Origin of the sequence: Streptomyces sp. NPDC051172 (genome assembly GCF_040682555.1) — a bacterium.
In the GTDB taxonomy this organism is placed as follows: Bacteria; Actinomycetota; Actinomycetes; order Streptomycetales; family Streptomycetaceae; genus Streptomyces.
The window spans coordinates 13870-127316 of the sequence record NZ_JBFBBE010000005.1 but is presented as its reverse complement, the minus strand read 5'-3'; the positions used below and the strand labels follow the sequence as shown (position 1 = coordinate 127316).

The following is a 113447-nucleotide window of genomic DNA, read 5'->3' as shown; positions in this document are numbered from 1 at the left end:
GGCGAAGAAGTGCCCGGCGAGCTTGGCGTAGGTCTCCGGCCGGTCGTCGTACTCGCGGCGCACCCGGCCGCCGTAGTGGTGGATCGCGTCGTAGCCGCCCCACAGGATGCGGTTGTCGGCGGACAGCCGGAAGTAGTGGAACTGGTTGGCGCTGTCCCCGAGGCCCTGGCGGTTCTTCCAGCCGATCGAGGCCAGCTGCTCCTCGCTGAGCGGCTCGGTCATCAGCGCGTAGTCGTAGACCGGAACGGTGTAGGCCCGTACGCGCTTGATCAGGTTGGGGAAGATGTTGGTGCCGAGCGCGACCTTGCGGGCGCGGACGGAGCCGTAGGGGGTGCGTACGGCCATGCCGGCGCCGTACGGCTTCAGGGTGAGGGCGGGGGTGTGCTCGTAGATGCGGACGCCGAGGGCGAGGCAGGCGCGCCTGAGGCCCCAGGCGAGCTTCGCCGGGTGGAGCATGGCGACGCCACGGCGGTCCCAGAGGCCGGCCTGGAATGTCGGTGAGTCGACTTGTTCCCGTACCGCTTCCGCGTCCAGGAACTCGACGCCCTCGGCGAGGCCCTCGCGCTCCATCTCCTCGTACCAGTCGCGCAGTTCCCACGCCTGGTAGGTCTCGGTCGCGACGTCGATCTCGCCGGTGCGCTCGAAGTCGCAGTCGAGGGAGTGGCGGGCGACCGCCTTCTCGATCTCGTCGAGGTTGCGGGCGCCCAGTTCCTGCAGCTTGTGGATCTCGTCCGGCCAGCGGGCCAGGCCGTTGGGCAGGCCGTGGGTGAGGGAGGCGGCGCAGAAGCCGCCGTTGCGGCCCGAGGCGGCCCAGCCCGCCTCGCGGCCTTCCAGCAGGACGACATCCCGTGCGGGGTCGCGCTCCTTGGCGATGAGCGCGGTCCACAGTCCGCTGTAGCCGCCGCCGACGACCAGCAGATCGCAGGTCTCGGTGCCGGTGAGCGCGGGCTCGGGGTGGGGCTTGCCGGGGTCTTCGAGCCAGTACGGGACCGGCTGTGCGTCGGAGAGAGACTTTGTCCAGCTCGGGGGTCTGGGGGCGTCGCCCCCAGAAAAGAGAGGCATGGCGCTTGGGGCCATGATTTCAACTCCCTACAGGGCTTCTGCGATTACGCCTTTTGCTTGTTGCGGCGATTCCCGATGAGCATCGAAGAAAGGACCAACAATACGGCGACGAGGAACATCGTCGTACCGATGACATTGATCTGGACGGGTGTGCCGCGCTGCGCCGAGCCCCAGACGAACATGGGGAACGTGACGGTCGAGCCCGCGTTGAAATTGGTGATGATGAAATCGTCGAAGGAGAGCGCGAAGGACAGCAGCGCACCGGCTGCGATTCCGGGGGCCGCGATGGGCAGGGTGACGCGCAGGAAGGTCTGCGCCGGGCCGGCGTAGAGGTCCTGTGCGGCCTGCTCCAGGCGCGGGTCCATGGACATCACGCGCGCCTTGACGGCGACGACGACGAAGCTGAGGCAGAACATGATGTGGGCGATGAGGATCGTCCAGAAGCCCAGCTGGGCACCCAGGTTGAGGAACAGGGTCAGCAGCGAGGCCGCCATGACGACCTCGGGCATCGCCATCGGCAGGAAGATCAGCGAGTTCACGGTGCCCCGCGCGCGGAACCGGTAGCGGACCAGCGCGAAGGCGATCATCGTGCCGAGGACGGTGGCGCCGATCGTCGCCCAGAAGGCGATCTGGAGGCTGATCGACAGCGAGCCGCACATGTCGGCGACACCGCAGGGATCCTTCCATGCGTCCGTGGAGAACTGCTGCCACTGGTAGTTGAAGCGCCCCTTCGGTTTGTTGAAGGAGAACACCGTGACGATGACGTTCGGGAGCAGGAGATATCCGAGCGTCAGGAGTCCCGCGATGACGACGAGATGGCGCTTGAGCCAGTTGAGGACGGACATTTAAACCAGATCCTCCGTCCCGGACTTGCGAATGTAGAGGGTGACCATGAGGAGAATCGCGGCCATGAGGATGAAGGAGAGGGCGGCCGCCGTCGGATAGTCCAGGATCCGCAGGAACTGGGTCTGGATGACGTTTCCGATCATGCGGGTGTCGGTCGAGCCGAGCAGTTCGGCGTTGACGTAGTCGCCGGCCGCCGGGATGAAGGTCAGCAGCGTGCCGGAGACCACGCCGGGCATCGACAGCGGGAAGGTGACCTTGCGGAAGGTGGTCCAGGGCTTGGCGTACAGGTCGCCGGCTGCCTCGTGGAGCCGCCCGTCGATGCGCTCCAGCGAGGTGTACAGCGGCAGGATCATGAACGGCAGGAAGTTGTACGTCAGTCCGCAGACCACCGCGAGCGGGGTGGCCAGGACGCGGTCGCCGGAGGTCCAGCCGAGCCAGTTGGTGACGTCCAGGACGTGCAGCGTGTGAAGGGTGCTCACCACCGGGCCGCTGTCCGCGAGGATCGTCTTCCAGGCGAGGGTGCGGATCAGGAAGCTGGTGAAGAACGGCGCGATCACCAGCACCATGATCAGGTTCCGCCAGCGGCCCGCGCGGAAGGCGATCAGATACGCCAGCGGGTAGCCCAGCAGCAGACACAGCACCGTGGCCGCGGCCGCGTACGCGACCGAGCGCAGGAACTGCGGCCAGTACTCGGACAGCGCGTCCCAGTAGGTGGCGAAGTGCCAGGTGACCTTGTAGCCCGCTTCCAGGGAGCCCGTCTGCACGGACGTGGAGGCCTGGTAGATCATCGGCAGCGCGAAGAAGACGATCAGCCAGAGGATGCCGGGGAGCAGCAGCCAGTACGGCACCAGGCGGCCGCGTTTGCGCGGGGGCTTGGTCTCGGGGGCGGGCGCCAGAGGCGGCGCCTCGGTGACGGCGGCCATCAGGCGGCGTCCTCCTCGACCTCGGCGACACCGGCGTCGATGTCCTGGTCCGCGTCGAGGCCGAAGGTGTGCGCCGGGTTCCAGTGCAGGACGACCTCGGCGCCGGGCACCAGCCGGGCGTCGCGGTCGATGTTCTGCGCGTACACCTCGAACTCGGGGCAGACGGGGCTGTCGATGACGTACTGCGTGGACACGCCGATGAACGAGGAGTCGGCGATCCTGCCGGTGATCCGGTTGCGGCCCTCGGTGATCTCGCCCGCGTCGTCGGCGTGAGTGAGGGAGATCTTCTCCGGGCGGACGCCGACCAGGACCTTGCCGCCGGTCGTCGTCGGCGCGGAACATCGCACCTCGGGCAGGACCAGCTTGCCGCCGCCCGCCTTGAGGACGATGTCGTCGCCGTTCTTGGTGTCGACCTCGGCCTCGATCAGGTTCGAGGTGCCGAGGAAGTTGGCGACGAAGGTGGTGTTCGGGTTCTCGTAGAGGTCGGTGGGCGAGCCGAGCTGTTCGACGCGGCCCGCGTTCATCACGGCGACCGTGTCGGCCATGGTCATGGCCTCCTCCTGGTCGTGCGTGACATGGATGAAGGTGATGCCGACCTCGGTCTGGATGCGCTTGAGCTCCAGCTGCATCTGGCGGCGCAGCTTGAGGTCGAGGGCGCCGAGGGGCTCGTCGAGGAGGAGCACCTTGGGGTGGTTGATCAGGGCGCGGGCCACGGCCACGCGCTGCTGCTGGCCGCCGGAGAGCTGGTGCGGCTTCTTGCGGGCCTGCTCGCCGAGCTGGACCAGCTCCAGCATGTCCTCGACCTGCTTCTTCACCGACTTGATGCCGCGCCGGCGCAGACCGAAGGCGACGTTCTCGAAGATGTCGAGGTGCGGGAAGAGGGCGTAGGACTGGAAGACCGTGTTCACCGGCCGCTTGTACGGCGGGAGATGCGTGACCTCCTGGTCGCCGAGGTGGACGGTGCCGCCGGAGGGCTCCTCCAGGCCGGCGATCATGCGCAGGGTGGTGGTCTTGCCGCAGCCGGAGGCGCCGAGCAGGGCGAAGAAGGAGCCCTGTGGCACGGTCAGGTCGAGCGGGTGTACGGCGGTGAAGGAGCCGTAGGTCTTGCTGATGCCCGAGAGGCGGACGTCGCCGCTGTTGTCTGTCGTCATCTTCGTCACGCCCCTGTGAGCTTCGCGAACTTCTGCTGGTAGGCCGTCTCTTCCTTCGAGCTCAGCGAGCGGAAGGCGTGGGACTTGGCCTGCATGGCCTTGTCGGGGACGATGAGCGGGTTGCTCGCCGCCGACTTGTCGATCTTGGCAAGGTAGGGCACCACTCCCGCGACCGGGCTCACGTAGTTGATGTACGCGGCGAGTTCGGCGGCCGGCTCCGGCTCGTAGTAGTAGTCGATGAGCCGCTCGGCGTTCGTCTTGTGGCGGGCCTTGTTGGGGATCAGCATGTTGTCGGTCGACGTCATGTAGCCGCTGTCGGGGATGACGTAGCCGACGTTCGGGTTGTCCGCCTGCAGCTGGACGATGTCGCCGCCCCAGGCGACACACGCGGCGAAGTCGCCCTTGGTGAGGTCCGACGTGTAGTCGTTGCCGGTGAAGCGGCGGATCTGGCCCTTGTCGACGGCCTTCTGGAGGCGGGCGATCACCGCGTCGTAGTCGTCGTCGGTGAACTTCGCGGGGTCCTTGCCCATGTCGAGCATGGTCATGCCGATGCTGTCGCGCATCTCGGTCAGGAAGCCGACGCGGCCCTTGAGCCTGGGGTTGTCGAGCAGGTCGGAGACCGACTTCACCTCTATGCCGTCGAGCGCCTTCTTGTTGTAGGCGATGACGGTCGAGATGCCCTGCCAGGGGTACGAGTAGGCGCGCCCGGGGTCCCAGTCGGGGCTGCGGAACTGGTCCGACAGGTTGGCGAAGGCGTGCGGCAGGTTGGACGCGTCCAGTTTCTGGACGTAGCCCAGGCGGATCATGCGGGCGGCCAGCCAGTCGGTGAGCACGAGGAGGTCACGGCCGGTGTCCTGGCCCGCGGCGAGCTGCGGCTGGATCTTGCCGAAGAACTCGTCGTTGTCGTTGATGTCCTCGGTGTACTTGACCGCGATGCCGGTCCGCTTGCCGAACGCGTCCAGCGTCGGGCGGTGCTTGCCGCTGTCGTCCACGTCGATGTACTCGGGCCAGTTGGAGAAGTTGATCACCTTCTCCTGCGCCGAGTGGTCGTCGGCGGAGACACCGCCCTGTGTCTTGCCCGCGGCGGGGATCCCGCAGCCGCTCAGCGCCGCGAGACCCCCGACGGTGAGCACGCCGCCCGCGGAGGCGCGCATCAGGGACCGCCGGGTCATCGCCGCCCGGCCGTTGCTCAGGCTGCGCCGCATCGCGGCCGCCACGGCCGGCGTCGGGCGGTCGGGCTCGTACTGCTCCATGCGCGTGGTGCCCTTTCGGGAGTGTGGCCGCCGGTCGTGCGGCCGGTCTGCTAGCGGTCCCCGAAGACGGTGCGGTGCCAGTCCTTCCTGGCCACCGCCGTGTTGTCGAACATGACGTGCTTGATCTGCGTGTACTCCTCGAACGAGTACGCGGACATGTCCTTGCCGAAGCCGGACGCCTTGTAGCCGCCGTGCGGCATCTCGCTGATGATCGGGATGTGGTCGTTGATCCACACGCAGCCCGCCTTGATCTCGCGGGTGGCACGGTTCGCCCGGTAGACGTCGCGGCTCCAGGCGGAGGCGGCGAGGCCGTACGGGGAGTCGTTGGCGAGCCTGATTCCCTCGTCATCGCCGTCGAAGGGCAGGACCACCAGGACCGGTCCGAAGATCTCCGACTGGACGATCTCGCTGTCCTGGGCGGCGTCGGCGACCAGGGTGGGGCGGTAGTAGGCGCCGTTCTCCAGCTCGCCCTTGGGGGCCTCGCCGCCGGTCACCACGCGCGCGTAGGAGCGCGCACGGTCGACGAAACCGGCGACGCGGTCGCGCTGGACGTGCGAGATCAGCGGGCCCAGGTCGGTGCCGGCGGCGAAGGGGTCGCCGAGCCGGACGGTCTCCATCAGGGCGGCGGTCCGCTCGACGAACGCCTCGTAGAGCGGGCGCTGCACATACGCGCGCGTGGCGGCCGTGCAGTCCTGCCCGGTGTTGATGAGCGCGCCCGCGACCGCGCCGTTGACGGCGGCCTCCAGGTCCGCGTCGTCGAAGACCACGAAGGGTGCCTTGCCGCCGAGCTCCAGGTGGATGCGCTTGACGGTGGCGGTGGCGATCTCGGCCACGCGCTTGCCGACGGCGGTGGAGCCGGTGAAGGAGGTCATGGCCACGTCGGGATGCCCGACGAGGCGCTCACCGGCCTCCTTGCCGGTGCCGGTGACGATGTTGATGACACCGTCCGGAATGCCGGCGTCGGTGGCGGCCTGCGCGAAGAGCAGTGAGGTGAGCGGCGTCAGCTCGGCGGGCTTGAGCACGATCGTGTTGCCCGCGGCGATCGCCGGGAGGATCTTCCAGGCGGCCATCTGGAGGGGGTAGTTCCAGGGCGCGATCGACCCGACGACACCAATGGGTTCACGGCGTACGTACGAGGTGTGGTCCCCGGAGTACTCACCGGCGGACTGCCCCTGCAGATGCCGGGCGGCGCCCGCGAAGAAGGCGGTGTTGTCGATGGTGCCCGGGACGTCGAACTCGCGGGTCAGCTTCAGCGGCTTGCCGCACTGCAGGCTCTCCGCGCGGGCGAACTGCTCGGCGCGGTCGGCGAGTACGGCGGCGAAGCGGTGCAGCGCGTCGGAGCGCTCGCCGGGGGTGGTGGCGGCCCAGCCGGGGAAGGCCTCGCGCGCGGCGGCCACGGCGGCGTCGACGTCGTCGGCGCCGGCCAGTTCGTACGTGTACACCTCCTCGCCCGTCGACGGGTCGACGACCGCGTGCGTACGGCCGGAGGTGCCCTTCGTCAGGCGGCCCGCGATGAACTGCGCGCCGTCCGCGAAGCGGTCCTGTGCGGGGAATCGTTCCGGGGTGGCGGTGCCCGGGTTCTGCATGTCGCTCTCCTCCGCCGTCGCCCCGTGGCTCCAGGGGGCGGGTGGCGTAGCTCCAGCTCGATTTGAGTGCCGATCCTGACAGAGCGATGGCACTCCTACAAGGGATTCCGTTGTTGCCTTTCGGTTACGCGACGGAATCTGTCGACCAGGTGTCGAGTGAGCTCGGAAAAGGGGGGACGGAGTGTCAGTGGTGGCTGCGAGACTCGCATGCATGGAAAAGATCACGGGGGAGTTCACGGGCAGGATCGACTCCCGGGAGGCATTGGTCAGGGCGGTCCGCGCCGGGGTCCGGGTCAAGTACCTCCGTTTCTGGGGTCATCGGGCGCGGGCGGACGGTCGGGTGGGGCCGAGCTGTCTGAGCCAGTGGTGGCCGTCGCCGTTCACGGTGGACGGGGTGGCCTATGCGACCGCCGAGCACTGGATGATGGCGGCCAAGGCGCGGCTCTTCGACGACACGGAGGCGGAGCGGCGGGTGCTGGCCGCGGAGCATCCGTCCCAGGCCAAGAAGGCGGGGCGGCTGGTGCGCGGCTTCGACGAGGGGACATGGGAGCGCGAGCGCTTCGGGATCGTGCTCGAGGGCAGCGTCCACAAGTTCGCCGCGCACACGGATCTGCGGGAGTTCCTGGTGAACACCGGCGATCGGGTGCTGGTCGAGGCGAGCCCCGTGGACCGGGTGTGGGGCATAGGCCTCGCGGCGGACGACGAGGCGGCGACCGATCCGGAGCGGTGGCGGGGGCCGAACCTGCTGGGCTTCGCGTTGATGGAGGCACGGGAGCGGTTGCGGGAGGAGTGAGCGGGCCTGCGGGTGCGGGGCGAGGCGGGCCGGGCGGTCGGCGCGAGGGAGGCCGGACGGGACGAGCCGGCCGGACGAGGCGGGCGGGCAGCCTCGCGAGGCAGGCGGACGGCCGGGCTGGTCAAGCGGGCCGAGCCAAGGCGGGTGAGACGGCCCGCCGAGACGGGCAGGGCGAGACAGGCAGCCGGCCGAGTCGGGCGGCCGGTGCGAGGGAGGCGGGCAGGCGGCCGGGCAGGCGGGACGAGCCGGCCCGGATGAGACGGGCCCGTCGACACGAGAAGGCGGGCGGCGGCGCGAGGCGGCCGGCCGGCCGGACGAGGCGAGTCGGGCCAGGCGGGCGGGGTCAGCCGCCGGCCACCGGTGGGGCCGACAGGCTGGGGGCGGAGTTGTAGGAGGGGCCCTCGTCCACGTTGTTCCTCTCGTCGTGCACGGTGGCGACGATCGCGATGATCATCAGGACCATCGTGGCGATGCCGAGGACGATCCCGACGATGCCCGTGATGAAGCCCGCCTGGGCCTGACCGCGGTTGTTGGCCTCACCCCGGTCCGCCCGCTGCTTCCCCTTGACTCCGAAGACGACCGCGAGGACACCGAGGACGACGGAGACGATGCCGTAGATGCAGAACATGCAGCAGGACAGGATGCCCAGCACCATCGCCGCGGTGCCCATGCCGTTCTGCGGGTACGGCTGCATACCGGGCCAGCCGTAGCCCTGCGGGTAGGCGGGGTAGCCGTATCCGCCGGGTGCCGGCGGCCCCTGCGGGCCGACGCCGGGGCCGGTGGGCGCTATCGGCGGGGGCGGTACAGCGGACTCGGACCAGCCGTCGGGGGCGGGGGGCGCATAGCCGGGGGCACCGAACCCGGGCGGGGCGAATCCGTCGCCCGGCAGGGACGTCACCGTGGCCTGGTCGTGCACCTGCGGCGGCTGGTCCTGCGGGAGAGGCTGCTGCCCGGACGCGGGCGGCCGACCGCCCTTCTCCAGCGAGGTCCTGCGCTCCGGCGGCGCCCACGGGTCGTGGTCTGCTCCTGCGCCCCCGCGCGGCTCTGTCTGGTCCGCCACGTTCCGTGTCCCCCTCGGTCGATCGTCACGCCATCGTATAAGCCCTGCCCCAGCGGTTCCGCCGCCCGGTCAATCAGCAGTTCCCGCGACGGCGGCACCGCCACGTCGGGACCCGTCCTACGATGATCCCGACCCACCGATCAGCCGATCACCCGCGTCCCGTTCGGGCCAGCCGCCCCGGGGCGCCGTTCCGGGGAGGAACCCTTGACCCAGCACCTGGGCGCTTTCGCCGCCGCGCCGCGCGACCTGCACACCTTCATCGCCGGACTGCCCAAGGCCGAACTGCATGTCCACCACGTCGGCTCCGCCTCCCCCCGGATCGTCTCGGAACTCGCCGCCCGGCACCCCGACTCCAAGGTGCCCACCGACCCCGAGGCCCTGGTGGACTTCTTCACCTTCACGGACTTCGCCCACTTCATCGAGGTGTATCTGTCCGTCGTGGACCTCATCCGCACCCCGGAGGACGTACGGCTGCTGACGTACGAGGTGGCCCGGGATCTGGCCCGGCAGCAGGTGCGCTACGCCGAGCTGACCATCACGCCGTTCTCCTCCACCCGCCGGGGCATCGACGAGCGGGCCTTCATGGACGCGATCGAGGACGCGCGGAAGGCGGCGGAGGCCGAGTTCGGGACGGTCCTGCGCTGGTGCTTCGACATTCCCGGCGAGGCGGGCCTGAAGTCGGCCGAGGAGACGGTCCGGCTCGCCACCGACGACCGGCTGCGGCCGGAGGGGCTGGTGTCGTTCGGGCTCGGCGGGCCCGAGATCGGAGTGCCACGGCCGCAGTTCAAGCCGTATTTCGACCGGGCGATCGCGGCAGGGCTGCGCTCCGTGCCGCACGCGGGCGAGACCACAGGACCGGAGACGGTGTGGGACGCGCTCACCCATCTGGGGGCCGAGCGCATCGGGCACGGCACCAACTCCTTCCAGGACCCGAAGCTCCTCGCGCACCTCGCCGAGCACCGGATTCCGCTGGAGGTCTGCCCGACCTCCAACATCGCCACGCGCGCGGTCCGCAGCCTCGACGAGCACCCGATCAAGGAGTTCGTGAAGGCCGGGATCGTCGTCACCATCAACTCCGACGATCCGCCGATGTTCGGCACCGATCTCAACAACGAGTACGCCGTCGCCGCGCGCCTGTTGAACCTCGACGCGCAGGGCCTCGCCGCACTCGCCAAGAGCGCCGTCGAGGCCTCCTTCCTCGACGAGCCCGGCAAGTCCGCGATCCGGGACGAGATCGACTCCTACACCTCGGCCTGGCTCGCCCCCTGACACCCGTCAGCAGGACGACCTCCACAATGGGGCCATGCAGAACGTGACCGCCGTGGCCCATCGCGGCGACCCCTACCGCGTCCGCGAGAACACGATCGACTCGCTGCGTTCCGCGCTCCGGCAGGGCGCGGACGCGGTCGAGATCGACGTACGGCTCACCAAGGACGGCGTCCCCGTGCTGCTGCACGACGAGACGCTGAAACGGCTGTGGGAGCACGAGCGGCCGCTCCGCTCGCTGTCGGCGGCCGAGGTGCGCGGTCTCACGGACGGCGGGGTGCCGACGCTCACCGAGGCGCTGGCCGCCACCGCCGGCACCCGGCTGATGCTGGACCTGCCGGGGCTGCGGGACGTGCGGGCGGCACGCCGCATCGTGGACGCCGCACGGGAGGCGGGGGCGGCCGACCGCGTCTACTACACCGCCGACGCCACCGCGATGCTCGCCGTCCGCGCCGCCGACACGTCCGCCGAGATCGCCCTGACCTGCACCAGCCTGGCGCCGCCGCGCCCCGCGCTGCTCGCGGCGGTGAAGCCGCGCTGGCTCAACTACCGCTTCTCCCTGGTGGACCGCGACCTGGCCGCCCGGGTGCACCACGACGGGTATCTGCTGTCCGTCTGGACCCCGGACACCCGCCGTTCCATGCGCCGCCTCATCGACCTCGGCGTCGACTCGATCACGACCAACCGCGTCGACGTCCTGTGCGCCCTGCGGGGCGGCGGCTGACCGGCTAGACCCGTGAGCGCTGGGCCACCGTCGCGGGGTCGGACGGGGTCGCGCGGGTGACGTACTGCGGAACCGGGGTGTCGTCCTTGCCGGTGTCGCGGACCAGGCCGTAGCGGATCGCGCCCTGGGCGGGGCCGGTGGTGATGTCCTTCTCGACGGCGTCCCAGGTGGTCGGGAAGACGTTCAGGTTGTAGTCGGCGCCGCGTTCGTTCAGGGTGAGGGTGACGCGGCCGTCGACGTAGAAGTACTCGTTCTGCCACATCTGCTGGGTGCCGGACGGCAGGACGTCGAAGCCGGTCGCCTTGCTGCCCATGCCGGTGGCCGTGGGGTCGGTGCTGCTGACGCGGTCGTCCATACGGCGGCCGCCGCCCGAGGCCACATGGAAGAGCCTGCCCTTCAGACCGGTCCAGGTCGGCGGAACCAGGCCGCCGGGCCGGTACTGCGGTTCGAGCTGCCAGCGGACCAGGACATAGCCCTGGCCGGTGAGCGTCACGCTGTCGCCGCGGTGGGTCATGGTGGCGTGCGCTCCGCCGGTGCTGGTGATGCCGGACGCGGGCCGGTGCGGGAGGACGGCGGGCCGGGTGTCCGGGGCGGGCGCCTTGTCGACGGCGTCGACGACGCTGCCGTACAGCTCGGTCTTCTCCTTCGTCTTCGTCACCGAAGGGGACGGGGAGGGCGTGGGCGGGGCGGACGGGGGCGGCGGGCGGCGGGTGCTCGACGCGGTGGGGGTACCGGAGGCGGCGCGCGGGGGCGGGGTGTGCGGGGTCTGGGCGACGACGTAGGCGCCGCCGGCGACGATGGTCGCGCTCGCCGTCACGGCGACGGCGGGCTTGGTCAGGACGCCGAGCACCTTGGCGGACCAGCCGACCGAGCCGGCGGCCACGGTCGTCTTGCCGCCGAAGACCAGGGAGAGTGTGAAGCCGACCGGGACCGGCACGAGCGCGATGCCGACGAGGAGCCGCTCCGCCGGTACGACCGACTCGCGGGCGTCGCCGCAGTAGGCGCAGCCCCTGATGTGCCGGGCCAGTCGCTTGCGCCAGACCGAGTCGGGCCGCCCGTCCCAGCGGCCGGTCAGCTCCCGCAACTGCGGGCATGCTCCGTCGAGCGCACGCACGATGCCGCGGGAGGTCTCCAGGCGCTCCTTCATGCGCTGGACGCGTACGGCGGCGTGCTGCCGGCTGATACCGACGGCCGCGGCCAGCTCCCGCCGGGTCAGCTCGCCCGCGACCTCCAGCCACCACAGCGACAGCAGCTGCCGGTCCTCGTCGTCCAGCCAGCGCACCGCCTCCGCCACCTCGCGCCGCTGGCCCTCCAACTGGAGCCGCAGCACGGTGAGTTCGGCGAAGTCGGTGGCCTCCCGGGCGGCGCCCTCGTCCAGCTGCCGAGGGGACCTGCGGCGCGCCCGGTCCCGTATCTGCCGCATGGCGATGGCCATCAGCCAGGACCGGAAGCTGTCCGGGTCACGGAGCGAGCCGAGGTTGTCGACGGCGCGCAGCATGGTCTCCTGGACGACGTCGTCGACGTCGGCATGGCCGTTCAGGGCACGCCCGACGACGTTGTAGACCAGCGGCAGCCAGCCCGCGACGAGCTCGTCCAACGCCTGCCGGTCACCGGCCTGTGCTGCCGCGATGGTGGGGCGCCACCGATGCCCGGCCCTCTCGTCCACGTACGTCCTCTCCCGGGTCATGTGCCGTTGGACCGCACCTTCTCAGCCGTACCGGGGGTGGTGGCTATGTCGGGGATCACAGGGTGCGCCGGGTGCGGGCGGGGCATGTGGGGGCTCCCGGGTGTGAGGGGAATGCGGGACGCGAGAGGAGACGCGGTGGAGACGGGCCGGATAACACTTTTTCGCCCGGCTCGGCCGACGGTCGGCCCCCGTCTCCGCCCGTGGCCTGTCCGGCCCGACTCCGGAGCCCTGCACGCCACAACCGCCGGACACCGGACGCGGACGCCGCCGACGCTCTCCTCAACGCCGTTGACCCCGGGAGCAGGTGGTGCGGCAGCGCGGACGTACACGATCCGGCGAGCGGGCGGGCGGCGGATGCCCGATTCCGGGCCGGCTCGACGCCGATGAACCCGGCATCCGGGCGGACGCACCCCCGGCACTCAAGCAGCGAGCGCCGGGGCGGTGTTCGGGCCGGTGAGTGTCTCCAGCTGCTTGATCTTCTTCCGTACGACGTACAGCGGGATCACCCCGAGGACCCCGAACGACATGTCGATCACCGACCACCAGAAGGGGATCCCCCGGAGCGGCCCGCAGACCAGGGCGAGCGGGACGATCCCGGCGCAGGCGATCATCGCGAACTCGACGACCCAGATGTTGCGGACCGGGTCGCGGTAGGGGCCGTAGAAGGCGACCGCGATGACGAGGTGGGCGAAGGCGAGCCAGTCCGTGCCGTAGAGCAGGAAGGGGTAGTCGGCGTCGGCGGTGTCGAGTCCGTGCCGGACGCGCTCGATCCAGTCCATGAGGGCGGGGACGTGGTCCGGAACGGACAGCGACCTCAGCAGCTCCTCGGTCCAGCGCAGTTCGTGGACCAGCGGGAAGGCCGTGGCGCCGCTGAGCACCAGGCAGACGGCGAAGAAGACCAGCCAGGCGCGGATGCCCTTCAACAGGGCGGCTCTGTCGCTCATGGCAGCAGCGTACGCCCGCTATTGAACGTGTTCAAAACTGGTTTCTCTCACCTGCTGGAGGGGATGGCACCTCCGGTACGGGCCGACCGCGCGACCGTCGGCACGGAGCTTGCCGACGGTTGGGTGGTTCGGGGGGCCGGCGGGCGGCTGGGGACCATGGAGGGGCTGGCGCTGGGAGCGGGCGTGAGCGGGGCGGGGGCCTTCGTCGACGGCGGCAGCGTCGAGGGGCTGCTCGCGGGCGGCGGGGCGAGAGGGACCACCGGGGAGGCCGGGCCTTCGGAGGCGGTCAGATGCAGGGGCAGCGCTACGAGAGCGGCGACACCGCAGGTCAGGGCCGCTCCGGCGGCCGCGCGCAGGAGACGGCGGCGGGATGCGCCGCGGCGGATCTCCTCGTACCGGCCGGGGGGTGCGCCGAGATATTCGGCGGGGGGCCGCAGGAGGACGGTGAGCGGGTCCTCGGGGTCGAAGTCCGGGCCCTCGTCAGAGTGTGTGATCAAGGCTTCTCCTCAGGTGGGCGCGGAGCAGTTCGCGGGCCGTGTGGAGGTCGGCCTTGACGGTTCCTTCCTTGCGTCCGGTCAGCACGGACACCTCCCGGATCGGCATGTCAGCGTAGTAGTGCAGCAGGATCGGGACGCGCAGTCGTTCCGGGAGGGACTGCACGAGCAGCCGTACCGAGGGGTCCGTCTGTTCGGGGTGCGGGGCCACCGCGGCCTCCGTGGTCGCCCGGCGCACGGCTCTGCGTTCGCGCTCCAGCTTGCGCCAGTGGTCCCGGACGAGGTTGGCCGCGGTGACGTAGAGGAAGCCGCGCGGTTCCGCGACGGACGTCCAGCGGGCCCAGAGCCGGGTGAACGCCTCGGAGGCGATCTCATGGGCCGTCTCGTCGTCGTCGACCAGCCGGCGGCACCAGCCGGCGAGACGCGGATAGAGGGCGGCGAACAGCTCGGACGCGGCCTTCTCACGGGACCGTTTCAACGTTCTCCAGGGTCGTGGGGGCACTCGTAGGGGCGCTTGTGGAGGAAGACCCCGGGCCGACGGCGTACGTTCCGCCGGCCCGTGGTCCGGGTGGCCGGGTCAGGGGCCGGCGGAGCTCAGCGCCGCGAAGACGATCACGTTGTCGAGGTAGCCGTCACCGGTCCGCTCGCCGCCGCAGGTGATGAGGCGCAGCTCCGGCCGGTTCACGTTCCCGTAGACCTCGTCCGACGGGAAGTGGGCCTTGGACACCGTGCGGACGTCGGTCACGGCGAACACCGCAGCCGTGCCGTTCTCCAGGCGCGTCACGATCTTCTCGCCCCGGTGCAACTCCCCCAGGCGCCGGAAGACTCCGTCCCCGTAGGCGCCGACCGTGACATGACCGAGGATCACCGACGGTCCGGTCTGGCCCGGCGTCGGCGAATGCTCGTACCAGCCCGCCCGGTCGTGCGCCGCGATCGGCGGCACCTGCACGCTGCCGTCCGCTGCCAGGCCCAGCTTCATCACCGGGGTGTCGACCCCGATGGCCGGTATCCGGAGCCCGACCGGGATGGATCGCCCCACCTCGGACACCTTCTCGGCGGACTTGGCCGGGGGCGGCGCGGAGGCGGACGGCGTGCCCGTGGCGCTGCCGGTGGTGGCGCCGGGGCCGCCGCAGGCGACGAGCAGTGCGGCCAGTGCCATGGCGGCGAGGGCACGCACGGAGCGTGGACTCATGCCCCGTTCGCCTGCCGGCGGCGTACGAGGAAGACGGCCCCGCCACCGAGGACGAACGCCGCGGCGGCGCCCCCACCGATCAGGGCACCCGTGTCCGAGGAGTCCGAAGCAGGCGGCACCACACCGGTGTTCGGCGCGCCGCTCGGCACGACGGAGACCTGACCGGAGGACGGCGCCCGGGTCGGAGCCGCACTCGGCACGGCACTCGGGGCGGTGCTGGCGCTGGGACGGGCACTGGGAGGAGAGGTGGGTGCCTGGGTGGCGCTGGGGACGGGACTCGGGCTCGTCTTCGCCCCGTCGGCGAACGCGGGCACCGCGCCCGCCAGCACGGCGGTGCACGCAAGTGCCATGGCACTGAGGCCGGTTCGGCGCATGAATCGCTCTCTTTCGTCGGTCCGCCCGGTGGTCGACCGGCGGACTGTGTGACTGATCGAGCGGAGAGACGAGGCAGCGGAGGGGTGGGTTGTAAAGAGACGGCAAAGCCGCTCGGGGGGCGGGATCCGGCCATTGATCGGGGAATTGGTGACGACCGTGTGCGCGGGTCTTGAAGGTGGCTTGCGGCCGTTCTTGTCATGACGTAGGTACGTGAATCATGAACCTTTTCACCCGTGCTGCGTCTCTGCGCCGCCCGGCTCCCCCCACCGCCACCGCCCCGCAACGCCCCCTCGGGCCCCCGGCGTTCGCCCCCACAGCGAACCGTCCGGACCCCGTTCTCGCGGCGCTGACCGGAGAGTGGGTGATCGACCCGGCGCACAGCCGTATCGGTTTCTCCGTCCGCCATGCCATGGTGACCACCGTGCGCGGGGCATTCACCGAGTACCAGAGCCGGCTCTACTTCGACGGCCGCGACCCCTCCCGCTCGCGCGCCGAGATCGTCCTGTCCACCGCGTCCGTCGACACCGGCGTGGAACAACGCGACGCGCATCTGATCGGCCGTGACTTCCTGGATGCGGCGAACCATCCACGGATGCGCTTCGTCAGTACGACGGTGCAGCTCGTGGACCCCGACGTCTACCGCATGAACGGCGAGCTCACCATCAAGAACACCACCCGCCCCGTCGACCTGGAGCTCACCTACATCGGGCACGTCGTCGACGCGTTCGGCGACGAGCGGGTGGGCTTCGACGGCACGACCACCATCAACCGTTCCGAATGGGGCCTGACGTACAGCCAGAAGCTGGCGGAGGGCGGCGCCATGGTGAGCGAGAAGGTGCGCCTCCAGTTCGACATCGCCGCCATCCGGACGCTGCCCGCCTGATTCGGGCGGCGCCGCTGCCCGCCCCGCGCCTCACAACCCCACGATCTTGTTCCACCTCTTCGCCAAGTCCACCCGCTCCGTCGACGTGATGTCCCGGGCGATCACGAGCCGTTTGCGCATCTCGGCGTCCGGGAAGATCAGCGGGTTCTCGGCGAGGGCCGCGGTGTCCTTGTCCTTGGCGGCCGCGAGGACGTCCTGGGCGGCGGGGACGGGGCAGACGTAGTTCACCCAGGCGGCGAGTTCGGCGGCGACCTCGGGCGCGTAGTAGTGGTCGACGAGCCGCTCGGCGTTCCTCTTGTGCGCCGCACGGTCCGGGATCATCAGGGAGTCGGCCCACAGCTCCGCGCCCTCCTCGGGGACGACGAAGCGGATGTGCGGGTTGTCCGCCTGCAGCTGGATGACGTCGCCGGAGTACGCCTGGCAGGCCAGTACGTCGCCGCTGACCAGGTCCTTGGTGTAGTCGTTGCCGGTGAAGCGGCGGATGTGGCCCTGCGCGACGTACTTCTCGACCTGGTCGCAGACCTTGTGGAAGTCGGCCGCCGTCCACCTGGTGATGTCGACGCCGTTGCCCTGCATCAGCAGCGCGAACGCCTCGTCCAGGCCGGACAGCAGGGTCACCCGCCCCTTGAGGTCGCCCGCCCACAGGTCCGAGACATGGCGGATCTCGCGGCCGAGCCTGCGGTGGTCGTACGCGATGCCGGTGATGCCCGACTGCCACGGCACCGAGTATCGGCGGCCCGGGTCGAACGCGGGCGAACGCAGCTGCGGGTCGAGGTACTTGGCCACGTTCGGCTGCCCGGCCCGGTCCATCTCCTGGACCCATCCGAGCCGCACGAACCGCGCGCACATCCAGTCGCTCATGACGATCAGATCGCGGCCGGTCCGCTGGTGGTTCATCAGGGCGGGGCTGATCTTGCCGAAGAACTCGTCGTTGTCGTTGATCTCCTCGGTGTACTCGACGGAGATCCCCGTGCGTTTCTCGAAGGCCTCCAGCGTGGGCCGCCGGTTCGGGTTGTGGTCGTCGGTGTCGATGTACAGCGGCCAGTTCGCCCAGGTCAGCCGCCTGTCACTGGCGGACAGATCGGCGACGGCACGCTCGCCGGGCCGCACATACGCGGCGGGCACCCCGCAGCCGGCCAGACCGCCGAGCACCGCACCACCACCCAGCGCGCACAGCAGGGACCGACGGGAGGGGAAGGGGGTGTTCGGCGTGAGGGGCATGGGCGCAGCATGCCTCTCACGCCTGTACGCCGACAATCGACGCAGCGTCGAGTACGCCCGCACCGGGCGGACACCCTGTCGAACGGCGCGGCCCCGGACGGTACTTGACCGTCCGGGGCCGCGTGCCACCTCGTGGGGACTAGGCGTCCAGCGAGGTCATCACGTGCTTGATCCGCGTGTAGTCCTCGAACCCGTAGCCCGACAGGTCCTTGCCGTAGCCGGACTTCTTGAACCCGCCGTGCGGCATCTCCGCGACCAGCGGGATGTGCGTGTTGATCCACACGCAGCCGAAGTCCAGCTTCTTCGACATCCGCATCGCACGGCCGTGGTCCTTGGTCCACACCGACGAGGCGAGCGCGTACTCGACGCCGTTGGCCCACTCCACGGCCTGGTCCTCGTCCGTGAAGGACTGGACGGTGATGACGGGACCGAAGACCTCCTTCTGGATGATCTCGTCGTCCTGCTTCAGCCCGGACACCACGGTGGGAGCGTAGAAGTAGCCCTTCTCGCCGACCTGGTGACCGCCGGCCTCGACCTTGGCGTGCGCGGGCAGCCGCTCGATGAAGCCGGCCACCTGCTTGAGTTGGTTGGGGTTGTTGAGCGGGCCGAACAGCACGTCCTCGTCGTCCGGCTGCCCGGTCTTCGTCTCGGCGGCCGCCTTGGCGAGTGCGGCCACGAACTCGTCGTGGATGCCCTCCTGGACGAGGACGCGGGTGGCCGCCGTACAGTCCTGGCCGGCGTTGAAGAAGCCCGCGACGGAGATGTCCTCCACGGCCTTGGCGATGTCGGTGTCCTCGAAGACGACGACCGGCGCCTTGCCGCCCAGCTCCAGGTGGACCCGCTTGAGGTCCTTGGACGCCGACTCGGCGACCGACATGCCCGCCCGCACCGAGCCGGTGATGGAGGCCATCGCCGGGGTCGGGTGCTCGACCATCAGCCGGCCGGTGTCACGGTCGCCGGTGATGACGTTGAAGACGCCCTTGGGCAGGATCGACCCGATGATGTCGGCCATCAGGACCGTGGACGCCGGAGTGGTGTCCGACGGCTTCAGCACGACCGTGTTGCCCGCCGCGATCGCCGGGGCGAACTTCCACACGGCCATCATCATCGGGTAGTTCCACGGCGCGACCTGCGCACAGACGCCGACCGGCTCGCGGCGGATGATGGACGTCATCCCGTCCATGTACTCACCGGCCGACCGGCCCTCCAGCATCCGGGCCGCACCCGCGAAGAAGCGGATCTGGTCGACCATCGGCGGGATCTCCTCGGACCGCGTGAGCCCGATCGGCTTGCCGGTGTTCTCCACCTCGGCCGCGATGAGCTCCTCGGCCCGCTCCTCGAACGCGTCCGCGATCTTCAGCAGGGCCTTCTGGCGCTCGGCGGGCGTCTTGTCGCGCCACTCCGGGAAGGCCGCGGCGGCGGCCGCCATCGCGGCGTCCACATCCGCCTGGCCGGACAGCGGCGCGGTTGCGTACGCCTCGCCCGTCGCGGGGTTGACCACCTCGGTGGTCCGTCCGTCGGCGGCGTCCCGGAACTCACCGTTGATGTAGTTGCGCAGACGACGCAGCTCGGTGCTCACTGCCGGCCTCCTGTCAGATCTGATCCGTTTGCGGCTGTCCAATGACTGAGACACCACCCTAATCCGCGCACCCACGTTTTCAACACCCCCAGTCGCATCAGGACTGCGAAATCCGCAGGTCTCAGTGACGTAAACAACGAATTTCATCGGTTCACCCTTGCGGAACCGTCGAGACGTCGTGCACAGTGAGGTCGTGGCCAGTCGAAGCGCAGAGCAAAGGGACTCGTCCCGCGAGCCCAGGAACGGCACTCCCCATCTGGATGCCGTCTCCCTCGCCATCATCGAGCAGCTCCAGGAAGACGGCCGTCGGCCGTACGCGGCGATCGGCAAGGCCGTGGGCCTGTCCGAGGCAGCCGTGCGCCAGCGCGTCCAGAAGCTGCTCGACCAGGGCGTGATGCAGATCGTCGCCGTCACGGACCCGCTCACCGTGGGCTTCCGACGGCAGGCGATGGTCGGCGTCAACGTCGAGGGCGACGTGGAGAAGATCGCCGAAGCGCTGACCGACATGTCGGAAGTCGAGTACGTGGTGATGACCGCGGGCTCGTTCGACATCCTCGCCGAGATCGTCTGCGAGGACGACGACCACCTGCTGGACGTCATCAACAAACGCATCCGGGCACTGCCCGGCGTGCGCTCCACCGAAAGCTTCGTCTACCTGAAGCTGAAGAAGCAGACCTACATGTGGGGAACCCGATAACCGTGAGCCAGAAGGACCTCAGCAAGACCGCGTACGACCACCTGTGGATGCACTTCACCCGCATGTCCTCGTACGAGAACTCCCCCGTCCCGACGATCGTGCGCGGCGAGGGCACCTACATCTACGACGACAAGGGCAAGCGCTACCTCGACGGTCTCGCGGGCCTGTTCGTGGTCCAGGCCGGTCACGGCCGCACCGAGCTCGCCGAGACCGCCTTCAAGCAGGCGCAGGAGCTGGCGTTCTTCCCGGTGTGGTCCTACGCCCACCCGAAGGCCGTGGAGCTGGCCGAGCGTCTCGCCGACGAGGCTCCCGGCGACCTGAACAAGGTCTTCTTCACCACCGGCGGCGGCGAGGCGGTCGAGACCGCCTGGAAGCTCGCCAAGCAGTACTTCAAGCTGGTCGGCAAGCCCACCAAGTACAAGGTCATCTCCCGCGCGGTCGCCTACCACGGCACCCCGCAGGGCGCCCTGTCGATCACCGGCCTGCCGGCCCTGAAGGCCCCCTTCGAGCCGCTGGTCCCGGGCGCGCACAAGGTCCCGAACACCAACATCTACCGTGCGCCGCTCTTCGGCGACGACCCGGAGGCCTTCGGTCGCTGGGCCGCCGACCAGATCGAGCAGCAGATCCTCTTCGAGGGCCCGGACACGGTCGCCGCGGTCTTCCTGGAGCCCGTGCAGAACGCCGGCGGCTGCTTCCCGCCCCCGCCCGGCTACTTCCAGCGCGTGCGCGAGATCTGCGACCAGTACGACGTGCTGCTGGTCTCGGACGAGGTCATCTGCGCCTTCGGCCGCCTCGGCACCACCTTCGCCTGCGACAAGTTCGGCTACGTCCCGGACATGATCACCTGCGCCAAGGGCATGACCTCGGGCTACTCCCCGATCGGCGCCTGCATCGTCTCCGACCGCCTGGCCGAGCCGTTCTACAAGGGCGACAACACCTTCCTGCACGGCTACACCTTCGGCGGCCACCCGGTCTCCGCCGCGGTCGGCCTGGCCAACCTCGACCTCTTCGAGCGCGAGGGCCTCAACCAGCACGTGCTGGACAACGAGGGCGCCTTCCTCTCCACCCTGCAGAAGCTGCACGACCTGCCGATCGTCGGTGACGTCCGCGGCAACGGGTTCTTCTACGGCATCGAGCTGGTGAAGGACAAGCACACCAAGGAGTCCTTCAACGACGAGGAGACCGAGCGCGTCCTGTACGGCTTCCTCTCCAAGGCCCTGTTCGACAACGGCCTGTACTGCCGTGCCGACGACCGCGGCGACCCGGTCATCCAGCTCGCCCCGCCGCTGATCTCCAACCAGGAGACCTTCGACGAGATCGAGCAGATCCTGCGCGCCACGCTGACGGAGGCGTGGACGAAGCTGTAGCCACGGGCGGTTCAGCCGTTTATACGGCCCGGGGTGCACCCGTACGAGTGAGAAGGGTGCACCGCGGGCCGCGTGCTGTCCGGCGTCGGCGCCGCCGCTCCTTAGCGTGCCTGGTAACCGATCGGCCCTGTCCTCGTTCCCCCGCACGGGGGAACAAAGATCACGGGAACCACAGATCCGAACCGAGGTGTACGCCCATGGAGGCCCCGCCGGACAATGACGTGCTCTGGGCACGCTCACTGCATTTCCAGCACAGTGACGGCTCGCCCGCGCTCAGCGGCGTCTCGTTCGGTGTCCGGGAGGGCGAGATCCTCGCCGTCAGCGGCCCCCGCGGCAGTGGGAAGACGACCCTGCTGCGCTGTCTGTCCGGCCTGGTGACGGCCCAGCGGGGCGAGGTCTGGTTCAACAGCGTGCCGGTCCACACCATGGCCCAGCCGGCCCGGGAGCGGCTGCGCCGCGACCGCTTCGGCTGGATCGACCCGGCCCCCGTGCTCGTACCCGAACTGAACGCCTGGGAGAACGCCGCCCTCCCGCTGATGCTGCGCGGAACCAGCCGCGAGCGCGCTCGGACGGCCGCCCTGGAGTGGCTCGAACGCCTCGACGTCGGCGACCTGTCCCGCCGGCGCCCGCACGAGATGAAGCAGGCCGAGCGGCAGCGCGTGTCGATCGCCCGGGCCCTCGCCCAGGGCCCCACCGTCCTCTTCGCCGACGAGCCCACGGCCCCCCTGCACCGCGCCGACCGCGCCCATGTGCTGCGCACGCTCACCACGGCGGCCCGTTCGCACGGCATCACGGTCGTCGTGGCCACCCACGACCAGGAGACCGCGGCCATCGCCGACCGCACGCTGGCGCTGCTGGACGGCCGCTGCGTGAACACGGTCCACCTGCCGCCGGTGGCCGAGACGGAAGGCCGGGCCCCGTGCTCGCTCTCCGTCTGACCCGCGGCGCCCACCCGGCCGTACAGCTGCGCCGCCTCCTGGTGGCGGTGGCCTCGGCCGGCACGGGCTTCCTCCTGCTGTGCGCCCTCGGTTACGCGATGAGCCATCCGCAGAACCCCGGCGGCTCGGCGCTCCGTCTCGCCTGGTGTCTGACCCCGCTGGCCGCCACCGTGCACTTCGCGGTGGCGGTGGCCCGCACCGACCCGGCCACGAAACCCCGCGGCGGCCTCTCGGCCATCGGTCTCGGCCCGTTCCGCCTGATGGCCGTGTCGGCCATGACGACGGCCCTGTCGTGCACGCTCGGCTCGCTGCTGGCCCTGCTCGTCTTCCTCGACCTCCGCGGCGACCTCACGGGCGCCCCCTTCGACGGCGCGGCCTCGGCGTTCCTCGCCGCCGACCAGCCACTGCCCGTCCCCGCGGCCCTGACGCTGCTGACGGTGGTTCCGGCGATCGCGTCGGCGACGGTGGCGCTGGTCCTCCTCCCCCGGGACGCGCGGCCGGCCGCGGCACGGGCGGTGGCACGGCACTACGGACGCTTCGGGGCATACGGCCGGACGGTGGCACGGGAGACCTTCGGGACGTACGGCCGCTTCGGCGCACGTTCCCGTACCCGGCCCACGGCCGGTCGTACCGCCGAGGCGGCTCCCGAGCCGAAGACAGGCGGCACCCCACCGCCGCGGCCGAGCGACCCCGCCCCCACGGCACCACCCCCGGGCGACGGCTCCACCGGTGCTCGGCCGAACCCCGACCTCTCCCCGCCCCTCCCTCCCGCGCCCGGCAGCACCCCCGCGGGCCTTCCGTGGGGCGTCTCCGTCCTCACCGCGGGCCTGGCCGTGCAGGCCTACGCCACCCGTGCGTCGACCACCCCCGCACCCCGACTCCCCGGCGGCCTCGCCACCGGTGCCCCCGCGGTCCTCCTCGGGTGGGTCCTCACCGCCCTCGGCCTCGCCGTCGCCGGCCCCGGCCTCGCCCATCTGTGCGGCCGCCTCCTCCAGGCGGGGCGCCCCGGCGCCCTCCGGCTGCTGTCCGGTCGCGTCCTCATGGAGGAGGCCACCCGCATCGGCCGCCCCCTCGGCATCGTCTGCGCGGTCGCCTCCGGCACCTATGCCATGGTCGCCCTGTACGAGACGAGCACCCCCGTCTTCGGGCCGCTCACCACCCTCGGCACGCTCCTCGTCTCCGGCTGCACCGTCGCCACGCTGCTCACCGCGGCCGTGGAGGCCAAGCACGCCCGGGCCGACACCACGGCAGCCCTGCTGCGCCTCGGCGCCCCCGTCACGATGCTGCGCAGCGCCGCCGCCCTGCGGGTGGGCGCACTGCTCGCCCTGTTCGTCCCGCTGACCCTGATCGTGGCGGAGCTGGCGGCCCTGCCGCTGGCCCGCTGAAAATTCGTACGAGCAGATTTCCCGGGAACCGATGAGTTCCCCGCGGGCCCCCGGTCTACCCCTGCGAACAGCACGCATCCGATGGGAGAGACCTCACATGTACCAGCAGATGATCTTCGTGAACCTGGCCACCGACGACGTCGAGGCGTCGAAGAAGTTCTTCACGGAGCTCGGCTACACGATCAACCCGCAGTTCAGCGGCGACGACTGCGCCTGTGTCGTGATCAGCGACACCATCATCACGATGCTGCTCAGCAAGCAGCGGTACGCGGACTTCACCAAGAAGGAGATCGCGGACTCGACGAAGACCAGCGAGGTGCTGATCTGTCTGAGCGCCGAGAGCCGCGAGAAGGTCGACGAGCTGGTGAACAAGGCGGTCGCGGCCGGCGGCACCGCCAACGACGACGTCCAGGACCAGGGCTACATGTACGGCCGCTCCTTCGACGACCTCGACGGCCACAGCTGGGAGGTCGTGTGGATGGACCCGGCGGCGGTCCAGGGCTGACGCCGCCGGAGGCACCCAGGACGGCAGCCAGACCAGCCCCTTCATGCTGCAGTACAACGACGCCACCGCCCAGACGGCCGAGCTGTACGTCGACGGCGCCGTTGCCGCCACCGCGACTGGTGCTGGTGCCATTGACTGCCGGGCGAGTCATGTACATCAGAAGAGATGGGAAGATGCGGCGTGCCCTACCGCATCGTGACCGTGACGGGATCGCACCGCACCGGCTTCGGTCTCCAGGTCGAGCCCGCCGTCTCTGTCAAGGCGTTGGCCGGCCGTGTGGCCGACACGGACGTGCCCGTGCGGGGCGACACCCTGCTCCTGCTCTTTCCCGAGGGCCGCCACGGGCGGGCGATCCTTGCGGACTTCGCCATGGAAGCGTGGCGCGACGGGGACACGTACTACTGCCGGAGCAGTCCTGACGACCCCGAGTTCGTCCTTGTCATCGGCACCGAGCGCGGACCGGAGGACCTTCCGCCGGGCACGGAGATCTGGCTGGACGATGCGGCGCCCACCGGCGGAGCGCGAAGCGGTGGCTGGAGCCGGATCATCGCGCAGTTCGAGGAGCTGCCGTGGGTGAGGGTCGATGCCGATGCGGACCCGGAGGCGTTGCCGTCACATCGGTCGCCCTCTGAGCCGCCCGAAGATCCGGTGACATGAGGTTCCCGGAGCGACGGGACGTCTCGCAGCGACACTGCACTGTCCTGGGCAGCCCCTCGGGGTGACGCTGATCTGGTCGGCAGCGCCTGTACACGGCCGGCAGCACGAAGATCCACCTGGCCGCCGATGGCCGCTGCCGGCCTCCGGCTTTCCTCCACAGCGCCGACCAGGCAGGCAGCCGCTGACGGCGACGGGGCAGCCGAGGCGGCAGACCACGGGCCTCAGCTGGGAGGTCCTGTGGATGGACCCGACGGCCGTCCAGGGCTGATCGAAAACCTAGGCGAACGGCGTGCCTAGCATGGGCCCGTGCAGACGAGCCCGGCCCATGCGGCCCACCACGACGAGCGCGAGATCGAGACGCTCGAGGACTTCGACGCGACGGTGTCGGCCCGCGGCACCCTCGCCGGTTACCGCGTACAGGCCGTCGATCTGACGGACCGCACAAGGGAGTTGCTCACCACCGACACCGCCGAGGCGGTTTTCCTCGGCTGCCCTATGCGTCCCGACGCGGCAACGAAGGTCCGCGCCGACGGGGCGCTGGTCTTCCCGCCGGTCCCGCATCTGCCCTTCGACCCGTACCGCGGGCACCTGTACGCGCCCGACGAGCTGTTCGCCTCGCTGGAGAAGGGGTACGAGCAGACGCCGGACGCCCTCGCCTACACCTGGTTCCAGCGCACCAAGGCCGACGGCGACATATTCGCCTCGATGCTGCGTGCCGTGCACGACGACTCCATATCCGACGCCCTCGACGAACTGCTGCGCGGGGCACGGGTGGTGGGCGTGATGGGCGGTCATGCGATGGCCCGCGGGACGGACGCGTACGCCGGGGCGGCGCGTCTCGGCCGCGAGCTGAGCCGCGCCGGGTTCACCGTGGCGACCGGCGGCGGGCCGGGCGCCATGGAGGCGGCGAACCTGGGCGCGTACGCGGCGCCGTACGAGGACGACATGCTGGAGGAGGCCTGCCAACTCCTCGCGAAGTCACCGTCGTTCGTGCCCTCGATCACCGAGTGGGCCCGCGTCGCCTTCGAGGTGCGCATCCGCTGGCCGAAGGGCAACCACTCCATCGGCATCCCCACCTGGTTCTACGGCCATGAACCGCCGAACCCCTTCGCCTCGCACGTCGCCAAGTACTTCGCCAACGCCACCCGCGAGGACGGTCTGCTGGCCCGCTCGAACGCAGGGGTGGTCTTCCTGCCGGGCGCCGCCGGGACCGTACAGGAGATCTTCGACAACGCGACGCCCAACTACTACGAGTCGCGCGGCGAACCGACGCCCATGGTGCTCGTCGACCGCACGCACTGGACGGAGCACCTGCCGACCTGGCCCCTCTTGCAGTCACTCGCCCGGGAACGCTCAATGGAGTCCCGTATAGCCCTCGTTGACCGTATCGAGGAGGCTCCGGCGGCGCTGAAACGTCTCGGCGGTTAATAAGAGGGTAAAGCCAATGACCCTGGTGCGCCTGCGCATTGACACTCCTTATCGAACGCTTATAAACCTTTGAGTCTCCTGGGGAGTGTGAGGCTTCACCTCCACAGTCGCGTCACGTTCCTCGTCAGCCCCCCGCAGTTGCACCTCCCGTGAAGGGCAAACGTGTCCATATCTCGCCGTACTGCACGTCGTTCCGTGCAGATCCTGGGCGTCGCCGCCGCGTCCTCCGCGCTCGCGCTGAGCGCCGCGGGCTCCGCGCTCGCCTGCAACATCAGTGAGTTCTCCGCCGAAGCCAAGTGCGACGGCGGCAAGGGCGTCATCACCGTCAACGACCAGGACGTCTCCGGTACCCCCGCCACGGTCACCGTGTTCCTGGAGAACAACGGTGCCGACGTGAAGACGGTCGGCTCGAAGGACGTCACCGGTTCCCGTGAGGGTGTCACCATCACCTTCGACGAGAACTGGTCGCCGAACGCCGAGTACCGCATCCGCGTGCAGGCCGGGCGCGACAAGAACCACCTGATCGTCGACAAGGACATCACGCCGAACCTGACGACTCCGTCCGAGGGCTGCTCCAAGGGCGAGTCGACCCCGCCTGCGACCCCGTCGCCGTCCGCCTCGACCCCGGCCGAGTCCCCGACCCCGTCCGCCTCCGAGAGCACCCCTCCGGCGAGCACCTCGTCCAACGCCCCGTCCCCCGCGGCCGGCGGCTCCAACCTCGCCGAGACCGGTGCGAACTCCAACACCGGCCTGATCGCCGGTATCGCGGGCGCGCTGGTCGTGGTCGGCGGCGGCGCCGTCTTCTTCGGCATGCGCCGTCGCGGGACGAACAGCAGCCGCTGACGCCTCTCGCAGAACACCGCTGCGGCCCGTCCCCCGGCTCCCCGGGGGGACGGGCCGCAGTCGTTTCAGAAGCTCGCCCGCGCCAGCCAGAACTCCAGCAGCTCCCGGTCGCCGAGGACCTCCAACTCCGGGCTGTCCAGCGGAAGCCGGCTGTAGAAGGCGAGGAGGACCTGGGTGAGGGGGCCGCGCAGGGCGACGTCCGCCTTCTCGTGGTCGCGGCGCCAGGAGACGCCGTCCTCGGTGAGCTCGACGACCCACTCGGCGTTCAGCTCGGTGGCGGTGTCGGTGGCATGGAGGTGGATGCTGCGACCGGGTCCGCGCAGCTCGCGCGAAGCCGTCTCGTCGGGCTCCGCCCGCTGTTTCCATTCCACGATCTGCAGCCACTCGTCGATCGCGTCGACGGCCACCTCGGGCGCGACCTCGTAGGGCAGCCCGGCCGTCAGTGCCGCGTCCGCCCGGTGGACGGTGATCTCGTGCGCCATACGGCGTGCCCAGAAGCCGGACGTGTGGATCGCGGACCAGGACCACACCTTCGCGTCGGGCCCAGCCTCGCGCAGGGCGCCCACCGCCAGCTCCCCGGCCTCCGCCAGCCAGGCGTCGAGGGCTTCGGCGTCCCCCGGGGTCTCGGGGCCGTCGCCGCGCGGAATCTCCTCGTCAGGGACGTTCTCCTCGGCCCGTTTCCGGACCAGCGTCCCGGACCAGCGCAGGGCTCCGCCCATGTGCAGGACGAGCATCTCCAGGGTCCAGTCCGGGCAGGTCGGCACGGTCGCGGTCAGATCGGCGCCGCTCGTCACCACCGCCCTCAACTGCTCCACCTGATGGGCGATCTCGTCGCAGTAGCGATCATGCGTAGGAAGTGTCATCCCGCGCACCCTATGCGCGGACCCCTCAGCCGAGCACCACGATTTCGGCCGCGTCGAACTCCACCCCGACCGTCTCCCCGACCTCCGGCGCCTCCCGCAGCGCCACCGCCGCCTCGAGCCGCGGCGCCTCCTCCGGCTGCACCTGTACGGCGACATGGGTGCCCTTGAAGGTGCGTGCCGCCACGGTGCAGCGCAGGCCCTCGTCGGCCGGCACGAGCCGGACACCGGCGGGCCGCACGAGCAGTGTGCGCGTCCCCTGCGGGGCGTCCTGCGGCACCGGCAGCTTGCCCCAGGGGGTGTCCGCGGCCTCGCCGCTCACCATTCCATCGACCACGTTGTCGAAGCCGAGGAAGCGGGCCACGAACTCGTCCGCGGGACGCTGCCACACCTCCAGTGGCGTACCGGACTGGGCGATCCGCCCGTCCCGCATCACCACGACCCGGTCGGCGAGCGCGAAGGCCTCGCCCTGGTCGTGCGTCACAGCGAGGACGGTGGTCCCCAGCCGGCCGAAGAGTTCCCGGAGTTCGACGACCAGCCGCTCCCGCAGCGAGCGGTCGAGCTGGCCGAGCGGCTCGTCCAGCATCAGCAGCCGCGGCCGGGGCGCCAGCGCGCGGGCCAGCGCGACGCGCTGCTGCTCACCGCCGGAGAGCGAGGCGACAGCCCGGCGTGCGGCACCCGGCAGCCCGACGAGGTCGAGCAACTCCCGTACCCGCTCGTCCTGTCGAGGGCGCGTGGCACCGAGCATCCGCAGCCCGAAGGCGACGTTCCCGCCCACGTCCCGCTGCGGGAAGAGCTGATGGTCCTGGAACATCAGGCCCACCTGCCGCTTGTGCGCGGGCACCCCCGACTGGTCCCGCCCGTCGAGCAGCACCCGCCCGATGGACAGAGGCTGGAGCCCGGCAACCGCCCTCAGGAGCGTCGACTTGCCGCTGCCGCTGGGCCCGAGCACGCACACGATCTCGTGTTCGGCGACATCGAGGCCGACGGTGTCGAGCACGGCCCGCCCGCCGAACCGCACGGTCGCGTCCTCAAGGCTCAGCAGCATCTAGAACTCCCCGCTCCGGTCGGTGCGCAGCCGCTCCAGGACCAGCAGCGCCACCGCGCACACCACCATCAGAATCGTCGAAAGGGCCATCGCCTGCCCGTAGTTGAGGTCGCCCGGCCGGCCGAGCAGCCGGGCCACGGCGACCGGCAGCGTCGGGTTGTCCGGCCGCGCGATGAACACGGTCGCCCCGAACTCCCCCAGTGACACCGCGAACGCGAACCCGGCCGCGACCAGCAGCGCCCGCCGCACCATCGGCAGGTCGACCTCCCGCCACACCCGCCACGGCGACGCGCCGAGCACGGCCGCCGCCTCCCTGAGCCGCGCGTCCACGGCCCGCAGCACCGGCAGCATGGTCCGTACGACGAAGGGGGCGCCCACCAGCGCCTGCGCGAGCGGCACCAGAATCCATGAACTGCGCAGATTCAGCGGCGGCTTGTCGAGCGCGATCAGGAAGCCGAAGCCGACGGTCACGGCGGAGACGCCCAGGGGCAGCATCAGCAGTGCGTCGAAGCCACGGACCAGTCGGCCCGCGTCCCGGCGCGCGAGCGCCGCGGCGGCCAGACCGCCGATCGCCACGGCGATGGCGGTCGCGGCGAGGGCGTACTGGAGCGAGTTGCCGACGGCCTGGATCGGCGGCACGAGGAAGGTCCCGCCGTCGTCGTGGGTCAGCGCCCGGTAGTAGCCGAAGCCCGAGGCGCCCAGGGAGCGCTGCACCAGCACGGCCGGCGGCAGCACGAGCAGCACGAGGACGGTGGCGAGGACTCCGGCCAGCAGCGCCCACTGCCCGGCCCCGCGCGGCCGCCGCGCCGTGACGTTCGCGTCCACGAGCCGCAGGGCTGTCTCCCGCCGCCGTACGGTCCAGGCGTGCACGGCGAGGATCGCGCCGACGGCGGCGAACTGGACGATCGTGAGCACGGCGGCGGTGGACAGGTCGAAGATCTCCGAGGTCTGCCGGTAGATCTCCACTTCGAGGGTGGAGAAGGTCGGGCCGCCGAGGATCTGCACCACGCCGAAGGAGGTGAAGGTGAACAGGAAGACCATCAGCGCGGCGGCGGCCACGGCGGGCGCGAGCGCCGGCAGGGTCACCTTCCGCCAGGCCCTGAACGGGGACGCGCCCAGCATCCGCGCCGCCTCCTCCTGCCGTGGGTCGAGCTGCCCCCACAGGCCGCCTACGGTCCGTACGACCACGGCGTAGTTGAAGAAGACATGCGCCAGCAGGATGGCCCAGACGGTGGTGTCCAGCCGTACGCCCCACAGCTCGTCGAGCAGTCCCCCGCGCCCGACCAGCGCCAGGAACGCCGTACCCACCACGACCGTCGGCAGCACGAACGGGACGGTGACGACGGCGCGCAGCACCTGCTTGCCGGGGAAGTCGAGGCGCGCGAAGACATACGCGCCGGGGAGCGCGACCAGCAGCGTGAGCGCGGTGGAGGCGAGCGCCTGCCAGGTGGTGAACCACAGGACGTGCCGGATGTCGGACTGCGTGACGACGTCCGCGATCCGCCCGAACTGCCACGACCCGTCGACCTTGAGCCCGCGCGCCACGATCGCGGCGACGGGCCAGGCGAAGAAGGCGGCGAAGAACGCGACCGGCACGGCCATCAGACCGAGCCGCACCGCGCTCCCCGTCCGCCTTTGGCGGACGGCTACTTCAGTACGAGTGACGTCCACGACTTGACCCACTGGTCACGGTTGGCGGCGATCTTCGTCGGGGCCATGGTCTCGGGGTCCTTGGCCGGCTGCCCGTACTTCACGAACTCCGGCGGCACCTTGGCGCCCTCGATCACCGGGTAGACGAACATGTTGAGCGGCATGTCCTCCTGGAACTCCTTGCCCACCAGGAAGTCGATGAACGCCTTCCCACCCTTGGTGTTCCCGGCGTTGCTGAGCAGCCCGGCGTACTCGATCTGCCGGAAGCAGGTGCCGTACGACGTTCCGATCGGCGCGGTCTTCGGCTTCGGGTCGCCGTAGATGACCTCGGCGGGCGGCGAGGAGGCGTAGGAGACGACGAGCGGCCGGTCCGCCTTGGCCTTCTTGCCGCCCGCGGACCCGGAGAACTCCTCGTTGTAGGCCTGCTCCCAGCCGTCGACGACCTTCACGCCGTTCGCCTTGAGCTTCTTCCAGTAGCCCTGCCAGCCGGTGTCGCCGTACTTGGCGGCCGTGCCGAGCAGGAAGCCGAGGCCGGGCGAGGAGGTGGAGGCGTTCTCGGTGACGAGCAGGTTCTTGTACGCGGGCTTGACGAGATCGTCGAGCGTCTGGGGCGGTGCCAGCTTGTGCTTGCTGAAGTACGCCTTGTCGTAGTTGACGCAGATGTCACCGGAGTCGATCGGTGTGACCCGGTGCCGTGCCTGGTCGACCCGGTACTGCGCCTGGATCCGGTCTGCGCCCTTCGCCTCGTACGACTGGAACAGCCCGTTGTCGAGCGCCCGCGAGAGCAGGGTGTTGTCGACGCCGAAGAAGACGTCGCCCTGCGGGTTGTCCTTGGTGAGGATGGCCTTGTTGACGGCCTGCCCGGCGTCGCCGCTCTTGAGGACCTTGACCTTGTATCCGGACTGCTTCTCGAAGTCCGCGAGAACGTTCTTCGAGACGGCCCACGAGTCGTGGCTGACGAGGGTCACGGTCCTGGAGTCCGCCGAGCCTCCACTGCCGGCCGAGGACCCGCACGCGGACAGCGTGATCAGGCCGAGGCCGACCGCGGCGGCCACGAACGTCTTGGTGTGCACTGAATTCCTCCTGGCTGACCAGGAAGAGACGCGGCCCTGCCCGGAAGCGCCGGAGCATTCCACCGGCTTCCGGGCAGGGCGCAACAGCTCGAGTGAAGACCGAACTTCCTACCCAGAATGACCTGGGCAAGGTTCAGAGGGTCTGCGGCCCGGTTGCCGCACTCTCAGCGCTGTGGCGCTCCCCTGTCGGAATATGAAGATGTACGTACCGGCTCAGGCTACCGCTCGGTGGCCGCGAGCTGACCGCAGGCCCCGTCGATCTCCTGCCCACGGGTGTCCCGGACGGTCACCGGCACACCATGCGCGGCGATGGCCTCGACGAAGGCCTTCTCGTCCTCGGGCCGGGACGCCGTCCACTTCGAGCCGGGGGTCGGGTTCAGCGGGATGAGGTTGACGTGCACGGGCTTGCCGCGGAGCAGCCGTCCGAGCCGGTCACCGCGCCACGCCTGGTCGTTGATGTCCCGGATCAGCGCGTACTCGATCGACAGCCGCCGCCCGCTCTTCTCGACGTACTCGAAGCCGGCGTCGAGGACCTCGCGCACCTTCCACCGGGTGTTGACGGGGACGAGGGTGTCGCGCAGCTCGTCGTCCGGCGCGTGCAGCGAGATGGCGAGCCGGCACTTGAAGCCCTCGTCGGCGAACCGGTGGATGGCCGGGACGAGGCCGACGGTCGAGACGGTGATGCCGCGCTGGGAGAGCCCGAGCCCGTCGGGAGCGGGGTCGGTGAGGGCCCGTACGGCCCCGACGACCCGCTTGTAGTTGGCGAGCGGCTCACCCATCCCCATGAAGACGATGTTGGACAGCCGCGCGGGCCCTCCAGGCACCTCTCCGTCCCTGAGAGCCCGCATCCCGTCGACGATCTGGTGCACGATCTCGGCGGTGGACAGATTCCGGTCGAGCCCGGCCTGCCCGGTGGCACAGAACGGGCAGTTCATCCCGCAGCCGGCCTGTGAGCTGATGCACATGGTCACCCGGTCCGGGTAGCGCATCAGCACCGACTCGACGAGCGTCCCGTCGAACAGCCGCCACAAGGTCTTGCGCGTCGTCCCCTGGTCGGTCGACAGATGCCGTACGACCGTCATCAGCTCGGGAAGCAGCGCCTCCTGCAGCTTGCCGCGCGAACCGGCCGGGATGTCGGTCCACTCCGCCGGGTCGTGCGCATACCGCGCGAAGTAGTGCTGCGACAGCTGCTTGGCACGAAACGGCTTCTCGCCGATCTCGGCCACCGCTTCCTTGCGCTCGGCGGGCGTGAGATCGGCAAGATGCCGCGGCGGCTTCTTGGCTCCACGGGGGGCGACGAAAGTGAGTTCTCCGGGCTTAGGCATGGCTGTACCAGTGTCGCAGATCCAATGGTGTGGCCCGCTCCACCAAGAATGCGGGTGAAAGTGAAGCCTCCGGGAGACCGGCGACAGCAACAAGGCCTGCCTAGGTGGTGGTGTGCTCCAGCTTGTCCTTGAGCAACTGCTCGTTGCGCGGCATCTCCTTGCGGACCTGCTGGCGGACGACCAGCGGGAGCAGGATCCTGCCGAGGCCGCGTCCCTCGAAGTCCAGGTCCATGGTCACGTGAGTACGGCGGCCGTCGTCGAGGGGCGTGATCTCGCCGTGGAAGTTGCCCCTGACAGGGCCGTCGATCCCGCGTACGGTCCAGGAGCGCTGCGGTTCGTACTGGGTGCACTCCATGGTCATCGGAATGTCGCGGGCGCCTACGTGCCGGGTGACCCGGACCCGGGATCCGAGTCCGAAGGGGTGGTCGTCGAGCTGTTCGGCGGCGACCGCGCTGAGCTGCCACTCCGGCATGTGGGAGGGGTCGATGATGTACGCCCAGGCGTCCTCAGGACGGCAGTCCACGTCGAACTCCTCATGGATGGTGGACATGGCGCCTCCGCTTCGGGTTCGGGAGATCCCCTTTGAGGGCTTACATCGGAATCGTCCCACTCGGCCGACCGGTGCGCCATCGTCCGGAAAGCCCTCCCGAAGCCTGGAGCCCCCGCCCTCGGAAGGGCAGGGGCTCCACGCGTCACGGGCCGGTCAGCCGGACCCCACGAACAGCACCATCAGCAGCCACACCACCGGCGCAGTCGGCAGCAGCGAGTCCAGCCGGTCCATGATGCCGCCGTGCCCCGGCAGCAGCGTGCCCATGTCCTTGATGCCCAGGTCCCGTTTGATCATCGACTCACCGAGGTCGCCCAGAGTGGCGCTGGCCGCGACCGCGACGCCGAGGATCAGGCCCTGCCACCAGGCGCCGTCGTCGATCAGGAACTGCATGCACAGCGCGCCCGCCACCATCGCGAACGTGACCGCGCCGAGCAGGCCCTCGCGGGTCTTGCCGGGGCTGATGCGCGGGGCGAGCTTGTGGCTCCCGAAACGCCAGCCGACGGCGTACGCGCCCGTGTCGCTGACCACCGTCAGCAGCAGGAAGGTCAGCACACGCCACGGGCCGTCCTCGGCCGTCAGCATCAGCGCCACGAACGTCGCCAGGAAGGGAACGTAGAAGGCCGCGAAGACACCCGCCGTGACGTCCTTGAGGTAGCCCTCCGGCGGTTCCGTCATGCGCCATACGAGGACGGCGAGCGCCGTGAGTGCCATGGCGACCCACGCGCCCTCGGCGCCCCGCACGTAACCCGCGACGACCATCGCTCCGCCGCCGAGTGCCAGCGGGACCAGGGGCGCCTTGATGCCCTTGCGCTCCTGGAGACGGCTGGTCAGCTCCCACAGACCGACCACGACGGCGACCGCGACCACACCGACGAACACGGCCTTGACGATGAACAACGACGCGACGATCACCACACCGAGCGCGACACCGACCCCTATGGCCGCGCCCAGGTCACGGCCCGCGCTCTTCTTCTGCGGGCGGGGCGCCGGCTGCGGGGCGTCGGGCATGGGCTCCGGATTCTGCTGCGCCGCCGGGTAGGGCGGCGACTGAGGGGGTTCGTCGCGGAACAAGGGGCCGCTCAGCCGAGCGGCCCCCCGGTCGTCATCCTGGTCACCGCCGTACGCGGGTACCTCGGGCACGATGGGCATGGGGCGAGTCTGCTGCGCCTTGGGCGCATCGTACGCGGGACCCGCAGGGGCAGCCCCCTGGACAGGTCCCTGGTCGGACGGCCCCCAGTACCCCGCCTGCGACCCGGTGTGGGGCGGCGTTCCCCAGGAAGAGTCGTTCATCAGACCTCGAGCAGCTCCGCTTCCTTGTGCTTCAAAAGCTCGTCCACCTGGGCCACGTACTTGTGGGTGGCGTCGTCGAGTTCCTTCTCCGCACGGCGGCCCTCGTCCTCGCCGACCTCGCCGTCCTTGATCAGCTTGTCGATGGCGTCCTTGGCCTTGCGGCGCACGGAGCGGATGGACACGCGCGCGTCCTCGGCCTTGCCCTTGGCGACCTTGATGTAGTCGCGACGGCGCTCCTCGGTGAGCTCCGGGAACACCACCCGGATGATGTTGCCGTCGTTGCTCGGGTTGACGCCCAGGTCGGAGTCGCGAATGGCCTGCTCGATGTTGCGCAGCGCCGTCTTGTCGAACGGGGTCACTACCGCCATGCGCGGCTCCGGCACGGAGAACGAAGCCAGCTGGTTGATCGGCGTCGGCGCGCCGTAGTAGTCGGCCACGATCTTGTTGAACATCGCCGGGTGCGCACGACCGGTGCGGATCGCGGCGAAGTCCTCCTTGGCGACCACGACGGCCTTCTCCATCTTCTCCTCGGCCTCGAGGAGGGTCTCTTCGATCACCACTTGCTCCTGCGTGTCTTGAGTAGGCCCGGCTGCTGTTCCATATGCGTGGGGCGGCGGCCGGCTGCGTCGCGTCTTCTTCCTGCACGGTTCCCGACCGGCAGGACATTGTCCATCCCCCGGTCAGGGTCCATGGGTGTTGCTGGTCAGTCCCGGCTGCCGTGGTCACCCACAAGCGTGCCGATCTTCTCACCCTTGACGGCGCGGGCGATATTGCCCTCCGCGAGGAGCTCGAAGACGAGGATCGGGAGCTTGTTGTCGCGGCACAGCGTGATCGCGGTGGCGTCGGCGACCTTGAGGTCGCGGGTGATCACCTCGCCGTAGCCGAGGGAGTCGAACTTGACGGCGTCCGGGTTGCGCTTGGGGTCGGAGTCGTAGACCCCGTCCACGCCGTTCTTGCCCATCAGCAGCGCCTCGGCGTCGATCTCCAGGGCGCGCTGGGCGGCGGTGGTGTCGGTGGAGAAATACGGCATGCCCATACCGGCGCCGAAGATGACGACCCGGCCCTTCTCCAGGTGGCGCACCGCGCGCAGCGGGATGTACGGCTCGGCGACCTGGCCCATGGTGATGGCGGTCTGCACCCGGCTGTCGATGCCCTCCTTCTCCAGGAAGTCCTGGAGGGCGAGGCAGTTCATCACGGTGCCGAGCATGCCCATGTAGTCGGAGCGGGCCCGGTCCATGCCGCGCTGCTGGAGCTCGGCGCCGCGGAAGAAGTTGCCGCCGCCGATGACGACCGCGACCTGCGCCCCGTCCCTTACGACGGCCGCGATCTCGCGGGCGATCTTGTGCACCACGTCGGGGTCCACTCCCAGGCCCCCGCCACCGGAGAAGGCCTCACCGGACAGCTTCAGCAGAAACCGGCCGCGTACTTTGCCGTCGTCGCTCTTCTGGGGCTTGGTGGTGGTCATGGAGATCCCGCCTCTTTCACGTGTTGCACATACGAAGAAGGCCATTGCCGCTGGGGTGTTGGCATCCCATGCTCGGCAATGGCCTCCTCGTCAGATCTGCTGTCGTCCGTCACGCGCCTGCGTGCCGGACGGCCGGACGGCTGCACCCGACCCTATCGGGCCGAGACGCCGATCGCGGCACGGACTCAGATGCCGACCTTGATGCGCGTGAAGCGCTTCAGGGTGACACCGGCCTCGTCCAGGACCTTCTGGACGGACTTCTTGTTGTCGAGTGCGTACGGCTGGCCGAGCAGCGTGGCGTCCTTGAAGAAGCCGTTGAGGCGACCCTCGACGATCTTCGGCAGGGCGGCCTCGGGCTTGCCCTCGGCGCGGGTGGTCTCCTCGGCGACGCGACGCTCGGACTCGACGACCTCGGCCGGCACGTCCTCCTTGGAGAGGTACTTCGGCGCGAAGGCGGCGATGTGCTGGGCGACACCCTTGGCGATCTCGGCGTTGGGCTTGTCCAGCTCGACGAGGACACCGATCTGCGGGGGCAGGTCGGGCATCGTGCGGTGCATGTACGCGATCACGAAGCCGTCGGCGAACTGCGCGAAGCGGTCCAGGACGATCTTCTCGCCGAGGTTGGCGTTGGCCTCGTCCACGAACGCCTGGACGGTCTTGCCGGCCTCGATCTCGGAGGCGAGCAGCGCCTCGATGTCGGCCGGGGAGGTCTTGGCGACGTGCTCGGCGATCGCGTTCGCGACGGCCTGGAACTTCTCGCCCTTGGCGACGAAGTCCGTCTCGCACTTCAGCTCGACGAGAACGCCGGAGGAGTTGTCGTCGGCGATGAGGGAGACCACGGCGCCGTTCTCGGCGGAGCGGCCCTCGCGCTTGGCGACGCCCTTCTGGCCCTTGATACGGAGCGCCTCGACGGCCTTCTCGACGTTGCCCTCGGCCTCGTCCAGCGCCTTCTTGCAGTCCATCATGCCGGCGCCGGTGAGCTCACGAAGCTTCTTGACGTCGGCGGCGGTGTAGTTCGCCATGAGTCTGTGAATCTTTCTCGAAGTCTGGAAGATCGAAGATCTACGGGGTCTACGGCCCCATGTAGCCGCGGGCCGCTGACTCTCCGCCGACCTACGGGTGAACGGCGGGGGCGGATTTCACACCGCCCCCGCCGTCAACTGAGGACGCTGACGGGTCAGGCCTGCTCGGCGTCCGCGGCCGGAGCCTCAGCCTCGGCGGCCGGAGCCTCAACCTCGGCGGCCGGAGCCTCAACCTCGGGGGCCTCGGCAGCGGCCTCGGCCGGCTTCTCGGCGGCTTCCTCGGAGTCGGCCTTCTTCTCGCCCTCGAGCAGGTCGCGCTCCCACTCGGCGAGCGGCTCGCCCGCGGCCTTCTCGCCCTTGTCACCGGTGGCGACGCGCGAGCGGCTGATGAGGCCCTCGGCGACGGCGTCGGCGATCACACGGGTGAGCAGGGTGACGGAGCGGATCGCGTCGTCGTTGCCCGGGATCTTGTAGTCGACCTCGTCCGGGTCGCAGTTGGTGTCGAGGATCGCGACGACCGGGATGTTGAGCTTCCGGGCCTCACCGACCGCGATGTGCTCCTTCTTGGTGTCCACGATCCAGACGGCGCTGGGCACCTTCTGCATCTCGCGGATACCACCGAGGGTCTTCTCCAGCTTGGCCTTCTCGCGCGAGAGCACGAGAAGCTCCTTCTTGGTCAGACCCGAAGCGGCGACGTCCTCGAAGTCGATCTGCTCGAGCTCCTTGAGGCGCTGCAGACGCTTGTAGACGGTGGAGAAGTTGGTGAGCATGCCGCCCAGCCAGCGCTGGTTGACGTAGGGCATGCCGACGCGGGTGGCCTGCTCGGCGATGGCCTCCTGCGCCTGCTTCTTCGTGCCGACGAACATGACCGTGCCGCCGTGGGCGACGGTCTCCTTGACGAACTCGTAGGCGCGGTCGATGTACGACAGCGACTGGAGCAGGTCGATGATGTAGATGCCGTTGCGCTCGGTGAAGATGAACCGCTTCATCTTCGGGTTCCAGCGACGGGTCTGGTGACCGAAGTGGACGCCGCTCTCCAGCAGCTCCCGCATCGTGACGACGGCCATGGCCGTTCTCCTTGAGTTTCTCGGTTGTGCCGCGGGGACCGGACGGCTCCCGCGCCTGACGCCCGCGACGCGCCTTGCCGCAGAGGACCGAGAGGCGCTGACACCCACCGTTGGACGGCCTGGTGTCGGGGCGTGCGAAGTCGACCCGGTGACCCGGATCGCCAGAAGAAGTGTACGGGACCGGCGAGGCGCCGGGTGACGCCGCTGTCCACAACCGGGGCGTAGTCCACAGCTCCCGGCCGTGATCGGGAGCGGCGCGGGAACCTTCTCGCATGCGAGCGAGGCGATACGTGCAGATGACGTGGGCGGTACTGCTGGGACTGGCGTTGACCGCCCTGTCCCCCTGGGCCTGGGCGGACGACCCGCCACCACCCCCGACCCCGGGCCCAGCGGTCCCTGCCGTCGGCCGCGCCTGGCCGGTGGGCACCCACCCCACTGTCCTACGAGGCTGGGAGCCCCCGGTGACGGTCTACGGCCGCGGCCACCGGGGCGTGGACCTGGCAGCCCCGGCCGGAACCCCGGTGAGAGCGGTGGCAGCCGGCCGCGTCTCCTTCGCGGGCCGCGTGGCAGGCCGGGGCGTGATCTCCGTGCAGCTGACGGACCCGAACCTGCGAACGACATACGAACCGGTGAAGGCGTCGGTGCAGAAGGGCGACGAGGTGACGCCGGGCGAGGTGGTGGGGACGGTGGAACCGGGATCCGGCCACTGCACGGTCACGTGCGTGCACTGGGGCCTCCTGAGAGGCGAGACCTACTTGGACCCCCTGTCCCTACTCCCACCGTGGCTGCTGCACTGGGGCCCGTCGAGGCTACTGCCGGTACTCGGAGTACCGCTGCCCGCTTGAGCCGCGGGGAGCCTGCAGGTGCTCGCACCAGCCGCCGCAGCCTTCGGGCAGTCGGTCTGTGCAAGCCGCGGGCAGTCGTGCCGCAAGGGCGGCGCGGGTGGGCGCGGGCGGCACCGGCAAGCGCCACCCCTCGCCGGCAACCCCCACCGGCCTCAGCCGCGAACCCCTCGCAGCGCCATGGCCACCGCGGCCTCAGTGATCGCCGAAGGCTCCTCCGCCGCCCCCAGCTCGATCCGCCGCACAGCCGCGTCCACAACCCCCTGCACCAGCATCGCAGCCAACCGGGGCGAAGAATGCCCCATCTCCCCGAGCGCCTCGACGATCATCGCGACCAGCCCCCCATGCGCGGCCCGGATCTTCTCCCGGGCTCCCGCATCCAGCTCACTCGCGGAGATCGCCACCACAGCCCGATGCCGCCGGTCCCCGACCAGCACCAGCTGCTGCCGCACATACGCCTCGACCTTGCCCTCGGCCGACCCCGCCCGCTCCATCGCCGCCGAGACCTCCGCGGCCCACACCGGGAAGTCCACCGCGCACAGTTCCTCGACGACGGCCGCCCGGGAGCGGAAGTACTCGTACACGGACGACCGTGCAAGCCCCGTCCGCTCGGCGAGGGCCGGGAAGGTCAGCGCCTCAGTCCCACCCTCGGACAGCAGAGACCGGGCCGCGTCCAGCAGGGCGGCTCGCTGCATCGACCGGTGTTCGGCCACGGAGGCCGCTCGAATCCTTGGCACGTCAACCACTTTACGGACGGACCACCCCCGACGGGAGTGAGTCGGGCCGCTCAGCGTCCGAAGCTCGCCAGCTTCGCCCGCAACTGCAGCACCGACTTGGTGTGGATCTGACTCACCCGGCTCTCGGTCACGCCGAGCACGTTCCCGATCTCGGCGAGCGTCAGGCCCTCGTAGTAGTACAGCGTGACGACGGTCTTCTCCCGCTCGGGCAGTGTGTTGATCGCCCGGGCCAGGAACCGTCTGAGCTCGCGGTCCTCGGCCACCTCGACCGGGTTGTCGGCGGCGGTGTCCTCCAGCGTGTCCATCACGCTGAGCCCGCCCTCGCCCCCCACGTGCAGCAGCTCTTCCAGGGCCACCACGTTGGCCAGCGACAACTGGCTGAACACGGCGTGGAGTTCATCGACGGGGATGCCCATCTCGACGGCCACCTCGCCCTCCGACGGTGTCCGTCTCAGACGCGCCTCCAGGGTCGCGTACGCGCGCTCCACGTTCCGCGCCTTCTGCCGCACCGACCGCGGGATCCAGTCCAGCGCTCTGAGCTCGTCGATCATCGCGCCCCGGATCCGGGTGATCGCGTACGTCTCGAACTTGATCTCCCGGTCGATGTCGAACTTCTCGATCGCGTCGATGAGCCCGAAGACGCCGGAGGAGACGAAGTCGGCCTGCTCCACGTTCGGCGGCAGCCCGACGCTCACCCGTCCCGCCACGTACTTGACCAGCGGCGAGTAGTGCAGGATCAGCTGCTCCCGCAGCCGCTCGTCGCCCGTGTCCTTGTACGACCGCCACAGCTCGTCGAGCGTCGAGGGAGCGGGCGGCCGCACGCTGCCACCGTCACGGGCGGCTGGGGGGATCGCCGCCCGGTCGGACCCGGAGGTGTGCTGGGGCATTCGTCGCCTTGTGCCGTTCTGCCGTGAAGTGGGGGTGCCTGGGTGAGCTGTCGGTCTGGTGTCGAGATGCCGGTCTGTGCCGGAATCCACGTGAGCGTAGCGTGACTGAAGTGTCGCGGTGCGCGAAGACCGGCGCGGATCGGGTGCGCAGATACGTTCCGCAGGACGCCCCACAGAGTCATGGCGATCGCTGTGCGTGACCGCCCGAGGACGCCAACTACGCGTATTTGCACAGGTGTCAGGCTTCCCCCGGACGGCCGTACACGCATGGTCAGCACGGACTGCGACCCCCGCGGACGGAGATCATCGCCTGGCGTGTCAACTTCCAGCCGTCGCCGTGTCGTTCGACGTAACCGAGTGATCGGAGTTCGTACAGTCTCGCGATCGCGTCGTCCTGCGTGGTCTGCGCACCCCGCGCGATGTCACCGGGCGGCGCCGCCCCGCGGCCGGGCAGTGCGGCCAGGACGCGGCGGGCGCCGGGCTCCAGCAGATCGCGGGGCAGCACGGGTCCGCGCCGGTCCGGGGCCAGTTCGCCCATGTCGCCGACCAGCTCGACGACTTCCGCGGCGTCGGTGACGAGCACGGCGTCGCCCCGCAGAAGCTCGTGCACTCCGGCGGACAGGCCGCTGGTCGCCGGCCCGGGGACGCCCATCGTGTGGCGCCCCAGCCGCTGCGCGGCCCGCGCCGTGACCAGCGAGCCGCTGCGGTGCGCGGCCTCGACGACCACGGTGCCCCTGGTCAGGGCGGCGATCACCCGGTTGCGGACGATGAATCTGCTCGGCGTCGGATGATCGCCGGGCGGCAGTTCCCCGATCACCAGTCCCTGTTCCGCGATCCTGCCGAGCAACTCGGTGTGTCCGCGCGGGTAGGCCCGGTCGGCCCCGCAGGCCAGCACCGCGACGGTGGCACCGCCGGCGCCGAGCACGCCCCTGTGGGCGGCGCCGTCGACCCCGTAGGCCCCGCCGGACACGACCACCCACCCGCGCTCGGCGAGCCCTGCGCCGAGCGTGGCCGCCATGTGAGCCCCGTACTCGGTGCAGGCCCGTGCCCCGACGACGGCGACGGATCTGAGCGCCCACATCCGCAGACTGGGCCGCCCCCGCACCCACAGCCCCACCGGCCGCGCGTCCCCCAGGTCGTCGAGCTGCCCGGGCCATTCGCCGTCCCCGGGCACCACGAACCGCATGTCTGCCTCCTGGGCGACCGCGAGATCCCGCTCGGGCTTCGCCTGCCCGGCCCGGTCCAGCAGTCCGGCCCACCGCTTGTCGGTGATCCCGACGAGCTGCGCCCCGCCCTCGCGCAGCCGTCGCGCCACTTCCACCGCGCCGAGCTCTCGCAGCCACCGCCCGCCGACCTCGTCCCCCGGTTCGAGAACACGGCTGAGAAAGACCCGGGCGAGCAGCTCGCCGGCCGGATCGCCACCGAGGCTCATGTCAGCGCCCCGATGGCCATGGGCACCCCGCGCGGCACGCCGGTACGCAGTTGCAGCGCCAGGGCGACGTCCGTCGCGTCGGGCCGGTCGTGGCCGACGAGGTCCGCGACGGTCCAGGCGACACGCAGCACGCGGTCGAGCCCGCGGGCGGTCAGCGCACCGCGCTCCAGATTCCGTTCCGCCTCGTCCATCGCTCCGGCCACGGCGGGCCAGCGGCTGCGCAGTTCCCGCCCGGGTACCTCGCTGTTGGTCCGCCACGGCGTGCCCACGAGCCGGGCCGCCGCACGCTCCCTGGCCGCCCTCACGCGGTCGGCGACGGTCCTGGTGGACTCGCCGACGGCGCCCCGCTGGGCCAGCTGGGCGCGGGTGACCCGGTCGACCTCGACGCGCAGGTCGACCCGGTCGAGCAGCGGGCCGGACAGCCGCGCCTGGTAGCGGCGGATTGCCGAGGGCGGGCACTCGCAGAAGTCGTCCGCCTGGGAGAAGCGGCCGCAGGGGCAGGGGTTCGCCGCGAGCACCATCAGGAATTTCGCAGGGAACCGCACGACACCCGCACTGCGTGCGACCACCACGTGCCCCGCCTCCAGGGGCTGTCGTAGCGCGTCAAGGGCGTGGCTGCTGAACTCGGGCGTCTCGTCGAGGAAGAGGACGCCCCGGTGGGAGAGTGAGACCGCGCCGGGCCGCGCGATGCCCGGGCCGCCGCCCACGAGCGCCTGCATGGTGGCCGAATGATGCGGGGCGCAGTACGGAGCGACGTCGATCAGGGGTTTGCCCGGGGGCAGCAGACCTGCCACCGAGTGCACCGCCGTGACCTCCAGCGACTCCTGCCTGCCGAGCAGCGGGAGGATCGCGGGGAGCCGCTCCGCGAGCATGGTCTTCCCGGCGCCGGGCGGGCCCTCCAGGAACAGGTGGTGGCCACCCGCGGCGGCGACCTCCACCGCCGTCCGCGCCGAGATCTGGCCCACCACGTCGGCGAGGTCATGACCCTGGTCGTACTGGGCGGCGCCCAGGCTGTGCATCCCCGTGGCCGCGCCCGTGCCGGGCACCCGAAGACCCGCCAACAGCGGATCGGGACGGCCCTGCTCGTCCGGTTCCTCCTCGGGTACCGGCTCGTCCGCCAGGACGGCGATCAGCTGGCGCAGGCTGCGCACACCCAGGACGGAGACGCCGGGCACCAGCGAGGCCTCGGCGGCCGCACACTCGGGCACGACCACCTGCTCGTAGCCCGCGTCCGCCGCGGCCAGCACCGCCGGCAGAATGCCCCGCACGGGCCGGACGCGGCCGTCCAGGCCCAGCTCCCCGATCATGACGATGTCGGCGAGCACCCGTGGGTCGATGCGCTCACAGGCGCCGAGCACGGCGCAGGCGACGGCCAGATCGAAGCCGCTGCCGGCCTTCGGCACCGAGGCCGGGCTCAGCCCCACCGTCAGCTTCTTCTGCGGCCATTCGCCGCCCGAGTTGGCGACGGCCGCCCGCACCCGGTCCCGGCTCTCGCTCAGACTCTTGTCCGGCAGCCCGACCAGCGTGAACGCCGCCACCCCCGGCTCCAGATCCGCCTGGACCTCGACCACCACACCCTCGACGCCGACGAGCGCCACCGAGCACGTACGCGCGAACCCCATCAGGCCACCCCTCGCGCGTGTTCGACCACGGGTGCGCCGCGGTCGGGGAGCACGACGCCCACCAGGTCGATACGCACGCCGCCCGGCGGGGCCCCGCCGTGTTCCTGCGCCCAGCGTTCCGCCAGACCGCGCAGGCGCTGCGCCTTCGTCGGCGTGACCGCGGCCATCGGGTGCTGGAAGATGCCCGCCCTGCGGGTCTTCACCTCGCAGACCACCAGGACGTCCCCGTCCCGGGCCACGATGTCGATCTCACCCGTCCTGCCGGAGCGCCAGTTGCGCTCCAGGACCGTCATACCGGCGTCCGCCAGCCGCCGCGCGGCCAGATCCTCGCCGTACCTGCCCATGGCACTGCGTTGTGCGTTGCGTGTCCTCATGTCGGCACCACCTCCGGCGCCAACCGTCACGCATCCGCTCCCACCGAGTGGATCTTGGTGGACTACTCGGCGGTTGTGGACAAACCTGTCACCCGCACGAGCGACCTACCGTGCCCGTCGTCAGCCGCCCGGCAGCTCGAGATCGCTCTTGTTCAGCTCCTCGATGTTCACATCCTTGAACGTGAGTACCCGCACCTGTTTCACGAACCGAGCCGGCCGGTACATGTCCCAGACCCAGGCGTCCGCCATCGACACTTCGAAGAACACCTCGCCCTGGACCGAATGCACCTGCATCTCGTAGTCGTTGGTCAGGTAGAAGCGCCGCTCGGTCTCGATCACGTATTTGAACAGACCGACGACATCGCGGTACTCCCGGTAGAGCTTCAGCTCCATCTCGGTCTCGTACTTCTCGAGGTCCTCGGCGCTCATGGCAGCTTCCCCTTCAGCCGTGCGATCCCACCATTGTGCGCCAGTCCCGTGAGCCCCTAGACGATTTCGGGGTCAAGGGTCACGGGCCCGGCGGGGGGACCTTCGTCGAGCAGCCTGCACAGCAGCTCGGCGAGTCTGGTCGGGTACACGGTCTCATGCGCCCGGGCAAGTTCCCGACACGTCCACCAGCGTGCTCCGGCGACACTGCGGCGCTCCAGTTCCGTGAGGCCCGTGGCCCCGGGCACCACCCTGGACGTGCCCCTCGTACGGGCCAGGTAGTACCACTCGTCCTGGTCCCAGCGGCGGCCCGCGAACGGGAAGGAGCACATCCGCCGCCACAGCACCGGGCCGAGTTCGACGTCGGTGATGCCGGTCTCCTCGGCGAGTTCCCTGAGAGCGGCCTCCTCACGACTCTCGTCGCCCTCCAGTCCGCCGCCGGGCGTGAACCACCAGTCGTCGGCCGGATCCTCCGGCTCATGGCCGTGCAGGAGCAGGATGCGGTCCTCGGGGTCGAGCAGAACCACCCGGGCCACCTTGCGCAGCCCGCCCCGGTACGAGTCCTCGTACCCGCCCGCAGCCTCAGCGGGCACCCACGGGCTCCGTCCGCGCACGGGCGCGGCGCCCGCCCGTCCGCTTGGCGATCGGGCCGTACGCGCCGCCGCCGAGGACGAGCACGGCGCCCGCGACGATCAGGGTGACGATGATCCGCAGCGGGCCCGGCTGGGAGAGCACACCCAGGGTCTCGAAGCCGGTGGGGCGTTCCAGCATGCCCTTCATGGGCCAGACGACGGCATCCACGCGAGCCGCCACGGCGGAGCGCGCGACGGTGCCCTGGGCGGCGTCACTGAGGTGGGCGGAGGAGTCCAGCGACCCCTGGCGCTCGTCACCGAGCAGGAACAGGCGGCCCTGGGGGACCTTCACGGTCGGGATGTTCTTGTCCTCTACGACGCTGCCCTTGAGATAGCCCTCGTCGATCTGCTTGCCGTTGACGGTCAGCTTGCCGTTCGTGCAGCAGGAGACCGTGTCACCGCCGACCGCGACCACGCGCTTGACCACGGAGGCGTTGGTCACCCAGGACTTGTCGTTGAAGACGACGACGTCGCCCCGGCGGATCTCACTGCCGTCGACACGTTGGGCCAGGACCCGGTCGCCGGCGTCGATCGTCGGCGTCATCGAGGTGGTCGGCACGGTGTACGGCCGGTACACCACCGCTCCCCAGCCGAATCCGCCGAGGAACAGCACAATGCCCAGTGCGACGGCCAGTCCGGACAGTCGCTGTCCGGTCCTGCTGCCCACCGGGCCCGTGCTCTTGCCACCGCTGCGCGGGGCCGTACGCGTAGTGCTCTCGCCACCCATGGGTCCGCACCCTACCCGGCAGTACCTGACCCGGTCAGCCCCTCATGGCCGACCGAGGTCACAGCTGCACCAGGGCTTCACCAAGGCACGGTCAGGCGGAGTGCTCGGAGCTCGCTTTGCGGGTCTCGGCCACCGCGATCTTCCTACGACGCCACAGGGCCACCGGCACCACCCCGGTCAGGGCGAGGGCGTTCGGGCCGGCCGTCAGGGCGGCGGACGCGGAGGACTGGTCGTTCAGTCCCGGCTGGTCGAAGGTGTCCGGGATCGGAAGGGTGTCCCAGCGGGTGATGGGCCAGGCGATGACGATGGCGCGTCCGACGACCTTGCTCACCGGAACCATGCCGTTGTGCTTGTCGCTCTGGTTGTAGCGCGAGTCCCGCGAGTTCTGACGGTGGTCGCCCATGACCCAGATGTAGCCCTTGGGGACCTTCACGGTGAACTGGCCGCCCTGGTCGTCGACGCTGCACGGGGTGTTGCCCGCGTACACGAACGACGCGTCGTCGAGCGCCTGGCCGTTGACCTTGAGCGGGCCGGACCCCTTGCAGGAGACGGTGTCGCCACCGACCCCGATGACGCGCTTGATGAGGTCCTTCTCCTCGGCGGACGGCATCAGGCCGATCCAGCTGAGGGCCTTCTGCAGCGGGTTCGGATTGGCCGTGGGCTCGCCCGCCAGCCAGTTGTCCGGGTCGTGGAAGACGACGACCTCGCCGCGCTCCGGTTTCGAGCCGAACCAGGGGGTGAGTTTGTCGACCAGGACCCGGTCGCCCTGCTGAAGGGTGTTCTGCATCGAGTCCGAAGGGATCGAGAACGCCTGCACCAGGAACGTCTTGATCAGCAGCGCCAGCACGAGCGCGATGCCGATCAGGATGGGCAGCTCCTTCAAGAAGGAGCGTTGCTTCTTGGACTTGGGGGGTGAACCGTCCGACCCCTTTTCCTCGGTCCGGTTCCGCTCGCCCGGCGCGGTGCCGTCGTCGGTCGCCCCGGAGTCACTCCCGGAGGTCACGGCGCTGTCCGCGGCCGGGACGGCTGCGGAAACCCCCTGGCCGGGCTGTCCGCGGTGCTCCTCGCCGTCGTGTCCGGATCGTGCGCCAACCGCCACATCCCCCACGCCAACTCCTTACTCTGTGCCGCTGCCTGCCCCAGACGCGGTGCAGGCCCACCACTCCCATAACGAGCGGGAGTTCCGCAGGGGTCGGGAGCTGGACCGTTCCGTTGAAATAGTCAGGAGCAACCCTATGCGACAGCTGGGGGGACGCGGTCGTCCCCGACACGGAGTTGGAGACGGAGGAGAAAGTTTTAGGTTCTTTCAAGGAAGTCCAGTGGCCGAACGGCCAGGCGATGACCATCGCCCGTCCCACGACGGAGTCCTCGGAGACCGTGCCGCCGTAGGGCGTGTTCTGATGCGCGCGGGAGTCCGCGGAGTTGCCCCGGTGATCGCCCATCACCCACAACCGTCCCTTGGGGACGGTGATGTCGAACGGCTGTGTGGAGGGGGCGTTTCCGGGATACAGATAGTCGCCCTCGGTCAGGGGAGCGCCGTTGACGGTCACCCGCCCCTGCGTGTCACAGCACTTGACGTGGTCGCCGCCGACGCCGATGACCCGCTTGATGAGGTCCTTCTCATTGTTGGACGGCAGCAGGCCGATGAAGGTGAGTCCTTCCTTGACCTGCTTGACGACGACGGGGTCGGTCTTCTTGGCCGTGGTCTGCTCGTCCGCGAGCCAGCCGCCCGGGTCCTTGAACACGACGACGTCCCCGCGCTTGGGCTTCGAGCCGAACCACGGGGTGAACTTGTCGACGAGGACACGGTCGCCGATCCGGATCGTCTGCTCCATGGAGCCGGACGGGATCACGAATGCCTGGACGAGGAACGTCTTCAGGACCAGGGCTATGAGGACCGCGACGCCGACGAGGAGGGGTATCTCCTTGACCGCGCTGCGCCTGCGCTTTCGTTTGACCTTGCGCTGCAGCTTCCGCCGCTCGGCGCGGGTGCGGCCGCCGCCCCCGGCTGCCGGGCCGGAGGCGCGACGGGAGCCGGTGGGCAGCAGCCCCTCGGTCGCGCCGCTCGCGGCACCGCGCGGTTTGCCACGGTTACCCATGCGCACCGTCCGCGGCGGGCACGCGCGCGTAGGCGCCCGGACGCTGCAGGCGGATCCAGTGGGCGGTGGGCCAGATGATCCAGTCGGCCCGTCCGATGACGTCCGATACGGGGATCATGCCGCCGCCGGGCGAGCCCAGGTGGTCGCGGGAGTCGCTGGAGTCGCTGCGGTGGTCGCCGAGGACGAAGAGGGTGCCGTCTGGTACGACGACGGTGAAGGGCACCGTGGAGGGGCTGTCACCGGGGTGGAGGAACGTCGACTCGTCGACCGACCGGCCGTTCACCTCGATCCTCCCCTCCTTGTCGCAGCAGACCACGTGGTCTCCCCCGACACCCACGACGCGTTTGATGTAGTCGGCGTTCCCGAAGTACCCGGTGCCGTCGAACACGACGACATCGCCGCGCCGCGGCTCGGCACCGAAACGGTACGCCAACTTATTTACGAGAACGCGGTCGCCGATCCTCAATCCGTTTTCCATGGATCCGCTGGGAATCTGGAATGGTTGGACCACGAAAGTGTTGAGGAGCAGCAAAAACACCAGGCAGACGAGGAGCGTCAGACTGATCCGCCCACCGGGCAGCCAGTCGGCGACCCGCGACACCAACGCGAAACGCGACCGTCCCTCGGGCCCCTCTGTGTCCGAGATCTCCTGGGAGACGTCCTCGGAATCGGAGGAACGGGAGGAGCGGTCGCGCTCCGTGTGCTGTGCTTCGGTGTCCATCGGGGCCAGATGCTATCCGGCCTCGATATGAACGCCTGCGCGAGCTCAGCTGTCGCGCTTCTCCTTGATCTTCGCGGCCTTACCGCGCAGCTCGCGCAGGTAGTACAGCTTGGCGCGACGCACGTCACCGCGGGTGACGAGCTCGATCTTCTCGACGATCGGGGTGTGCACCGGGAAGGTGCGCTCGACGCCGACGGAGAAGGAGACCTTGCGGACCGTGAAGGTCTCGCGGACACCGGCGCCCTGGCGGCGGATCACAACGCCCTTGAACTGCTGCACACGGGAGCGGTTGCCCTCGATGACGCGGACGTGGACGTTGACGGTGTCACCCGGGCGGAAGGCCGGGACGTCGCTGCGCAGCGACGCGCTGTCGACGGAGTCGAGCAGGTGAGACATTTCGTCTGCTTTCTTCGCCCATGCCACAGGTCATAGGCGGGAACTAGGTTTTCCAAGAGGATGCTGTCCGTGTCGGGGCGGGCGTCGTGTCCCCCTGTGGCAGGGGCGCACGCCGGACGACGCACAACAGCGGTCTATTCTTCCACGCCCTCGGTCCTGCGCCAAAATCGGCCGTACGGCTCCCCCTCCGGGTCCGGGGCCCAGCCCAGGATGGAGAGCATCTCGCGGTCCTTCTTGTCGAAGGCCTTGGGGTCGCAGCGCTCGATCAGGTCGGGCCGGTTGGCCGTCGTACGCCGCAGGGCCTCGTCGCGGCGCCAGCGGGCGATCTTGCCGTGGTGGCCGCTGAGCAGCACGTCCGGGATGCCGCGGCCGCGCCACTCGGGCGGCTTGGTGTAGACGGGGCCTTCCAGGAGGTTGGCCATGGCGCCGGGGGCGAAGGAGTCGTCGCGGTGGGACTCTGCGTTGCCGAGGACGCCGGGCAGCAGGCGGGCCACGGCCTCCGTGATCACCAGGACGGCCGCCTCGCCGCCGGCGAGGACGTAGTCGCCGATGGACACCTCGTGGACCGGCATCCGGGTGGCGTACTCGTCGATCACCCGGCGGTCGATGCCCTCGTAGCGCGCGGGCGTGAAGATCAGCCAGGGGCGCTCGGAGAGCTCCACGGCGAGTTCCTGGGTGAAGGGGCGGCCGCTGGGGGTGGGGACGATCAGCGCGGGCGCGTGCGAGCCGGTTTCGTAGCCGTCGGCGAGGGCGGAGTCCAGGGCCTCGCCCCAGGGGTCGGTCTTCATGACCATGCCGGGGCCGCCGCCGTAGGGGGTGTCGTCGACGGTGTTGTGGCGGTCGTAGGTCCAGTCCCGCAGATCGTGCACATGGACGTTCAGCTGTCCACGCGCGCGCGCCTTGCCGACGAGGGAGACGTTCAGCGGGTCGAGGTACTCGGGGAAGATCGTGACGACGTCGAGGCGCATTACGACTCGTCCCGGCTGGAGGCGATCTCCGCCTGGTCGTCGATCAGACCGGGCGGCGGAGCGATGACCGCCCGCTGCTCCTGGAGGTCGATCTCGGTGACGATCTCCTCGACGAAGGGGACCATCACCTCGCTCCCGTCGGGCCGCTCGACGATGAAGAGGTCCTGGGAGGGCAGGTGCGAGATCTCGGTGATCCGGCCGACCTCGACGCCGTCCACGGTGACCACGTCCAGGTCCATCAGCTGGTGGTCGTAGTACTCGTCCTCCTCCTCGGGCAGCTCCTCCGGGTCGACCTCGGCGATCAGGAGGACGTTGCGGAGGGCTTCGGCCGCGTTGCGGTCCTTGACGCCCTCGAAGCGCAGGAGGAGGCGGCCGCTGTGGACGCGGCCCGTCTCGATGGTGAGGGGTCCCGCGGAGGCGGGGTCCGTGCTGAGCACGGCTCCGGGGGCGAGCCTCAGTTCCGGCTCGTCGGTGCGTACCTCGACGGTGACGTCGCCCTTGATGCCATGGGCACGACCCACCCGTCCGACTACCAGCTGCACGTTTGCGAATCTCCTGTCATACGACTGCGGGCCGGGGACGGCCCAGTGGCCCTCCCCGGCCCGAGCCGGTGCTGTGTTTTTTGCGTGTTGCGTCAGCGGACGTGGTCCACGTCGACGAGGTCGACGCGGACACCACGGCCGCCGATGGCGCCCACGACGGTACGCAGAGCGCGCGCGGTGCGGCCGTTGCGGCCGATCACCTTTCCGAGGTCGTCGGGGTGGACCCGGACCTCGAGCACGCGGCCGCGGCGCAGGTTGCGCGAGGCGACCTGCACATCGTCAGGGTTGTCGACGATGCCCTTCACGAGGTGCTCGAGAGCCTCCTCGAGCATGCTCAGGCCTCGGTTGACGCAGACGCAGAGGACTCAGCAGCAGCCTCGTCCTTCTTCTCAGCCTTCTTCTTCTGGGTGATGGCCTCACCCTTGCCCTCGTCGTCGCCACCGAGGGCGTCGAACACCGGGCGGGCAGCCTTCGGCTCGGCCACGAGCAGCGGAGCCGGGGCCGGCAGGCCCTTGAACTTCTGCCAGTCGCCGGTCAGCTTCAGGATGGCGAGAACGGGCTCGGTCGGCTGCGCGCCGACACCCAGCCAGTACTGCGCGCGCTCCGAGTCGACCTCGATGCGCGAGGGGTTCTGCACCGGGTGGTACAGACCGATCTCCTCGATCGCACGGCCGTCACGACGGGTGCGGGAGTCGGCGACGACGATGCGGTAGTGAGGCGAACGGATCTTGCCCAGACGCTTCAGCTTGATCTTGACTGCCACGGGAGTGGGTTCTCCTGGATTTGACGTGGTTGGGCACGGCGAGATTGCCGCGTGGGGTTGCGGTACCCGAGTGCCCGATGGACGCGTCAGCCGGAGGCGAGAGGGTTCCTGTGCGGCTGTCGAGTACAGCTAGCCATTGTGCCACACCCTGCGGGTCGCCTCGGCCGGGGGGATGGTGACGGTGCCTGGGCATGGCTGAGGGGCACCCGGCGCTGCAGGTGCCCTTGGGGTGGGTCGCGCGGCCCGGCGCCACGGGGTGCCGCCTGCGCCCACCCGTGCCGCCCCAAGCGGCACGACTGCCCGCAGGCTCGGCGGGTTACGGCGGCACTCCCGGCGCCTTGCGTTCCGACCGGCAGCCACGAGATGCCGGTGTCGAACGCCGCGCGACTACGCCGCCCCCACGACCTCCGGGATCCGGAACGGCTTGCCGCAGCCGCCGCAGACGATCGGCGCCTGGGCCAGCACCGACGGGACGACCCGTACGTTACGACCGCAGTCGCACACCGCCTTCACTCGCACCCCGCCCCCGGACGAGCCGTGCCGGGCCGCCGGGCCGCGGAAGCTCTTCGGGGTGTCGGCGGAGGTGGCTGCCGTGTGGGCCTTGAGGGCGCGCTGCAGCCGCTCGATGGTCGGGCGGTAGCGGCGCTTGGCCTCGGGGTTGAGCGTGACCAGTGAGAAGCCGCTGCTGGGGTGCGGTTCCTCGGGGTGGTCCAGGCCCAGCTCCTCGGCGATCGCGAGGAATCTGCGGTTGTGGTACCGGCCGGCGCGGGACGTGTCGCGTACGCCGCGCGCGGCGGCGATGCCGTGGACTGCCTCATGGAGCAGTCGCTCGAAGGAGAGCTCGTGACCGCACGCGGACGACGACTCTCCGATCAGGGACTCTGGCGCGGCAAGGTCCGGCAGCTCGGGGTGGTACCGCTGAATGTCGGCCCACGCCTCTGCCAGCTCTGCGGCGAGAACAGGTGGTGTCTGTGTCGTGCTCACGTAATGACAACGAGCGGGGCCTCGAATGTGTTCCTATTCCGGGCCATCCCAAATAATTTGCACGTACCCGTCAGTTGCCGCTGATGCGTCCCGACGAGGGCGGGTGCGCTGATCTGCGCAGAAACCTCACAGCTCGTCCCAAGCCGGTACGTAGCCCGCTCTACGACCCGGCGCGTAGACGACGTCCACGCGCCGGTGCGGGGGTGACCCGCAGATGCGCAAGAGGCGTTTCGGTCGCTCTCGCGGCGGAACGGCCCTGTATCAGTAAGCGCGCGCGACGACCGCGACGTTACCGGGCGCGTCGTCGGCCTCGGGCACCGACCCGTCGGCAGCGACCAGACACCGTACGGTCACCGCGTGCTCGGCCAGTGAGGCCTCGCCTTCTTCGCCGAGGTCCGCCCAGGGGATGCGCGCCCAGCCGCCGACGCCGACCGCCTCGACGGCTTCCTCGATCGTCGACACGTCGGCCGTACGGGACTCGCGGCGCTCGCGGGACTGGGCGAGCAGGAGCGCCTGGTCCTCCTCGAGGATCGCGGGCAGAAGCCGTACGAGGGAGTCGACCGGCATCGGCTCCTTGCCTCCGGGGATGCGGCGGGCCACCATCGCCGTGCCGTTCTCCAGGTCACGGGGCCCTACCTCGATGCGTACGGGCACGCCCTTCAGCTCCCAGTCGACGGCGCGGCGCCCGAAGGGGGTGTCGGTGCGGTCGTCGACGTGGACGCGGAGGCCCGCCGCCCGCAGCCGGTCACCGATCTCACGGACCTTGGCCAAAACCGCCTCCTCGCCCTTGATCGCGAGGACGACGACCTGGATCTGCGCCAGCCGCGGCGGGACCCTCAGGCCGTTGTCATCTCCGTGAGTCATCACCAGAGCGCCGATCATGCGTGTGGTGGAGCCCCAGGAGGCCTGCCAGACGAGTTCCTGCCGGCCTTCCCTGGACAGGTACCGGGTGTTGAAGGCCTTGGCGAAGTTCTGGCCCAGCTCGTGGCTGGTGACCATCTGGAGGGCCTTGCCGTCGCCCATCATGCTTTCGAGCGTGAGGGTGTTGACGGCGCCGGCGAAGCGCTCCTTGGCCGTCTTGCGGCCGGAGACGAAGTCCGTCGCCAGGACCTCGGTCAGGAAGTTCCCGTAGACGTGCTGCTGGATGTGCGCGGCGAAGTCGCGCGCCTCCTCGTACGTGGCGTGCGCGGTGTGGCCCTCCTGCCACAGGAACTCGGTCGTACGGAGGAAGAGACGGGGCCGCAGTTCCCAACGGACCACGTTCGCCCACTGGTTGATCTGCAGGGGCAGGTCGCGGTAGCTCTGCACCCACTTCGAGAAGTAGTCGTTGATGATCATCTCGGAGGTGGGGCGGACGACCGCGGGCTCTTCGAGTTCCTTGCCGCCGCCATGGGTGACCACGGCCAGTTCGGGCGCGAAGCCCTCGACGTGGTCGGCCTCCCTGGCGAAGTACGACTGCGGGATCAGCAGCGGGAAGTACGCGTTCTGCGTGCCCGTCTCCTTGATCCGGGCGTCCATCTCGGCCTGCATCCGCTCCCACAGCCCGTACCCGTACGGTCGGATCACCATGGTGCCGCGCACCGGCCCGTTGTCGGCCAGTTCGGCCTTGGTGATCAGATCCTGGTACCAGCGCGGAAAGTCGTCCGCGCGCGGGGTGAGAACGGGAGCCTTTGCCATGGACGCGATGGTAGGGGCCCACGTTGCCGGGACGTGAATTCTTTTCGCCCGCATATGCAACCCACAAGCCGGGCCCCATTACCCCTGGACGAGCGGTCGAGTGCGGAGTTATCTGGCATACGGGGGGGAGTGCGAGCGCACGTCACGGGGGCCACGGAATCGGGTACAGGGGCAACTCTCGGCGGATTGGGGCGCTTTACATGACACCTACGCTCGTGCGGCAGCAGCCGTCCCCTACGGGCCAGGCGCCCCGTGTGGACCTGTGTGCACGCGCGCGTGACTGGTCCGAGATCCAGGAGCGGATGCTGGTCCCGCTCTACGAGGCCGTCTACGAGCGACTGGAGGTGGGCCCCGGCACACGGTTGTTGGGCCTCGGCTGCGGCAGCGGGCTGGCCCTTTTGATGGCGGCCTCCAGAGGCGCGGCGGTCACCGGTGTCGACCACTCCTCCCCCGAACGACTGGCTCTCGCGCGGGAGCGGCTGCTCCCGGACGGGTGGGGCACGCGCGCGCGTGCAGGCACCCGGATCGTCGACGGCTCGCCCAAAGACGTCGTGGCCGCGGGCGACGCGGAGACGCCCGCGTTCACCCTCGTGACGGCCTTCGAGCCGATCGGGTGTCTGGCGGGCGACTCGGAGGGGCTCGGCGGGCTGCTGCAGGCAGCGACACCGCTCGCCGGGCACGGGGCGCCCGTGGTGCTCGCCGGCTGGGGTCCGCCGGAACGTTGCACCACGTCGTCCGTGCTGCGGGTGGCCACCAGGCTGGCGGATCCGCTGCGCAGCACGGGTAGTTGGCGCCCCGCCCTTCGCGACGACCTGGAGGAGGTCGCGCAGCGGGCGGGTCTGAAGCCCGACGGCTCCGGGCGGGTCGCCTGCCCGTTCGGATACGCGGGCGTGGACAGCGCGGTACGGGGTCTGCTGTCGACGGGCCTGTTCGACGCGGCGATCTCGGCGAACGACCAGGCGCAGGTGGACAAGGAGCTGGCGGAGGCCCTGCACCCGTATCAGCGCCGCGACGGGACGGTGTGGATGCCGAACGTGTTCCGCTACCTGATCGCCCGTACCCCTTAGACCCCGGACGCGTCAGGCGCCTCCGCCTTTTCCAGCCGTGTGATCCCCGCGATCCGGTAGGCGTCCGCCTCCTCCAGGGTCTCCCGCTCCAGCAGGGCCCGGGCGAGGGCGTCCAACTGCCCGCGGTGGTCGGTCAGCTTGCGGCACGCCTCCTCGTAGCACTCGTCGACGATCCGGCGCATCTCGCCGTCGATCACGTCGAGGGTCTGCGGGGCGGCGGCCAGGCCGTAGGCCTGCCGGGCGTCGTCGGGCAGGGCGGACAGGCGGCCGACGCGCTCGCTCATGCCCCAGCGGGCGACCATGCCGCGGGCGATGCCGGTGACCTGCTCCAGGTCGTTCTCCGCGCCGGTGGTGACGACCCCGTAGACGACCTGCTCCGCCGCCATGCCGCCGAGTGCGCCGATGATCCGGCCGCGCAGGTACTCCTCGGTGTACGCGTACTTGTCGGACTCCGGCGTGGAGAGCGTGACGCCGAGGGCCCGGCCGCGCGGCACGATGGTGATCTTGCGGACGGGGTCGGCGCCGGGCTGGAGCATGCCGAGCAGGGCGTGGCCGCTCTCGTGGTAGGCGGTGCGGCGGCGCTCCTCCTCGGGCATCACCAGGGGCCGTTCGGCGCCCAGTTGGACCTTCTCCAGGGCCTCGGAGAGGTCGGCCCGGGTCACCCGCTCCTGCTTGCGCTTGACGGCGAGCAGGGCCGCCTCGTTGGCGAGGTTGGCCAGTTCGGCGCCGGTCATGCCCGGGGTCGTACGGGCGACCTGGCCGAGATCGACGTCCTTCGCAAGGGGGATCTCGCGGGTGTGGATCTGCAGGATGGCCTCGCGGCCGCGGCGGTCCGGGGGCGAGACCATGACCACCCGGTCGAAGCGGCCGGGGCGGGTGAGCGCCGGGTCCAGGACGTCGGCGCGGTTGGTGGCGGCGATGACGATGACGCCCTCGGAACCGGAGAAGCCGTCCATCTCGGTGAGGATCTGGTTCAGCGTCTGTTCGCGTTCGTCGTGGCCGCCCATGCCGGAGCCGCCGCCGCGGGCCCGCCCGATGGTGTCGATCTCGTCGATGAAGATGATCGACGGTGCCACCTTGCGGGCCTCCGCGAAGAGTTCACGCACACGTGAGGCGCCGACGCCTACGATCATCTCGATGAACTCGGAGGCCGACGCCGAGAAGAACGGCACGCCCGCCTCACCGGCGACGGCACGCGCCAGGAGGGTCTTTCCGGTGCCGGGCGGGCCCGCGAGCAGCACGCCCCGCGGCATCTTCGCGCCCATCCTGCGGTAGGCGTCCGGGTTCTTCAGGAAGTCGACGACATCGTTGAGTTCGCCCTCGACCTCGTCGATGCCCGCCACGTCCTCGAAGGTCGTGCGCTGGGCCCCCGGCTGCAGTTCGACGGGCTTGGGCGGCGCCTTGCGGCCGAGCATCCCGCCCGCGCCGCCGAGCCCCGCGTTCGTCCGCCGCGCGACGAAGACCCACACCGCGATCAGCAGCAGCATCGGGGCCAGCGAGATCAGCAGATTGGCCAGAAAGCTACGGTGTTGGACGACCGGCGCCGCGGTGACCGTGACGTTGTGCTTGGTCAGGTCGTCCCAGATCTTGTCGCTCGCGAACGTCGGCCGCTCGGTGCTGAACTTGGTGTACTTGCCGCCTCCGTCGGGGTTGCTCTGCTTCTGCTTGAGCTGGCCCTGGATCGCGTTGCCCTTGGCGTAGATCTTCTTGACGTTGCCCGCGTCGACCTGCTTGCTGAACTCGGTGTACGAAATCGTCGGCTCACTGCCCTCGTTGAAGAACGACAGGATCAGATTCGCGATCAGATACACGACCAGCGCGGTCAGGATCAGGCTCCACCAACCGCCGCGCATCTTCCGCCCGCCCGGCTCCTCGGGAGTGCCCTCGGTACGCCAGGGCTGGTCGGGCGACTTGCGCGGCGGGGCGGGGTTGGTCATAAGCGGACGTTACGACAACACCCCGCCCCTGGCACGCGCACCGGGTGAACTCAGCCCATGAACTTCTTGAACTCGTCCGGGAGCTCGAAGTCCTGCGGCGCCTGCTGACCGGGCACGCCGAAGGCGCCTCCGCCCTGAGCGGCGGCGGCCCGGCGGGCGGCCTCCTCCTGCTCCTGCTGCTTGCGCTTCATCGGGTTGCCGGAGCGCTGCTTGCCCTTGGCCTTCTTCGGCTGCTTCTTGCTGCGGCCGGGGCCACCACCCATGCCCGGCATCCCGGGCATACCCGGCATGCCGCCGCCCTGGGCCATGCGGGACATCATCTTGCGGGCCTCGAAGAAGCGCTCGACCAGGTTCTTCACGGCGCTGACCTCGACGCCTGAACCCTTGGCGATACGGGCGCGGCGGGAGCCGTTGATGATCGTGGCATCGGCGCGCTCGGCCGGGGTCATCGACTTGATGATCGCGGCCGTGCGGTCGACGTCCCGCTCGTCGATGTTGTTGATCTGCTCCTTGATCTGGCCCATGCCGGGCATCATGCCGAGCAGCTTGGAGATGCTGCCCATCTTCCTGACCTGCTCCATCTGGGCCAGGAAGTCGTCCAGGGTGAAGTCCTGGCCCTTCTTGGAGGCGAGCTTGGAGGCCATTTTGGCGGCCTCTTCCTCGCTGAACTCCTTCTGTGCCTTCTCGAACAGGGTGGCGAGGTCACCCATGTCAAGGATGCGGCCGGCCATCCGGTCGGGGTGGAAGACGTCGAAGTCGTCCAGCTTCTCGCCGTTGGAGGCGAACATGATCGGCTTGCCGGTGACCGAGGCGATCGACAGGGCCGCACCACCACGGGCGTCACCGTCGAGCTTGGAGAGGACCACGCCGTCGAAGCCGACGCCGTCGCGGAAGGCCTCCGCCGTGTTGACGGCGTCCTGACCGATCATCGCGTCGACGACGAAGAGGATCTCGTCCGGCGAGACCGCGTCCCGGATGTCCGCAGCCTGCTGCATCATCTCCTGGTCGATGCCCAGGCGACCGGCGGTGTCCACGATGACGATGTCGTGGACCTTGGTCTTCGCGTGCTGGATGGAGTCCTTGGCGACCTGGACCGGGTCGCCCACGCCGTTGCCCGGCTCCGGGGCGAAGACGGCCACGCCGGCCCGCTCTGCGACGACGCTCAGCTGGGTGACCGCGTTCGGGCGCTGGAGGTCGGCGGCGACCAGGAGCGGCGAGTGGCCCTCTTCCTTGAGGTGCTTGGCGAGCTTGCCCGCGAGGGTGGTCTTACCGGCACCCTGGAGACCCGCGAGCATGATCACGGTCGGCGGCTGCTTGGCGAACCGCAGACGGCGGGTCTGGCCGCCCAGGACGGTGACCAGCTCGTCGTTGACGATGTCCAGCACCCGCTGGGCGGGGTACCGCGTGTCGGAGACCTCGGGGCCGAGGGCGCGCTCCTTGACGTTCTTGATGAACGCGCGGACGACGGGCAGGGCCACGTCCGCTTCGAGCAGCGCGATACGGATCTCGCGCGCGGTGGCGTCGATGTCCGCCTCGCTCAGACGCCCCTTGCCGCGCAGATTCTTGAAGGTCGCTGAGAGGCGATCGGAGAGAGTGTCGAACACGGCGGCGTCGGTCCTCGGAGTCGGGGGCAGTGTGAGCGTCTTCCAGGATATCGGGCCGCGCAAGACAATCGTCCCCGCCCGCTCCTGGATCGCGTTCACCCACGCAAGGTCTCCTCCAGCTTCCGCGCCACCGCCGACGCCTCGTCGCCCGGCAGGGGCGCGCCCTCGGGCCCGGTCACGTAGAAGGCGTCCACGGCGTTCGCGCCCAGCGTGGAGACGTGCGCGCTGCGCATCCGTACGCTCGCGTCCTCCAGAGCCCGCCCGATCCGGAACAGCAGACCCGGGGCGTCCTGCGCCCGCACCTCGATCACCGTGGCCAGCCGGGACGCGGCCGAGGCAACCGTCACCCGCGCCGGCGGCGCCACGACACCCCGGCGGCGCGGATACGCGGCGTCCCGCTCGGCGAGACGCCCGGCGATGTCCAGGGACCCGTCCAGGGCCCGTACGAGATCCGCGCGCAGCCGGGCCGCCTGGGGCAGTGAGCCGTACTCGGCGGCGACTCGCCAGTTCAGCAGCAGGACCGAGCCCTCGACGCCGTCCGGCAGGTCCAGGGTGCGCAGCTCGGCGGTGCGCACGGTCAGCCGGTGCATGGCGAGGACGCCGGCCACCGCGGGCAGCACTCCCGCCTGGTCCGGTACGGCGATGAGCAGTTCGACGCCGAGCGGCTCCGGGTCGCCGGAGGGCTGTTCCTCCGTCGGCGGCTCGGTCTGGGCGCGCAGGGACAGCACCGGGCTGCCGGTGGCGACCGCCTCGATGGCGAGCCGCTCCTGCTCGGCGGTGGGCGCGGCCGCCTCGGGCTCGTCGAGGACATCCCCGGCGAGCACGGCGGCGACCCGCTTGACCAGGTCGGCGACGAGCGAGCCGCGCCAGGACGACCAGGCGGCCGGCCCGGTGGCCAGGGCGTCCGCCTCGGTCAGCGCGTGCAGCAGCTCCAGGGTGTGCTGCGAGCCGACCGCCTCAGCGACCGAGCGAACCGTGGCCGGATCCTCCAGGTCGCGGCGGGTGGCCGTGTCGACCAGCAGCAGATGGTGGCGTACGAGGGTGGAGAGCACGGCCACGTCGTCGCGGTCGAAGCCGATACGGGCGGCCACGTCCTTGGCGATGATCTCGCCGGCCACCGAGTGGTCGCCGGGCCAGCCCTTGCCGATGTCGTGCAGCAACGCGGCGACCAGGAGCAGGTCCGGGCGGTGCACCCGGCGGGTGAACTCGGAGGCGCGTACGGCCGTCTCGATCAGGTGCCGGTCGACGGTCCAGATGTGCACGGCGTTGCGCTGCGGGCGGCAGCGCACCCGCTCCCAGTCCGGAAGCAGCCGCGTGATCAGGCCTTCCGCCTCCAGCGCCTCCCAGACGTCGATGGTGGGGTGTCCGGAGCCCAGCAGGGTGACCAGCTGTTCGCGGGCCTCGGCGGGCCAGGGCGTGGGCAGGGGGCGCACGGTCGCCGCCAGGCGCCGTACGGCGTGCAGGGAGAGCGGGAGGCCGGCCTGTGCGGCGGCGGCCGCGGCGCGCAGCGGGAGGACGGGGTCGCGTTCGGGGCGCGCGGCGCGGGCGAGCACCACCTCACCGTCCTGCTCGACCACGCCCTCGGCCAGCGGGGAGCGTTCGGGGACGGGCTTTCCGCCGCCGAGCATGGCGCGCAGTCGCGGCCGCACGGCGCGCGACCGCAGCACGCGTGCCACTTCGCGCCAGGTGACGTCACTGGCGTACGAGATGACGCGTGCGGCCTCGTACACCTGGCGCAGCAGCGTGTCGGCGTCCAGCAGTCCGAGTTCGGCGGCGACCTGGTCCTGCTCCTGGAGCGCGAGCCGGTCGGTCGCGCGCCCGGTCGTCAGATGCAGGGCGTCGCGTACGTCGAGCAGTCGGCGCCGCGCGTCGTCGAGGCCCTCGCGCGGGGCGTCGGCCAGCCAGGAGGCGGCGACCGCACGCAGGGTGGTGGCGTCGCGCAGACCGCCGCGGGCCTCCTTCAGGTCCGGCTCCAGCAGGTACTGAAGCTCGCCCTGGCGTTCCGCGCGCTCGGCGCACAGCTCCTGGAGTTCGGGGAGACGTTTCGGCGCCTGGTTGCGCCAGTCGGCGAGCACGGCCGTCCGCAGACCGGCCGTCAGACCCAGGTCGCCGGCGATGTGGCGGGCGTCGAGCAGGCCGAGCTGGACCTTCAGGTCCTCCCCGGCCGTCTTGCGGGCTTCGGCAGGAGTGCGGACCGAGTGGTCGAGAGCCAGGCCGAGGTCCCAGACGGGGTACCAGATGCGGTCGGCCAGGGTGGCGACCGCCTTGGGGTCGCTCCCGTCATGGAGGAGGAGCAGGTCCAGGTCGCTGCGTGGGGAGAGCTCACCGCGGCCGTAGCCGCCGACGGCGACCAGGGAGACCCCGCGCAGTCCCTCGGCGCCCGCGGCGAACAGTCCCGTCAGCCAGTCGTCCGTCAGCTCGGACAGGGCTGTACGGCGCGGCGGCCCGGACTGCGCCCCCTCGGTGAGGAGGTGCAGCCGGGCCGCCGCGTAGCCGCTGGGTCCCGAGTCTTCCGCTTCCTTGTGCACGTCCGTGCTCGACACCCAGTAGCTCCTGTCGTTCTTCTTCTCTTAGAGCGCGTCCGGACCGCGCTCGCCGGTCCGGACCCGTACGGCCGTCTCGACCGGGAGGGACCAGACCTTGCCGTCACCGATCTTGCCGGTGCGGGCCGCCTTGACGATGACGTCGATCAGCTGCTCGGCGTCGTCGTCCTCGGCCAGTACCTCGATACGGATCTTGGGAACCAGGTCGACCGTGTACTCGGCACCGCGGTAGACCTCGGTGTGGCCCCGCTGACGACCGTAACCGCTCGCCTCGGTGACCGTCAGACCGTGGACGCCGAAGGCCTGCAGGGCCTCCTTGATCTCGTCGAGCCGGTGGGGCTTCACGACGGCGGTGATGAGCTTCATGCGTCCACCTTCTTGCTCTCCGTGGCGGCCAGGACCGAAGCGGCGGATCCGGCGATGCCGCCACCCGCGCCGCTGAAGTCGTATGCGGTCTCGGCGTGCTCGGCCTGGTCGATACCGGAGATCTCCTCGTCCTCGGTGACCCGCATCCCGATGGTCTTGTCGAGGAGGAAGGCGAGGACCGCGGAGGCGATCAGGGAGTAGGCGAGGACCGCGCCGACACCGGCGCACTGCTTCCACAGCTGGGTGAAGGAGTGGTCGCCGTAGAAGACGCCCGTCGCGGTGGACTGACCCTTGCCGGTGGCGAAGAAGCCGATGAGCAGGGAGCCGATGATGCCGCCGACCATGTGGACGCCGACGACGTCGAGGGAGTCGTCGTAGCCGAACTTGTACTTCAGGCCCACGGCCGCGGCGCAGGCGGCACCGGCGATGGCGCCGACGGCGATCGCGCCGAGCGGGGAGACCGCACCACCGGACGGGGTGATCGCGACCAGACCGGCGACCGCGCCTGAGGCGGCGCCCAGGGTCGTGAACGCACCGTGGCGGATCTTCTCGTAGGCGAGCCAGGCCAGCATGGCGGCGGCGGTGGCGACCTGCGTGTTGACGAACATCAGCGCGCCGACGCCGTCGTCGTTGCCGAGCCAGGAGCCGGCGTTGAAGCCGAACCAGCCGAACCACAGCAGACCGGCGCCGAGCATGACCAGCGGGAGGCTGTGCGGGCGCATCGGGTCCTTCTTGAAGCCGACACGCTTGCCGATGACGAGGATGACGCCGAGAGCGCCCGCACCGGCGTTGATGTGGACCGCGGTACCACCGGCGAAGTCGATCACACCGAGCTTGAACGCCCAGCCGTCGGCGCCCCACACCCAGTGGGCGACCGGGACGTAGACGATCGTGAGCCACAGGGCGACGAACAGCGCCCAGGCCGAGAACTTGACGCGGTCCGCGAGGGCGCCGCTTATCAGGGCCGGAGTGATGATGGCGAACATCATCTGGAAGACCATGAAGACGAAGATCGGGATGGTGTAGCCGGGCCACAGCTCCGTCAGACCGATCTTGTGGAGACCGAACCAGTCGGTGTCCCAGCCGATGAGGCTGTTGTTCGTACCGAAGGCGAGGGAGAAGCCGTAGAGCACCCACAGAATCGTGACGATGCCGATGCTGATGAAGCTCATCATCAGCATGTTGAGAGTGCTCTTGACGCGGACCATGCCTCCGTAGAAGAAGGCGAGGCCCGGCGTCATGATCAGCACCAGGGCGGAAGCAATGAGCATGAAGCCTGTGTTCGCGGAGGACAGCTTGGGTGCCTCCGCGGCAAGCGTGATGGCTGGTGCCATCGGCGTCTCCTCGTCGTTGGTACGGCCCCGTGCGGGCGAAGCCTGAAGCGGTCATGAGGGGTGGGCCGGTTATGCGCCATGAGATTGACGCAGCGCGGTTTCGTTGGAAGCCCCTCGTTGTTTCGCCGCCGTGACGAAGGCACCCTGCGTGTTACGCCTCGATGAACTGGCGGATGTCGGCTGCGTTCATCGTTATCGTGGCGCAACCTTCACCGAAGGAAAAAAACCGGCCACGGGCGGCCTTCCGATGACCTGGCATGGGGGGAGCCGAGTCGGGCAGTTCGGGAGGGCCGGCCGGGGCCGGGACCAAGGGTTTTCAGACCGCCTCGGCGGTCTCCGGTAGTTCGACAGCAAGCTTCTCGGTGAGGTCCACGACCTCGGCAAGATCCCCGAAATCGCGGACGGCCGTGTCGACAGTCTTTCGAATACGAGTGTTCACGCGCTCGGAGCGGACTTTCTTGGCGATGTGCATGGCCTGCTCGGCCAGCACCGCGCTGCGCTCGGGCTCACGCTGCAACAGGTGCACCGTGGCCATGCCGATCAGGTTCAGTGCATACGAGCGCTGGTGCTCGGTGTCCCGGGAGAACAGCTCGACGGCCTGCCGCATCACGGGCTCGGCCAGGGACGCGTACGTGGGGCTGCGGCCCGCGACATAGGCGAGATCGCGGTAGGAGTGGGAGTTCTCGCCGTGCAGCTCGGCCTCGGAGAAGAAGCGGATCCAGTCGGGGTCCGGCTCGTCCCACTCGTCCGCGTCCGCGAAGGTGTCCTCGGCCATCCGGACCGCCCGCTTGCACTTGCCGGGCTGCCCCATGTTGGCGTAGGCGCGGGCCTCCATCGCATACAGCATCGACTGGGTGCGGGGGCTCGCGCAGTCCCGGCTGCCGTACTGCGCGAGGTGGATCAGTTCCAGCGCGTCGTCCGGTCGGCCGAGGTGGATCATCTGGCGGCTCATGCTGGAGAGGATGTACGAGCCGAGCGGCTTGTCGCCCGCCTCCTTGGCGGCGTGCAGGGCGAGGACGAAGTACTTCTGGGCGGTCGGCTGGAGCCCGACGTCGTACGACATCCAGCCGGCCAGCTCCGCCAGCTCCCCGGCGACCTTGAACAGCTTCCTGGTGGTGGCCTCGGGCTGGGGCTCCTGGAGAAGGTCCGTCACCTCGTGCAGCTGGCCGACGACCGCCTTGCGGCGCAGGCCGCCGCCGCACTGGGCGTCCCACTGGCGGAACATCACCGTCGTGGACTCCAGGAGGTCCAGCTCGGGCTTGGAGAGCCTGCCGGGCCGGCGGGACGCGACCGGCGGTTCCGGCTCCGACCGCGGGGCCTGGGGCGAGGGCACCAGCCAGCGCTGCATGGGCTCGACGAGGGACGGGCCCGCGGACAGGGCCAGCGAGGTCCCGAGGAAGCCGCGCCGCGCCAGCATCAGGTCGCTGCGCGAGAACTCGCTGAGCAAAGCCACCGTCTGCGGGCCCGTCCACGGCAGGTCGACGCCGGACACGGAGGGTGACTGACGGGCCGCGCGCAGGCCGATGTCCTCGACGGAGACCACACAGCCGAAGCGCTCGGAGAACAGCTCGGACAGGATCCTGGGGATCGGCTCGCGGGGGTTCTCGCCGTCCAGCCAGCGGCGCACCCGGGAGGTGTCCGTGGAGATGTGGTTGGCGCCCAACTGGCGTGCTCTGCGGTTGACTTGACGGGCGAGTTCGCCCTTCGACCAGCCGCTGCGCACGAACCAGGACGTGAGCAGCTCGTTGGGGCGCTTGTCCGTGCTGGTCGCGGTCGTCCCGCTTCCGCCGTTGCCGCTCACTGGAACGCCCCCATCCCTGAGACCACTTGTCGCCGAGTGCGCCAAGCCCTATCAGAATGCCGGTAAATACAGCCGCCCGTCCTCCGGTTCCACCCTTCGAACGGGATACCTACTTGCCTCCGGCATACCCACGAGTGCATGTGCCCCCAGGACTCGTGCACTTACAGTAATCCTACGATCACTCGTCCAGCCATGGCGATCCCGGAAACGCCACCATTCGCCACCCCTTCGAATGAACTCAGTGTCGCCTCGGCGCGATTCACTTGACATAGACCAACCCGGAGTAGGCGGAGCGAAGCACTCAGGGGCGTGCGCCGCCGAGTTCACCACCCGGGGCACTTCGAGCGCCGCCCGGACCACGCGGGGCCGACTCATCCCGGAACACAGGGTCACGTTCCGCATCCGCGTCGTAACCACCGACGCGTCGGACCCGTTGGAGGGGGCATGGGCTTCACGATCGGCGGTATCCGGGAGATCCGCTCCGGCTCGCGTCGGCGCGGCCGCTCCTCGGAGTGCACCGCCGTGGCCGAGTTCACCGGGCTCTGGGGCTGGGACGTGGTCCCGGGGGCCCGGGCCGCGGGAGGCGACTGTTCCTGCGGCCGGGCGGACTGCAGCGCACCGGGGGCGCATCCCCTGGAGTTCGCGCCCCAGGTCCAGGCCGGCGCCACGCTCGACGAAGTGACCAAGGCGTGGGGAGAGTTCCCCGGAGCGTCGGTCATGCTCGCGGTCGGCCGGGCGTTCGACGTCATCGAAGTGGCCGAGCCCGCAGGCCACCGCGCCCTGGTCCGCCTGGAGCGCATGGGCCTCCCGGTCGGCCCGGTCACCGCGACCCCCGAGGGCCGCGCCCAGTTCTTCGTCGCCCCCGGAGCCGCCGCCGAACTCCCCGAGCTGCTCTACCGCATGGGCTGGGACGACCCGACCTCGCTCGACCTGCGCGGCCTGGGCCCCGGCTCCTACATCACGGCCCCGCCTTCCGACCGGGGCGGCCTGGGCCCGGTGCGCTGGCTGCGGCGGCCCGCCCTGGACTCGGCCACGAAACCGCCGGCGGCACGGCTGCTGCTGGGGACGCTGGCTTATGCGGCGCATCGGTCGCGGGCGTAGGCCCCGGAGCGCCCCCAGACGTACAGAGCGAAGCGCCCGCTTCCCAACTGCACCTTGGGAAACGGGCGCTTCTTTGAGCACATGCCAATGTTGGTAGGTGGGGTCACTCCCCGATAAGGGCGTCAACGAACGCCTCCGGCTCGAACGGCGCCAGATCGTCGGCGCCCTCGCCGAGACCCACCAGCTTGACCGGCACGCCCAGCTCTCGCTGGACCGCGATCACGATGCCGCCCTTCGCCGTACCGTCGAGCTTGGTGAGCACGATGCCGGTGACGTCGACGACCTCGGCGAACACTCGGGCCTGCACCAGGCCGTTCTGCCCGGTCGTCGCGTCGAGGACGAGCAGGATCTCGTCCAGCGGGGCGTGCTTCTCGACGACGCGCTTGACCTTGCCGAGCTCGTCCATGAGCCCGGTCTTGGTGTGCAGGCGCCCGGCGGTGTCGATGAGGACGACGTCGGAGCCCAGCTGCTTGCCCTCCTTCACCGCGTCGAAGGCGACGGAGGCGGGGTCGCCGCCCTCCGGCCCGCGCACGGTATGGGCGCCGACCCGCTCGCCCCAGGTCTGCAACTGGTCCGCGGCGGCGGCACGGAAGGTGTCGGCGGCGCCGAGGACGACACTGCGGCCGTCGGCGACCAGGACGCGGGCGAGCTTGCCGGTGGTGGTGGTCTTGCCGGTGCCGTTGACACCGACGACCATGACGATGCCGGGCTTGCTGGTCTCGGGCTCGGTCTTGACCGTACGGTCGAAGTCGGTGCCGACCAGCTTGAGGAGCTCCTCGCGCAGCAGGCCGCGCAGCTCGGCGGGGGTGCGGGTGCCGAGCACCTGCACCCGCGCGCGCAGGCCCTCGACCAGCTCCTGGGTGGGGGCCACGCCGACATCGGCGGTGAGCAGCGTGTCCTCGATCTCCTCCCAGGTCTCGTCGTCGAGGTGCTCGCGCGACAGGAGCGCGAGCAGCCCCTTGCCGAGCGCGTTCTGGGAGCGGGAGAGGCGGGCGCGCAGCCGGACCAGCCGTCCGGCCGTCGGCTCGGGGACCTCGATCTCGGGGATTTCGAGGACGGGCGGCTCCTCGACGGCGACCGGTGCCGAGCCGTCCGGAAGATCCACCTCCTCTATCGTCCGGCGCGGTTCGTCGCGGGGGGTCTCGGCCTCGTCGCCGACGTGCGGCTCGGCCGGTGGGGCGGTGATGTCGGGCGCGGCGGGCGGCGGCGGGGGCAGCGACTTCTTCCGTCGGCTGCCGATGACGAGCCCGCCGAGCGCGCCGAGCACGACCACGGCGATGACTACAGCAAGGATGACGGTTTCCATAACCCGTCCAGTATCAGTCATGGAGTCCTGCGACACCGCTCTGGATGTCTGACACACCGTCAGCTAACGTGCCCCCGCACCAGCCGCCCGGTGAAGGGGGACCCCCATGCCCGTCTCCGTCGTACGTTTCAACCTCGTCGAACCCGGTGCCACCCCCGCCTCGCTCGCCGCCCGCTACCGGGCCGCCCTGGAGATGGCCGCGTACGCCGACGAGCACGGGATCACCACCGTCCAGACGGAGGAGCACCACGGTGTCGACAACAACTGGCTGCCGTCGCCGTTCGCCTTCGCGGGCGCGGTCTTCGGTGCCACCCGGCGCATCGCGGTCACCGTCTCGGCGGTGATCGGCCCGCTGCACGACCCGCTGCGGCTGGCCGAGGACATCGCCGTACTGGATCTGCTGAGCGGCGGCCGGCTGGTGACCGTCGCCGGGATCGGGTACCGGCCCGAGGAGTACGCCCAGTTCGACGTGGACTGGAAGCGGCGCGGCAGGCTGCAGGACGAGCTGCTGGAGACGGTGCTCAAGGCCTGGACCGGGGAGGAGTTCGAGTACCGGGGCCGTACGGTACGGGTCACCCCGCGCCCCTTCACCGAGCCGCACCCCCTGCTGCTGGTCGGCGGCTCGTCCAGGGCTGCCGCCCGCCGCGCGGCGCGCCTCGGTCTCCCCTTCTTCCCCAGCGCGCATCTGCCGGAGCTGGAGGCGTACTACAAGGAGCGGCTCGTCGAGTACGGCACCGAGGGCTGGACCATGATGCCCGCCGCCGAGACCCCGCTGCTGCACCTCGCCGAGGATCCCGACCGGGCGTGGGCCGAGTACGGCGAGCACTTCCTGCACGAGGCGCGGACCTACGCCTCCTGGCAGTCCGGCGACATCCGCTCGGCGGTGAGGTCGGCGGCCACGAGCGTGGACGAACTGCGCGCGGAGGGTGTCTACCGGATCCTGACGCCGGACCGGTGCGTGGAACAGGGGCTGGACAGCCTCGTGCTGCATCCGCTGGCCGGCGGGATGCCGGTGGACGAGGGGTGGCGGAGTCTGCGGCTGCTGTGCGAAGACGTACTGCCCCGGCTCGGTGGATGAGCCGGGGCAGTACGTCCTACGGGTGTCGAGGAGCGGGCAGCGGGGACTTGGCCCGGCTCCTCGAGTTCAGGGGCCTGTCAGGAGGCTCAGCCCATCTCCTCCAGCGCCTTGCCCTTCGTCTCCTTCACGAACTTCAGGACGAACGGGACGGAGAGCGCCGCGAAGACCGTGTAGATCACATAGGTCGCGGAGAGGTTCCAGTCGGACAGCGACGGGAAGCTCGCCGTGATGGCCCAGTTGGCGATCCACTGCGCGGAGGCGGCGACACCCAGGGCGGCGGCGCGGATCTTGTTCGGGAACATCTCGCCGAGCATGACCCAGACGACCACACCCCAGGACAGGGCGAAGAAGAGCACGAAGATGTGCGCGGCGATCAGGGCGGTCCAGCCCTGCGCGGCCGGCAGCTTGCCGTCGACCAGGTGGTACGAGAAGGCCCAGGCCTCCAGCGCGAGACCGACGACCATGCCGATCGAGCCGATCAGGGCCAGCGGCCTACGGCCGATCCGGTCCACGAAGATCATGGCGATCACGGTGCCGACGATGTTGATGATCGACGTCGTGAAGGAGTAGAAGAACGAGTCCGTCGGGTCGACGCCCACCGACTGCCACAGGGTCGAGGAGTAGTAGAACGCGACGTTGATGCCGACGAACTGCTGGAAGACCGAGAGGCCGATACCGATCCAGACGACCGGCTTGAAGAAGAAGCCACCGCCGAGCAGGTCCTTGAAGGCGGACTTGTGCTCGCTCTTCATCGCGTGCTCGATCTCGTTCACGCGGGCGTCCAGGTTGCCGTGCTCACCCTCGACCTCGGCGAGGATCTCACGGGCGCGCTCACGCCTGCCGACGGAGATGAGGAAGCGGGGCGACTCGGGGATGGCGAAGGAGAGCAGGCCGTAGAGGACGGCCGGGATCACCATGACGCCGAGCATGACCTGCCAGGCCTCCAGGCCCATCAGCTTGCCGCGCTGGTCGCCGTCGGCGGCGTTCAGCAGACCCCAGTTGACCAGCTGCGAGATCGCGATGCCGATGACGATCGCGGCCTGCTGGAAGGAGCCGAGACGGCCGCGGTACGCGGGCGGGGCGACCTCGGCGATATAGGCGGGGCCGATCACGGAGGCCATGCCGATGGCGAAGCCTCCGACGACGCGCCAGAGGGCGAAGTCCCACAGCGCGAAGGGCAGCGCCGAGCCGACGGCGCTGACGGTGAACAGCACGGCGGCGATCTGCATGACCCGGATGCGGCCGATCCGGTCGGCGATGCGGCCGGCGGTCGCGGCGCCGATGGCGCAGCCGATCAGGGCGATCGCGATGACCTGGGCCAGGGCCGCGGAGCCGATGCCGTAGCGGTCCCGGATCGCCTCGACGGCGCCGTTGATCACGGAGCTGTCGTAGCCGAACAGGAAACCGCCCATCGCGGCCGCCGCCGCGATGAAGGTGACCCGCCCCAGGTGCTCGGGACGAGCCGTTCTGGCTCCTGACTTCTGTGCCTGCACTGTGCTGGTCACGTTCAACTCCTCGGGCCACCGGCAGCGCTGCCGGGTGGGGGACCCTTCCCGGTAGGTAATACCTGAAGGTAAAAACAACGTTGCCGAGACTATGCCTTCAAGTTTCGAAGTCAAGGGGTCACGCCTGTGACTTTTTAGTGCACTCGTGACGGGAATGTGTTCAAGTCTTGAAGAGATTGCTCAGCCGCTGCCGCTGACTGAGGTCAGCGCAGCCGCTGGCTGATGACCTTCGACACACCGTCGCCCTGCATGGACACGCCGTACAGCGCGTCGGCGACCTCCATGGTCCGCTTCTGGTGGGTGATCACGATCAGCTGCGAGGCTTCCTGCAGCTCCTGCATGATGCGGATCAGCCGCTGCAGGTTGGTGTCGTCGAGCGCGGCCTCGACCTCGTCCATGACGTAGAACGGGCTCGGCCGGGCCTTGAAGATGGACACCAGCAGCGCGACGGCCGTGAGCGACCGCTCACCGCCGGAGAGCAGCGAGAGCCGCTTGACCTTCTTGCCCGGCGGCCGGGCCTCGACGTCGACACCCGTGGTGAGCATGTTGTCGGGGTCGGTCAGGATCAGCCGCCCCTCACCGCCCGGGAACAGCCGGCTGAAGACACCCTCGAACTCACGGGCCGTGTCCCGGTAGGCCTCGGTGAAGACCTGCTCGACCCGTTCGTCGACCTCCTTGACGACCTGGAGCAGGTCGGCGCGGGTCTTCTTCAGGTCTTCCAGCTGCTCGCTGAGGAACTTGTGGCGTTCCTCCAGCGCGGCGAACTCCTCCAGGGCGAGCGGATTGACCTTGCCGAGCTGCTGGTAGGCCCGCTCGGCGGCCTTGAGCCGCTTCTCCTGCTCGGCGCGGTGGAAGGTCCTGGGCTGGTTGCGCGGGTGCTCGGGATCCTCCGGCAGCTCCTCGCCCTCGGCTGGCGGGGAGGGCGGTACGAGCTGGTGGGGCCCGTACTCGGACACGAGCCCGGCCGGCTCCACGCCCAGCTCCTCCAGCGCCTTGGTCTCCAGCTGTTCGATCCGCATGCGCTTCTCGGCACCGAGCACCTCGCCGCGGTGCACGGAGTCGGTCAGCTTGTCCAGCTCGCCCTTGAGGTCGCGGCCAGTGTTACGTGCGGCGGCCAGCTCCTGTTCGCGCCGTGCCTTGGCGGCGTCGGCCGCGGTGCGTTCCTCCTCGGCGCGGGCGAGGGAGACCTCGACGTGCGCGAGCAGCTGGCGTGCACCGGAGGCGACGGCTTCCGCGACGGCCGCCTCGTGCCTGAGGCGCGCCCGGCGCTGCTCGGCACGCGCGCGTGCGTCACGCTCCGCTCGGGCGGCGCGGTCGAGGGAGTCGGCGCGGCCGGCGAGTCCTTTGACGCGCTCTTCGTGCGTACGGACCTGGAGCCGGGCCTCCATCTCGGTCTGGCGGGCGTTGGCGCCGTCGGCGGCGAGACGGTCCCGTACCGAGGTGTCCGGCTCCTCCTCGACGGGCATCTCCTCGGCGACCGCGAGGCGTTCGGCGAGGACCTCGACCTCTTCGAGAGCCTTGTCCAGCGCGTCCTGCGCCCGCGCGGCAGCGGCGACGGTGCGCTCCGCTTCGCCCGCCGCGCCGCGTGCCTGTCCGGCGAGCCGTCCGAGCTGCTGGGCCACGGCCGACTTCTCCCGGTCGGCGGCGCGGCGCCGCTCCCCCAGCTCCTCGACCGCCGCGGCACACTCCTTGCGCCGCTCCCCCGCCGCGTGCTGTGCCGCGGTGAGTTCCTCGCAGCGCACGGCGAGCTCCTCCAGCTCGGCGGCGGCCTCGTCGACGGACGCCTGCACCTCCAGCAGGCTGGGTGCGCCGGCGGAACCGCCGTGCGCGAAGTGCGCCCCCAGCAGGTCGCCTTCTGCCGTTACGGCGGTGAGGTCCGGTCGTCTGTAGACGAGTTCTTCCGCGTCTTCGAGCGTGCCGACGACGACCACTCCGTGGAGGAGGCGGCGGACGGCGGGCATGAGGTCGGAGGGGGCACGGACAAGGTCAGCGGCGGAGAGTGCCTCATGAGGTCGTTGGGCGTCTGCGGGTTCGTCGTGGCTGGTCGCGCCCCGCGGCGGAGCCGCATATTGATACTGCGCCGCGTCCCTTTGGGGCGCTTCCGGCGCCCCCGCCAGCAGAAGTGACGCTCTGCCGCCGTCCTGTTTGCGCAGCAAGCGGATGGCTTCTGCCGCGGCCGACGGGGAGGTGACCGCGAGGGCATCCGCCGCGGCTCCGAAAGCGGCCGCCAAGGGGACTTCGTAGCCAGGAGTGATCGTCAGCAGCTCGGCCGCCGGACCGAGCAGCCCGGAGAGGCGCTCTTTCGCGCCCAGGAGCGCACCGGTGCCGTCCTTGCGCCGCAACCCCATCGCCAGGGCTTCATGCCGTGCCTGGGTCGCCGCTCGTTTCCGCTCCGCCGCGGTGGCCGCATCGCGGGCGGCGGTCAGGGCTGCCTCCGCCTGCGCCAGCTGCTGTTTCGCCGCCGTGTGCTGCTCGCCCAGTTCCGCGTCGCCCGCGTCGAGGCCGTCGACCTCGGCCTTGAGCGCCTCGTACTCCTCCTGGGCCGCAACGGCCCGCTCCTGTGCCTCGTCCCGGGCCGCGGCCAGGCGGTCGATCTCCGCCTGGGCGGAGGCGGCGCGCGAACGGGCCGCGCCCACCTGGCCGTTCAGCCGGGCGAGGCCCTCGCGGCGATCGGCGATGGCACGGGCGACGTCCTTCAGGCGCCGTTCTTCCTGCGTGAGTTCACGCTCCAGCTCGGCCCGGTGCGCGACCGTGTCCTCCAGAGCCCGCTCGGCCGCCTCCAGGGCCGCCTCGAGCTCGGCCTCCTGCTCACGGATACGGGCGGCCTCACGCTCCATGTCCTCGGGGTCGCGGCCGCGCCGCTCCTCCGGCGGCGCCGACGTCGCGCTCTTCACCCGTGCGTCGGCCAGCGAGATCGTGCCGCGCACCCGCTCGGCCAGCTGCGACAGCTCGTACCAGGTCTGCTGGGCCCGCTGGAGCCGGGGAGCGAGCTGCCGTACCTCGTCCTCCAGGAGCGCCTCGCGCTGCAGTGCCTTCTTCAGCTCCTGCTCGGCGGCTTCCTTGCGCTCCTTGAGCGCGGCCTCGTCCGCGACCTCGGCCTTCAGCGCCTCCCGCAGCCGTACGAGATCGTCGGCCAACAGCCTCAGGCGCGCATCCCGCAGATCCGCCTGGATCACGGCCGCCCGTCGGGCCACCGCCGCCTGCCGGCCCAGGGGCTTGAGCTGTCTGCGCAGTTCGTCCGTCAGGTCCTGCACGCGCGCGAGGTTGGCCTGCATCGCGTCGAGCTTGCGGAGGGCCTTCTCCTTGCGCTTGCGGTGCTTCAGCACGCCCGCGGCCTCTTCGATGAAGGCCCTGCGGCCCATCGGATCCGCGTGCAGGACCGAGTCCAGCTGGCCCTGGCCGACGATGACGTGCATCTCGCGGCCGATGCCGGAGTCGGAGAGGAGGTCCTGGATGTCGAGGAGACGGCAGGTGTCACCGTTGATCTGGTACTCGCTGCCGCCGTTGCGGAACATGATCCGCGTGATGGTGACCTCGGCGTACTCGATGGGCAGGGCCCCGTCGGAGTTGTCGATGGTGAGGGACACCTCGGCGCGGCCGAGCGGCGGGCGGCCGGTGGTGCCGGCGAAGATGACGTCCTCCATCTTGCCGCCGCGCAGCGACTTGGCACCCTGCTCGCCCATCACCCAGCTCAACGCGTCCACGACGTTGGACTTGCCCGAGCCGTTCGGTCCCACGACACACGTGATGCCCGGCTCGAACCGGAGCGTGGTCGCCGAGGCGAACGACTTGAACCCGCGGAGGGTCAGGGCCTTGAGGTGCACGCCGCTGGACTCTACCTTCCGCCGGTATCCCACACGATGAAGCCCGGCAACCCCGCGGTTTCACCCTTGAACGTGCAGGGCACACCAAACGTTAAAGAGAGTGAAAGGATGTGCGGGGGAAAGAAAGAAGGGACGCCGAAGCGTCCCTTGCAAACTCTGAACTCTGACAACTTAGCGGTTGATACGGGCGGCCCAACCACTGCTGTCGTGGTGCGATGCAGTGATCAGGTGAGCGCAGGCTCCGCCTGGTGTGCGTCGATGCTCTCCATGATCCTGTCGTGAGAAGCGGCAGCCGCGAGCGCGTCGTTCTCGGCCTGGATCCGTACGAGCTCGGATTCCAGGTCCTGGACGCGCTGCTGGAGCCGTCGCATCTCGGCGAGGAGTCGAGGGTCGGAGCCGCCGACGTAACCGAGAAGCGCCTTTGCCATGATGGATGGTCCTCCACACTGAGTGACCGACCGAAGCGGTGTGGGTCGTGAGGGAATCGCACCCGCGGTGCTTGACACTCTTGAGTTCATGCTGCCGTTCATCCATGCCAAACAGCTAAGGTGCGCGGGGTGCTTTCAGCGTCTCACCAAAAAGTTTGACGGTCAACACGATCACGCCCTGTATTGGCGGGCAACCCGGGGGCGCGCGGCCTGAAGACGGCGGCGCTGCGACTCCTGCGGGGCCCTCAGGGCGTGGCGATCATTCTTGGGTGGGCAGCCTGCCACGACAAGCGCTTCTTGGCAATCACCAGGCAATTTCTGCTCCGGGCAGCTGCCGGCAGCATGTCCGTCCACTGTCACCGGGGCCGCTTTACAGAATCGGCTCAGCGGATGGCGAAGCCGTCGTATCCTCCGCGCGGTGTGTCCCAGATCTCGGTGACACCGTCGACGCGGCCGGGCGTGTCGTCGCCCTGGAGCCAGCCGAGGAGTCCCTCGCACCGCTCGCGGGAGCCCTCGGCGACCACCTGGACCCGTCCGTCGCCCAAATTGAGAGCAAAACCACTCAGGCCTCCGAGCTCGAGGGCCTTGGCCCGCGTGAACCAGCGGAAACCCACACCTTGGACGCGTCCCCGCACCCAGGCGACCAGTCGCACATCCTCGCTCATGGGTGCAACCTAACCGGCCAATGTCTCTCGGGACACTTCCTCCTCTGACGCCATGCGGTACCGTCCCCACCCAATGAATCTCATATGAAACTCACTCGATCGAGTGAGTTGGATCACTCCGCAAGATCATATGGGACACGTTGATCGCAAGACGAGGAAGGCCAAGACATGGGACGCCACCGACGCTCCGCCGCCGGCCGCGCCGCCACGGGCCGCGCCACGGGGGTCGCAGGTAGGGACGGCTCGTACGCGAGCAGCTACGACCCCCAGCAGTACTCGTACAGCTACGACCCTCCCCAGACCGGCGCGGGCGACGAGCGGCCCGCCATGGGCACCGCCCCCTATCTGCACTCCACGGAGCACACCGAGGCCTCCGCGAGGAGCGCCGCGTACCTGTTCGCCACCGAGGACGACTACACGACGGTGTTCCCGGAGCACGGGTTCGCGCCCGACAAGGGCTCTCGGCACGGGGGGTCGCGCCGCCGGAGGAAGGCCGTGACGCCGGTGCGCACCGGTCTGCTCGGGGTCTCCGCCGCCGTCGCCATCGGTACGGTCGCGGTCGCCACGGGCGCGATGCCCGGCCTCGACAACTACAAGCTGGGCGGCAGCGGCAGCTCCGACAAGGTGCAGGCCGCGAACACGCCGACCAACTCGGCGACCGAGCAGGGCGGCACGTCCGGCAGCGCTTCCGGCCGTGCCGAGGGCTCCTCGACGAGCCGCGACGCCGACCGCTCGGCTTCCCCCTCGCCCTCGCCGAGCCCGTCGACCTCCTCGGCCGCGCCGACCCAGGCGCCGGAGAAGCCGAAGGCCACGCCCACCCGGAAGCCCCGGACGACGCCGGCGCAGAAGGAGACCAAGCCGCCCGAGCAGACCACCGCTCCGGTGACGGTCTCGGCGGCGGCCGCCGCCGAGGCGGAGGTGCTCAAGCTGGTCAACGAGCAGCGGTCCCAGGTCGGCTGCAGCGCGGTCTCCGCCAACAGCACCCTGTCCCAGCTGGCGGAGAAGTTCAGCGACGCCATGGCCGCCGAGGGCTTCTTCGACCACACCGACCCCAGCGGCGCCTCGCCGTGGGACCGGGCGGCGAAGCTCGGCATAACCAACCTGGGCGGCGAGAACATAGCCCGGGGCCAGGCCGATGCGGCCGCCGTGATGGAGGCCTGGATGAACAGCCCCGGTCACCGCGCCAACATCCTGAACTGCGACTTCAAGACGCTGGGTGTCGGTGTGCACTTCGGCTCCGGTGGCCCCTGGTGGACGCAGGACTTCGGCTACTAGAGGTGACAGCAGCAACCCCATTGCACTAACTCCTGGTTAGTGCAACCTGTCGGTTAGCGCTGCGCTCAAGTACGCTTGAGGTATGGACACCACGCAGGAGCTCATGGAGGCGGACGACCTCCCGTACAACGTGTTCGCCAAGGCCTGTCCCTCGCGCGGCACGCTGGAGCACGTCACGGGCCGCTGGGGCGGCCTGACGCTCTGCGCCCTGTTCGAGGGGTCGCTGCGCTTCAACGAGCTGCGTCGCCGTGTCGACGGCGTGAGCGAGAAGATGCTCTCCCAGACCCTGCACGCGCTGGAGCGCGACGGCCTGGTGCACCGCGAGGCCCAGCCGACCAACCCGCCCCGCGTGGACTACGAACTCACCCCGCTCGGCCGCGAGGTCGCCGAGCGGCTGCTGGCCCTCGTCCATCTGCTGGAGGGCCGCATGGACGACGTCCTCGCGGCCCGCGAGCGTTACGACACCCCGCGCGGCGGCCTCTGACACTTCGGGCAGAAGTAGCTGGACCGGTTCATCCAGGGGCGCCGCCGCAACGGCGTGGCGCACCTCTTGCAGGGCAGACCCTCCCGGCCGTAGGCGTCCAGCGACCGGTCGAAGTAGCCCGACTCCCCGTTGACGTTGACGTACAGGCTGTCGAAGCTGGTGCCGCCGACGGCGAGCGCCTGGTTCATCACATCCCTTGCGTGGCCGAGGAGTTCGGCGGTGCGCGGGCGGGTGAAGTTCGCGGTGGGGCGTTCGTAGTGGATGCGGGCGCGCCAAAGGGCCTCGTCCGCATAGATGTTGCCGACTCCGCTGATCAACGACTGGTCGAGCAGGGCCCGTTTGATGGTGCTGCGCTTGCGGCGCAGAGCCTGGTGGAAGGCCTCGTCGTCGAAGAGCGGGTCGAGGGGGTCGCGCGCGATGTGCGCGATGACGTCGGGCAGGCCCTCGGGGGTGTTGTCGTGCAACGACAGGCCGCCGAAGGTGCGTTGGTCGACGAAGCGGAGTTCGGTCTTCAAGTCGTCCGCGAATCTCACGCGGATCCTGAGGTGCTTCTCGTCCGGGGCCGCGTCCGGCTGGACCAGCAGCTGGCCGCTCATGCCGAGGTGGGCGAGGACCGACTGACGGGTGTCCTCCAGGGGCAGCCACAGGTACTTGCCGCGGCGGCTGGGGACGCCGATGCGGTGGCCCTTGAGGCGGTGCGCGAAGTCGTCGGCGCCGGCCACATGACGGCGTACGGCACGCGGGTGCAGCACTTCGGCGTCGGCGACGACACGGTGGGCGACCCACCGCTCCAGACCGCGCCGGACGACCTCGACCTCGGGCAACTCGGGCATCGGGACCCCCGTACGGGCTGTGGATGAGCCGAGCGCCCGCCCCGGGGAGGGACGGACGCTCGGGTCGCTGTTCGTCAGAAGGAGACTTCCGCCGGTGAGACGTCGGTCAGGCGGAGACGGACGACGGTCCTTCGCCGTCCTGGGCAGCCTTCTCGGCTGCGGCCTTCTCCGCCGCCACCTTGGCCCGCTCGTCCGCCGCGGCCCGGATGGACCGCCACGCGGATTCCGCGGCCTGCTGCTCCGCCTCTTTCTTGCTGCGGCCGGTGCCGGTGCCGTACGAGACGCCTCCGACGCGGGCGGCAGCAGTGAAGGTTTTCTCGTGGTCGGGGCCGGTCTCCGTGACCAGGTACTCGGGCACGCCGAGGCTCTCGGTCGCGGTGAGCTCCTGGAGGCTGGTCTTCCAGTCCAGGCCGGCTCCGAGGTTGGAGGACTTCTCGATCAGCGGGTCGAAGAGCCGGTGGACGAGCTCGCTCGCCGCATCGAGACCCTGGTCGAGATAGACAGCGCCGATCACCGCTTCAAGGGTGTCGGCGAGGATGGACGCCTTGTCCCGGCCGCCCGTGCCCTCTTCACCCCGGCCGAGCCGGATGAAGGAGCCCAGGTCGAGCCCTCGGCTGACCTCCGCCAGCGCACGCGAGTTGACCACCGCGGCCCGCAGCTTGGCCAGCTGGCCTTCGGGCAGGTCGGGGTGGGTGGTGTACAGCGTGTCCGTGACCACGAGACCGAGCACGGAGTCCCCGAGGAACTCCAGCCGTTCGTTGGTCGGCAGACCGCCGTTCTCGTACGCGTACGAACGGTGGGTCAGCGCTCGCACCAGAAGGGCGGACTCGAGCTTGTACCCGAGCCGCCCTTCCAGAAGCGTGTGGGACGAGGCTGTGTTGTCCGACTTTTTCCTGGCGGTTGGGTCCGCCTTGGCGTCATCCGCCTTCTTGGCAGTGGACACGGTGCCTCTCACCAGCCGCTCAGACCTCGAGAACCTGGCGCTTGTTGTAGGTGCCGCAAGACGGGCACGCGATGTGCTGCTGCTTGGGCTCGTGGCAGCGCTCGCACGCAACCAGGGTGGGGACCGCAGCCTTCCACTGCGACCGGCGGTGGCGCGTGTTGCTGCGCGACATCTTCCGCTTCGGAACAGCCACGGCTACTTCTCCTGCTTCTCGTCGACGCCCGCTTCGGCGCCGCTCATCTCGTCCTTCTCGCCGTCTCCGAGTGAACCGGCGAGTCCCTGCAGTGCCGCCCAACGGATGTCGACGGCGTCATGGTGGTGGTCCGGGTCGTCCGCCAGCCGCGCTCCGCACTCGGAGCACAGACCGGGACAGTCTTCCTGGCACACCGGCTGCATCGGCAGTGCGAGCACCACCGCATCGCGCAGCACGGGCTCGAGGTCGAACAGGCCGTCCTCGATGAAGAGCCTGTCCTCGTCTTCCTCGGCGTCGTCGGCCGGCTCCGCCTTGGGGCGGCCCCGGTCATCGGCGTCAGGGTACGAGAACATCTCCTGGAATTCCGCTTCGACGTCCAGCTGAAGCGGCTCCAGACACCTTACGCACTCCCCCTCGGCCTGTGCACGGGCGGTGCCTGTGACAAGCACCCCTTCCATGACCGACTCGAGGCGGAGTTCGAGCTCCACCGGAGCGCCTTCCGGCACTCCGACGACTCCCGCGATACCGAGGTCCTTGGGAGCGTCGACCGTGCGGGTCAGGCGCTGCAGCGCACCGGGCCGCCGCCCCAGCTCGTGTGTGTCGAACACGAGAGGCTTGCGGTGGTCGAGGCGGGCGTTCAGAGCCATTCCTGCTTTCGGTCTTCCAGCTCAGGGGGACGCTGCCCCTCGGTGTCCTTGGGCAGCGCTGATCGCGGACGTGCACGCGACCGAAGAGCCAGGATACTGGACCTTTCGCTCACGGCCCAATCCGGTGGCTGCTTACTGGCCTCGCCCCTGTTCGTAGGCCCTCAGCTGCTCCGGCGTGATCATGCCGGTGTCGAAGAGGCTGGTCTCGTCGAGGGCGTACGACTGGTGCGCCTGGGACTGCTGGTGCGCCTGCTGCATCTGGTTCGGGTCGTACACCGGCTGCTGGCCGGTGTCGTAGCCCTGGTAGGCATACGGATCGGCCTGCTGGTAGCCGTAGGCGTCCTGCTGGCCGTACGCCTGCTGCTGGTACGCGCCGCCGTACGGGTCGGTCTGCTGCTGATAGCCGTACGCCGGCTGCGGCTGGGCGTAGTCCTGCTGCTGGGCGGGCTGCTCGGCCGGGGGCTTCGGCTCCGCGACGGCGGCGAGATCGGCCAGGTAGTCGGCGTCGCTGGAGTGCTGGAAGGACGTGGCGTCGTCGGCGAGGGCGCCGAGGTCGTCGGTGGCGATACGGCCGTGCAGCTTCTGGCGGCCGCGGCCGACGGCCTCCAGGGTCTTGGCGAGGACCGCCTCGAAGGCGCCGAGCTTGGCGTCGACGTAGGCGTCGGCGTCCTTGCGCAGGGTCTCCGGGTCGTGGCTGCGCTCGGGGGCGTCCTCGTCCTCGTAGCCCTGCTCGTCGACGCCCGGGCCGGTGCCGAGGAGCTTCTCGCGGCCGCGGCCGACGGAGCCGAGGGTCTTGGTGAGGACGACCTCGAAGTTGGCGAGCTTGGAGTCGACGTAGTCGTCGGCCTCCGCGCGGACCTCCTCGGCCTCCTGGCGGGCCTCGGCGAGGATGCGCTCGGCCTCGGCCTGGGAGCGGCGGGCGACCTCGGTGTCGGAGATGAGGGAGCCGCGCTCGGCGTGCGCCTGCCCGATGATCCGGTCGGCCTCCTGACGGGCCTGCTCGACCATCTGCTCGCGGTCGCCGATCAGCTCCTGGGCCTGGGCGAGGGAGCCGGGCAGCGCCTCGCGCAGCTCTTCGAGCATCGAGAGCAGGTCGGCGCGGTTGACCACGCACGAGGCCGACATGGGCATCGACCGGGCGCCGGAGACCGCGGCGACGATCTCGTCGAGCTTCTTCTGCACGTCCACCGTGTGCTCGCCACTCTCTACAGCTGTGTTGGAGACGGACGGGACGACTGTAGCCCCATCAGTCCTTGCGAAGGCGTTTGTCGAGGGCCTCCAGGACCATCGGCGGCACCAGGTGGGAGACGTCTCCGCCCCAGGTCGCGACCTCCTTGACGAGCGAGGAGGACAGGAAGCTGTAGGTGGGGTTGGTCGGCACGAAGAGTGTCTCGACGCCCGAGAGGCCGTTGTTCATCTGGGCCATCTGCAGCTCGTAGTCGAAGTCGCTGACCGCCCTGAGGCCCTTGACGATGGCCGGGATGTCCCGTTCCTTGCAGTAGTCGACGAGGAGACCGTGAAAGGCCTCGACGATCACGTTGCCGTACTCGGCGGTGACCTGACGGATCAGGTCGATCCGCTCGTCGATCTCGAACAGGCCCTTCTTGGACTTGTTGATCATGACGGCGACATAGACCTCGTCGTAGAGACGAGAGGCACGGGAAATGATGTCGAGGTGTCCGTTGGTGATCGGGTCGAACGACCCGGGACAGACGGCGCGGCGCACTAGTGATCCCTCGCTCTCCGGTCCGGTCATCGTGCGTCTTCGCACGTAGAGGCGGCGCGACCGTACCAAAACGTTCCCTCGCCGTAGCGACGGGCCTTGACCGCGTCGAAACCCTCGGGCCACCTGAATTCGCCGCCTCTGGTGCTGCGCTCCACGGTGACGATCGCCTCCGGCGCGAGCCAGCCCCCCGAGCGGAGTGTGAGGAGAATCTCGCGAAGATCGTGATCTGTGACTCGGTACGGGGGGTCGAGGAAGACGAGGTCGTACGGCGGTGTCGGTGCCGGCGTCTGGACGATCTGTTCGGCTTTGCCTGCTCTCACCTCGGCGCCGGGGAGGCCGAGTGATTTCACGTTCTCGCGGATGACGCGGGCCGCTCGGGCGTCCGCCTCGACGAGGAGGGTGTGGCTTGCGCCCCGGGAGAGGGCTTCCAGGCCCACGGCGCCCGAGCCGGCGTAGAGGTCGAGGACGCGTTCACCTTGCAGGGGGCTGCCCAGGAGGGATTGCCAGGTGGAGAAGAGGCCTTCGCGTGCGCGGTCGGAGGTGGGGCGGGTGCCATTGCCTGGCGGCACGGCGAGGCGACGTCCGCCGGCTGCGCCGGCGATCACGCGGGTCATCTTCGGTCCTTGTTTTTGGGGCGGCTACAGGTCCATTGTGGCTGGTCGCGCCCGCGCGGCGGTAGCCGCACATCGACACAGCCCCGCGCCCCTTTCAGGGGCGCTCCACCTCAGCCCTTCTCCAAGTACTGCTCCCTCTCCTCGTCCAAAAGCGCATCCAGGGCCGTCCGCAGGCCCGGAAGCCCCGTCAGCTCCGGATCCGCCGCCACCACCGCCGCCGCTTCCTCCCTTGCCTCCGCGATGACCTCCTCGTCCTCGATGACCGCCAGGACGCGGAGGCTGGTGCGGGCGCCCGACTGGGCCTGGCCCAGGACGTCGCCCTCGCGGCGCTGTTCCAGGTCGATGCGGGAGAGTTCGAAGCCGTCGAGGGTGGAGGCGACCGCGGTCAGGCGCTGGCGGGCCGCGCTCGCCTCGGGCATTTCGGTGACCAGGAGGCAGAGGCCGGGGGCCGAGCCGCGGCCGACGCGGCCGCGCAGCTGGTGGAGCTGGGAGACTCCGAAGCGGTCGGCGTCCATGATCACCATGGCGGTGGCGTTCGGGACGTTGACGCCGACCTCGATGACCGTGGTGGCCACCAGGACGTCGGTGTCGCCGGCCGCGAAGCGGCGCATGACCGCGTCCTTGTCGTCGGGGTGCATTCTGCCGTGCAGGACCTCGACGCTCAGGCCCCGAAGCGGGCCCTTGGCGAGCTGGTCGGCCACGTCGAGGACGGCGAGCGGGGGGCGCTTCTCGGCCTCGTCCTCCGGGGACTTCTTCTTGCCGGACTTCTTCGGGTCGTCCTCCTCGTCGCCGATGCGGGGGCAGACGACGTACGCCTGGTGGCCGCCCTCGACCTCCTCGCGGACCCGCTCCCAGGCGCGGGAGAGGAAGTGGGGCTTGTCGGCGGCCGGGACGACGTGCGAGGCGATGGGCGAGCGGCCTGCGGGGAGTTGGTCGAGGACCGAGGTCTCGAGGTCGCCGAAGACGGTCATGGCGACCGTGCGCGGGATGGGGGTGGCCGTCATGACGAGGAGGTGCGGGGGCTGTTTGCCCTTGCCTCGCAGGGCGTCGCGCTGTTCGACGCCGAAGCGGTGCTGTTCGTCGACGACGACCAGGCCCAGGTCGTGGAACTGCACCTTGTCCTCGATCAGGGCATGCGTGCCGATCACGACTCCGGCCTCGCCGGTGACCAGGTCGAGCAGGGCCTGACGGCGGGCGGCGGCGCCCATGGAACCCGTCAGCAGCACCACCTTGGTGGAGTGCTCGGCACCGCCCAGCATCCCGCCCTCGGCCAGCTCGCCCATCATCTCGACCACCGAGCGGTGGTGCTGCTGGGCGAGGACCTCGGTGGGGGCGAGCATGGCGGCCTGGCCGCCGGCGTCGACCGTGGCGAGCATGGCGCGGAGGGCCACCATGGTGTTGTGGGTGACCGTGAAATTGTCGGTTACGTACGCGTGGCTCGGATGAGCAACGCTGATGCACTGGACGGGCTTTCGGCCGACGTGCTCGACTGCACGAATTCCGCGTCGGAAGGTGTTGTACTTCGGCCGGGGGCGTACGCGATCTGCCTTACGGGTCAGCCGGAACGGCGCGTACTCGCCTGGGAGGGCCACCGAGACATTGAAAGCAGCTCGCTTCGGCAGTACGCGCGCGCGGCCACCCAACGAACGCACGATCCAGGCCACGTCGTCGGCAAGCCTGCGCGAAGCGGAACAGAGCGAGATGCTCAAGCCGTCCGCCTGGACGGTGCCGCCTGTGTCCAAGAGGCCCTGCAACAGGGCAAGGCGGTTCTTGACCGACGTGTTCTTGAACTCGTCCGGCACGAATGTGCCGTGTGACGTCATACCCCACAGGTCAAGATCCCGCAGGGCCTGAATGATGGGATTGCGGACTCCTCCGACACGACGCGTCAGCTGGATGGTGTAGTCGCAGCGAGAGTCCTTCACCGGGACGAGACGGCATTCAGGCGCCACCGCGGCTGCCACTGCATCGCGGATCTCGTCGTCGATGGTGGACAAACGCAGGTTGTGGCGGAACGAACCGTCCCCCAGCAGGAGACCGAACAGATATGGATCCAGCGGCAGGGCGGAGTCGTGTCCGAGATCCACAGGCGCCGCCGCTGGGATGTACCACTTCGCCGATCCATTGGCTTTGAACGTGTCGAGACGGATCTCCCGCGTTGTCATGACCTTGGGTGCCTGGCCCCGATGCCGGCCGAAGCTCGTGCCGACGATCCACAGGTGTTCGTCGTCGCACTCCACGGAACTTCCGTCGGACAGGAGCAAACGCCAGACGTCCCGCTCTCCCTGCGGGAACACGCCGTCGACCAACGCGGTCTCGCCCTCCGGCACGACCACCTCGTCCCCCACACTCAAATCCCCCATCCGACGGAAACCGGCGGGGGTGAGCACGAGCGAGTCAAGGGGCTGTGCCTTGCCCGATCCGACCTCCCCCTGCAGCAGCCGGTGCATCGGATGCTCGGTCGCCAGGTCGTCGAAGATCTCCTTGGAGACCTTCTGCTGGCCCTCGGTGAGGGTGAAGGGGAGGCGGTCGTCGAAGGCGGTGAGCAGGCCGTCGGGCTTGGGCTTGCGGGCGACCGCGGGGAGTTGGGCGTCGGCGTGCCTGCGGCGGGCGAGGGCCACCTGGAGGACGAAGGCCTCGTCCCACTTGAGGCGGGCCCGGGCGTCCTCGATGTCGGCCTTGGTGTGCGGGCGGTGGATCTTGAGCAGTGCCTCGGGGAGGGAGACCAGGCCGCGGCCCTCGCGCAGTCCCTCCGGCAGCGGGTCGATGGCCTCCTGGGCGGTGGGCAGCACCGTCTGGAGCGCCTTGCCGATCTTCCAGGACTCCAGTTTGGCCGTGGCCGGGTAGATGGGGATGAGGGCGCCGGCCCAGGTCTCGACCGTTTGGTCGCTGTCGCCCCGTAGCAGCTCGTACGCCGGGTGGGCCAGTTGGAGGCGGTGGTTGAAGACGGAGACCTTGCCCGCGAACATCGCGCGCGTGCCCGGCAGGAGCTCCTTGTGGGGCTTGTGGACGCCGTTGCCGAAGAAGACCAGTTGGAGGCGGCCGCTGCCGTCGGTGATGGTGACCTCGAGACGCTGGCCCTTGCCGCGGGGGGCCTTGGCGGAGGCGAAGGTGTGCAGGCGGGCGTCGGCGACCATCGCGACCACCGTGACGTGCTCGTCCATCGGGAGGTCGGCGAGGTGGGTGAGCTGGCCGCGCTCCTCGTATCTGCGCGGGTAGTGGTGGAGGAGGTCGCCGACGGAGTGCAGGCCGAGGTGCTCGGCCATCACCTTCGCGGTGGCGGGGCCGAGCACTGACTTCAGTGGTTGCTTCAGTGGTTCTTCCAGTGCGGGCACGAGATCCATTGCACACCACGCCACTGACAATCCCGTATACGTCCCGCGAAACCCCTGGTCAGACGGCTCGTTCCGGCCTTAGGATGGCGCGCTCCGGCCATCCCCGCGGTCACCGCCCCACCAGGGACCGCCCGACCCCGCGCCGTCGCGAACTTCCCCCCACCGGCGCTGCGACGATGGACTCCCAGACTTCGAAGTCATCCCAGCCGTCCCAGTCACCCCAGTCACCTCATACGTTCCAGGTCGACCTGCGCGGGCTGGTGGACCTGCTCTCCCATCACCTCTACTCCAGCCCCAAGGTCTATCTGCGGGAGCTGCTGCAGAACGCCGTGGACGCCATCACCGCCCGGCGCGCTGAGCAGCCCGACGCGCCGGCGCGGGTGCGGCTGCACACGCAGGCCGGTGCCCTGCGCGTCGAGGACACGGGGGTGGGGCTCACCGAGGCGGACGTGCACACCCTGTTGGCCACCATCGGGCGCAGTTCCAAGCGGACCGACGAGATCGCCGACGGGATCCAGGAGGTCCGCTCCGACTTCCTCGGGCAGTTCGGCATCGGCCTGCTGGCCTGCTTCGTGGTCGCCGAGCGGATCCGGGTGGTCAGCCGCAGCGCCCGTACGCCGGACGCGGCGGTCGTGGAGTGGACGGCGAGCGACGACGGTTCGTACACCGTGCGGACGCTGCCGCACGAGGCGCGGCCCGAACCGGGCACCACCGTGCACCTGGTGGCGCGGGCGGGGGCCGGGGACTGGCTCGCGCCCGAGCGGGTGCTCGCGCTGGCGCGGGACTTCGGATCGCTGCTGCCGTACGACGTCCGGGTCGGCGACGAGGCGGTCACCGACCTCCCGGCGCCGTGGGACCGGTCGTATCCCTCCCCCGCCAACCGGCGGGTGGCGCTGGCGCGGCACTGTCACGAGTTGTTCGGCTTCACCCCGCTGGACTCGATCGAGCTGAACGTGCCGCTCGCCGGGATCCGCGGCGTGGCGTACGTCCTTCCGTCGGCCGTGAGCCCCGCCCAGCGGGCGACGCATCGCGTGCATCTGAAGGGCATGCTGCTGACCGAGCGGGCCGAACAGCTGCTGCCGGACTGGGCGTTCTTCGTGCGGTGCGTGCTGGACACCGACAGTCTGCGGCCCACGGCCTCGCGCGAGTCGCTGTACGAGGACGAGACGCTGGCGGCCGTACGGGAGGCGCTCGGCGAAAGGATTCGCTCCTGGCTGACCGGGCTCGCGGCCGGGGATCCGGAGCGGCTGGCGGCCTTCCTCTCCGTGCACCACCTGGGTGTGAAGTCCCTGGCGCGACACGACACGGAGATGCTGCGGACGATGCTGCCGTGGCTGCCCTTCGAGACCACCGACGGGCAGCTGTCGCTGGAGGAGTTCGCGCAGCGGCACCCGGTGGTGCACTTCACGCGGACCGTGGAGGAGTACCGGCAGGTCGCGCCGATCGCGTCCGCGCAGGGCGTCGGGGTGGTCAACGGCGGTTACACGTACGACAGCGAGCTGGTCGAGGCGTTGCCTTCGGTGCGGCCCGGGACGGTGGTCGCGGAGCTGGACGCCGACACGGTGACCGCGTATCTGGACGCGGTCGACCCGGCCGAGGAGCTGGCGCTGTCCGGCTTCATGGCGGCCGCGCGGGCGAAACTCGACCCCCTGGGGTGCGATGTGGTGCTGCGGGCGTTCCACCCGCTGTCCGTTCCCGCACTGCACCTGGACGACCGGGCGGCCCGCCACGAGCAGGCCCGCGCCGAGGCCGAGGAGCAGGCCGACGACCTCTGGGCGGGCATCCTGGGGTCGCTCCGCGGCAGCGCGCCACGCGCGCGTCTCGTGCTCAACCACCTCAGCCCGCTGATCCGGCGGATCAGTTCGCTCGGCGACCCGGAACTGATCGGCACCGCCACCGAGTCCCTTTACGGGCAGGCGCTGCTCATGGCGCAGCGCCCGTTGCGGCCGGCGGACACGGCACTGCTGAACCGGGCGTTCATCGGCCTGCTGGAATGGGCGACCCACGGGGAGGACGGCAACTGATGAGCGGGATCACGGACTTCGACTCCCTGCGCCGCGCGATGGCGGAGAACTCGCAACGGCCGGAGGGCCCGGTACGCAACGCGCGCGCGGAGCAGCTGCTCGTGGAGGCCGAGAGGCTGGGCATCCCGCTCGCCGTGATCGAGGCGCTCGGGCACCAGCTGAAGGTCTACAACTACAGCTCCGAGAAGGACAAGATGTTCGTCCCCTTCGCGCGGCTGCTGCGCATGTGGGACGAGCGGCCCGGGGACTTCGACGAGTACGAGGTGCACTCGCTGCACTGGGTGTTCAAGTGGATGTCGTCCGGCATGCTCGACCAGCCGCATGTGCCGCTCGCCTCGATCGAGAAGTGGCTGGGCGAGATGGAGCACCGCTACCGGCTGGCCGGGCATTCCGAGCGGGCCGTGCGCAGTGCCGAGTTCAGCGTGGCGGCGCACATCGGGGACATCGCGCGCGCGGAGCGGGCGTACGCCGCGTGGCTGGCCGCCGACCGGGACAGCATGGCCGACTGCCCCGCGTGCGAGCTGCACGGGCAGGGCTGGTGGCAGGCGGAGCGGGGGCGGGACGCGGAGGCGCTGCTGCTGTGGCGGCCGGTCCTGGAGGGCGAGTTCACCTGCGCCCACGAGCCGCACACCGTTCTCGCGTCCTCCCTGGTGCCCCTGCTGCGGCTGGGCCGCACGGACGAGGCGCGCGCCAACCATCTGCGGGGTTTCCGGCTGGTGCGGTCCATGGAGAGCATGCGGGGCGCGTACGCGGACCATGTGGAGTTCTGCGCGCTGACCGGGAACGAGGCGCGCGGTCTGGAGCTGCTCGCGGAGCGGCCGGCGTACTTCACGGACACCGGGCATCCGCGCAGCCGTCTGGACTTCCTGAGCGTGGTGACGCTCCTCATGGAGCGGCTGGACGAGGCGGCACTGGGGGACCGCGAGGTGCCCGGACCGGCCGGCCGGACGTGGACGGCGCGCGAACTCGCCACGCACGCGCGTGCCGAGGCGCTCGCGCTGGCGGCACGTTTCGACGAGCGCAACGGCAATGCGTACGTCAGTGACCGGGTACGCGCGCGTGTGGCGCAGCGGCCACTGGTCGAGCGGCTGCCGCTCGGGGTGCGGGCGACTCGCCCGGTGTCCGCGCCTCCGGTGGCGCGGCCGGCCGCCGTGACCGCGGACGTGCCGGACCTGCCCGCCCTGCTGGCCGCGGCACGTCGGCTCTCGCACACCCTGCAGCCGAACGCCATGGACGCCTGGGCGGCCGTCTCGCGCGCCGCGGAGGGCGTCGAGCTGGACGCCCGCGAACGCGCGGAGATCGCCGACCACGAGGCGATGGACCGGGGTCCGGAGGGCGCCGCACTCTTCGAACGGGCCGCCGAGCTGTACGAGGAGGCCGGCGACCTCGGTGAGGCGCTGGCGGCACGCACGCGTGCGGCATACGTATGCGCGCTGTCGGGCCGGGTGGACGAGGCGCTGGCGGCGGTCGAGGAGCCGTACGACCAGGTCCTGGCGCTGTACGCCGACGACGCCACCGGCGTACGGCAGACGGCGTCCGTGCTGATGGGACGGGCGCGGGTCCTGATGCGGCGGGTGCAGGAGGCGGGCGAGCCGGCTGAGGAAACGGTTCTCGCCGACGCCGAGAGCGCCGTACGGGAACTGCTCGCGCTGGTCGGCGGGTACACCGGAGGCGATGTGCGGATCGCCTCGCGGGAGGCCGAGGCGCAGGCCATGCTCGCGGATCTGGCGGTGCGCGGCGGTGACCTGGAGACGGCCGTGGAGCTGTTCGGGCGGGCCACGGCCGGGTTCGTCGGGGCCGGGCTGCCGTGGTTCGCGGTGGAGTACGAGACGCGGCTGGCGGGGCTGGCGCATCACCTGGGCGACATCTCGGGGGCGGAACGGGCGCTGCGGGCGGCCCTGGAGCACGGCGGGGCGAATCTGGAGGCGGTCGGGCGGGCCCAGCTGCATCTGCAGCTCGCCGAGGTGCTGGGCGGCCGGGGGCTGTCCGTGGAGGCCGCGGAGCACGCGCTGGAGGCAGCGCACTGGGCGGACGTGGCGGGCGAGGGCCCGACGCTCGGCGCCTGGGCGCGGCAGCAGCTCGGCGGGTTCCTGCTGCGGCAGGAGCGGTGGGCCGAGGCGGCGGAGGTGCTGGAGTCGGCGCTGCCGGACCTGAGCGCCGAGACCCACGGGGACGGCGCCGTCGTCCAGACGCAGTGGTGGCTCGGCGACTGTCTGAGCGAACTCGGCGAGCACCGCGCTGCGGCCGAACGGCGCCTGCAGGCCGCGGAGATCGCCAAGGAGTGGCCCGAGCAGCACGACCACGCGACGCTCGCCCATCTCGCCGCAGAGTCGCTCGGCGCCGCCGGACTGCCCGTCGAGGCGGACCGGGCGTACGCGCGGGCGGGCGATCTGTGGCGCTCGCTCGGCAACGTCCACGGCCTCGTCCGCTCCCTGCGGGCCCGTGCCTGGCTCGCGCTGCGCGCGGAGGACGGAACGGGCGCGGCACGGGAGCTGATGGCGGGCGCGGTCCGGGAGTGCGAGACGGTGCTGCGCACCGCCGGGGCCGACGAGGAGGCCCGGCAGCGACTCGTCGCCGAACTCGGCCACACCCACCGCCAGTTCGGCGACCTGCTAGCCCGCTCCGCCACGGAGGACGCCGACGACGACTCGATCCGGGCGGCACTCGAGGACGCCCTGTCGGAGGTCACCGAGGCGATCGCAGTGTTCGCCTCCCTCGGCGACGAGGCCCTGCACAGCCGCACCGGCGCCGAACTCGCCGCAGGCTGGCTGGAAGCCGACCTCGCCCGCCCCTCCCGAGCAGCGACACGCGCGCAGGCGGTCCTCGCCGCCTACGACGGCGCCGACCCCGAGGACGAAACAGCCCGGGCCCGACAGGCGGAGGCAGAACAGATGCTGCAGGTGGTGGAGGAACAGGGGGCGGGCTGAGGGGGCGGAGTCGGGACCGGCCAAGGCCGGGAGCTCGGGTGCCGGCCGAGCCGGCGCTGCGGGCCGACGCAGGCGGGGCTCTGGCGCCGGCTTCGGCCAGGACTTCCAGGTCCTCTCGCTGGACACCCTGCGCGGCTGCGTGAGTGACGACTTCTCTGTCAAGTGCAGCATGTTGGGCTGAGCGGGCTCTGGCTGTGCTGTCCGGACAGTTGGAGATCGATGATCCGTAGAGGACCGGGAGTGCTGCCTGGGCGACCAGCCGCAGGGAAGTGGGGTCGGCCGGTGATCAGGGGGCAGCTGTGGCTGTCCGTGCGACATGTCGCCGCTTGAGCAGGTGGCGGATGCCGAAGAAGGCGCCGACCAGGACGGCAAGGAGGCTGACGGCGATGGCGGTGGTCCAGACGGGGCCGATGAGCGCGATGATCACGCGGGGATCGTGCCAAGGGGTGCCGGGGTAGGTGAGCGGGGTCAGGTCCTGGAGGGTCGGCTTGGTGCCGTCGTAGGGCAGTGCGGAGAACACCTTGCGTTCGTTGCTGAGCGGGTCGTCCTCGACGGTCGTCTTCTTGTCGACCACCAGGGTGGGGCGGTCGGTGAGGTTGTACTGCTTCCAGTCCGCGCGTCCTGGGGTGCCGGTACTGGCGAAGGTGGTCCAGATGTCCTGGACCTGGCCGGACAGGCGGTTGCGCCAGGTGCCGGTGCCGTAGAAGTCGGGGTCGGCGGAGAAGTTGCCGAAGACGAAGCCCAGGTCGATGGCGTGGGGTGCGCCGAATGTGCCGCCGTCCTTGGGTGAGGGGGTGGTGAACAGGCCCATCCAGACCGGCACTCCACGGCGGGCCAGGACTTCGGCGGTGCGGATGGAGGGGGCGCGGAAGGCGACGTCGCCGGCGAGGGCCATGCCCACCTGGGCCTCGGTCAGCTCGGGGCGGTTGTGGCGGTAGGCGGCGATGGCGGCGTCGACGTGATCCTGGCCGACGAGGTTGGCCAGCCAGGGCCGGTAGAGCACTTCCGGCATCCGCTCGACCTCGGAGATTTCCTGTATCCAGTAGCGGGCCTCGTCGCGGGTGGTGGTGATGACGGTGGGCACCTTGGGCCCGTCGGCGGAGGCCAGGCGCTTCATCGGGTGCTCGGGCAGCACCCGGCCGTCGACGACCGGACCGAACGCGGTGTCGGAGAACTCGCTGTCGTACAGCTTGTCGCTGGCCTGCTGCAGGCGCTTGGCGCTCAGCTTCTGCAGTTCGCCGGCCGTGGCGGCGCCGGCGAGCCTGCGGTAGGCACGGGAGACCTTGCCGGCCTGCTTGAGGTCGGAGGCGTTGGCTGCGGTGCCGCTCTCCAGGATCACGCGCTGGTACAGGCCGTCGGCCTGCGGGCTGCCCAGGATCGCGGAGACGGAGATGGCGCCCGCCGACTCGCCGAAAAGGGTCACGTTGCGGGGGTCGCCGCCGAAGGCGGCGATGTTGTCGCGCACCCAGCGCAGTCCGGCGATCTGGTCCAGCAGCCCGTTGTTTGCGCTGGTCGCGTACTGCTTGCCCAGGGAGGACAGGTCAAGGTAGCCGAACGGGCCGAAGCGGTACTGCAGCGTGACCACCACGACGCCCTTGCGGGCCAGAGCGGCGCCGTCGTAGATCGGCTCGGCGGCCGTGCCCTCCACGAACCCTCCGCCGTGGATGAAGACCATCACCGGCTTCCTGTCCCTGCCCGAGGCCGTGCCGGCGGTCCACACGTTCGCGGTCAGACAGTCCTCCGAAATCGCCGTCCCCTTGGGCACGATCTCGGCGTGCGGCTGCATGCACGCCGCACCGAACTCCGTGGCATCCCGCACGCCCGGCCACCGCTGCGCGGGCTGCGGCGGCAGGAACCGGCGCCTGCCGGTCGGCGGTGCGGCGTAGGGCATGCCCTTGAACGCCCGCACACCATCAGTGACCGCGCCGCGGACCTTCCCGGCGGTCGTTGTCGCAACCGGCGAGGAAGAACCGTCGGCGGCGCCGGCTGCGGGGGCGGCAAGGGCCAGCGTCAGCAGCGCGGCAAAGAGCGTCAGACCTCTTCGCATGATCACCCCTCTCAATGCAACAACGTTTCAAACGTCAATGTACAACATCGTTGCAAACGATAGGATGGAGGCCGCACCGCAGAGCTGAAGGAGACGAAGGCACATGCCTGCCGAGGTGGAGAGCACGGAGCGCAGGCGGCAGATCGGCGAAGCCGCACTGCGCGTGGTCCGGGAACGAGGAGCGGCCCAGCTGACCATCCGTGCGGTCGCACAGGCCATGGGCGGCTCCACCAGCCTGATCACCCACTATGTCCGCAACCGTCGCGAACTGCTCATCCTCGCCTTCACCACCGTCGAACACCGCTGGGCGGCCGAGGAACAGCGCCTCGCGGACCTTCCGGCCGCCGAGCGGATCGAGCACTTGGCCACGTGGGGCGCGGACTGGTCGCGGGAGGAGGACGAAGTCGTCGCCGCCCTCCTCCTGCACCTCCTCACCGAAGCGAAACCAGCGCCGGAAGACCTCGCCGTCGTCCACCACACCCTCGACGCATGGCACTGCGAACTCGGCCAGGCCGCGGAAGCCGCAGGCATTCCCGACCCCTGGGCAGCCGCCGACCTGATCTACCTCGTCTCCCGCGGCGCCATGCTCAGCACCCTCGAACACCCCGGGACCTGGACCGCCGAACGCCTCACCACGGCAGCCGGCAACCTCAACCGGCTACTTCGCCCAGGCTCGACCGCCCCTGCCCGGCCGACCGGGCAGAAGCACCCTGGGGCTGACGCTTGAGGCAGGCCGCAGGGGCTGTGCGGGATGATCGTCGCGTGCGGTGATTCTCAGAATTCGCCTTCTTCGGCGCGATGGGGCTTCACCCGCCGTGAAGGTCGCGTTCCGCGTGGGCCGTCGGCGGCCGGGGCTGCGGAGCAGCGAGTGGACGATGGCGGGACGTTGCCCGAGCTGCCGGCGCAGGATCCGGTTTTCGACCGTGGCCTTTGCGGCCCCGGTAGCGCTATTCGACGCCGATCAGGAGCAGGGCTCCCTGGCGGCCGCCCCGGTACACCACCGTGTCGACGGCGAGGTACGACTCGCGGACACGTGTTTCCAGGCGGTCCGCGACGGAGTCGGGGGCCTCGTCGCCCAGGACGAGGGTGACCAGTTCGCCGCCGGCCTGGAGCATGCGGTCCAGGACGGTTTCGGCGGTGAGGGTGACGTCGGAGCCGATCACGGCCACGTCGCCGTCGATGAGGCCGAGGACGTCACCGGCCTGGCAGATTCCGGCCATGGTCCAGGACTGGTGCTCGGCGACGGCGACCTCGGCGTAGCGGGTCGCACCGGCCGCGGAGGTCATCGACACGACGTCCTCGTCGAAGCGGCGCTCCGGCTCGTGCACGGCGAGCGCGGCGATGCCCTGTACCGCGGAGCGGGTCGGGATCAGGGCCACCCGGATGCCCTCGGTCCGGGCCTGCTCGGCCGCCGCCGCGGCGGTGTGGCGCAGGTCGGCGTCGTTGGGCAGCAGTACCACCTCGCGCGCGTGGGCGCGCCGTACGGCGTCGACGAGCTCACCGCTCGCGGGCGGCTCCCCGGGACGCGCGAGCACGGTGGTCGCGCCCGCCTCGGTGTACAGCCCGGCCAGGCCCTCGCCCGGCACGACGGCCACGACCGCCCGCTGAACCTGCTCCCTGAGCGGCCGCCGCCCACCGGTGGTGTGCACGTCGCCGACGCCGAAGTGGGTGATCCGGATCCGGTACGGCCGCCCCGCCTCGACACCTGCCTCCACGGCGGCGCCCGCATCGTCCACGTGTACGTGCACGTTCCACAGCCCATCGCCCCCGACCACCACGAGCGAGTCCCCGAGGGCGTCGAGACGCACCCGCAGCCGGTCCACGGCCGCGTCCTCGGCCTCCAGCAGGTAGATCACCTCGAAGGCGGGGCCGCCCCCCGGAGCGGAGGCACAGTCCTCGGTGACGAGGGTGCTCTCGGCCGCGGCCGTATCGGTCTGCACACGCGCGTGCCCGCCGAAGAGCGCGACGGCCGCCGGCGCCTCCCCCGTGAACGTCTCCACCAGCGCCGCGAGCACCGCCACCAGCCCCCGCCCGCCGGCGTCGACCACCCCGGCCCGCCCCAGCACGGCCAGCTGCCCGGGGGTCGCGGCCAGTGCAGCGCGCGCTCCCTCGTAGGCGGCCCGCGCGACCGCCCCGCAGTCGCCCTCGGCTCCCATGGCCGCGTCGGCGGCCGCCGAGGCGACCGACAGGACCGTGCCCTCGACCGGGTGCGCGACGGCCTGGCGGGCGGAGTCGGCCGCGTGCCGCAGGGCGAGCCGAAGGCCGGAGCCGTCGGTGTGAGGCGTCTCACCCTCCGCCGCCAGCACCTGCGCCATGCCGCGCAGCAGCTGGGCGAGGATCGTCCCGGAGTTCCCCTGGGCGCCGATCAACGCCCCGTGAGCCATCGCGCGCGCGGCATCGGCCAGCGAAGGCTTCCCGGCGACCTCGGCGCCCACCTCGTGCCCGGCGAAGACGGCCTCCACCGCCCCGACGGCGGACTCCACGGTCAGATACAGGTTGGTGCCGGTGTCCCCGTCGGCCACGGGGTAGACGTTGATCGCGTCGATCTCCTCGCGCGCGCGGCCGAGCGCCTCCAGCGCGAGGCCGCACCAGGTGCGCACCGCGAGAGCATCGAAGAATGTCTGCGGCACCTGCGCCACCTGCGCCTCCTCAGGATCCGGACTGGACGCAGCGTAGACCCAGGGCGGGTGACCACCGGAAGAGGGCCGGGAGCGGGGCCCCGATCAGCCATGGTAGTTTCGTTGTACTGGCGCAGTCGTTGTATGCTGCTCCGGTTGCCCGATCCCGATCGGGCTTTACCCCTGGCACCGCCACTCAGATCTCTGATCCTGCGATCTCGATCCCGGCATGCCGGGACTCAACCGTAAGTGCATCTGAAGTCTTTGGAGTGACCCGTGGCTGCCAACTGCGACGTCTGCGGCAAGGGGCCGGGCTTCGGCAACAGCGTGTCGTTTTCGCACCGCCGTACGTCCCGTCGCTGGAACCCGAACATCCAGCACGTCCGTACTGTGGTCGGCGGGACGCCGAAGCGCCTGAACGTCTGCACCTCGTGCATCAAGGCCGGCAAGGTCTCGCGCTGACGCCCAGCTAAGCGCGCGGCCTCCGCTGGTTCGCTGCACTGAGCCGGTCCACCTCGGTGGACCGGCTTTTTGCCGTACCTGACAAGACAGCGGGCTTTTTCCGTACCTGACAAAGCGGGCCTGACAAGCTGGGCGCATGCGCTTCGGCATCCTGGGCCCCCTGGAGGCACGCACCGACGACGGCGCCCCCGTCGACCCCGGAGGGCCCCGCCCCCGCACCCTGCTGACCCTCCTGCTGCTCGACGCGGGCCGGTCGGTCTCCACGGACCGGCTGATCGACGGCCTGTACGGCGCCGAGCCGCCCGCGGGGGCCGCCAACGCCCTCCAGTCGCAGATCTCCCGGCTGCGCCGGCGTCTGGCCCCGCACGCGGAGATCGAGGCGACCCCCACCGGCTACCGCATCGCCACCACTCCCGACACGGTCGACGCCCTCCGGTTCGAACAGCTGGTCGCGCAGGCACGCACTGTTGCCGGCGATCACCGGCAGGCCGCCGCACAACTCAGGGAGGCACTCGCCCTGTGGCGCGGCCCCGCACTGCCCGACCTCCCGGACGCGCACGCCGAGGCCGCCCGGCTCGAGGAGCTCAGACTGGCCGCCGTACAGGACCGGATCGAGGCGGACCTGGCGCTCGGCGGCGGCCCGGAACTCGTACCGGAGCTGCGGGTGCTGCTGTCCGCGCACCCGCTGAGCGAGCGCCTGTACGGGCAGCTGATGCGGGCCCTGCACGCGGGCGGGCGGCCCGCCGAGGCGCTCACGGTGTACGAGGACGCCCGGCGCACCCTCGCCGACGAACTGGGCGCCGATCCCTCGCCCGAGCTGTCCGCCCTGCACCTGGAGCTGCTTCGGGGCGGCGGACCGCGCCGCCGCCTCCCGGTCCAGCTCACCCGTTTCGTGGGCCGCGAGGGCGAACTCACCCGGATCGCCGGCCTCTTGGCCGAGGCCCGCCTGCTCACTCTCACCGGTCCTGGCGGTGCGGGCAAGACACGGCTGGCGATCGAGGCGGCGCACCGGCACGCCGATGTGTGTTTCGTCGAGCTGGCCCCGCTCACGGACGGCAAGCAGATCCCGTACGCCGTCCTCACCGCGCTCGGTGTGCGTGAGGGTTTCCGCACGGCCACGGCCGACAGCACGGACCGGCTGCTGGCCGCGCTGGAGGACCGCGAGCTGCTTCTCGTGCTCGACAACTGCGAGCACCTGGTCGAGGAGGCCGCCAGGATCGCCGCGCTGCTGCTCGGCTCGTGTCCCGGCGTGCGCCTCCTCGCCACCAGCCGCGAGTCCCTGGGGATCACGGGCGAGGTGCTGGTCCCGGTGCCGCCACTGCCGCCGGAACCCGCGGTGCGGCTCTTCACCGACCGGGCCCGGGCCGTACGCCCGGGGTTCGAGGCCCACACGCGCGTGCCCGGCATCTGCGCCGCCCTCGACGGGCTCCCGCTCGCCATCGAGCTGGCGGCGGCCCGGCTGCGCACCCTGACCCCGGACGAGCTGGCGGACCGCCTGGACGACCGGTTCCGCGTGCTGTCCCGGGGCGACCGCTCCAAGGCGCCCCGGCACCGCACCCTGCGCGCCGTCGTGGAGTGGAGCTGGGACCTGCTGGACGAGGAGGAGCGGGAGCTGGCGCGGCGGCTGACGGTGTTCTCCGGAGGCGCGACGCTTCAGGCGGTCGAGGCGGTGTGCGCGCTGCCGTACCCGGAGGACGTCCTGGCCTCGCTGGTCGAGAAGTCGTTCCTGGAGGTGTCCGAGGGGCGCTACCGGATGCTGGAGACGATCAGGGCGTTCGCCGCCGAGGACGTCCCGGACCCGGACCACCTGAAGGACGCGCACGCCGGGTACTTCCTGCGGCTGGCCGAGCAGGCCGAGCCGTACCTCCGCAGCGGCGGCCAACTGCCCTGGCTGGACCGGCTGGCCGCCGAGCGCGGCAACCTGGACGCGGCACTGCGCCATCTCCTACGGGCCGACCCCGCGGACGCCCTGCGTCTGATGGGCCTCCTGTCCTGGTTCTGGCGGCTGCGCGGGCTGCACGGCGAACAGGTGCCGACGGCCCGCGAACTGCTGGCCGCCGTGGGGGACGCACCGCCGCCGGGCCTGGAGGAGGAGTACGTACTGTGCGCCATCAACGCGCTCTCCGCCGACGGGGACCATCCTGTCGGCCAGGACGGCCTCCTCGCGCGCGTGGACGCCGTCCTGAGCACGTACGAGGGGCCGTTGCGGCTGCCGTACGTCTTCGTCCTGTGGTCGGTCGCGGCCGGCCCGCGGCCCGATGCCGACGACCGGACCCTTGCCCTGGCCGGCGACGCCCCCTGGGTCCGGGCGCTGCTCGACGTGGGGCTCGGCTTCCAGGAGCAGTTCGCGGGGCGGGCGCGGGAGGCCGAGGAGGGTTTCGCCCGTGCACTGGCCGGGTTCCGCACCACCGGTGACCGGTGGGGCATGGCCAACTGTCTCGATCCGCTCGGGATGTTCGCCCACGCGCGCGGGGAGTCGGGCCGCGCGCTGGAGCTGTTCGACGAGGGACTGGCATGCGTGCGGGAGCTGGCCGCGCCGGAGGAGACGGCCGATCTGCTGCGCGGCCGCGGGACCGTGCTGCTGCACCAAGGGGACGCATCCGGCGCGGCGGCCCACTTCGAGCAGGCGTTGACGCTCGCGCGTGCCGCCGGTCTGCCCGACAAGGTGGCGAGCGCGCGGCGCGGCCTGGGCGACACGGCCCGCCTGTCCGGGGACACGGCACGCGCGCGCGTGCACTACGAAAACGCGCTGGCGGAGTGCGCGGCCAACTGGTTCAGCGTCGGCGAGACCGTACGGATCATCGTCGGACTCGGCCGTACGGCCGCCGCCGAGGGCCGTACCGGGCAGGCCGGCGACTGGTTCCGGCAGGCCGCCGAGCTCGCCGCCGAGGGGCCGGGCGACCTCGAACTCGCCGATTCCGCGGAGGCCTTGGCATCCGTCGCCGAGTCTCCGGAGCGGGCCGCCGTCCTGCTCGGCGCGGCAGCCGCCCTGCGCGGCATGCGCAACATGGGCGACCCCGATGTCGTACGCACCGAGCAGGACGTACGCGCGAAGCTGTCGCCCGAGGCCTACGATCAGGCCTTCGAGCAGGGCCGGAGGCTGCGGTCAGCGGCAGTCAGCGAACGGTAGGAGGACGGTCAGCGCCGCCGCCGAAGCTCAACCCATGACGAAGACCCAGAGCACGACGAACACACAGAGCCTGAGCCACCTGAACGTCCTCATCTCCGGCGCCAGCGTCGCCGGCCCGGCCCTCGCCCTCAACCTGCTGCGCCACGGCGCCCGCGTCACCGTCGTCGAGAAGGCGCCCGACCTGCGCGGCGGCGGCTTCGCGGTCGACTTCCGCGGCCACGTCCACCGCACCGTCCTCACCGCCATGGGCATCTGGGACGAGATCCACGCCCGCCAGACCCACATGGGCCGCCAGATCGTCGTCGACGCGAACGGCTCCCCGAAGGTGGACCTGCCCTCGGAGATGATGAGTGGCGACGTCGAGATCTTCCGGGGCGAGCTCGCGCGGACCATGTACGAGCGCACCCGCGGCCGCGTCGAGTACGTGTTCGGCGACTCGATCGCCACCCTCACCGACACGGCCGACGGGGTCGACGTCACCTTCGAGCAGGGTCCCGCCCGTCGCTTCGACCTGGTGATCGGCGCGGACGGCCTGCACTCGAACACCCGCGCCCTGGCCTTCGGTGACGAGTCGCGCTACCTGCGCTTCTTCGACCACTACGTGGCGGGCTTCGAGGTCCCCAACCACCTGGGCCTGGACCGCACCGGCCGCACCTACAGCGAGCCCGGCCGGGCAATCGTGATCGGCAACTACGACGGCGACCCGGACCGGGCGAGCGCGCTGCTGGTCTTCCGGTCGGAACAACTGTCGTACGACCGCCGGGACATCGCAGGGCAGAAGCGGATCCTCGCCGACCGCTTCGCGGGGATGGGCTGGGAGGGGCCGAACGTCCTCAAGGCCCTCGAACAGACCGGGGACCTCTACTTCGACGCGATCGCCCAGATCCACGTCGACCGGCTCACCAAGGGGCGCGTGGCGCTCCTCGGGGACGCGGGCTACGGAGCGACCATGGGCGGCATGGGGACGGGCGTGGCGATCGTCGGGGCGTACGTCCTCGCCGGTGAACTGGCGCTCGCGGGCGGGGACCACCGTACGGCGTTCGCCGCGTACGAGGCCCGGATCACCGACGTCGCCAAGGGCTGCCAGAAGACCTCGGGCAACGCGGGCCCGTTCTTCGCGCCGCCCACCGAGCGGCGCATCCGCAGCCGGGACCGCATGTACCGGCTGCTCGCCTCCCGGCCGCTCGCGGCCTTCTTCAAGAAGATCACCGAGAAGTCGGCGACCAACATCAAGCTCCCCGAGTACCCCGCGTAAGGGCCCACCCGTGGTCCACGGGCCCGATCCCCCCACCGAGCGCGAACCCGGCCGCGATCGCCCCGGTGACGTACTCCTTGGCCGCCGTCACCGCCTGAGGCACGGACTGCCCCTTCGCGAGCTGCGAGGCGATCGCCGACGCGAGGGTGCAGCCCGTGCCGTGCGTGTGCCGGTTGTCGTGCCGCGGGGCGCGCAGCCAGTGTTCCTCGGAGCCGTCGGTGAGCAGGTCGACGGCCTCGCCGGGCAGATGGCCGCCCTTGACGAGCACCCAGCGCGGCCCGTACGACAGCACGGCCGCGGCCGCCGCGCGCAGATCCGGCTCCGCCTCGACGTGCACACCGGTGAGTTGGGCCACCTCGTCGAGGTTCGGCGTCGCGACGGTCGCCGCGGGCAGCAGTTTCGTCCGCACGGACTCCAGCGCGGAGGCCGCCAGCAGCGAGTCCCCGTGCTTCGAGATGCCGACCGGGTCGACGACCGCGGGAGCATCGGTCGCGGCGATCAACTCGGCCACCGCCTCGACGAGTTCCACCGAGGCCAGCATCCCGGTCTTGACCGCCTGTACGCCGATGTCGTCGACCACACTCCGGTACTGGGCCCGCACGGCCTCCACCGGCAGCTCCCAAGCGCCCTGCACGCCAAGGGAGTTCTGCGCCGTGACCGCCGTGACGACACTCATGCCGTGCACGCCGAGCGCGAGCATCGTCTTCAAGTCGGCCTGGATCCCGGCCCCTCCGCCGGAATCGGAGCCCGCGACTGTCAGCACCCTGGGCGGGGCGCTCACGACTCGATGTCCCCGAAGTGGTCCCAGCCGCCCTTGCTGGTCCACGGCGCCCCGTCGACCGTCACCTGGGGCAGCGCCGACGGGTTGAGCACCTCGCCGATCACCTTCCAGCGGGCCGGCAGTTTCACGTCCGGCGGGAAGGTCGCCACGATCGCGTGGTCCTCTCCCCCGGTCAGCACCCACTGCATGGGATCGACACCGACGGCCTGCCCGATGTCGTTCATCTGGGACGGGATGTCGATCGCGCCGGAACGGATGTCGATACGGACCTTGCTGGCCTCGGCGATGTGCCCCAGGTCGGCGATGAGCCCGTCGCTGACGTCGCACATCGCGGTCGCACCGAGCCCCGCGGCCGCCGGACCCGCGTGGTACGGCGGCTCGGGGCGCCGGTGCGCCTCCACGAACGCACGCGGCGAACGAAAGCCCCGGGAGAGCACCGCGTACCCGGCGGCGGACCAGCCGAGCCAGCCGGTCACCGCGACCAGGTCGCCGGGCTGGGCGCCGCCCCGGGTGATCGGCTCCTGGTTGCGCAGATCGCCGAGCGCGGTGATCGACACCACGATCGTGTCACCCCGTACGACATCCCCGCCGACCACGGACGCGCCCGCGACCTGGCACTCGTCGCGGATGCCGTCCATCAGCTCGCTCGGCCAGGTCACCGGGAGTTCGGCGGGAACCACCAGGCCGAGCAGCAGTGCCGTCGGTACGGCACCCATGGCGGCGATGTCCGCGAGGTTCTGCGCAGCGGCCTTACGTCCGACGTCGTAGGCGGTGGACCAGTCGCGGCGGAAGTGCCGTCCCTCCAGGAGGATGTCTGTGCTGGCCACGACCCGGCGGTCGGGTGCGGCCACCACCGCGGCGTCGTCGCCGGGGCCGACCCGGACCGCCGGGGTGGTGGTGAGACGGGAGGTGAGCTCCCTGATGAGCCCGAACTCCCCGAGCTCACCAACAGTGCCCTTCATTGCCCTTGCTCCCCTTCTGTCCCTGGCCGTGCCCGGTCGCGCGTCATCAGTGTCCTCGATACGGTCGAGGTGACCGTCAACCTTTGCCGTGCCTGCACCCCGGCGCGCAAGCCCCGGCCTCCGCAGGTCTCCCCGCGGCGAGCGGCGACGCGATACCGTGGCGTTCCTTTTCCCCACATGATCCTCGTGGCCGCCCTGGAGGTTCCGTGGTACAGGCGTACATCCTGATCCAGACGGAGGTCGGCAAGGCGTCGACCGTCGCCGAGACGATCAGCAAGATCCCTGGAGTCATCCAGGCCGAGGACGTGACAGGACCCTATGACGTGATCGTGCGGGCCCAGGCCGACACCGTGGACGACCTCGGTCGCATGGTGGTCGCGAAGGTCCAGCAGGTGGACGGCATCACCCGCACCCTGACCTGCCCGGTCGTCCATCTGTAGCCCCCGTCTACCCTTGCCCGGTGAAGTTCTTCCGTCACCGGCGCCGCATCCTTGTCGGGCCGCCCGTCCTCATACTGCTGATCACCGCCGTGGGCTGCTCATCAGCAGACGATGACGCCCGGGCCGCGGTTCCCTCGCCGGGGGCAAAGGTCGTCGAACTGTGCCGCAAGCTCGACAAGGTGCTGCCGGAAAAGGCGGACGGACAGGATCGCCGGGATCCCACGCCCGCGTCCGCGCTGACCGCGGGCTGGGGGAACCCGGCGATCATACTGCGCTGCGGTGTTCCGCGGCCCGCCGAGATGAGTGATCCGGAGGCCGACGGGGTCGAGGTGAACGGGGTGGGCTGGTTGTTGCAGAAGCAGGGCGACGGGTCGTTCCGCTTCACTTCGACGCTGCGGAAGGCTTACGTCGAGGTGACGATCCCTGCGAAGCGCACCGGCGATGGCATGGCGCCGTTGGTTGATCTGGCGCCTGCCATCAAGAAGGCGGTGCCGGTGGGTATTGCCGACTAATCGCCGTAGCCGGCAAGGTCGTACGTCGGCTGCGGGCCGGATGGGGCTGATCGCGCAGTTCCCCAAACGCCCCTTGAAGGCCTACCGCAGTCCCGTTGACCTGCGAAGCGCGGCCTGGATGAGCTTGTCCACCAGCTCGGGGTAGCTGATGCCGGTCGCCTGCCACATCTGGGGGTACATCGAGATCGGGGTCATGCCGGGCATGGTGTTGATCTCGTTGATCACGAACTCGCCGTCCTCGGTGAGGAAGAAGTCCGCGCGCACCAGGCCCTCGCAGGACGCGGCCTCGAAGGCGTCCACCGCGAGCCGCTGCACCTCGGCGGTCTCCTCGGGCGTCAGCGGTGCCGGCACGATTCCCGGGGTCGAGTCGATGTACTTCGCCTCGAAGTCGTAGTACGCGTGCGCGTCCGGCGGCGGGATCTCGGAGGGCACGCTCGCCCGCGGACCGTCCGCGAACTCCAGCACCCCGCACTCGATCTCGCGGCCGCGCAGCGCCGCCTCCACGAGGATCTTCGGGTCGTGCCGCTGGGCCTCGGCGATCGCGTCGCCGAGGCCGGCGATGTCGTCGACCTTGGTGATGCCGATCGACGAGCCCGCGCGCGCGGGCTTCACGAAGAGCGGCCAGCCGTGCTCGCCGGCGAAGTCGACGATCTTCTTGCGCGCGGCCGACTCGTCCTGTTCCCACTCGCGCGGCCGGATCACCACGTACGGGCCGACCTTCAGCCCGAAGGAGGTGAACACCCGCTTCATGTACTCCTTGTCCTGGCCGACGGCCGAAGCGAGCACGCCCGAACCCACGTACGGGACGCCGGAGAGCTCCAGCAGGCCCTGCAGGGTGCCGTCCTCGCCGTACGGGCCGTGCAGGACGGGGAAGACGACGTCGACCTCGCCGAGCGCCTTGGGCACCGACCCGGGCTCACTGACGACGACTTCGCGGTTGCCGGGGTCGAGGGGGAGCACCACACCGCCCTCGCCCGGCTCGGCCACGTCCTCCACCTCGGGCGTACGGCGGTCGGTGATCGCCATGCGTTCGGGCTCGTCGGCGGTGAGGGCCCAGCGGCCGTCCCGGGTGATGCCGATCGGGAGGACGTCGTACTTGGTCCGGTCGACGGCCTTGAGGACGGCGCCTGCGGTGACCACGGAGATCCCGTGTTCGGAGCTGCGCCCGCCGAACACGACGGCCACGCGCGGCTTGCGAGGCGGCTGCTCAGGGCTCTGGGGGAGGTTCTCGGTGCTCATATCGCGTTGAGCGTACCCGTTGGTAGAGCCCCGATACAGCGTCGACTCAGCAGGTTCGCTCAGCGTCGTTCGGGCTTTGCGCTGCGCGACATCAGCTCCTTGAGGGCGACCACCGGGGGCTTGCCCTCGTGCACGATGTCCACGACGGTCTCGGTGATGGGCATCTCCACGCCGTGCCGGCGGGCCAGATCCGCCACGGACTCACAGGACTTGACGCCCTCGGCGGTCTGCTTGGTGACCGCGATGGTCTCCTGCAGGGTCATGCCCTTGCCGAGGTTGGTGCCGAAGGTGTGGTTGCGCGACAGCGGCGAGGAGCAGGTCGCCACCAGGTCGCCCAGGCCCGCGAGTCCGGAGAAGGTCAGCGGGTCGGCGCCCAGCGCGATGCCGAGCCGCGTGGTCTCGGCGAGGCCGCGCGTTATGAGCGAGCCCTTGGCGTTGTCGCCGAGGCCCATGCCGTCCGCGATGCCGACGGCGAGGCCGATCACGTTCTTGACGGCACCGCCCAGTTCGCAGCCGACCACGTCCGTGTTCGTGTACGGCCGGAAGTACGGCGTGTGGCAGGCGGTCTGGAGCCGCTGGGCGACCGCCTCGTCGGTGCAGGCGACGACGGCGGCGGCCGGCATCCTGGCGGCGATCTCACGCGCGAGGTTGGGCCCGGTGACGACGGCGATCCGGTCGGCGCCCACCTTGGCGACGTCCTCGATCACCTCGCTCATCCGCATGGCGGAACCGAGTTCGACGCCCTTCATGAGGGAGACGAGGGTCGTGTCGGGCGCGAGCAGCGGCGCCCATTCGGCGAGGTTGCCGCGCAGCGTCTGCGAGGGGATCGCGAGGACGGTGAAGTCGGCGCCGCGGGCGGCCTCGGCGGCGTCCGCGGTCGCCCGTACGTTGTCCGGGAGTTCGACACCGGGGAGGTAGTCGGGGTTCGTCCGCGTGGAGTTGACCGCATCCGCGAGTTCGGCTCGCCGGCCCCACAGAGTGACCTCGCACCCCGCGTCGGCGAGCACCATGGCGAACGCGGTGCCCCACGAACCGGTGCCGAAGACGGCCGCCTTGACGGGCTTGCTCACGTACCCTGCCCCTCTTCCTGCTCGGCCCTCTCCCGGACCTGCTTCTGCTCGTGCGTCCTGCGCCGCTGCTCGATCCGCTCACGGCGCGGGTCGTACGGCGTCTCGGGCGCCTTCTCGCCGCGGATCTCCTCCAGCTGGCGGGTGATGGCGGCCATGATGACCTCGGTCGCCTCCTTCAGGAGGTCCGGGGTCATCTCCTTGTCGTAGAAGCGCGAGAGATCGACGGGCGGTCCCGCGAGGACGTGGTGGGTCTTGCGCGGGCGGAGGCTGGGCTTCTTGGCGTACGGCGGCAGCAGTTCGTTGGCGCCCCACTGGGCGACGGGAATCACCGGGCACTTGGTGGTCAGGGCGACGCGCGCGGCACCCGTCTTGCCGGTCATGGGCCACTGGTTCGGATCCCGGGTGATGGTCCCCTCGGGGTAGAAGGCCACGCACTCGCCGCGCTCCACGGCGTCGATCGCGGCGCGGAATGCGCTCAGCGCGTCCGTGGTCTCGCGGTAGACGGGGATCTGACCGGTGCCGCGCATCGCGGCGCCGACGAATCCCTTCTTGAAAAGGCCGCTCTTCGCCAGGAATCGCGGAACCCTTCCAGTGTTGTACTGATAGTGCGCATACGCGAACGGGTCCACATGGGAATTGTGGTTCACCGCGGTGATAAATCCGCCCTCGGCCGGAATGTGCTCCATTCCGCGCCAGTCCCGCTTGATCAGAACCACCAGTGGCGGTTTGCAGAGCACCGCTGCGAAGCGGTACCAGAAGCCGATTCTGCGGCGGGGCACGCGGACACCTTCCTCTAGGGCCTTGGGGGCCGCACAAGTGTCGCCCCAGGCCGCCGGTCTGTCGAGAACACCGTACGCCCCGACGACACGACCGCCAGATGGCCCAGGTGACGGCTGAGTGACAATGGCCGCGACAAGAGAGGGACGGAACGCCGGTGCTTTGGACCTTGGTCATACCTCTGAAACCCCTGACGCGCGCCAAGAGCAGGCTCTCGGACACCGCGGCCGACGGACTGCGCCCGGGGCTCGCCCTCGCCTTCGCCCAGGACACCGTCGCGGCGGCGCTGGCCTGCCCGGCGGTCGGGGGTGTGGCGGTCGTCACGGACGACGCCCTGGCCGGCCGCGAGCTCGCCGCGCTGGGCGCCCGGATCGTTTCCGACGAGCCCCGGGGCGGCCTCAACGCGGCCCTGACGCACGGTGTGACCGCCGTACGCGCCGCACGGCCCGGCAGCCCCGTTGCAGCCCTGAACGCCGATCTCCCGGCGCTGCGCCCGCTGGAATTGTCCCGCGTGCTGGATGCGGCCGCGGAATTCCCCCGCGCTTTCCTCCCCGACGCGGCCGCAATCGGCACGACGCTGCTGGCCGCAGCCGCCACTCAGGAATTGCTCCCGGCATTCGGCCCGGATTCCCGCGCCAGGCACCGGGCGTCCGGGGCCGTGGAGCTCACGCTCGGAGGCGTGGATTCCGTACGCCAGGACGTGGACACGGGCGACGACTTGCGCGCGGCGCTGGCGCTGGGAGTGGGGCCACGCACGGCAGCCGTTTCGGCGGGTTTGCTGATTCCGGGGACCTGAGGCGCCGGCAGGGCGGTGGGGCCGCTGCTCGCACGAATTGCCCGCAGGCTGGGCTGGGCCGAGCGCCCCAAAGGGGCGCGGGGCTGTGTCGACATGCGGCTCCGCCGCGTGGGCGCGACCAGCCACAACGCACCCGCAGCCGGCAGACACCCGCACCCCCACGGCGAGCCGCCGCAGGCACTACGCTGGCCGTCATGCAAGCCACCGCATACACGTACGACGCCGACACAAGAACCGGCAGCGTGCTGCTGGACGACGGCACCCCGGTGCCCTTCGACGCACCGGCGTTCGACGCGGGCGGCCTGCGACTGCTCCGCCCCGGGCAACGGGTCCGCATCGAGACGGAGGGCGGCAAAGACGGCCTCCGGATCACCCTGGTGACACTCCAGACCCTCTGACCAGACCGTCTGCCCCCGAAAACACGCCGCGGGCCGGACTCCGATGCGGAGTCCGGCCCGGCGCGTGAGTGCCCCTGTGCCCTTACCTCTTACCTCTTGCGGGCCGTGGCCGTCTTGGCGGTGGTGGTCTTGCGGGCCGCCGACTTCTTGGCGGGGGCCTTCTTGGCCGTCGCCTTCTTCGCCGGGGCCTTCTTGGCGGTCGCCGTCTTGGCGGTGCTCTTCTTCGCCGCGCTGGTCTTGGCGGCGCCCGTGGTCTTCTTGGCCGTCGTCTTCTTCGCGGTCGTCTTCTTCGCGGCGGGCGTCGTCTTCTTCGCCGTCGTCTTCTTCGCCGTGGTCTTCTTGGCGGCGGCCGCCTTGGTGGTCTTCTTCGCGGCCGCCTTCTTCACGGTCGCCGCGGCGCCACCGGTCAGGCTGCCCTTGGGCGCCTTCTTGACGGCGACCTCGCCGCCGCGCGGGAGCTTCTTCGAGCCGCTCACCAGGTCCTTGAAGCCCTGGCCCGCGCGGAAGCGCGGAACGGAGGTCTTCTTGACCCGAACCCGCTCGCCGGTCTGCGGGTTGCGGGCGTAGCGGGCCGGACGGTCGACCTTCTCGAACGAGCCGAAGCCGGTGACCGAGACCCGGTCCCCGGCGACGGTCGCGCGGACGATGGCGTCCAGGACCGCGTCGACAGCCTCGGCGGCCTGCTGTCGGCCGCCCAGCTTGTCGGCAATCGCTTCTACGAGCTGCGCCTTGTTCACGTCTTCCCCTTCGGAGACATTGCCAGAACGAAAGTGTTCAAGCTTTTTCGCACGTTAGGCAGATATATACCGCAAATCAAACACGAAACGGGCTAATCACCCGTGCGCCGCAACGAACTCGGCTGTCTCGAACGCGTTCAGCGGTCCTCTTCGGGGAATCGACCCTCGTCGAGGTCCACGGTGAACGCCTCCAGACGCCTTGCCGCGTCGGCGAGATCGTGCTTGGCCGCGGCCGTAATGACCAGCAGCTTCCGGGTCAGCGCCATCCGTACGCCCTCCGGGACTTGCAGTGCGCGCACCCTCGAGTGCGCTTCCTTCAGTTGGTCCGCGACTGCCGCATAGAGCTCGAGTTGGCCGTCGTGTTCCATGCACAGATTGTGCCATCTGGGGCGAGTTGTCGCCTGCGGGGGTCGCAACTGATGCCTCAAACGGCCTTCCGGGCTTCGGTGGGAGTCGCGCCTGCACAACTCGGTTACCCCGGCAACAACCGTCTTAACGTGGGAAGTTGGGAACGGGTGCGAGCGCGCCCGAGGCCGCTTGGGCCCGGACACAGCTGTACCCCCGATCGGGCTGATCGGGGGTACAGCGGGGGTGTTCGGGTGGCCGAAACCCGACCTGCTCAGGGGCTCGGGATCAGACCTTGAGCGTCCGCGGCTTGTACGACGGGCGCTTGGCCTCGTACGTGGCGATGTCGGCCTCGTTCTGGAGGGTGATGGAGATGTCGTCCAGCCCGTTCAGCAGCCGCCAGCGGGAGTTCTCGTCCAGCTCGAAGGAGGCGGTGATGCCCTCGGCGCGCACCTCGCGGGCCTCCAGGTCGACGGTGATCTCGGCCTCGGGGTCCTTCTCCGTGAGCTCCCACAGCGCGTCCACGATCTTCTGCTCCAGAACGACCGTGAGCAGGCCGTTCTTCAGCGAGTTGCCGCGGAAGATATCGGCGAAGCGGGAGGAGATCACGGCCTTGAAGCCGTAGTTCTGCAGCGCCCACACCGCGTGCTCACGGGAGGAGCCGGTGCCGAAGTCGGGGCCGGCGACCAGGACCGTGGCACCCTGCCGCTCGGGGCGGTTGAGGACGAAGGTCTCGTCCTTGCGCCAGGCCTCGAACAGCCCGTCCTCGAAACCGTCCCGCGTGACCTTCTTGAGCCAGTGAGCAGGGATGATCTGGTCGGTGTCGACGTTGGAGCGGCGCAGCGGGACGGCCCGGCCGGTGTGCGTGGTGAATGCTTCCATGACTCTCAGACTCCAGCGGGCGTACGGGTCTCGGCGTCGGACAGGTCGGCCGGGGAGGCCAGGTGGCCCAGGACCGCCGTCGCGGCGGCGACCTGTGGCGACACCAGGTGCGTACGACCGCCCTTGCCCTGTCGGCCCTCGAAGTTGCGGTTGGAGGTGGACGCGGAGCGCTCACCCGGGGCCAGCTGGTCGGGGTTCATGCCCAGGCACATCGAGCAGCCCGCGTGCCGCCATTCGGCGCCGGCCTCCTTGAAGACCACGTCCAGGCCCTCGGAGACGGCCTGCAGGCCCACGCGAGCGGAGCCCGGGACGACCAGCATCCGTACGCCGTCGGCGACTTTGCGGCCCTCGACGATCGCGGCCGCGGCGCGCAGATCCTCGATGCGGCCGTTGGTGCAGGAGCCTACGAAGACGGTGTCCACCTTGATGGAGCGCAGCGCCTGTCCAGCCTCCAACCCCATGTATTCCAGGGCCTTTTCGGCGGCGAGGCGCTCCGAAGCGTCTTCGTACGAAGCCGGGTCGGGGACGGACGCCGAAAGCGGCGCGCCCTGGCCCGGGTTGGTGCCCCAGGTGACGAACGGCGACAGCGAAGCGGCGTCGATGACGACCTCGGCGTCGAACTCGGCGTCCTCGTCCGTCTTCAGCGTCTTCCAGTACGCGACGGCGGCGTCCCAGTCCTCGCCCTCGGGGGCGTGGGCGCGGCCCTTGATGTACTCGAAGGTGGTCTCGTCGGGGGCGATCATGCCCGCGCGGGCACCGGCCTCGATCGACATGTTGCAGATGGTCATCCGGGCCTCCATCGAGAGCTTCTCGATGGCGGAGCCGCGGTACTCCAGGATGTAGCCCTGGCCGCCGCCGGTACCGATCTTGGCGATGATCGCCAGGATCAGGTCCTTGGCCGTGACGCCCTCGGGCAGTTCGCCGTCGACCGTGATCGCCATGGTCTTCGGACGGGCCAGCGGCAGCGTCTGGGTGGCCAGCACGTGCTCGACCTGCGAGGTGCCGATGCCGAACGCCAGGGCGCCGAACGCGCCGTGCGTGGAGGTGTGGGAGTCACCGCACACGACCGTCGTACCGGGCTGGGTCAGACCCAGCTGCGGGCCGACGACGTGCACGACGCCCTGCTCGACGTCGCCCAGCGGGTGCAGCCGGACGCCGAACTCGGCGCAGTTCTTGCGCAGCGTCTCCAGCTGGGCCCGGGAGACCGGGTCCGCGATCGGCTTGTCGATGTCGAGGGTCGGGGTGTTGTGGTCCTCGGTCGCGATGGTGAGGTCGAGACGGCGCACCGGGCGGCCGTTCTGACGCAGTCCGTCGAAGGCCTGCGGGCTGGTCACCTCGTGCAGGAGGTGGAGATCGATGTAGAGGAGGTCGGGCTCGCCCTCGGCGCGCCGGACGACATGGTCGTCCCAGACCTTCTCCGCGAGTGTCCTACCCATCGCTTTCCCTCCGGCCGGCAAACGTCCACCGGCCCAACTAGAGATCTTGAGGAGACGGCGCCCGGCCCCAATTCACGGGCATCCGTCATCCGGCCCGTTCGGTCAGCGGGCCGCTGTGCATACAAGGGTTGCGCGTCTCACGAAAAAAGGAACTTGCGTTTCACAGAGTGAGACGTGAGTATCGTTTCATGGACAACAGCAGCGGCGTGGGCGTTCTGGACAAGGCAGCCCTTGTCCTCAGCGCCCTGGAGTCCGGCCCGGCCACCCTCGCGGGACTGGTGGCGGCCACCGGACTGGCACGACCGACGGCCCACAGACTGGCCGTGGCCCTGGAGCACCACCGTATGGTGGCACGCGACATGCAGGGCCGTTTCATTCTGGGCCCGCGCCTGGCGGAGCTGGCTGCGGCCGCCGGCGAGGACCGTCTCCTCGCAACCGCGGGCCCGGTGCTCACGCATCTGCGGGACGTCACGGGCGAGAGCGCCCAGCTCTACCGCCGCCAGGGCGACATGCGCATCTGTGTCGCCGCGGCGGAGCGCCTGTCCGGACTTCGGGACACGGTCCCGGTCGGCTCGACGCTCACGATGAAGGCCGGTTCCTCGGCGCAGATCCTGATGGCCTGGGAGGAGCCGGAGCGCCTGCACCGGGGTCTGCAGGGCGCCCGCTTCACGGCCACCGCCCTCTCCGGCGTACGGCGCCGCGGCTGGGCCCAGTCCATCGGCGAGCGGGAACCGGGCGTAGCGTCCGTCTCCGCGCCCGTACGCGGCCCGTCCAACCGCGTGGTGGCCGCGGTGTCCGTCTCCGGCCCCATCGAGCGCCTGACGCGCCACCCGGGCCGGATGCACGCCCAGGCGGTCATCGACGCCGCCGCCCGCCTCTCCGAGGCCCTGCGCCGCACCGGCTGACGCTCAAGGCCGTAGGGAGACGTCAGCGGGGAGAGCCCGCCTCAACGCCGCGGCAGGCCCTCCCCGATCCCCCGCTCCCCCGATCCCCCCTGGTCACCCGGTCTTCTCGGCCGCCTGCCGCTCGGCCCCGGCCGCCGACCGGTACGCGAAACGGTCCTTGGCGTACCGCCCCCGCTTCTCCAGCGGCACCTGCCCGTGCGCACCGGCGAGTCCGAAGGCCGGCATGTCGAAGTAGACGGCCTCGTACGATCCCTCGGGCACCACATACGCCTCGTGCCACAGCCCCACATGGCCGTGCACCTTCCCGGCACGCTCCTTGCCGTTGATGATCGACCAGGCCCGGTGGTGGAACATCTCCGGCGAGTGCGCGTAGGCGTACAGCTTCTCCTTGGACTCCCAGTACTGGACGATGCAGTACGTCCGCGGCGAGGCCGTCAGCAGTACGCGCCCCAGCAGCCCCCGGTCATGGTTCCGCGCAAGCTCCCCAAGCATGCGGAACATCGCCAGCATGACCGGCAGCCACTGGTGCACCGCCCAGAAGTGGTTCACCCGCATGCCGATGAGCAGGACCACCGCATCGCCTTGCGCATCCGCGGTCGTGCGACCTCGTACGGGCTTCGCGAACATGGCGGTCCCCTGGTTCCCTCATCGGATAGCGGAACTATCCTTCTGTCCGGTGCTTGGATAGTGGCACTTCCCAAGGAGAGGCGCAAGAGATGCGGCTGGCCGAGCTCAGCGAGCGCAGTGGGGTGTCCACCGCGACGATCAAGTACTACTTGCGCGAAGGCCTGTTGCCACCGGGAGTCCAGATCAACGCCACGACGGCCGAGTACGACGAGGAGCATCTGCGCCGGCTGCGGCTGGTGCGGGCGATGATCCAGGTGGGCCGGGTGCCGGTGGCGACGGTCCGCGAGGTGCTGGGGCATGTCGACGACGACTCCCTGCCGCGGGCGATCCGCCTCGGCGCCGCGGTGTGGGCGTTGCCGCAGGTGCCGGAGCCGGACGCGGACGACGAGTTCGTCCAGGCCGCACACCAGGAGGTCACGGCGCTCCTGGACCGGCTCGGCTGGCAGAACGCCAGGCGGCTGACGTCCCTCTCCCCCGCATACCGTTCGCTGGTGGTGGCGGTGGCCGCACTGCGCCGGCTCGGCTACGACTTCGGGATCGAAATGCTCACGCCCTACGCCGAGTTGATGTACCGGACGGCGGTCCAGGACCTGGACAACATGGAGGCGCACTCCTCGCAGCAGGAGGAGCAGATCGAGTTCGCGATCCTGGGGGCGATCCTCAACGAGCCGGTGCTCCAGGCGCTGCACCGGCTGGCGCAGGAGGAGGAGACGACACGACGATACGGCTTCGAGTAGCCGTCACCGGACACGACGAAGGCCCTCCGCCGAAGCGAAGGGCCTTCATGATGTACCCCCGACCGGATTCGAACCGGCGCTACCGCCTTGAGAGGGCGGCGTGCTAGGCCGCTACACAACGGGGGCGAGGATCTTGCGAGCGTTCAGTACTGCACCGCCGCAGATCCGAGCTGGTCTACCTGGACTCGAACCAAGACTAACTGAACCAGAATCAGTCGTGCTGCCAATTACACCATAGACCAATGTGGTTTAGACCAGCTTGTACCCCCGACCGGATTCGAACCGGCGCTACCGCCTTGAGAGGGCGGCGTGCTAGGCCGCTACACAACGGGGGCCCTAGCGATCCCGAGTTGATCGAGATCAGTACCCCCGACCGGATTCGAACCGGCGCTACCGCCTTGAGAGGGCGGCGTGCTAGGCCGCTACACAACGGGGGCCTGCGGAAAGATCCGCGATTACGGATAAGCTCCGCGAGCTGGCCTACCTGGACTCGAACCAAGACTAACTGAACCAGAATCAGTCGTGCTGCCAATTACACCATAGGCCACTGGAACGCAAGCCCCTGCGGGGTCCTTGTTCTAGTTTGCTCCTCCGGTTCCCGGCCTTTCGGCCCGCTCTCCGGCGGCGCAGGAAGAACATTACCTGAAGGTGGACGGGGCTCCAAAACGGGTATCGGCGCCGAGGACGGCGGGGAGTTCGGCGAGGGACGCGATCCGGTGCGGGCCCGTGGGCGCATCACCGCTGGTGTGCACGCCGTTGCGGTCGATCCACACCGACAGCAGCCCGGCGTCGGCGGCACCGCGCCCGTCGATCTCCGGGTGGTCGCCGACGTACGCCACCTGGTGCGGTGCGAGTTCCAGGGCCTCGCAGGCTGCCAGGAAGGCACCGGCCTCGGGCTTGGAGACGCCGAGTTCGGCGGCGCACAGGATGACCTCGAAGCGGTCGTGCACACCGAGGGTGCGCAGCTTGCGGTCCTGGACGGTGAGGCTGGAGTTGGACAGCACCGCGTGCCGGTGGCTGGCCGCGAGGGCGTCCAGGGCGGGCAGGACGTCCGGGAAGAGCGCCCAGGCGGCCTCGTAGTGCGCCACGTACCGCCGGAACCAGGCGTCGGCCAGGGCGTCGCTGAGCTGCTCGCCGAGGAACGCCCGTACCCGGTCCCGGCGCTGACCTTCGAAGGTCACCTCGCCCGCCGAGAACCGCACCCACTGCTGGTCGGTGATCTCCCGCCAGCGGGCGAGCGCCTGCTCCACGGTGTCGTACCCGCCGAGCAGCCCCTCGGCGGCGAGATGCGCGCCCATGCCGACGCGGTCGGCGGTGGTGTAGTCGAAGAGGGTGTCGTCGATGTCCCAGACAACGGCTCTGATCGCCATGACACCGACGGTACCCCGGGACCGGCTGGGGGTTCGGGGGTCATCCCCCGATGAACGCAGCGTCGCAGAGGGTGTCGTCGACGTCCCGGACAACGGCTCTGATCACCCTCGCAGGTCGCTCCTGGCGTGAAGCTGGAGTACATGGTGGCCGGCGCCATCATGGTCATCGTCGTGCTGGAGATCTTCGACGGGAGCGCCTACCTGATCGACGAAGCCGACGCGCAGTGACCGAGACGCGAAGGGGCGGCACCCGGAGTTCCGGGTGCCGCCCCGCAGCTAGGTGGTTTTAAAAACCCCCCCCATATAAAAGCAACCCGCAGGTG

At 70.2% G+C, this 113447-nt stretch carries 105 protein-coding genes, 5 tRNA genes, 1 pseudogene and 1 riboswitch (1 of these 112 running past the window's edge); of the genes and pseudogenes, 30 read left to right on the top strand and 81 right to left on the bottom strand.

Annotation, left to right across the window (positions count from 1 at the left end; genetic code table 11):
- The 6 genes in view from AB0N07_RS04655 to AB0N07_RS04630 are tightly spaced (at most 50 nt apart) and all read right to left on the bottom strand, a layout consistent with a single transcriptional unit that may run on beyond the window.
- On the bottom strand, positions 1–1077 hold the 5' portion of the coding sequence (locus AB0N07_RS04655) for an FAD-dependent oxidoreductase (RefSeq protein WP_365832021.1). The gene continues 375 nt to the left of window position 1, outside the view; only the first 1077 of its 1452 coding nucleotides appear in the window; the start codon lies at positions 1075–1077; its stop codon lies beyond the left edge, outside the window.
- 29 nt (positions 1078–1106) lie between these two features.
- On the bottom strand, positions 1107–1907 hold the full coding sequence (locus AB0N07_RS04650) for an ABC transporter permease (protein ID WP_365832019.1): 801 nt from the start codon (positions 1905–1907) through the stop codon (positions 1107–1109).
- Positions 1908–2831, bottom strand: coding sequence for an ABC transporter permease (locus AB0N07_RS04645; protein ID WP_365832017.1), 924 nt, complete (start codon positions 2829–2831; stop codon positions 1908–1910). It lies immediately after the preceding gene.
- On the bottom strand, positions 2831–3982 hold the full coding sequence (locus AB0N07_RS04640) for an ABC transporter ATP-binding protein (protein WP_365832015.1): 1152 nt from the start codon (positions 3980–3982) through the stop codon (positions 2831–2833). The genes AB0N07_RS04645 and AB0N07_RS04640 overlap by 1 nt, the downstream gene beginning before the upstream one ends.
- 5 nt (positions 3983–3987) lie before the next feature.
- Positions 3988–5235 (bottom strand): spermidine/putrescine ABC transporter substrate-binding protein, encoded by a 1248-nt coding sequence (locus tag AB0N07_RS04635; RefSeq protein ID WP_365832013.1) that lies wholly within the window; start codon positions 5233–5235, stop codon positions 3988–3990.
- A gap of 50 nt (positions 5236–5285) precedes the next feature.
- The gene (locus tag AB0N07_RS04630; RefSeq protein WP_365832012.1) at positions 5286–6821 is read right to left on the bottom strand and encodes a gamma-aminobutyraldehyde dehydrogenase; all 1536 of its coding nucleotides are present in this window, start codon (positions 6819–6821) and stop codon (positions 5286–5288) included.
- A gap of 211 nt (positions 6822–7032) precedes the next feature.
- On the opposite strand from AB0N07_RS04630, the gene AB0N07_RS04625 reads away from it, so the two are divergent.
- A complete protein-coding gene (locus AB0N07_RS04625; protein ID WP_365832011.1) occupies positions 7033–7614 on the top strand; it encodes an NADAR family protein in 582 nt (193 codons plus the stop codon).
- A 343-nt stretch (positions 7615–7957) separates the two neighbouring features.
- Here the strand turns inward: AB0N07_RS04625 and AB0N07_RS04620 are convergent, their stop codons facing one another.
- The gene (locus tag AB0N07_RS04620; RefSeq protein WP_365832010.1) at positions 7958–8674 is read right to left on the bottom strand and encodes a DUF4190 domain-containing protein; all 717 of its coding nucleotides are present in this window, start codon (positions 8672–8674) and stop codon (positions 7958–7960) included.
- A 147-nt stretch (positions 8675–8821) separates the two neighbouring features.
- Between AB0N07_RS04620 and AB0N07_RS04615 the strand changes: the two genes are divergently transcribed.
- The gene (locus AB0N07_RS04615) at positions 8822–9943 is read left to right on the top strand and encodes an adenosine deaminase (protein ID WP_365832093.1); all 1122 of its coding nucleotides are present in this window, start codon (positions 8822–8824) and stop codon (positions 9941–9943) included.
- Between the two features lie 34 nt (positions 9944–9977).
- Positions 9978–10664: a glycerophosphodiester phosphodiesterase gene (locus tag AB0N07_RS04610; protein WP_365832008.1), complete on the top strand. Its 687-nt coding sequence runs from the start codon at positions 9978–9980 to the stop codon at positions 10662–10664.
- Positions 10665–10668: 4 nt separating this feature from the next.
- On the opposite strand, the gene AB0N07_RS04605 is transcribed toward AB0N07_RS04610, so the two are convergent.
- The 6 genes from AB0N07_RS04605 to AB0N07_RS04580 all read right to left on the bottom strand — a co-directional run bounded on the left by AB0N07_RS04605 (position 10669) and on the right by AB0N07_RS04580 (position 15355).
- Positions 10669–12351 carry a sigma-70 family RNA polymerase sigma factor gene (locus AB0N07_RS04605; RefSeq protein ID WP_365832006.1) on the bottom strand — a complete coding sequence of 561 codons (1683 nt, stop codon included), beginning with the start codon at positions 12349–12351 and terminating at the stop codon, positions 10669–10671.
- A gap of 419 nt (positions 12352–12770) precedes the next feature.
- Positions 12771–13295, bottom strand: a complete 525-nt coding sequence (locus AB0N07_RS04600) for a hypothetical protein (protein WP_365832004.1) — start codon at positions 13293–13295, stop codon at positions 12771–12773.
- Positions 13296–13342: 47 nt separating this feature from the next.
- The gene (locus AB0N07_RS04595; RefSeq protein ID WP_365832002.1) at positions 13343–13792 is read right to left on the bottom strand and encodes a hypothetical protein; all 450 of its coding nucleotides are present in this window, start codon (positions 13790–13792) and stop codon (positions 13343–13345) included.
- Positions 13776–14267 carry an RNA polymerase sigma factor gene (locus AB0N07_RS04590; protein WP_115905582.1) on the bottom strand — a complete coding sequence of 164 codons (492 nt, stop codon included), beginning with the start codon at positions 14265–14267 and terminating at the stop codon, positions 13776–13778. The genes AB0N07_RS04595 and AB0N07_RS04590 overlap by 17 nt, the downstream gene beginning before the upstream one ends.
- Before the next feature lie 99 nt (positions 14268–14366).
- Positions 14367–14981: a class F sortase gene (locus AB0N07_RS04585; protein WP_365832000.1), complete on the bottom strand. Its 615-nt coding sequence runs from the start codon at positions 14979–14981 to the stop codon at positions 14367–14369.
- Entirely contained in the window at positions 14978–15355 is a 378-nt protein-coding gene (locus AB0N07_RS04580) for a sortase-dependent protein (protein WP_365831998.1), read from the bottom strand. Before AB0N07_RS04580 ends, AB0N07_RS04585 begins: the two co-directional genes overlap by 4 nt.
- A 218-nt stretch (positions 15356–15573) precedes the next feature.
- Between AB0N07_RS04580 and AB0N07_RS04575 the strand changes: the two genes are divergently transcribed.
- Positions 15574–16239 (top strand): YceI family protein, encoded by a 666-nt coding sequence (locus AB0N07_RS04575; protein ID WP_365831996.1) that lies wholly within the window; start codon positions 15574–15576, stop codon positions 16237–16239.
- Between the two features lie 30 nt (positions 16240–16269).
- Here the strand turns inward: AB0N07_RS04575 and AB0N07_RS04570 are convergent, their stop codons facing one another.
- Together AB0N07_RS04570 and AB0N07_RS04565 are read right to left on the bottom strand one after the other, a co-directional pair.
- Positions 16270–17460, bottom strand: coding sequence for a spermidine/putrescine ABC transporter substrate-binding protein (locus AB0N07_RS04570; RefSeq protein ID WP_365831994.1), 1191 nt, complete (start codon positions 17458–17460; stop codon positions 16270–16272).
- A gap of 139 nt (positions 17461–17599) precedes the next feature.
- Positions 17600–19039 (bottom strand): gamma-aminobutyraldehyde dehydrogenase, encoded by a 1440-nt coding sequence (locus tag AB0N07_RS04565; RefSeq protein WP_365831992.1) that lies wholly within the window; start codon positions 19037–19039, stop codon positions 17600–17602.
- A 178-nt stretch (positions 19040–19217) separates the two neighbouring features.
- On the opposite strand from AB0N07_RS04565, the gene AB0N07_RS04560 reads away from it, so the two are divergent.
- The 8 genes from AB0N07_RS04560 (at position 19218) to AB0N07_RS04525 (ending at position 26859) form a co-directional block, all read left to right on the top strand.
- Positions 19218–19736 carry an Lrp/AsnC family transcriptional regulator gene (locus AB0N07_RS04560; RefSeq protein WP_365831990.1) on the top strand — a complete coding sequence of 173 codons (519 nt, stop codon included), beginning with the start codon at positions 19218–19220 and terminating at the stop codon, positions 19734–19736.
- Positions 19721–21103 carry an aspartate aminotransferase family protein gene (locus AB0N07_RS04555; RefSeq protein WP_365831988.1) on the top strand — a complete coding sequence of 461 codons (1383 nt, stop codon included), beginning with the start codon at positions 19721–19723 and terminating at the stop codon, positions 21101–21103. The genes AB0N07_RS04560 and AB0N07_RS04555 overlap by 16 nt, the downstream gene beginning before the upstream one ends.
- A gap of 197 nt (positions 21104–21300) precedes the next feature.
- The gene (locus tag AB0N07_RS04550; RefSeq protein ID WP_365831986.1) at positions 21301–22041 is read left to right on the top strand and encodes an ATP-binding cassette domain-containing protein; all 741 of its coding nucleotides are present in this window, start codon (positions 21301–21303) and stop codon (positions 22039–22041) included.
- Positions 22023–23426: a hypothetical protein gene (locus AB0N07_RS04545; protein ID WP_365831984.1), complete on the top strand. Its 1404-nt coding sequence runs from the start codon at positions 22023–22025 to the stop codon at positions 23424–23426. Before AB0N07_RS04550 ends, AB0N07_RS04545 begins: the two co-directional genes overlap by 19 nt.
- Positions 23427–23523: 97 nt before the next feature.
- Complete coding sequence (locus tag AB0N07_RS04540) at positions 23524–23931, top strand: VOC family protein (RefSeq protein ID WP_365831982.1); 408 nt, start codon at positions 23524–23526, stop codon at positions 23929–23931.
- A 180-nt stretch (positions 23932–24111) separates the two neighbouring features.
- Positions 24112–24588 (top strand): hypothetical protein, encoded by a 477-nt coding sequence (locus tag AB0N07_RS04535; RefSeq protein WP_365831980.1) that lies wholly within the window; start codon positions 24112–24114, stop codon positions 24586–24588.
- A gap of 306 nt (positions 24589–24894) precedes the next feature.
- Entirely contained in the window at positions 24895–26016 is a 1122-nt protein-coding gene (locus AB0N07_RS04530; protein ID WP_365831978.1) for an LOG family protein, read from the top strand.
- Positions 26017–26178: 162 nt separating this feature from the next.
- Positions 26179–26859: an LAETG motif-containing sortase-dependent surface protein gene (locus AB0N07_RS04525; RefSeq protein ID WP_365831976.1), complete on the top strand. Its 681-nt coding sequence runs from the start codon at positions 26179–26181 to the stop codon at positions 26857–26859.
- A gap of 65 nt (positions 26860–26924) precedes the next feature.
- On the opposite strand, the gene AB0N07_RS04520 is transcribed toward AB0N07_RS04525, so the two are convergent.
- From AB0N07_RS04520 to rpsB, 11 genes are all read right to left on the bottom strand, one after another.
- Positions 26925–27722, bottom strand: a complete 798-nt coding sequence (locus AB0N07_RS04520) for a maleylpyruvate isomerase family mycothiol-dependent enzyme (protein WP_365831974.1) — start codon at positions 27720–27722, stop codon at positions 26925–26927.
- Positions 27723–27747: 25 nt separating this feature from the next.
- The gene (locus AB0N07_RS04515; protein ID WP_365831972.1) at positions 27748–28767 is read right to left on the bottom strand and encodes an ABC transporter ATP-binding protein; all 1020 of its coding nucleotides are present in this window, start codon (positions 28765–28767) and stop codon (positions 27748–27750) included.
- Positions 28768–30369, bottom strand: coding sequence for an iron ABC transporter permease (locus tag AB0N07_RS04510; protein ID WP_365832091.1), 1602 nt, complete (start codon positions 30367–30369; stop codon positions 28768–28770).
- A gap of 44 nt (positions 30370–30413) precedes the next feature.
- Positions 30414–31490: a thiamine ABC transporter substrate-binding protein gene (locus AB0N07_RS04505; RefSeq protein WP_365831970.1), complete on the bottom strand. Its 1077-nt coding sequence runs from the start codon at positions 31488–31490 to the stop codon at positions 30414–30416.
- An 87-nt stretch (positions 31491–31577) separates the two neighbouring features.
- Positions 31578–31685: riboswitch (TPP riboswitch) on the bottom strand.
- Positions 31686–31708: 23 nt separating this feature from the next.
- Complete coding sequence (gene rlmN, locus AB0N07_RS04500; RefSeq protein ID WP_030943230.1) at positions 31709–32815, bottom strand: 23S rRNA (adenine(2503)-C(2))-methyltransferase RlmN; 1107 nt, start codon at positions 32813–32815, stop codon at positions 31709–31711.
- Between the two features lie 100 nt (positions 32816–32915).
- Positions 32916–33365 carry an SRPBCC family protein gene (locus tag AB0N07_RS04495; RefSeq protein WP_365831967.1) on the bottom strand — a complete coding sequence of 150 codons (450 nt, stop codon included), beginning with the start codon at positions 33363–33365 and terminating at the stop codon, positions 32916–32918.
- Positions 33366–33518: 153 nt separating this feature from the next.
- Positions 33519–34655 carry a phosphatidate cytidylyltransferase gene (locus tag AB0N07_RS04490; RefSeq protein WP_365831965.1) on the bottom strand — a complete coding sequence of 379 codons (1137 nt, stop codon included), beginning with the start codon at positions 34653–34655 and terminating at the stop codon, positions 33519–33521.
- Complete coding sequence (gene frr, locus AB0N07_RS04485; protein WP_365831963.1) at positions 34655–35212, bottom strand: ribosome recycling factor; 558 nt, start codon at positions 35210–35212, stop codon at positions 34655–34657. The genes AB0N07_RS04490 and frr overlap by 1 nt, the downstream gene beginning before the upstream one ends.
- Before the next feature lie 146 nt (positions 35213–35358).
- Positions 35359–36120: a UMP kinase gene (pyrH, locus tag AB0N07_RS04480; protein WP_030943206.1), complete on the bottom strand. Its 762-nt coding sequence runs from the start codon at positions 36118–36120 to the stop codon at positions 35359–35361.
- Positions 36121–36305: 185 nt separating this feature from the next.
- Positions 36306–37142, bottom strand: coding sequence for a translation elongation factor Ts (gene tsf / locus AB0N07_RS04475; RefSeq protein ID WP_365831961.1), 837 nt, complete (start codon positions 37140–37142; stop codon positions 36306–36308).
- Positions 37143–37297: 155 nt separating this feature from the next.
- Positions 37298–38209 carry a 30S ribosomal protein S2 gene (gene rpsB / locus AB0N07_RS04470; protein WP_365831959.1) on the bottom strand — a complete coding sequence of 304 codons (912 nt, stop codon included), beginning with the start codon at positions 38207–38209 and terminating at the stop codon, positions 37298–37300.
- Between the two features lie 272 nt (positions 38210–38481).
- Between rpsB and AB0N07_RS04465 the strand changes: the two genes are divergently transcribed.
- Complete coding sequence (locus AB0N07_RS04465) at positions 38482–39054, top strand: M23 family metallopeptidase (protein WP_365831957.1); 573 nt, start codon at positions 38482–38484, stop codon at positions 39052–39054.
- 152 nt (positions 39055–39206) lie between these two features.
- On the opposite strand, the gene AB0N07_RS04460 is transcribed toward AB0N07_RS04465, so the two are convergent.
- The 18 genes from AB0N07_RS04460 to proS form a co-directional block, all read right to left on the bottom strand.
- Positions 39207–39764, bottom strand: a complete 558-nt coding sequence (locus AB0N07_RS04460) for a TetR/AcrR family transcriptional regulator (RefSeq protein ID WP_115905632.1) — start codon at positions 39762–39764, stop codon at positions 39207–39209.
- A gap of 74 nt (positions 39765–39838) precedes the next feature.
- On the bottom strand, positions 39839–40675 hold the full coding sequence (gene whiG / locus AB0N07_RS04455) for an RNA polymerase sigma factor WhiG (RefSeq protein WP_365831955.1): 837 nt from the start codon (positions 40673–40675) through the stop codon (positions 39839–39841).
- A gap of 271 nt (positions 40676–40946) precedes the next feature.
- On the bottom strand, positions 40947–42107 hold the full coding sequence (gene dprA, locus AB0N07_RS04450; RefSeq protein WP_365831953.1) for a DNA-processing protein DprA: 1161 nt from the start codon (positions 42105–42107) through the stop codon (positions 40947–40949).
- Entirely contained in the window at positions 42104–43729 is a 1626-nt protein-coding gene (locus AB0N07_RS04445) for a YifB family Mg chelatase-like AAA ATPase (protein WP_365831951.1), read from the bottom strand. Before AB0N07_RS04445 ends, dprA begins: the two co-directional genes overlap by 4 nt.
- On the bottom strand, positions 43729–44133 hold the full coding sequence (locus tag AB0N07_RS04440; RefSeq protein ID WP_344404833.1) for a YraN family protein: 405 nt from the start codon (positions 44131–44133) through the stop codon (positions 43729–43731). The genes AB0N07_RS04445 and AB0N07_RS04440 overlap by 1 nt, the downstream gene beginning before the upstream one ends.
- Positions 44134–44223: 90 nt before the next feature.
- Positions 44224–44532, bottom strand: a complete 309-nt coding sequence (locus AB0N07_RS04435) for a DUF2469 domain-containing protein (RefSeq protein ID WP_003965949.1) — start codon at positions 44530–44532, stop codon at positions 44224–44226.
- A gap of 56 nt (positions 44533–44588) precedes the next feature.
- Positions 44589–45122 (bottom strand): NUDIX hydrolase, encoded by a 534-nt coding sequence (locus tag AB0N07_RS04430; protein ID WP_365831948.1) that lies wholly within the window; start codon positions 45120–45122, stop codon positions 44589–44591.
- Positions 45112–45888 carry a signal peptidase I gene (gene lepB / locus AB0N07_RS04425; protein ID WP_365831946.1) on the bottom strand — a complete coding sequence of 259 codons (777 nt, stop codon included), beginning with the start codon at positions 45886–45888 and terminating at the stop codon, positions 45112–45114. Before lepB (AB0N07_RS04425) ends, AB0N07_RS04430 begins: the two co-directional genes overlap by 11 nt.
- 91 nt (positions 45889–45979) lie before the next feature.
- Positions 45980–46987, bottom strand: a complete 1008-nt coding sequence (lepB, locus tag AB0N07_RS04420; RefSeq protein WP_365832088.1) for a signal peptidase I — start codon at positions 46985–46987, stop codon at positions 45980–45982.
- Positions 46875–47987 (bottom strand): signal peptidase I, encoded by a 1113-nt coding sequence (gene lepB / locus AB0N07_RS04415; RefSeq protein WP_365831944.1) that lies wholly within the window; start codon positions 47985–47987, stop codon positions 46875–46877. The genes lepB (AB0N07_RS04420) and lepB (AB0N07_RS04415) overlap by 113 nt, the downstream gene beginning before the upstream one ends.
- Positions 47980–48708, bottom strand: a complete 729-nt coding sequence (lepB, locus tag AB0N07_RS04410) for a signal peptidase I (RefSeq protein ID WP_365831942.1) — start codon at positions 48706–48708, stop codon at positions 47980–47982. Before lepB (AB0N07_RS04410) ends, lepB (AB0N07_RS04415) begins: the two co-directional genes overlap by 8 nt.
- A 45-nt stretch (positions 48709–48753) precedes the next feature.
- The gene (rplS, locus tag AB0N07_RS04405; protein ID WP_030866123.1) at positions 48754–49104 is read right to left on the bottom strand and encodes a 50S ribosomal protein L19; all 351 of its coding nucleotides are present in this window, start codon (positions 49102–49104) and stop codon (positions 48754–48756) included.
- Positions 49105–49238: 134 nt separating this feature from the next.
- Positions 49239–50072, bottom strand: a complete 834-nt coding sequence (gene trmD / locus AB0N07_RS04400) for a tRNA (guanosine(37)-N1)-methyltransferase TrmD (protein ID WP_365831940.1) — start codon at positions 50070–50072, stop codon at positions 49239–49241.
- On the bottom strand, positions 50072–50614 hold the full coding sequence (rimM, locus tag AB0N07_RS04395; RefSeq protein WP_365831938.1) for a ribosome maturation factor RimM: 543 nt from the start codon (positions 50612–50614) through the stop codon (positions 50072–50074). The genes trmD and rimM overlap by 1 nt, the downstream gene beginning before the upstream one ends.
- A 92-nt stretch (positions 50615–50706) precedes the next feature.
- Positions 50707–50946, bottom strand: a complete 240-nt coding sequence (locus AB0N07_RS04390) for an RNA-binding protein (RefSeq protein WP_003973401.1) — start codon at positions 50944–50946, stop codon at positions 50707–50709.
- A gap of 2 nt (positions 50947–50948) precedes the next feature.
- Positions 50949–51377, bottom strand: a complete 429-nt coding sequence (rpsP, locus tag AB0N07_RS04385) for a 30S ribosomal protein S16 (protein WP_365831936.1) — start codon at positions 51375–51377, stop codon at positions 50949–50951.
- A gap of 387 nt (positions 51378–51764) precedes the next feature.
- Positions 51765–52361, bottom strand: coding sequence for a hypothetical protein (locus AB0N07_RS04380; protein WP_030943152.1), 597 nt, complete (start codon positions 52359–52361; stop codon positions 51765–51767).
- Between the two features lie 261 nt (positions 52362–52622).
- Positions 52623–54038 carry a proline--tRNA ligase gene (proS, locus tag AB0N07_RS04375; protein WP_365831934.1) on the bottom strand — a complete coding sequence of 472 codons (1416 nt, stop codon included), beginning with the start codon at positions 54036–54038 and terminating at the stop codon, positions 52623–52625.
- Between the two features lie 200 nt (positions 54039–54238).
- Here proS and AB0N07_RS04370 point away from each other — a divergent pair, with 200 nt between their 5' ends.
- Positions 54239–55105, top strand: a complete 867-nt coding sequence (locus AB0N07_RS04370; RefSeq protein WP_365831932.1) for an SAM-dependent methyltransferase — start codon at positions 54239–54241, stop codon at positions 55103–55105.
- Here the strand turns inward: AB0N07_RS04370 and ftsH are convergent.
- The 6 genes from ftsH to AB0N07_RS04340 all read right to left on the bottom strand — a co-directional run bounded on the left by ftsH (position 55102) and on the right by AB0N07_RS04340 (position 64690).
- Positions 55102–57042, bottom strand: a complete 1941-nt coding sequence (gene ftsH, locus AB0N07_RS04365) for an ATP-dependent zinc metalloprotease FtsH (RefSeq protein ID WP_365831930.1) — start codon at positions 57040–57042, stop codon at positions 55102–55104. The two genes, AB0N07_RS04370 and ftsH, sit on opposite strands and share 4 nt — an antisense overlap.
- Before the next feature lie 50 nt (positions 57043–57092).
- Positions 57093–58646 carry a signal recognition particle protein gene (ffh, locus tag AB0N07_RS04360; protein WP_365831928.1) on the bottom strand — a complete coding sequence of 518 codons (1554 nt, stop codon included), beginning with the start codon at positions 58644–58646 and terminating at the stop codon, positions 57093–57095.
- A gap of 95 nt (positions 58647–58741) precedes the next feature.
- Positions 58742–61189: a [protein-PII] uridylyltransferase gene (locus AB0N07_RS04355; RefSeq protein WP_365831926.1), complete on the bottom strand. Its 2448-nt coding sequence runs from the start codon at positions 61187–61189 to the stop codon at positions 58742–58744.
- A 27-nt stretch (positions 61190–61216) separates the two neighbouring features.
- The gene (locus tag AB0N07_RS04350; protein WP_003997576.1) at positions 61217–61555 is read right to left on the bottom strand and encodes a P-II family nitrogen regulator; all 339 of its coding nucleotides are present in this window, start codon (positions 61553–61555) and stop codon (positions 61217–61219) included.
- On the bottom strand, positions 61552–62889 hold the full coding sequence (locus AB0N07_RS04345) for an ammonium transporter (protein WP_365831924.1): 1338 nt from the start codon (positions 62887–62889) through the stop codon (positions 61552–61554). Before AB0N07_RS04345 ends, AB0N07_RS04350 begins: the two co-directional genes overlap by 4 nt.
- 316 nt (positions 62890–63205) lie before the next feature.
- Positions 63206–64690, bottom strand: coding sequence for a hypothetical protein (locus AB0N07_RS04340; protein WP_365831922.1), 1485 nt, complete (start codon positions 64688–64690; stop codon positions 63206–63208).
- 444 nt (positions 64691–65134) lie between these two features.
- Here AB0N07_RS04340 and AB0N07_RS04335 point away from each other — a divergent pair, with 444 nt between their 5' ends.
- Positions 65135–65791 carry a bifunctional DNA primase/polymerase gene (locus AB0N07_RS04335; protein ID WP_365831920.1) on the top strand — a complete coding sequence of 219 codons (657 nt, stop codon included), beginning with the start codon at positions 65135–65137 and terminating at the stop codon, positions 65789–65791.
- Positions 65792–65894: 103 nt separating this feature from the next.
- Here the strand turns inward: AB0N07_RS04335 and ftsY are convergent, their stop codons facing one another.
- Positions 65895–67097 (bottom strand): signal recognition particle-docking protein FtsY, encoded by a 1203-nt coding sequence (gene ftsY / locus AB0N07_RS04330; protein WP_365831918.1) that lies wholly within the window; start codon positions 67095–67097, stop codon positions 65895–65897.
- 106 nt (positions 67098–67203) lie between these two features.
- Between ftsY and AB0N07_RS04325 the strand changes: the two genes are divergently transcribed.
- Positions 67204–68175, top strand: a complete 972-nt coding sequence (locus AB0N07_RS04325) for an LLM class flavin-dependent oxidoreductase (RefSeq protein ID WP_365831916.1) — start codon at positions 67204–67206, stop codon at positions 68173–68175.
- A gap of 86 nt (positions 68176–68261) precedes the next feature.
- On the opposite strand, the gene AB0N07_RS04320 is transcribed toward AB0N07_RS04325, so the two are convergent.
- The 4 genes from AB0N07_RS04320 to AB0N07_RS04305 form a co-directional block, all read right to left on the bottom strand.
- Complete coding sequence (locus AB0N07_RS04320; protein ID WP_365831914.1) at positions 68262–69680, bottom strand: sugar porter family MFS transporter; 1419 nt, start codon at positions 69678–69680, stop codon at positions 68262–68264.
- Positions 69681–69883: 203 nt separating this feature from the next.
- Positions 69884–73504 (bottom strand): chromosome segregation protein SMC, encoded by a 3621-nt coding sequence (smc, locus tag AB0N07_RS04315; protein ID WP_365831912.1) that lies wholly within the window; start codon positions 73502–73504, stop codon positions 69884–69886.
- 224 nt (positions 73505–73728) lie between these two features.
- Complete coding sequence (locus AB0N07_RS04310; RefSeq protein WP_016432419.1) at positions 73729–73932, bottom strand: hypothetical protein; 204 nt, start codon at positions 73930–73932, stop codon at positions 73729–73731.
- 383 nt (positions 73933–74315) lie between these two features.
- A complete protein-coding gene (locus AB0N07_RS04305) occupies positions 74316–74597 on the bottom strand; it encodes an acylphosphatase (RefSeq protein ID WP_266960861.1) in 282 nt (93 codons plus the stop codon).
- 168 nt (positions 74598–74765) lie between these two features.
- Between AB0N07_RS04305 and AB0N07_RS04300 the strand changes: the two genes are divergently transcribed.
- Together AB0N07_RS04300 and AB0N07_RS04295 are read left to right on the top strand one after the other, a co-directional pair.
- Positions 74766–75872 carry a CAP domain-containing protein gene (locus AB0N07_RS04300; protein ID WP_365831909.1) on the top strand — a complete coding sequence of 369 codons (1107 nt, stop codon included), beginning with the start codon at positions 74766–74768 and terminating at the stop codon, positions 75870–75872.
- Positions 75873–75954: 82 nt separating this feature from the next.
- Positions 75955–76356 (top strand): helix-turn-helix domain-containing protein, encoded by a 402-nt coding sequence (locus tag AB0N07_RS04295; RefSeq protein WP_365831907.1) that lies wholly within the window; start codon positions 75955–75957, stop codon positions 76354–76356.
- On the opposite strand, the gene mutM is transcribed toward AB0N07_RS04295, so the two are convergent.
- The 8 genes and pseudogenes from mutM to AB0N07_RS04255 all read right to left on the bottom strand — a co-directional run bounded on the left by mutM (position 76329) and on the right by AB0N07_RS04255 (position 84656).
- Positions 76329–77189, bottom strand: coding sequence for a bifunctional DNA-formamidopyrimidine glycosylase/DNA-(apurinic or apyrimidinic site) lyase (mutM, locus tag AB0N07_RS04290; RefSeq protein WP_365831905.1), 861 nt, complete (start codon positions 77187–77189; stop codon positions 76329–76331). The two genes, AB0N07_RS04295 and mutM, sit on opposite strands and share 28 nt — an antisense overlap.
- A 106-nt stretch (positions 77190–77295) precedes the next feature.
- Positions 77296–78144, bottom strand: coding sequence for a ribonuclease III (rnc, locus tag AB0N07_RS04285; protein ID WP_365831903.1), 849 nt, complete (start codon positions 78142–78144; stop codon positions 77296–77298).
- Between the two features lie 7 nt (positions 78145–78151).
- Positions 78152–78325 (bottom strand): 50S ribosomal protein L32, encoded by a 174-nt coding sequence (gene rpmF, locus AB0N07_RS04280; RefSeq protein WP_003951102.1) that lies wholly within the window; start codon positions 78323–78325, stop codon positions 78152–78154.
- A gap of 2 nt (positions 78326–78327) precedes the next feature.
- Positions 78328–78972: a YceD family protein gene (locus AB0N07_RS04275; RefSeq protein WP_344404864.1), complete on the bottom strand. Its 645-nt coding sequence runs from the start codon at positions 78970–78972 to the stop codon at positions 78328–78330.
- Positions 78973–79104: 132 nt separating this feature from the next.
- Positions 79105–80160 carry an ATP synthase F0 subunit B gene (locus tag AB0N07_RS04270; protein ID WP_365831901.1) on the bottom strand — a complete coding sequence of 352 codons (1056 nt, stop codon included), beginning with the start codon at positions 80158–80160 and terminating at the stop codon, positions 79105–79107.
- 58 nt (positions 80161–80218) lie between these two features.
- Positions 80219–80698, bottom strand: coding sequence for a pantetheine-phosphate adenylyltransferase (coaD, locus tag AB0N07_RS04265; protein ID WP_365831899.1), 480 nt, complete (start codon positions 80696–80698; stop codon positions 80219–80221).
- Between the two features lie 26 nt (positions 80699–80724).
- Positions 80725–81315 (bottom strand): annotated as a pseudogene (gene rsmD, locus AB0N07_RS04260) (16S rRNA (guanine(966)-N(2))-methyltransferase RsmD); the annotation flags it as partial.
- A 107-nt stretch (positions 81316–81422) separates the two neighbouring features.
- Positions 81423–84656: a helicase-related protein gene (locus AB0N07_RS04255; RefSeq protein ID WP_365831897.1), complete on the bottom strand. Its 3234-nt coding sequence runs from the start codon at positions 84654–84656 to the stop codon at positions 81423–81425.
- Between the two features lie 167 nt (positions 84657–84823).
- On the opposite strand from AB0N07_RS04255, the gene AB0N07_RS04250 reads away from it, so the two are divergent.
- Together AB0N07_RS04250 and AB0N07_RS04245 are read left to right on the top strand one after the other, a co-directional pair.
- Positions 84824–86671, top strand: coding sequence for an HSP90 family protein (locus AB0N07_RS04250; protein ID WP_365831895.1), 1848 nt, complete (start codon positions 84824–84826; stop codon positions 86669–86671).
- Positions 86671–89598 carry a tetratricopeptide repeat protein gene (locus AB0N07_RS04245; protein ID WP_365831893.1) on the top strand — a complete coding sequence of 976 codons (2928 nt, stop codon included), beginning with the start codon at positions 86671–86673 and terminating at the stop codon, positions 89596–89598. The genes AB0N07_RS04250 and AB0N07_RS04245 overlap by 1 nt, the downstream gene beginning before the upstream one ends.
- 286 nt (positions 89599–89884) lie before the next feature.
- Here the strand turns inward: AB0N07_RS04245 and AB0N07_RS04240 are convergent, their stop codons facing one another.
- Entirely contained in the window at positions 89885–91645 is a 1761-nt protein-coding gene (locus tag AB0N07_RS04240) for a carboxylesterase/lipase family protein (RefSeq protein ID WP_365831891.1), read from the bottom strand.
- Positions 91646–91748: 103 nt separating this feature from the next.
- Here AB0N07_RS04240 and AB0N07_RS04235 point away from each other — a divergent pair, with 103 nt between their 5' ends.
- Positions 91749–92372 carry a TetR/AcrR family transcriptional regulator gene (locus AB0N07_RS04235; RefSeq protein ID WP_365831889.1) on the top strand — a complete coding sequence of 208 codons (624 nt, stop codon included), beginning with the start codon at positions 91749–91751 and terminating at the stop codon, positions 92370–92372.
- 220 nt (positions 92373–92592) lie between these two features.
- Here the strand turns inward: AB0N07_RS04235 and AB0N07_RS04230 are convergent, their stop codons facing one another.
- Positions 92593–94284, bottom strand: coding sequence for a DAK2 domain-containing protein (locus AB0N07_RS04230; protein ID WP_365831887.1), 1692 nt, complete (start codon positions 94282–94284; stop codon positions 92593–92595).
- Between the two features lie 255 nt (positions 94285–94539).
- On the opposite strand from AB0N07_RS04230, the gene rpmB reads away from it, so the two are divergent.
- The 3 genes from rpmB (at position 94540) to AB0N07_RS04215 (ending at position 99110) form a co-directional block, all read left to right on the top strand.
- On the top strand, positions 94540–94725 hold the full coding sequence (gene rpmB, locus AB0N07_RS04225; RefSeq protein WP_007384934.1) for a 50S ribosomal protein L28: 186 nt from the start codon (positions 94540–94542) through the stop codon (positions 94723–94725).
- Between the two features lie 136 nt (positions 94726–94861).
- Positions 94862–97855 carry a BTAD domain-containing putative transcriptional regulator gene (locus tag AB0N07_RS04220; protein WP_365831885.1) on the top strand — a complete coding sequence of 998 codons (2994 nt, stop codon included), beginning with the start codon at positions 94862–94864 and terminating at the stop codon, positions 97853–97855.
- Positions 97856–97889: 34 nt separating this feature from the next.
- Entirely contained in the window at positions 97890–99110 is a 1221-nt protein-coding gene (locus AB0N07_RS04215) for an FAD-dependent monooxygenase (protein WP_365831883.1), read from the top strand.
- Here AB0N07_RS04215 and thiD read toward each other — a convergent pair.
- Together thiD and AB0N07_RS04205 are read right to left on the bottom strand one after the other, a co-directional pair.
- The gene (gene thiD / locus AB0N07_RS04210; protein ID WP_365831881.1) at positions 99085–99891 is read right to left on the bottom strand and encodes a bifunctional hydroxymethylpyrimidine kinase/phosphomethylpyrimidine kinase; all 807 of its coding nucleotides are present in this window, start codon (positions 99889–99891) and stop codon (positions 99085–99087) included. The genes AB0N07_RS04215 and thiD overlap by 26 nt on opposite strands.
- The gene (locus AB0N07_RS04205) at positions 99888–100853 is read right to left on the bottom strand and encodes a thiamine-phosphate kinase (protein WP_030943058.1); all 966 of its coding nucleotides are present in this window, start codon (positions 100851–100853) and stop codon (positions 99888–99890) included. The genes thiD and AB0N07_RS04205 overlap by 4 nt, the downstream gene beginning before the upstream one ends.
- Positions 100854–101059: 206 nt before the next feature.
- On the opposite strand from AB0N07_RS04205, the gene AB0N07_RS04200 reads away from it, so the two are divergent.
- The gene (locus tag AB0N07_RS04200) at positions 101060–101293 is read left to right on the top strand and encodes an Lrp/AsnC ligand binding domain-containing protein (RefSeq protein ID WP_003997603.1); all 234 of its coding nucleotides are present in this window, start codon (positions 101060–101062) and stop codon (positions 101291–101293) included.
- 20 nt (positions 101294–101313) lie between these two features.
- Positions 101314–101805, top strand: coding sequence for a DUF3515 domain-containing protein (locus AB0N07_RS04195; protein ID WP_365831878.1), 492 nt, complete (start codon positions 101314–101316; stop codon positions 101803–101805).
- An 81-nt stretch (positions 101806–101886) separates the two neighbouring features.
- Here AB0N07_RS04195 and AB0N07_RS04190 read toward each other — a convergent pair whose 3' ends face one another.
- Genes AB0N07_RS04190 through AB0N07_RS04180 form a run of 3 tightly spaced genes read right to left on the bottom strand, consistent with a single transcriptional unit; the run spans position 101887 to position 104893 of the window.
- Positions 101887–103044: a D-alanine--D-alanine ligase family protein gene (locus AB0N07_RS04190; protein WP_365831876.1), complete on the bottom strand. Its 1158-nt coding sequence runs from the start codon at positions 103042–103044 to the stop codon at positions 101887–101889.
- Between the two features lie 59 nt (positions 103045–103103).
- On the bottom strand, positions 103104–104114 hold the full coding sequence (locus AB0N07_RS04185) for an NAD(P)H-dependent glycerol-3-phosphate dehydrogenase (RefSeq protein WP_365831874.1): 1011 nt from the start codon (positions 104112–104114) through the stop codon (positions 103104–103106).
- Positions 104111–104893, bottom strand: a complete 783-nt coding sequence (locus AB0N07_RS04180; RefSeq protein ID WP_365831872.1) for a lysophospholipid acyltransferase family protein — start codon at positions 104891–104893, stop codon at positions 104111–104113. Before AB0N07_RS04180 ends, AB0N07_RS04185 begins: the two co-directional genes overlap by 4 nt.
- 155 nt (positions 104894–105048) lie before the next feature.
- Here AB0N07_RS04180 and cofC point away from each other — a divergent pair, with 155 nt between their 5' ends.
- Together cofC and AB0N07_RS04170 are read left to right on the top strand one after the other, a co-directional pair.
- On the top strand, positions 105049–105687 hold the full coding sequence (gene cofC, locus AB0N07_RS04175; RefSeq protein WP_365831870.1) for a 2-phospho-L-lactate guanylyltransferase: 639 nt from the start codon (positions 105049–105051) through the stop codon (positions 105685–105687).
- A gap of 194 nt (positions 105688–105881) precedes the next feature.
- A complete protein-coding gene (locus AB0N07_RS04170) occupies positions 105882–106085 on the top strand; it encodes a hypothetical protein (RefSeq protein ID WP_365831868.1) in 204 nt (67 codons plus the stop codon).
- Positions 106086–106174: 89 nt separating this feature from the next.
- Here AB0N07_RS04170 and AB0N07_RS04165 read toward each other — a convergent pair whose 3' ends face one another.
- The 4 genes from AB0N07_RS04165 to leuC all read right to left on the bottom strand — a co-directional run bounded on the left by AB0N07_RS04165 (position 106175) and on the right by leuC (position 109485).
- Positions 106175–106822 carry an HU family DNA-binding protein gene (locus AB0N07_RS04165; RefSeq protein WP_365831866.1) on the bottom strand — a complete coding sequence of 216 codons (648 nt, stop codon included), beginning with the start codon at positions 106820–106822 and terminating at the stop codon, positions 106175–106177.
- Positions 106823–106959: 137 nt separating this feature from the next.
- Positions 106960–107190 carry a hypothetical protein gene (locus tag AB0N07_RS04160; protein ID WP_030943037.1) on the bottom strand — a complete coding sequence of 77 codons (231 nt, stop codon included), beginning with the start codon at positions 107188–107190 and terminating at the stop codon, positions 106960–106962.
- 265 nt (positions 107191–107455) lie between these two features.
- Positions 107456–108049 carry a 3-isopropylmalate dehydratase small subunit gene (gene leuD, locus AB0N07_RS04155; protein WP_365831863.1) on the bottom strand — a complete coding sequence of 198 codons (594 nt, stop codon included), beginning with the start codon at positions 108047–108049 and terminating at the stop codon, positions 107456–107458.
- A gap of 5 nt (positions 108050–108054) precedes the next feature.
- Complete coding sequence (leuC, locus tag AB0N07_RS04150; protein WP_365831861.1) at positions 108055–109485, bottom strand: 3-isopropylmalate dehydratase large subunit; 1431 nt, start codon at positions 109483–109485, stop codon at positions 108055–108057.
- A 188-nt stretch (positions 109486–109673) separates the two neighbouring features.
- On the opposite strand from leuC, the gene ndgR reads away from it, so the two are divergent.
- A complete protein-coding gene (gene ndgR, locus AB0N07_RS04145) occupies positions 109674–110390 on the top strand; it encodes an IclR family transcriptional regulator NdgR (RefSeq protein WP_015036427.1) in 717 nt (238 codons plus the stop codon).
- 93 nt (positions 110391–110483) lie between these two features.
- On the opposite strand, the gene AB0N07_RS04140 is transcribed toward ndgR, so the two are convergent.
- Positions 110484–111017, bottom strand: coding sequence for a DUF4188 domain-containing protein (locus AB0N07_RS04140; RefSeq protein ID WP_365831859.1), 534 nt, complete (start codon positions 111015–111017; stop codon positions 110484–110486).
- Positions 111018–111106: 89 nt separating this feature from the next.
- On the opposite strand from AB0N07_RS04140, the gene AB0N07_RS04135 reads away from it, so the two are divergent.
- Positions 111107–111754 carry a MerR family transcriptional regulator gene (locus AB0N07_RS04135; protein ID WP_365831857.1) on the top strand — a complete coding sequence of 216 codons (648 nt, stop codon included), beginning with the start codon at positions 111107–111109 and terminating at the stop codon, positions 111752–111754.
- Between the two features lie 53 nt (positions 111755–111807).
- On the opposite strand, the gene AB0N07_RS04130 is transcribed toward AB0N07_RS04135, so the two are convergent.
- The 6 genes from AB0N07_RS04130 to AB0N07_RS04105 all read right to left on the bottom strand — a co-directional run bounded on the left by AB0N07_RS04130 (position 111808) and on the right by AB0N07_RS04105 (position 113124).
- Positions 111808–111880 (bottom strand) — tRNA-Glu (locus tag AB0N07_RS04130).
- Between the two features lie 44 nt (positions 111881–111924).
- A tRNA-Gln gene (locus AB0N07_RS04125) sits at positions 111925–111996 on the bottom strand.
- A 20-nt stretch (positions 111997–112016) separates the two neighbouring features.
- A tRNA-Glu gene (locus tag AB0N07_RS04120) sits at positions 112017–112089 on the bottom strand.
- 29 nt (positions 112090–112118) lie between these two features.
- Positions 112119–112191 (bottom strand) — tRNA-Glu (locus AB0N07_RS04115).
- A 38-nt stretch (positions 112192–112229) separates the two neighbouring features.
- A tRNA-Gln gene (locus tag AB0N07_RS04110) sits at positions 112230–112301 on the bottom strand.
- Between the two features lie 91 nt (positions 112302–112392).
- Positions 112393–113124 carry an HAD family hydrolase gene (locus tag AB0N07_RS04105; protein ID WP_365831855.1) on the bottom strand — a complete coding sequence of 244 codons (732 nt, stop codon included), beginning with the start codon at positions 113122–113124 and terminating at the stop codon, positions 112393–112395.
- Positions 113125–113447: the final 323 nt, after the last annotated feature.

Bases quoted from the DNA above. Each gene is read 5' to 3' on its own strand.
- AB0N07_RS04650 (WP_365832019.1), bottom strand. From the start codon at position 1,907: ATGTCCGTCCTCAACTGGCTCAAGCGCCATCTCGTCGTCATCGCGGGA.
- AB0N07_RS04645 (WP_365832017.1), bottom strand. From the start codon at position 2,831: ATGGCCGCCGTCACCGAGGCGCCGCCTCTGGCGCCCGCCCCCGAGACC.
- AB0N07_RS04640 (WP_365832015.1), bottom strand. From the start codon at position 3,982: ATGACGACAGACAACAGCGGCGACGTCCGCCTCTCGGGCATCAGCAAG.
- AB0N07_RS04635 (WP_365832013.1), bottom strand. From the start codon at position 5,235: ATGGAGCAGTACGAGCCCGACCGCCCGACGCCGGCCGTGGCGGCCGCG.
- AB0N07_RS04630 (WP_365832012.1), bottom strand. From the start codon at position 6,821: ATGCAGAACCCGGGCACCGCCACCCCGGAACGATTCCCCGCACAGGAC.
- AB0N07_RS04625 (WP_365832011.1), top strand. From the start codon at position 7,033: ATGGAAAAGATCACGGGGGAGTTCACGGGCAGGATCGACTCCCGGGAG.
- AB0N07_RS04610 (WP_365832008.1), top strand. From the start codon at position 9,978: ATGCAGAACGTGACCGCCGTGGCCCATCGCGGCGACCCCTACCGCGTC.
- AB0N07_RS04605 (WP_365832006.1), bottom strand. From the start codon at position 12,351: ATGACCCGGGAGAGGACGTACGTGGACGAGAGGGCCGGGCATCGGTGG.
- AB0N07_RS04600 (WP_365832004.1), bottom strand. From the start codon at position 13,295: ATGAGCGACAGAGCCGCCCTGTTGAAGGGCATCCGCGCCTGGCTGGTC.
- AB0N07_RS04585 (WP_365832000.1), bottom strand. From the start codon at position 14,981: ATGAGTCCACGCTCCGTGCGTGCCCTCGCCGCCATGGCACTGGCCGCA.
- AB0N07_RS04580 (WP_365831998.1), bottom strand. From the start codon at position 15,355: ATGCGCCGAACCGGCCTCAGTGCCATGGCACTTGCGTGCACCGCCGTG.
- AB0N07_RS04575 (WP_365831996.1), top strand. From the start codon at position 15,574: ATGAACCTTTTCACCCGTGCTGCGTCTCTGCGCCGCCCGGCTCCCCCC.
- AB0N07_RS04570 (WP_365831994.1), bottom strand. From the start codon at position 17,460: ATGCCCCTCACGCCGAACACCCCCTTCCCCTCCCGTCGGTCCCTGCTG.
- AB0N07_RS04550 (WP_365831986.1), top strand. From the start codon at position 21,301: ATGGAGGCCCCGCCGGACAATGACGTGCTCTGGGCACGCTCACTGCAT.
- AB0N07_RS04540 (WP_365831982.1), top strand. From the start codon at position 23,524: ATGTACCAGCAGATGATCTTCGTGAACCTGGCCACCGACGACGTCGAG.
- AB0N07_RS04520 (WP_365831974.1), bottom strand. From the start codon at position 27,722: ATGACACTTCCTACGCATGATCGCTACTGCGACGAGATCGCCCATCAG.
- AB0N07_RS04515 (WP_365831972.1), bottom strand. From the start codon at position 28,767: ATGCTGCTGAGCCTTGAGGACGCGACCGTGCGGTTCGGCGGGCGGGCC.
- AB0N07_RS04510 (WP_365832091.1), bottom strand. From the start codon at position 30,369: ATGGCCGTGCCGGTCGCGTTCTTCGCCGCCTTCTTCGCCTGGCCCGTC.
- rlmN (WP_030943230.1), bottom strand. From the start codon at position 32,815: ATGCCTAAGCCCGGAGAACTCACTTTCGTCGCCCCCCGTGGAGCCAAG.
- AB0N07_RS04495 (WP_365831967.1), bottom strand. From the start codon at position 33,365: ATGTCCACCATCCATGAGGAGTTCGACGTGGACTGCCGTCCTGAGGAC.
- AB0N07_RS04490 (WP_365831965.1), bottom strand. From the start codon at position 34,655: ATGAACGACTCTTCCTGGGGAACGCCGCCCCACACCGGGTCGCAGGCG.
- pyrH (WP_030943206.1), bottom strand. From the start codon at position 36,120: ATGACCACCACCAAGCCCCAGAAGAGCGACGACGGCAAAGTACGCGGC.
- tsf (WP_365831961.1), bottom strand. From the start codon at position 37,142: ATGGCGAACTACACCGCCGCCGACGTCAAGAAGCTTCGTGAGCTCACC.
- rpsB (WP_365831959.1), bottom strand. From the start codon at position 38,209: ATGGCCGTCGTCACGATGCGGGAGCTGCTGGAGAGCGGCGTCCACTTC.
- AB0N07_RS04465 (WP_365831957.1), top strand. From the start codon at position 38,482: ATGCGAGCGAGGCGATACGTGCAGATGACGTGGGCGGTACTGCTGGGA.
- whiG (WP_365831955.1), bottom strand. From the start codon at position 40,675: ATGCCCCAGCACACCTCCGGGTCCGACCGGGCGGCGATCCCCCCAGCC.
- dprA (WP_365831953.1), bottom strand. From the start codon at position 42,107: ATGAGCCTCGGTGGCGATCCGGCCGGCGAGCTGCTCGCCCGGGTCTTT.
- AB0N07_RS04445 (WP_365831951.1), bottom strand. From the start codon at position 43,729: ATGGGGTTCGCGCGTACGTGCTCGGTGGCGCTCGTCGGCGTCGAGGGT.
- AB0N07_RS04435 (WP_003965949.1), bottom strand. From the start codon at position 44,532: ATGAGCGCCGAGGACCTCGAGAAGTACGAGACCGAGATGGAGCTGAAG.
- lepB (WP_365831946.1), bottom strand. From the start codon at position 45,888: ATGGGTGGCGAGAGCACTACGCGTACGGCCCCGCGCAGCGGTGGCAAG.
- lepB (WP_365831944.1), bottom strand. From the start codon at position 47,987: ATGGGTAACCGTGGCAAACCGCGCGGTGCCGCGAGCGGCGCGACCGAG.
- lepB (WP_365831942.1), bottom strand. From the start codon at position 48,708: ATGGACACCGAAGCACAGCACACGGAGCGCGACCGCTCCTCCCGTTCC.
- rplS (WP_030866123.1), bottom strand. From the start codon at position 49,104: ATGTCTCACCTGCTCGACTCCGTCGACAGCGCGTCGCTGCGCAGCGAC.
- trmD (WP_365831940.1), bottom strand. From the start codon at position 50,072: ATGCGCCTCGACGTCGTCACGATCTTCCCCGAGTACCTCGACCCGCTG.
- AB0N07_RS04390 (WP_003973401.1), bottom strand. From the start codon at position 50,946: ATGCTCGAGGAGGCTCTCGAGCACCTCGTGAAGGGCATCGTCGACAAC.
- proS (WP_365831934.1), bottom strand. From the start codon at position 54,038: ATGGCAAAGGCTCCCGTTCTCACCCCGCGCGCGGACGACTTTCCGCGC.
- AB0N07_RS04370 (WP_365831932.1), top strand. From the start codon at position 54,239: ATGACACCTACGCTCGTGCGGCAGCAGCCGTCCCCTACGGGCCAGGCG.
- ftsH (WP_365831930.1), bottom strand. From the start codon at position 57,042: ATGACCAACCCCGCCCCGCCGCGCAAGTCGCCCGACCAGCCCTGGCGT.
- AB0N07_RS04350 (WP_003997576.1), bottom strand. From the start codon at position 61,555: ATGAAGCTCATCACCGCCGTCGTGAAGCCCCACCGGCTCGACGAGATC.
- AB0N07_RS04345 (WP_365831924.1), bottom strand. From the start codon at position 62,889: ATGGCACCAGCCATCACGCTTGCCGCGGAGGCACCCAAGCTGTCCTCC.
- AB0N07_RS04335 (WP_365831920.1), top strand. From the start codon at position 65,135: ATGGGCTTCACGATCGGCGGTATCCGGGAGATCCGCTCCGGCTCGCGT.
- ftsY (WP_365831918.1), bottom strand. From the start codon at position 67,097: ATGGAAACCGTCATCCTTGCTGTAGTCATCGCCGTGGTCGTGCTCGGC.
- AB0N07_RS04325 (WP_365831916.1), top strand. From the start codon at position 67,204: ATGCCCGTCTCCGTCGTACGTTTCAACCTCGTCGAACCCGGTGCCACC.
- AB0N07_RS04310 (WP_016432419.1), bottom strand. From the start codon at position 73,932: ATGGCAAAGGCGCTTCTCGGTTACGTCGGCGGCTCCGACCCTCGACTC.
- AB0N07_RS04305 (WP_266960861.1), bottom strand. From the start codon at position 74,597: ATGAGCGAGGATGTGCGACTGGTCGCCTGGGTGCGGGGACGCGTCCAA.
- AB0N07_RS04300 (WP_365831909.1), top strand. From the start codon at position 74,766: ATGGGACGCCACCGACGCTCCGCCGCCGGCCGCGCCGCCACGGGCCGC.
- AB0N07_RS04295 (WP_365831907.1), top strand. From the start codon at position 75,955: ATGGACACCACGCAGGAGCTCATGGAGGCGGACGACCTCCCGTACAAC.
- mutM (WP_365831905.1), bottom strand. From the start codon at position 77,189: ATGCCCGAGTTGCCCGAGGTCGAGGTCGTCCGGCGCGGTCTGGAGCGG.
- AB0N07_RS04275 (WP_344404864.1), bottom strand. From the start codon at position 78,972: ATGGCTCTGAACGCCCGCCTCGACCACCGCAAGCCTCTCGTGTTCGAC.
- AB0N07_RS04255 (WP_365831897.1), bottom strand. From the start codon at position 84,656: ATGGATCTCGTGCCCGCACTGGAAGAACCACTGAAGCAACCACTGAAG.
- AB0N07_RS04250 (WP_365831895.1), top strand. From the start codon at position 84,824: ATGGACTCCCAGACTTCGAAGTCATCCCAGCCGTCCCAGTCACCCCAG.
- AB0N07_RS04245 (WP_365831893.1), top strand. From the start codon at position 86,671: ATGAGCGGGATCACGGACTTCGACTCCCTGCGCCGCGCGATGGCGGAG.
- AB0N07_RS04240 (WP_365831891.1), bottom strand. From the start codon at position 91,645: ATGCGAAGAGGTCTGACGCTCTTTGCCGCGCTGCTGACGCTGGCCCTT.
- AB0N07_RS04235 (WP_365831889.1), top strand. From the start codon at position 91,749: ATGCCTGCCGAGGTGGAGAGCACGGAGCGCAGGCGGCAGATCGGCGAA.
- AB0N07_RS04220 (WP_365831885.1), top strand. From the start codon at position 94,862: ATGCGCTTCGGCATCCTGGGCCCCCTGGAGGCACGCACCGACGACGGC.
- AB0N07_RS04215 (WP_365831883.1), top strand. From the start codon at position 97,890: ATGACGAAGACCCAGAGCACGACGAACACACAGAGCCTGAGCCACCTG.
- AB0N07_RS04205 (WP_030943058.1), bottom strand. From the start codon at position 100,853: ATGAAGGGCACTGTTGGTGAGCTCGGGGAGTTCGGGCTCATCAGGGAG.
- AB0N07_RS04190 (WP_365831876.1), bottom strand. From the start codon at position 103,044: ATGAGCACCGAGAACCTCCCCCAGAGCCCTGAGCAGCCGCCTCGCAAG.
- AB0N07_RS04170 (WP_365831868.1), top strand. From the start codon at position 105,882: ATGCAAGCCACCGCATACACGTACGACGCCGACACAAGAACCGGCAGC.
- AB0N07_RS04160 (WP_030943037.1), bottom strand. From the start codon at position 107,190: ATGGAACACGACGGCCAACTCGAGCTCTATGCGGCAGTCGCGGACCAA.
- leuD (WP_365831863.1), bottom strand. From the start codon at position 108,049: ATGGAAGCATTCACCACGCACACCGGCCGGGCCGTCCCGCTGCGCCGC.
- leuC (WP_365831861.1), bottom strand. From the start codon at position 109,485: ATGGGTAGGACACTCGCGGAGAAGGTCTGGGACGACCATGTCGTCCGG.
- ndgR (WP_015036427.1), top strand. From the start codon at position 109,674: ATGGACAACAGCAGCGGCGTGGGCGTTCTGGACAAGGCAGCCCTTGTC.
- AB0N07_RS04140 (WP_365831859.1), bottom strand. From the start codon at position 111,017: ATGTTCGCGAAGCCCGTACGAGGTCGCACGACCGCGGATGCGCAAGGC.
- AB0N07_RS04135 (WP_365831857.1), top strand. From the start codon at position 111,107: ATGCGGCTGGCCGAGCTCAGCGAGCGCAGTGGGGTGTCCACCGCGACG.
- AB0N07_RS04105 (WP_365831855.1), bottom strand. From the start codon at position 113,124: ATGGCGATCAGAGCCGTTGTCTGGGACATCGACGACACCCTCTTCGAC.